Raw genomic sequence first — 108,249 nt, 5'->3', positions numbered from 1 at the left:
CCACCCGCCCCTGCCGCCCCTGCCGAGGACACGCCTCCCCGCCCCACGCCACGCCACGCCACGACCAGAACCACGAGGACCTGCCATGACCGCTCCCCGGACCCTGCACCTCAACGCCTTCCTCATGAACGCCGGGCACCACGACGCCGCCTGGCGCCACCCCGCCGGCGCGCCCGAACGCGTCACCGACCTGACGTACTTCCAGGAACTGGCCCGCACCGCCGAACGCGGCCGGCTCGACTCGATCTTCTTCGCGGACGGGCTCGCCCTCTGGGGCAAGGCCCGCTACAACGCCCTCGGCGGATTCGAGCCGCTCACCCTGCTCTCCGCCATCGCCGCCGTCACCGAGCACATCGGCCTCATCGCCACCGTCTCCACCACCTTCAACGAACCCTTCAACCTCGCCCGCAAGTTCGCCTCCCTCGACCACATCAGCGGCGGCCGGGCCGGCTGGAACATCGTCACCTCCGGCACCCTCGACGAGGCGCGCAACTTCAACCGGGACGAGCACCTGGAGCACGGCCTGCGCTACGACCGGGCCCGTGAGTTCCTCGACGTCGCCACCAAGCTCTGGGACAGCTGGGAGGACGACGCGATCGTCCTCGACAAGGAGGCCGGCATCTACGCCGACACCGACAAGCTGCACCCGGCCGCGCACCGCGGCGAGTACTTCGGCGTCGCCGGGCCGCTCAACGTGCCCCGCTCCCCGCAGGGATACCCGCTGCTCGTGCAGGCGGGCTCCTCCGAGTCCGGGAAGGAGTTCGCCGCGCAGTACGCCGAGGCCGTCTTCACCGCGCAGCAGACCCTCGCCGACGGCCAGACCTTCTACAAGGACCTCAAGTCCCGCCTCTCCCGGTACGGCCGCGCCGAGGGCGACCTGCTCGTGCTGCCCGGCATCGCCCCCGTCATCGGCTCCACCGAGGCCGAGGCGAAGGCCCTGGAACAGGAGCTCACCGACCTCCAGGTGCCGGAGTACGGTCTCGCCCAGCTCTCCGGGATGCTGGGCGTGGACCTCACCGGCCTGCCCCTCGACGGCCCGCTGCCCGACCTGCCGGAGGAGCGGGACATCAACGGCAACAAGAGCCGTTTCACGCTCGTCGCCGAACTCGCCCGCCGCGACGGCCTCACCCTGCGCGAGCTGATCGCCCGCCTCGGCGCCGGCCGCGGCCACCGGGTCTTCGCCGGCACGCCCGAGCAGATCGCCGACCAGCTGGAGCACTGGTTCACCCAGGGCGCCGCCGACGGCTTCAACATCATGGCGCCCGTGCTGCCGACCGGCCTGACCGACTTCGTCGACCAGGTCGTGCCGATCCTCCAGCGCCGCGGACTCTTCCGCACCGAGTACACCGGTCGCACCCTGCGCGAGCACTACGGCCTGCCCCGCCCGGCCAACCGCCACACGGCCGCCGCCCGGCCGGTCTCCGCCTGACCGGGAGCGGGCGGGTGCCCGTCGCGGCCGAGGTGCTCCGCCCGGCAGCCCGCCCGCACGCGCCCTGCACCCGCCCGGGTGCGGGCCGTTCCGCCGGGCCGTTCCGCCGGGCCGTTCCGCCGGGCCGCCGGACCGGGCCGCCTACCGCCCGCTCGCCGGGGCGATCACGTCAGACCGTCAGGACGATCTTGCCGCGCGTGCGGCCCGCCGCACTCAGTTCCCAGGCCTTGGCCGCCTCCGCCAGCGGCAGTGCGTGTTCCACGTTCACCGTGAGCTTCCCCGCGTCCGCCAGCTCCGCCAGGAAGGCCAGGTCGGCGGCGTCCGGGCGCACCCACAGCTGGTGGGCGCCCTTCGCCGCGGCCTCCTGGTCGGCGATCGACACCACCCGGTCGCGCTGTCCGACCAGTGACTGGAGCGTTTCGATGACGTCGTCGCCGTAGAAGTCCAGAGCGGCGTCCACGCCCCCGGGCGCCAGCTCGCGGACCCGGTCCGCCAGCCCTTCCCCGTACAGCACGGCCTCCGCGCCGAGCGAGCGCAGGTAGTCGTGGTTGTGGGCGCCGGCGGTGCCGATGACCCGCAGGCCGAGGGCGACCGCGATCTGCACGCCGAAGGAGCCCGTACCACCGGCCGCGGAGTGGATGAGGACGGTCTCGCCGGCCCGGACACCGACGCGGGTCAGCGACTGGTACGCGGTGAGGCCGGCCAGCGGGACACCCGCGGCCTGTTCGAAGGTCAGCCCGCGCGGCTTGCGGGCGAGCGTGCGGACGGGGGCGGCGACCAGCTCGGCATAGGTGCCCAGCTCCACCCACTCCTTGCGGACGTAGCCGTACACCTCGTCGCCCACGGCGAAGTCTGAGGTGTCCGGGCCGACCGCCTCGACGACACCGGCCACGTCCCAGCCGGGTATGACCGGGTGGCGGACCTCGAGGACCGGATCGAGGTAACCGGCGGCGAGCTTCCAGTCCACCGGATTGACCCCGGCGGCCTTGACGCGGACGAGCACCTCAGCAGGCCCCACCTTGGGCTGCGGGGCGTCAACGAGCTCGAGGGAGGCGGGAGTTCCGTATGCGTTGTATGTGATGGCCTTCATGATCGCCCCAACGCGGGCTGTGCTGCGGCTATTCCGGGACCGTCAGGCCGGCAGCGTGTTGCGGTGGGAGCGCCTGCGTGCGGCGCTGAAGAGCGCCTGGATCTGCGCTCCCGACTGCTCGACGTCGTCGAGGGCCGAGGGGAAGGCCAGCCGTACGTCGTGGTGGCCGCGCCGCTCCTCCAGGCGCAGGGTGATCCCGTAGCGGTCCATGGCGAGCGGCAGGGCGCGCACGACCGCGGCCGTGGGCTGCGGCTGGACCAGGCGCAGCAGCAGTGTGACGAGATCGTGGTGTTCGTCGAGGAGGTGCGTGAGCATGCCCGCCTCGTACGAGGCGAGCGGGTCGGGGGCGGCCTCGTCCAGCTCCTCCAGTCCGACGTACGCGATGCCCTCGGCGGTCTCGAGCTCGGCGCGCTCGAACTCCATGCAGGTGGACTCGGCCCCGGAGCCGGCCCCGGACCCGGCGGACAGGTCGGAGTAGGGGGTGAGCAGCCGGCCCAGCACGGTGACGCGGGCGCGCACCCGGTCCCGTACGGGGGTGGGCGCGACGTCGGTGAACTCCAGCCGGATCGCGGGCCGGTGCTCCGCGTGGCCGCCGGGCTCGGCGGGGTGCAGGTGCAGCCGGCCCATGGGGTCGCCGCCGTCGAGGTGGCGGACTTCGGAGCGCAGGCCGTCGGTGACCACCGTCATGGAGTGGGCGGCGGCCAGGACCGACCGGATCCGCTCGGCGGCGGTGGGCAGGGCGGCCGAGGGCGCGGGGTCACCGAACAGGCGCATGCGGATCTCTCCATCCTCCGTGTGGGTTAGGTATGCCTAACCTAACCCATCCTGGTTCCCGAGAGTACCCGGCACCGCTCGTGTCGTTGTTGGGCTGAACGGGTGAAACACGAGAGGATGGGGGGATGCACATGAAGCACGCGGCCGAGGCGGCCCGGTGAGCAGGTACGACGTCACCGACGAACAGTGGGAGGGGCTCGCGCAGGTGGTACCCCTGCGCAGTCGCAACGAATGGCCCTCCCGGGTGGACCACCGCACGATTCCCAAGTCGCCCGGGGCGACGGCGGCGGAGCAGCGGCGCTTCGTGGTGATCAGAGTCCAGATCTTCGCGGACGCGCGGGAGGTGGCCGAGTACCTGATCGCGCAGATCCCGGTACTGCTCGACCTCACCGGTGCGGACAGCGAAGTGGCCAAGCGGATCCTGGACTTCAGCAGCGGGGTGGTCTTCGGGCTGGGCAGCGGAATGCACCGGGTGGACCGGAACGTCTTCCTGCTGGCGCCCGTCGGGACCGAGGTCGAGGGGATCGCGGCCGCGGCCGTCCCCCGATCGTAGGAAGGTCCGTACGAAGGAACGGTTCGCCGGGGCCGCGGGGGGCCCGGCGGCCCGTACCGTCCGGCGCATGGACGCCACCGCCGTCGCGCCGGGCGACGACACCCGAACCGATTCCCCCGAGGCCGGACCGTCCGGCGAGCCCTCCACAGTCCCACCACCGCCGCCGGCCCGGCACGCCCCTCCCACCGCCGGCCCGGCAGCGCCCGACGCTCCCACCGCCACGGCTGCGGCCGGCGTCCCGGGCCCGTCCGTACCTCCCGCACCTCCCGCGGCCTCCGGTGCGGGCGCGGATCCCGTCGTGCCGGCGCAGGCGGCCCGGCGTGGCGCCGGCCGGCCCGTCGAGCCCGCGCAGCGGCAGCCGTACGCGCGGCCCGTGATCGCCGAGTTACGGCTGTCCGCCTTCGGGCGGCACCGGTCCGCGGCCTTCCCGCTGGGGCCGGTCACCCTCTTCGCGGGACCGAGCGGCAGCGGCAAGTCCCAGGTCCTGGCCGCCTACGAGGCGCTGGCCGGGCTGGGCTCGGGCGCCACCCTCGAAACGGTCTTCCCCGACCCCGGCGCCCGCATCCCCGACTGCGCCCTCCCCGACGCCCAGCGGCGGCGCGGCTTCCGGCTCGGCTGTACGGTCGACGGCCCCGCCGGACCCGTCCGGCTCGAACTCGCCGTCCAGGCCGAGCCGGCCCTGCGGATCGTCGGCGAACGGCTCTCCCAGGACGGGCAGATCCTGTTCGCCACCGCCCTGCGCGACCCGGGCCGGCGCTCGGTGCAGGCCTCCTGGCTGACCGGTGGCGCCGTCGGCGTCACCCGGGCCCCGCTGCCCGACGACCGGCTCGGCACCGCGCTGCTCCCGCTGCGGGTCGCCGGATCCACGGCCGGCCAGCGGCAGGTGCTCGCCGCCGCCGAGCAGGCGGTCGTGGCCCTGCGCTCGGTGTTCGCCTGCGATCCCCGCCCGGACCGGATGCGCGCGCCCGTCCCGCCGGGCGAGGGCCGGCTGCTGGGCGACTGCGCCAACCTCGCCGACGTCCTGCGCCGGACCCGCCACGAATGCGGGACCCGCCACGCGCTGCTGGCCGAGGCCGCGCGGACCGGCTGCGGGGGGCCCGTCGCCGGGCTGGACGTACGCGCCGCCGCGGGCGGCGCCGTCACCGCGGTCCTGGACCGCGGACCCGGCCGCCCCGCCACGGAACTGGCCCGGCTCGGCTCGGGCGAGCTCCGCTTCCTCGCGGTGGCGCTGGTCCTGCTCACCGGGCCGGGGGTGTTGGACATGGACCCGGCCGCCGAACTGCTCTCCGCGCGGCAGGCGCTGACCGTGCTGGCCGACGGCCTCGACCGCGGACTGGACCGGAACCAGGCCGCCGAGCTGCTGCGGCTGGCGCTGCTGTCCTGCGGCCGCGGCCACGTCCGGCTGGTGGCGGCCGTGGGGGAGGGGACCGCGGCCGCCGCCCGCCGTCTGGACGGCGTTTCGGTGGTAGACCTGCCGGTATGAACGAGACGCAGGAGCCCCGGCCGTACAAGCGGCGGTCCGACGAACGGCCCGACGAACGGCCCGACGAACGGCCCGACGAACGGCCGTACGAGCAGCCCGGCGAGCGGCCCGAGGAACGGCTGGACGTGCTGCAGCGCAGGCTCGCGCAGTTCGCGGCGGCGCGCGGCTGGGAGCCGTACCACACCCCCAAGAACCTGGCCGTGGCACTGAGCGTGGAGGCGGCCGAACTGGTGGAGATCTTCCAGTGGCTGACGCCGGAACAGTCGGCGAAGGTCATGGAGAAACCGGAATCCGCCCACCGCGTGGCCGATGAGGTCGCCGACGTGCTCGCGTATCTCCTGCAGTTCTGCGAGGTTCTCGGGGTGGATGTGCTGGATGCGCTCGCCGCGAAGATCGAGCGGAATGAACTGCGCTTCCCTGTGCCGGGTGGTCCGACACCGAATCGTCACTCTTCGGAGTGATGGACTCCTCCACAATCACGTTTCTGTCCACATTTTCCGAATACCCCTGGCTTTAATGGCCGGTTACCCTCACTCTGGGTAGTGGTGAGGATGGCGGATGTCGTGCGGACGGGGGACGGCATATGGATGCGGTACGGCTCATCGCGGCCGGCCGGCACGCGCTGGCACAGAGCGGGGCTGCGTGGGGAATCGTGGGCGAGGCCTGGCAGGCCCAGGCGCTCGCGCAGGGGATAGGGAGCTGGCTGGCGGTCACCGGGCCGCCGGAGCTGAGATCGGAGGCGCGGGGACTGGGGGAAGCGGGAGGCAGAGGATGCGGGGTACTGGACCGGGCGGCCCTGCGCGGCGAGGGCAGCGCGCCCGAGTACCCGCCGCGAGCCGCACAGCTGAGCGGGGTGGCGGATCTCCGGCAGGCACTGCTGGGACTCCAGGCACTCCTGGGAGAGGTGGGCATAGCCCTGGTCGGGGTGGCCTGCGGCACGGACGACGAGACCCTGTACTGGCAGTGCATAGAGTCGATCGACGCGGCTGACGAGTCGAGCGACCGGGTACGGGCACTCCTGCGCCGTATGACGGTGCGTGAGCGGGGGTCCGCCTCGGGCGTGGCCTGAGCCGGGCACGGCCCGGTACGGGCGGCGCGGAGAGCGGTACGGGCCGGGTCCCGTCATGTGCGACGGGACCCGCACGGTCAGGCGGACCGGCGGGACGGGCGCTCGCTCCCGGCGGTGCGGTCCGCGGCCCCATTCCCGGGGGAAGGGGGCGGCGGACGCACCGGCGCGAAGCCGCCGCCGCACGGGCCGGGCGGGGCAGGATGGAAGGCATGGATCTTCGCATTTTCACCGAGCCCCAGCAGGGGGCGAGCTACGACACCCTCCTGACCGTCGCCAGGGCCACCGAGGACCTCGGCTTCGATGCATTCTTCCGGTCCGACCACTATCTGCGGATGGGAGCGGGTGACGGCCTGCCCGGCCCCACCGACGCCTGGATCACCCTCGCGGGCCTGGCCCGCGAGACCAGGCGGATCCGCCTCGGCACCCTGATGACGGCCGGCACCTTCCGGCTGCCCGGAGTCCTCGCCATCCAGGTTGCCCAGGTCGACCAGATGTCCGGCGGCCGCATCGAACTGGGCCTGGGCGCGGGCTGGTTCGAGGACGAGCACAAGGCCTACGGGATCCCCTTCCCCGCGGACCGGATGTCCCGGCTGGAGGAACAGCTGGCCATCGTCACCGGTCTGTGGGCCACCGCGCCCGGCGCCACCTTCGACTACGCGGGCGACCACTACCGCGTGGAGAACTCGCCCGCACTCCCCAAGCCCGTCCAGGCCAGGATCCCGGTCCTCGTCGGCGGTCACGGGGCCAGGCGCACCCCTCGCCTCGCCGCGCGGTACGCGGACGAGTTCAACATGCCGTTCGCGTCGATCGCCGACAGCGAGCGGCAGTTCGGCCGGGTCCGGAAGGCCGCCGAACAGGCCGGCCGGGAGCCCGACGACCTCGTCTACTCCAACGCCCTGGTGGTGTGCGTGGGCAAGGACGACGCCGAGGTGGCCCGCCGGGCCGCAGCCATCGGCCGGGACGTCGACGAGCTCAGGGCCAACGGCCTCGCCGGCTCCCCGGCCGAGGTCGTGGAGAAGATCGGGGCCTACGGGGCCGTCGGCTCCTCCCGCATCTACCTCCAGCTGCTCGACCTCGACGACCTGGACCACCTGGAGCTGATCTCCGCCCAGGTGCTCTCCCAGCTCCGTTGACGGAGAGGAGAAGCGATGCCCCGCGCGACAGGCCCGCTCGCCGAAGCCCTGGCCCACCGGAGCGTCGTCCTGGACGGCGGACTCAGCAACCAGCTCGCCGACCAGGGCTGCGACCTCACCGGCGGCCTCTGGACCGCCCGTGTGCTCGACGAGCGGCCGGTCCAGGTCGAGGCCGCCCACACCGCGTACGCGCGGGCCGGCGCCGAGGTGCTGATCACCGCCGCCTACCAGGTCGGCTACGAGGCCTTCGCCGCCCGCGGCCGCGACCGCGACGCGACCACCGCCCTGCTGCACCGCAGCGTCGCGCTCGCCGCCCGGGCGGCCGAGGCCGCCGACCACGAGGTGTGGGTGGCCGCCTCGGTCGGACCGTACGGAGCGGTGCTGGCGGACGGCTCCGAGTACCGCGGCCGGTACGGCCTGAGCGTGCGCGAGCTCGCCGCGTTCCACCGCCCCCGCATCGAGGCCCTGCTCGCCGCGGGCCCCGACGTACTGGCCGTGGAGACCCTGCCCGATCCGGCCGAGGCCGAGGCGGTGCTCACCGTCCTCGCCGAGACGGACGCCCCGGCCTGGCTGAGCTACACCGTGGCCGGCGGCCGTACCCGGTCCGGACACCCGCTGCCCGGGGCCTTCGCGCGCGCCGCACAGGCCCCCCAGGTCATCGCGGTCGGTGTCAACTGCTGCGACCCCGCGGACGTCCTCCCGGCCCTGGAAGCGGCGGCTTCCGTCACCACCAAGCCCCTGCTGGCCTACCCCAACGACGGCTCCGTCTGGGAGCCTGCCACCGGCACCTGGCGGGCACCCGGCTCGCTGCCCCCCTGGCCCACGGACGCCTGGTACCGCACCGGAGCCCGGCTCATCGGCGGCTGCTGCCGCATCGGCCCCGACCGGATCGCGCAACTGGCCCGGGAGCACGGCCGGCCGGCCGTATGACGATGCGTCAGCACCCGGTCATTCGTCGACGAGTTCCGGCCAGCTCCTCGGGCGCCCCTCCGCCCTGCCATGCTTCCCCTCGGCGTGCGGGGGAGAGTGCATGGCGCTCCTGAGAGCCGAACGCGGTGCGGAGCGCGCGAGCCTGGCCAGAAGGTTGCAGATCGTACGTGTCCTCGTCGGAAATCCGTTGGCCCGAACACGACCCGACAGTCATGCTGAACCGTATGTTCCTTACGATCACCACCACCGGGACCGCCGACAATCCGGCGACTGACCTGGGATTTCTCCTGCACAAGCACCCGGACCGGGTACGCGTGGAGAACCAGTCCCACGGCACCGCCCACGTGTTCTACCCCGAGGCCACGGCCGAGCGGTGCACGGCGGCCCTGCTGCTGGAGGTCGACCCCGTCGCGCTCGTCCGCCGCGGGAAGGGCAAGGGCCGGGGCGGAGCGCCCGACGCCGCGCTCGCCCAGTACGTCAACGACCGTCCGTACGCCGCCTCCTCGCTGCTCGCCGTCGCGCTCAGCGGGGTGTTCCGCACCGCGCTGAAGGGGAGTTGCGTCCTGCGCCCCGAACTCCCGGACCGGGCACGCCCGCTGCGCGTCGAGATCCCCGTGCTCCCCGCACGCGGCGGCGCCGCGATGGTGCACCGGCTCTTCGACCCGCTCGGCTGGGACCTCGTACAGGCCGAGGCCGTACCGCTCGACGAACAGTTCCCCGAGTGGGGGGACTCCCGCTACGTACGCCTCGTGCTGGAGGGCGAGCTGCGCCTCGCAGACGCCCTGCGGCAGCTCTACGTGCTCCTGCCCGTCCTCGACGACGCCAAGCACTACTGGATCGCCCCCGACGAGGTCGACAAGCTGCTGCGCGCCGGGGACGGCTGGCTCGCCGCGCACCCCGAGAACGCGCTGATCAGCTCCCGCTACCTGGCCCGCCACAAGCGGCTGACCCAGGACGCCATCGAGCGGCTGGAACTGGTCCGCCTCGCCGAGTCCGACGGCAGCGAGGTCGAGGAACTCGACAACGCCGTCGACGAGACGCGCGACACGCAGGAGCGGCCCGTACCGCTCGCCGCGCGGCGGCGCGAGGCGATCCTCACCGCGCTGCGCGCCGCCGGCGCCCAGCGTGTGCTGGACCTCGGCTGCGGACAGGGCCAGTTGGTGCAGGCGCTGCTGGGGGACCCCGCGTACACCGAGATCGTCGGCATGGACGTCTCCGTGCGGGCTCTGACCATCGCCGCCCGGCGGCTGCGGCTGGAGCGGATGGGCGAGCGGCAGCGCTCGCGCGTTACCCTCCTCCAGGGCTCGCTCGCGTACACCGACAAGCGGCTGGCCGGCTACGACGCGGCCGTGCTCAGCGAGGTCATCGAGCACCTGGACCTCGAGCGGCTGCCCGCGCTGGAGTACGCCGTGTTCGGCTCGGCCCGCCCCCGTACGGTCCTCGTCACCACCCCGAACGTCGAGTACAACGTCCGCTGGGAGACCCTGCCGGCCGGACACGTACGGCACGGCGACCACCGCTTCGAGTGGACCCGCGAGGAGTTCCGCGCCTGGGCCGGCCAGGTCGCCGCACGCTTCGGCTACACGGTCGCGTACGTCCCCGTCGGCGACGACGACCCCGAGGTCGGGCCGCCGACCCAGATGGCCGTCTTCACCCAGGACGACGCCCGCCCCGGCACCCCGCCCGGCGCCGCCATCGGCACCGATGCCGACGCCGCCACCACCGGCACCACCACCGAGTCCCCGAAGGAGGGCGAGGCAGCATGACCACCACCGGGAGCAAGCGCACCCTTCCCGTCACCGACCTGTCCCTCGTCGTCCTGATCGGCGCCACCGGATCGGGCAAGTCCACCTTCGCCCGCAAGCACTTCAAGCCCACCGAGGTCATCTCCTCCGACTACTGCCGGGGCCTGGTCTGCGACGACGAGAACGACCAGAGCGCGAGCCGCGACGCCTTCGACGTCCTGCACTACATCGCCGGCAAGCGCCTCGCCGCCGGCCGTCTGACCGTCGTCGACGCGACCAGCGTCCAGTCCGAGGCCCGCCGCCAGCTCGTCGCGCTCGCCCGCGAGCACGACGTCCTGCCCATCGCCATCGTCCTGGACATGCCCGAGCAGGTCTGCGCCGAGCGCAACGCGGCCCGCCCCGACCGGGCCGGCCTGCCCCGCGCGGTCATCCAGCGGCACCGCCGCGACCTGCGCCGCTCCCTGCGCGGCCTGGAGCGCGAGGGCTTCCGCAAGGTGCACGTGCTGCGCTCCGTCGAGGAGGCAGAGGCCGCCGAGGTCGTCCTCGAAAAGCGCTTCAACGACCTCACCCACCTCACCGGCCCCTTCGACATCGTCGGTGACATCCACGGCTGTTCCTCCGAGCTGGAGACGCTGCTCACCAAGCTCGGCTACGAGGACGGCGTCCACCCCGAGGGCCGCACGGCCGTCTTCGTCGGCGACCTGGTCGACCGCGGCCCCGACAGCCCGGGCGTCCTGCGCCGCGTGATGGGCATGGTCAAGTCCGGCAACGCCCTGTGCGTGCCCGGGAACCACGAGAACAAGCTCGGCCGTTACCTCAAGGGCTCCAAGGTCCAGCAGACCCACGGCCTCGCCGAGACGATCGAGCAGCTCTCCCACGAGCCGCCGGAGTTCGTCGAGGAGGTGCGGGAGTTCATCCGCGGCCTCGTCAGCCACTACGTCCTCGACGGCGGGAAGCTGGTGGTCTGCCACGCCGGGCTGCCCGAGAAGTACCACGGCCGCACCTCCGGCCGGGTCCGCTCGCACGCCCTGTACGGGGAGACCACCGGCGAGACCGACGAGTTCGGCCTGCCCGTGCGCTACCCGTGGGCCGAGGACTACCGCGGCAAGGCCGTCGTCGTCTACGGCCACACCCCGGTCCCGGACACCGCCTGGATCAACAACACCATCTGCCTCGACACCGGCGCCGTCTTCGGCGGCCGGATGACCGCCCTGCGCTGGCCCGAGCGCGAACTGGTCGACGTACCTGCCGAGAAGGTCTGGTACGAGCCGGTCAAGCCGCTCGTCACCGAGGTGCCGGGCGGGCACGACGGCCGCCCGCTCGACCTGGCCGACGTGCACGGGCGCCGGGTCGTGGAGACCCGGCACCTGGGCAACGTGGGCGTCCGTGAGGAGAACGCGGCCGCCGCCCTGGAGGTCATGAGCCGCTTCGCCGTGGACCCGCGGCTGGTCCCGTACCTGCCGCCGACCATGGCGCCGACCGCGACCTCCCGCGAGGACGGCTACCTGGAGCACCCGGCCGAGGCCTTCGCCCAGTACCGCCACGACGGCGTCGACCGCGTGGTGTGCGAGGAGAAGCACATGGGCTCCCGCGCCACCGTGCTGCTCTGCAAGGACGCCGACGCCGCCCGCGCACGGTTCGGCGTGGACGGCCCGACCGGATCCGTGTACACGCGCACCGGACGGCCCTTCTTCCACGACCCCGAGGTCACCGAGGAGGTCCTGGCCCGGCTGCGCGCCGCGGTCACCGGCGCCGGGCTGTGGGAGGAGCTGGGCACGGACTGGCTGCTGCTCGACGGGGAACTCCTGCCCTGGTCCCTGAAGTCGGGCGGCCTCCTGCGCAACCAGTACGCCGCCGTGGGCGCCGCGTCGCGGACCGTCTTCCCCGGTGCCGTCGCCGCCCTGGAGTCGGCGGTCGCCCGCGGCGTCGACACCCGCGCCCTGCTGGAGCGCCAGCGTGCCCGGGCCGCGGACGCCACGGCCTTCACCGAGGCCTACCGCCGCTACTGCTGGACCACCGACGGGCTGGACGGCGTACGGTTCGCGCCGTTCCAGCTGCTGGCCGCGGCCGGGCGGTCGCTGGCCGCCGTACCCCACGACGAGCAGCTGGCCTGGCTCGACCGGCTGGTCGAGGCCGACGACCCGGGCACCCCGGGCGGCACCGGACTGCTGCGCCGCACCGCCCGGATCCTGGTGGACACCGGGGACGAGGCGTCCGTACGGGCCGGCACCGACTGGTGGCTGGAGCTGACGGCCGCCGGCGGCGAGGGCATGGTCGTCAAGCCGCTCCGGGCCTACGCCCGCGACGGCAAGGGCCGGCTGGTCCAGCCCGGGGTCAAGGTACGCGGACGGGAGTACCTGCGGATCATCTACGGGCCGGAGTACACGCGTCCGGATCAGCTGGAGCGACTGCGCGAGCGGTTCCTCGGGCACAAGCGCTCGCTCGCCCTGCGGGAGTACGCGCTGGGCCTGGAGGCGCTGGACCGGCTGGCGGCCGAGGAGCCGCTGTGGCGGGTCCACGAGCCGGTCTTCGCGGTCCTCGCGCTGGAGTCGGAGCCGGTCGACCCGCGGCTGTGACGGCGCCGGCCGTGGCCTGGGGGGTGTCCGGCGGAGGGCCGGACACCCCTCGCGGCCACGGCCGCGGCGTAAAGGCGGAGCCCCCGTACGGCCCCGAATTAGGTCGTATGGGGGAACTTTCACGGAGAACGCCGGGGAAACCGTGGGCGGGATCGTTCATCCAGGGCAGCGGAACGACCGTGACCCTGGAAGGACGGAACGTCACCTATGAAGATGACCGCGCGCGGAAGCATTGCGGCGCTCTTGACCTGTATGGCAGCGGCCGGTGTGGCCACCCCGGCCGTGGCCGACGGGGTGCCGGTGGGCGTCCCGCTCGAAGGTGTGGAGACCACGACCGGCCTGGCCGTGCCGCGGATCGCCACCGCGGTGCCGCTGCCGGTCGTCGGAGCACCCGAGGCCCCCCGCATGCACAAGGGGGACATGCTTCCCACGCCGCTGCTCCCGGCGGTCCCGATCGCCACCGAGCTCGGAGACACCCTGGTCACCTCCCCGCTGCCGAACCTGCTGGGCCGCCCGGAGACGGACGGCGAAGGCTCCGTGGAGTCGCCCGCCACCACCGTCCGCACCCGCACCCCGGGCGCGGTCCTCGGTTCCCCGCTCACGATGCCTGACGGGTCCAACTCCGGGCTGCCGAACCTGACCACGCCCAAGCTGGGTCTCCTCGCGCCGGAGATCACGGGTGCGCCCGAAGCGCTCCTCGGCGTCGGCCTGCCCCGCTGAGCCGAGGCCGCCTCAAAAGGCCGCCCGGTCTGCGAACGTGTACGACATGGGATTCCACGTCGACTCCGAGACCGGGCGGCTGCGCCGCGTCATCCTCCACCGGCCCGACCTGGAGCTGAAGCGGCTCACACCGAGCAACAAGGACGCGCTCCTCTTCGACGACGTGCTGTGGGTGCGCAGGGCGCGTCAGGAGCACGACGGCTTCGCGGACGTGCTGCGGGACCGGGGCGTGGAGGTCCATCTCTTCGGGGACCTGCTGTGCGAGGTGATGGAGGTCCCGGAGGCCAGGCGCCTCGTCCTGGACCGGGTCTTCGACGAGAAGGAGTACGGGCCGCTCGCCACCGACCACCTGCGGGCCGTCTTCGACGGGCTGACTTCGGCGGCGCTGGCGCAGGCGCTGGTCGGCGGCATGACCAAGCGCGAGTTCCTGGAGCGGCACGCCGAGCCCGTGTCCGTACGCTTCCACGCCCTGGACCTCGACGACTTCCTGCTGGGACCGCTGCCCAACCACCTCTTCACCCGCGACACCTCCGCCTGGATCTACGACGGGGTGTCCATCAACGCGATGCGCTGGCCGGCCCGGCAGCGCGAGACCGTCCACTTCGAGGCGATCTACCGGCACCACCCGCTCTTCACCGCCTCCGGGGCCTTCCACTACTGGTCGCAGGGCCAGGCGGACTACCCCTCGACGATCGAGGGCGGTGACGTCCTCGTCATCGGCAACGGCGCCGTGCTGATCGGGATGAGCGAGCGGACCACGCCGCAGGCGGTGGAGATGCTGGCGCGGGGCCTGTTCGCCGCAGGCTCCGCGACCTCCATCGTGGCCCTCGACATGCCGAAGCACCGGGCTTTCATGCACCTGGACACGGTGATGACGATGGTCGACGGAGATACGTTCACTCAGTACGCCGGGCTCGGCATGCTCCCCTCCTACACGATCGAGCCGGGCGACGGGGGCAACGAGCTGAAGGTGACCGACCACCCGGCGGAGCACATGCACCGGGCCATCGCGGCGGCGCTCTCGCTCGACTCGATCCGGGTGCTGACCGCGACCCAGGACGTGCACTCGGCGCAGCGCGAGCAGTGGGACGACGGGTGCAACGTGCTCGCCGTCGAGCCGGGTGTGGTCGTCGCCTACGAACGGAACGTGACCACCAACACGCACCTGCGCAAGCAGGGCATCGAGGTGATCGAGATCCCGGGCAGCGAGCTGGGGCGCGGCCGGGGCGGACCGCGCTGTATGAGCTGTCCGGTGGAGCGGGACGCCGTCTGAGCAGGCGGGTCCGCGGCGGGCGCGGGACAGGTCACACCCCCAGCTCTGTATATCAATACGGTGGATCGTATAGACTTCCAGCATCCCCTGTCACCGTGACGCTGGAGCGACCCCATGGCCCCCGACCTCAAAGGCCGCAGTTTTCTCAAGGAGCTGGACTTCACGGCCGCCGAGTTCCGCGGCCTGATCGAGCTCGCCGCCGACCTGAAGGCGGCCAAGCGGGCCGGGGTCGAGCAGCGCCTGCTCCGGGGCAGGAACATCGCGCTGATCTTCGAGAAGACCTCGACGCGCACCCGCTGCGCCTTCGAGGTCGCCGCCGCCGACCAGGGCGCCCACACCGTCTACCTCGACCCGGCCGGCTCCCAGATGGGGCACAAGGAGTCGGTCCGGGACACCGCCCGGGTGCTGGGCCGCATGTTCGACGGGATCGAATACCGGGGCGACAGTCAGGAGGCCGTCGAGGAACTCGCCGCCCACTCCGGTGTCCCCGTCTTCAACGGCCTGACCGACGACTGGCACCCCACCCAGATGCTTGCCGACGTCCTCACGATGACCGAGCACAGCACCAAGTCGCTGAACCGTATCGCCTTCGCCTACCTCGGCGACGCCCGCTTCAACATGGGCAACTCGTACCTCGTGACCGGTGCCCTGCTGGGCATGGACGTACGGATCGTCGCGCCCAAGGAGTACTGGCCCGCCGACCGGGTGGTGGCCGAGGCGCGCCGGCTCGCGGCGGACAGCGGCGCGCGCATCACCCTGACCGAGGAGGTCGCCGAGGGGGTCGCGCAGGCCGACTTCGTCGTGACCGACGTCTGGGTGTCCATGGGGGAGCCCAAGGACGTCTGGGACGAGCGGATCGCGGCCCTGGCCCCGTACGCCGTCACCATGGACGTGCTGCGGGCCACCGGGAACCCGGACGTGAAGTTCATGCACTGCCTGCCGGCCTTCCACGACCTGGGCACCAAGGTGGCCCGGGAGATTTACGAGCGGCACGGGCTCGACTCGCTGGAAGTGACGGACGAGGTGTTCGAGTCGGAGCACTCCATCGTCTTCGACGAGGCCGAGAACCGGCTGCACACCATCAAGGCCGTACTCGTCGCCACGCTCGGCCGGCCCGGCCCGGGTGACGCATAGCCATACGGAGGGCCGCCGCCCCTCGGGCCGCTGCCGTCAGGCGCCGGCCGGAAGGAGCCGCCGCGCTGGCAGGGTGAACCACACCGCCTTGCCGTGCGGCGTGCGGCGGTGACCACAGGCCGAGCTCAGGGTCCGGACCAGCAGCAGGCCGCGGCCGTGCTCCTGCCAGGGGTCGGGGCGGGCGTCACCGGGCCGGGCTTCGCCGGGCCGGGCCGAGAGATCGCCGGGCGGCTGCGGGTCGCCGTCGTGGACCTCGACCTGGCAGCCGTTCGCCAGGAGTTCCACGACCAGCTCGATCGGGGCGCAGGGCGGGGTGTGCTGCACGGCGTTGGCGACCAGTTCCGCGGTCAGCAGCTCCGCGGTGTCGCCGTCGGCGGGCGCGTCGGCATCGGCGAGCGCCGTGCGGACGAGAGCGCGGGCCAGGGGTACTGCGGCCGCCGAGTGGGGCAGGGTGATCCGCCGGGCGGGGTGTGCGGGCACTGCGGGATCCTCCTTTCCGTGAGGGGCCGCGTCGCGCCGGGGGCCGGGCCGGGGACTCTCGCATGGGGTCCGTGCCGGCCGGCTCGCGCCGGGGTGTGTGGTCCGTGGGGGTCAGTGGGGGCGGTGGGGGCAGTGGGAGTCCAGTCAGGAGCTATGTGTTTCAACGATACGGAGTCGAAATTCGATCCCGCGGAGCGCACCGGCCCCGTAACGGGCCGCTCGGGCCAGGTGTGTAGCGTTTCTCTGACGGTAGTCACGATCTGGTGATAACGTCGGTCGTGTGAGTCCCTTCACCGGTTCCACACCAGCGACCGAACGGTGGCACCACCTCCGGATCACCCGGCAGGACGGCGTCGCCACCGTCACCTTCGACCGCCCCGAGAAGATCAACGCGCTCACCTTCGGCGCCTACGCCGACCTGCGCGATCTGCTCGCCGAACTGTCCCGCGAGCGTTCTGTGCGCGCCCTCGTCCTCGGCGGCGAGGGCCGCGGCTTCTGCTCCGGCGGAGACGTCGACGAGATCATCGGCGCCACCCTCGCCATGGACACCGCCCAGCTCCTCGACTTCAACCGGATGACCGGCCAGGTGGTCCGCGCGATCCGCGAATGCCCCTTCCCCGTGATCGCCGCCGTGCACGGGGTGGCCGCCGGGGCCGGGGCCGTCCTCGCGCTCGCCGCCGACTTCCGCATCGCCGACGCCACCGCACGCTTCGCTTTCCTCTTCACCCGCGTCGGCCTCTCCGGCGGCGACATGGGCGCCGCCTACCTGCTGCCCCGCGTCGTCGGCCTCGGCCACGCCACCCGCCTGCTGATGCTCGGCGAGCCCGTCCACGCCCCCGAGGCCGAACGGATCGGCCTGCTCAGCGAGGTCACCGAGGAGGGCAAGGCCCACGTACGGGCCGCCGAACTCGCCGCCCGCCTCGCCGCCGGCCCCTCCCTCGCCCACGCACAGACCAAGGCGCTGCTCACCGCCGAACTCGACATGCCGCTCGCCGCCTCGGTCGAGCTCGACGCGGCCACCCAGGCTCTGCTCATGAACGGCCAGGACTACGCGGAGTTCCACGCGGCCTTCACCGCGAAGCGGCCGCCGGAGTGGAAGGGCAGGTAGCGCCATGCCGCACGGCAGCGCATTGCGGGTCGCCGTCGTCGGCGGCGGACCGGGAGGACTGTACGCCGCCGCGCTGCTGGCCCGCCGCGGCCACACCGTGGAGGTGTGGGAACGCAACGCCCCGGACGACACCTTCGGCTTCGGCGTTGTCCTCTCCGACGAGACCCTCGGCGGCATCGAACGCGCCGACACCGTCGTCCACGCCGCCCTCAGCGCCGAATTCGTCCGCTGGGACGACGTCGACGTCGTGCACCGCGGACGGCTGCTCTCCTCCGGCGGCCACGGCTTCGCCGCCATCGGACGGCGCCGGCTCCTGGAGATCCTGCACGAGCGCTGCGCCGGCCTCGGAGTCCGGCTCCGCTTCCGCACCGAGGCCCCGGACCTCACCGAGCTGCGCGCCTCCCACGACCTGGTCGTCGCGGCCGACGGCGTGCACAGCGCGATCCGCGAGGCCGACGCCGCCCACTACCGGCCCACCCTCACCCCCGGCCGCTGCCGCTACATCTGGCTCGCCGCCGACTTCGCCTTCGAGGCCTTCCGCTTCGAGATCGCCGAGACCGAGCACGGCGCCATGCAACTGCACGCCTACCCGTACGCCGCGGACGCCTCCACCGTCATCGTCGAGATGCGCGAGGAGGTCTGGCGGGCGGCCGGCCTCGACCTCTGCGACGAGGTGGAGTCGGCGGCACGCTGCGCCAAGATCTTCAGCGAGGCCCTGCGCGGACGGCCGCTGCACGGCAACCGCTCCGCCTGGACGCAGTTCCGTACCGTCGTCAACGAGCACTGGTCGCACGGCAACGTGGCACTCGTCGGCGACGCCGCGCACACCGCCCACTTCTCCATCGGCTCCGGCACCAAGCTGGCGGTCGAGGACGCCCTCGCCCTCGCCGAGGCCCTGGACGCGTCCGACGGGGACGTACCGGCCGCCCTCACCGCGTACGAGGCGGCCCGCCGTCCGGCGGTCGCCAGCACCCAGCGGGCCGCGGCCGCCAGCAGCCGCTGGTTCGAGGACCTCGCCGGATACCTCGACCAGCCCGCCCGGCAGTTCGCCTTCAACCTCCTCACCCGCAGCCGCCGTGTCACGCACGACAACCTGCGGCTGCGCGACGAACGCTTCACCCGCGCCGTGGAACGGGACTTCGGCTGCCCCGACGAGACCACCCCGCCCATGTTCACCCCGCTCACCCTGCGCGGCCTCACCCTGCGCAACCGGGTCGTCGTCTCACCCATGGACATGTACTCGGCCCAGGACGGCGTGCCCGGCGACTTCCACCTCGTCCACCTCGGCGCGCGGGCGCTGGGCGGCGCCGCACTGGTCATGACGGAGATGGTCTGCGTCAGCCCCGAAGGGCGCATCACCCCCGGCTGCACCGGGCTCTACACGCAGGAACAGGCCGAAGCCTGGCGGCGGATCACCGACTTCGTCCACACCTCGGCGCCCGGCACCGCACTCGGTGTCCAGCTCGGCCACTCCGGCCGCAAGGGCTCGACCCGGCTGATGTGGGAGGGCATGGACGACCCGCTCCCCGAAGGCAACTGGCCGCTGGTGGCCGCCTCCGCCCTGCCCTACCGGCCCGGCGTCTCCGCCCTCCCGCGCGCCCTGGACCCGGCCGACCTCACCGCACTGCGCTCCGACTTCGCGGCGGCCGCCGTCCGCGCCGCCGACAGCGGCTTCGACCTGCTCGAACTGCACTGCGCCCACGGCTACCTGCTCTCCGGCTTCCTCTCGCCGCTGACCAACCACCGCACCGACGCCTACGGCGGCTCCCTGGAGAACCGCCTGCGCTTCCCGCTGGAGGTCTTCGACGCCGTCCGCGCGGTCTGGCCCGAGGACCGTCCCATGACGGTCCGCCTCTCGGCCACCGACTGGGCGCCCGGCGGCACCACGCCCGAGGAGGCGGTGGAGATCGCCGCCGCGTTCGCCGCCCACGGAGCCGACGCCATCGACGTCTCCACCGGCCAGGTCGTCGCGGACGAGGCCCCCGAGTACGGGCGCTCGTACCAGACCCCGTACGCCGACCGGATCCGGGGCGCGCTCGGCGTCCCCGTCATCGCCGTCGGCGCCATCTCCTCCTGGGACGACGTCAACTCCCTGCTGCTGGCGGGCCGGGCGGACCTGTGCGCCCTCGGCCGCCCCCACCTCTACGACCCCCACTGGACCCTGCACGCAGCCGCCGACCAGTCCTACGAAGGCCCGGCCGCCCCCTGGCCCACCCCCTACCGCGCAGGCAGCCGCAAACCCCCCACAGGCCGAGCCTGACCTTCTTCCAAGCAGCCGATGGTTGAGCGAGGACGGGCCGAGGCACGGGGCCGGGATCGCGACCGGCGGCCAGACGGGCGGGCCGAGGCGCCGCACGGGATCGCGACCGGCAGCGGGACCAGGCGGGCCGAGGCACCGGGGCGGGATCGCGAAGGACAGCCGGGCCAGGCGGGCCGAGGCACGGGGCCGGGATCGCGACCGGCGGCCGGGCCGGGGGCGGTCCACCGGAACGGGAGCCGCAGCGACGGGTTGACCGTGGGGTCCCTCCGGGAGGTCTCCTCGGCTCGCGCCAGACGGCCGCGGTCCTGCCGTTCGGCCCCGGTTGCGCGCTCGTCCTGCGGGGACCTCCCTGCACGCCCCCACTCCCCCTCCGGCAAAGCCGCAGCCGTCCGGGCAGGACACCACCGCAAGGGGCGGGGACACGGCGGAGTGTCCCCGCAGGACGAGCGCGCAACCCAGCCCGCCTCAACACGACCAACCCGCACGCGCCGAGCCGAGGAGACACTCCGCCGGGGCACCGCCCCACCGCACACCACCGCCCAGCCACCCAGCCGCCCAAACCGCACACACCGCCGAGCAACCCCGCAGGGGCGACGCANACCGCACACCACCGCCCAGCCACCCAGCCGCCCAAACCGCACACACCGCCGAGCAACCCCGCAGGGGCGACGCACCGCCCCACCAACCACCACCGCCCAGCCGGGCAAGCCGTAAACACCCGCCGAGCAACCCCGCAGGGGGCCCGTTACAGGTCTACGAACTCCGCGCCGGTGTCCCTCAGACGGGTGTGGAGTTCGGTGAAGACGGCGGCCGCGCGGTCGCCCGGCCAGTCCGCCGGGAGCAGTTCGCGCGGCAGGCCGGGGTCGGCGTACGGCAGGCGGCGCCAGCTGTCCAGCGCCAGGAGGTAGCCGCGGTAGGCCTCCTCCGGGGTGGGCCGCGGGCCCGACTGGAGCGCGCGCAGGGCCGGCTCGTGCAGGTCGAGGAACTCCTCGTGCTGCTTGGCCAGCGCGGCCAGGTCCCACCACCGGGACACCGCCTCGGCGGTCGGGGCGAAGCCCAGGTGGCCGCCTCGGAACAGCTCCACGTACGGCGTCAGGTGCAGCCGCTCCAGCGTGTGCGCCGTTTCCTCGGCCAGCCGGGCCGGGGCGATCCACACACCCGGCGCCACCGATCCGAAGCCGAGCCCGGCCAGCCGCGAGCGCAACAGATGCCTCTTGTGCCGCTCCTGCTCCGGCACGGAGAACACCGCCACCAGCCATTCGTCCGACGGCTCGGGGCTGCCGTAGATGCGGCGGTCGCCGTCGTCCAGGAGCCGGCGCGCCTCGCCGGAGAGCTCGTACGCCGCCGAGCCGTCCGCCGCGCGCGCCGGCAGCAGGAAGCCGCGCCGCTTCAGCCGGGACACCGACGAGCGGACCGACGGCGCGTCGACGCCGGCCGCGCCCAGCAGGCGGACCAGCGCGGACACCGGGACCGGGCCCTCGAAGGCCCGCCCGTAGGCTCCGTAGAACGTGACGATCAGGGATCGCGGAGTGTGCTGCTCGACCACGGTTTCACTCTAGGCCGTCGGGCCCGCCGGACCCGCCGGGCCCCGCTTCGTGATCGCGGAGCCGGAAACGCTGGAGCTTGCCCGTGGCCGTCCGCGGGAGCGCCGGCAGGAAGACGAACGAACGCGGGCACTTGTGCGGGGCCAGTTCCGCCCGCATGAAGGTGCGCAGGGCGTCCTCCGTCAGCACCACCCCGTCCCGGGAGACGGTGTACGCCACGACGATCTGCCCGCGGCGTTCGTCCGGGCGGCCCACCACCGCGACCTCCATCACGTCCGGGTGGCGCAGCAGGGCCTCCTCCACCTCGGGGCCCGCAATGTTGTAGCCCGCCGAGACGATCATGTCGTCGGCCCGGGCGACGTAGCGGAAGTAGCCTTCACCGTCGCGTACGTAGGTGTCGCCGGTCAGGTTCCAGCCGTCCCGCACGTACTCCGCCTGGCGGGGATCGGCCAGGTAGCGGCAGCCCACCGGGCCGCGTACGGCCAGCAGCCCCGGTTCGCCGTCGGCGACCGCCCGGCCGGCCCGGTCCACGACACGGGCCTGCCAGCCCGGTACCACACGGCCGGTGGTACCGGGCCGGATGTCCTCGTCGGCGGCGGAGATGAAGATGTGCAGCAGCTCGGTCGCCCCGATGCCGTTGACGATGCGCAGGCCGGTGCGCTCGTACCAGGCCTGCCAGGTGGCGGCGGGCAGGTTCTCCCCGGCCGAGACGCAGCGGCGCAGCGCGGACAGGTCGTACATGCCCACGTCGTACGGGCCGAGGGCGTCCAGCATCGTCCGGTAGGCGGTCGGCGCGGTGAAGAGCACCGTCACCCGGTGCTGCGCGAGCGCGGGCAGCAGCCGGCGCGGCACCGCGTCCTCCAGCAGCAGCGCGGACGCGCCGGCGCGCAGCGGGAAGACGACGAGTCCGCCCAGGCCGAAGGTGAAGCCGAGCGGCGGACTGCCGGCGAAGACGTCGTCGGGCCGGGGCCGCAGCACGTGGCGGGAGAAGGTGTCGGCGACGGCGAGCAGGTCGCGGTGGAAGTGCATGCAGCCCTTGGGCCGCCCGGTGGTCCCGGAGGTGAAGGCGATGAGGGCGACGTCGTCGGCGGAGGTCGGGACGGCCTCGAAGGGCCGCCCGGTGTGTCTTTGCGCAAGCCGGAGCAGGTCGTCGGGGGCGCCGCCGCCGTACGGGGTGATCCGCAGCCCCGGCACCTCGGCCTTCACCAGGTCGTCCAGCACGTCCGCATGACACAGGGCGTGCTGCACGCGGGCCATCTCGCACACCGTCGCCAGTTCCTGCGCGCGTTGCTGGGGCAGCACGGTGACGGCCACCGCGCCCGCCTTCATGACGGCGAGCCAGCAGGCGGCGAGCCAGGGGCCGGTGGGGCCGCGCAGGAGCACCCGGTTGCCGGGGAGGACGCCGAGGTCGGCGGTGAGCACGTGGGCGAGGCGGTCCACGCGGTCGCGCAGACCGCCGTACGTCCACACCGCGCCGGAGCCGTCGCGGAAGGCCGGGCGGCCGGCGCCTTCGGGGCCGAACCGGGCGATGGTTCCGTCGAGCAGCTCGGCGCCGCAGTTCAGCCGGTCCGGATAGGCCAGTTCGGGCAGCTCGAAGAGCAGTTCCGGCCAGGCGTCCGGGGGTGGCAGGTGGTCGCGGGCGAAGGTGTCGACGTGAGCGGAAGGCTTGAGGTCCAAGGCGGGTTCGCCCCCCTTGCAGCGGTCCGGAGTGGGGTGGAGCCGGCCGTGCGGTCGTTTCTCCCGGCGACCGCCGGGAGGTACTCATTGGAGCGTATCGTGATGGTGACGGCAGTCAACAGGACGCGATAGATGCGGGGATGTTCGGATGACCGGATTCGCGCTCGGGGCGGACCAGGAGGAGTGGTGCGGGCGATTGCGCGCACTGGCGGCGCAGCGGCTGAGGCCGCTGGCGGAGAAGGGGGAACCGGGCAGGGTCAACCGGCCGCTGCTGGCGGCCCTGGGTGAGCTGGGCCTGCTGGAGCGGGTGTTCGCGTCGGGCGCGCTCGAACTGTGCCTGCTGCGGGAGTCCCTCGCCTACGGGTGCACGGAGGCCGAGACCGCGCTGGCCCTGCAGGGGCTGGGAGCGTACCCGGTCCTGCGGGCGGGGAGCGAGGCGCAGCGGGAGCGATGGCTGCCGCAGGTGCGGGCAGGGCGGGCGGTGGCCGCCTTCGCACTGAGCGAGCCGGGGGCGGGCTCGGACGCGGCGGCGCTGGCACTGGCCGCGGACCCCGATCCGGCGGGCGGGGGCGGCTGGCGGCTCAGCGGGGAGAAGTGCTGGATCTCCAACGCACCCGAGGCGGATTTCTACACCGTGTTCGCCCGGACGGGTGAAGGGCCGGGGGCCAAGGGGGTGTCGGCCTTCCTGGTCCCCGCGGACCGCGCCGGGCTCACCGGCGAGCCGCTGGACATGCTCTCCCCGCACCCCATCGGCTCGCTCCGCTTCGACGGGGTCCCGGTCGGCCCGCAGGACCTGCTCGGCGAGCCAGGGCGCGGCTTCCGCGTCGCCATGGACACCCTGAACCTCTTCCGGCCCAGCGTCGGCGCGTTCGCGGTGGGCATGGCCCGCGCCGCGCTCGACGCGACGCTCACCCACACGGCCGGGCGCACCGCGTTCGGCGGAACGCTGAGCGACCTCCAGGCGGTGGCGCACCGGGTGGCCGAGATGGCCACCCGCACGGAGGCGGCCCGGCTGCTGGTGTACGCGGCGGCGGGGGCGTACGACCGGGGCGCGGCCGACGTGCCGCGGCGGGCGGCGATGGCGAAGCTGCTGGCGACGGAGACCGCGCAGTACGTGGTGGACCATGCGGTCCAGCTGCACGGAGCGGTCGCGCTGCGGCGCGGGCACCTGCTGGAACACCTCTACCGGGAGGTGCGGGCGCCGCGGATCTACGAGGGGGCGAGCGAGGTGCAGCGCACGATCATCGCGAAGGAGCTGTACGGGGCGCTGGGCGCGGCGGTGTCGGTGCCGGTGCCGCTGCCGGTGCCGGGCCCGGTCGGGGAGGTGACGGGCCGATGAGCCTCGACCGGATCAACCCGGCGGAGCTGTCCCCGGCGACGGGTTTCTCGCACGCGGTGGTGGCCACGGGCTCGCGGATGGTGTTCCTGGCGGGACAGACCGCGCTGGACGGCGCGGGCAAGGTGGTGGGGGAGACCCTGCCGGAGCAGTTCGAGACGGCCCTGGCGAACCTCCTGTCGGCCCTGGCCGCGGCGGGCGGCGCGCCGGCCGACCTGGCCCGGGTGACGGTGTACGCGGTCGACGTGGCCGCATACCGGATCCATGCGGCCGAACTGGGCCGCATCTGGCGGCGGCTGGCGGGCCGCGACTACCCGGCGATGGCCGTCATCGGCGCGGTCCGCCTCTGGGACGAGGCGGCGCTGGTCGAACTGGACGGGGTGGCGGTCCTCCCATAACCGTGCCTCTTGGCTCCCGCCGGGGGTGCGGGTCTGCTTCGGCGCGGCCGTGCGGTTCGGCTCCCGCCGGGGGCTGGCTGGCTCCGCGGGGCGGGAGTGGCCGTGTGGGGCGGTGCCCCGTCGGGGGTGTCTCGTCGGCCCGCCCCGTGCGGTTCGGCTCCCGCCGGGGGTGGCTGGGTTACCGCCGGGCGGGATGGTTCTGGTGGCGCTGTGCCCTGCCGGAGTATCTCCTCGGCCCGGGCCCGTGCGGTTCGGCTTCCGCCGGGGTGGCCGGGTTTTCGCGGGGCGGGACAGGGGGTGTGGTGCGGTGCCCTGCCGGAGTGTCTCCTCGGCTCGGCGCGTGCGGGGTGTCGCGGCCAGGCGGGCTGGGTTGCGCGCTCGTCCTGCGGGGACACTCCGCCGTGTCCCCACCCCACGCCCAGGCTTCGGTACTTCCGGAACCGGGCTCGTACTGTTGGAGTGGGGACGGGGAGGGGTGTCCCCGCAGGACGAGGCGCGACCACCGGGTCACAGCCGCGACATGGCCGCACGCGCCGAGGCGACGTTCCGGAGGGGCCTGCGATCGACTCGCCTCTGCCGGACACTGTCGCAGCGCACTGGCCCGTCCGATCCGCCCCTGGCCGGCAAGATTTCGTAGAGACGGCCTAGTTGTATTGACCCGTAGCGTTGTCCACGTGGCTGATGGGCGGGCTCCGCGGTCCGGGTCTGGGTGAACAGCTTGGACTTGTGGCAGGAGCCGTTGTTGGTCAGGACGCGTCCGACGGTTTGGCGTGGGCGGCGAAGAAGACGTTCGCCCGTTGTAACAAGCCGGCGGCGGCCTCCTTGCGCTCGTCGGGCAGGACTTCGTAGTGGGCGAGCTGGGATTGGCTGTCGATGGCGGAGTGGACGTAGCTGTAGCCGATCACCGGTGTGATGCTCCTGCGCCGGTAGGTCGTGGCCTGCGGTTGTCGGCCGGTCAGCCGACCACGAGCGAGCTTCCGCCGTTGGGGATGCTGCAGAACTTCTTGACGTCGACGTGGACCAGGTCACCTGGTCGGACCCGTTCCTGGCTGCGGACTCGCTCGCTGGAGGGCCGGTCGCGCCAGGGCAGCCGGTTCAGCCGGCTTTGCCCTGTGTCCGCCAGTGGCGGATCCACTTGTGGGCAGTCGGGCGCGATATCCCCATCACGGCGGCGACGTGAGCGACCGGACGGCCGCCCAGGACGCGTTCGACCAGATCCGCCTACATAGGACATCGCGTAGCAGATGCCTGTCAGACCACCGGACGCCGCGCGCGCCGGACGCAACGACTTCGGCTGCGCCCCGCATGGTTTGGCCAAGGGGTGCGGTGAACCGCATGGGTATTGCGACGACTTATGGACAGCAAGGGGTAGGCGGCGCTCCGGATCCTCGACAGCAGGTTTGCGGCGTCCGAGCGGATCTACACGCAGAGCGCGTAGAAGGGCACTGGTCCGATGCCCCTGCCACCTGTGCCTCTAACGCCCACACGGCGTACGTCGGCCGGAACCCGCACGCCATGAGAGATCAGCCCAGTGCGTGGTCAGGGAGGGTCCTCGCGGAACCCGGCGAACTCAAACCCATCACCTACGCCCCAATCTTGAAGCGTAGGCCTCCGCTCGACGACACCTTGCCGGGCACTCGGGATCCTCCAACTGACCTGTTTTGCAACATCTTTCGTGTCACCGCTGTGTCGGGTCCGTGGGCAGAGTCGTTCGGCCGTCGCCTCAAGGGAGTGGGTTGTACGCACCGCTTCGGACAGGCCGATCCAGTCTTCCCGGATCTGTGGGTTTGCCAGGAGTGTCGCGCGGTGCTGGGCTTGTTTTAGGAGGTTGCAGCCATGGAACTACGGGCCATGCTGGAGATTCTTGGGTGTGTATTCGTCGCAGCGGGACTCGGCTTGTACCTCTTATTGGGGCCCATCACGAGACGGGTCGGCGGAAGTCGTCTTGCGGCGCTGAGCGGCAAGGAAAGGATTGAAGCGGAGAGCCTTATTCGTCAGACTCTCATTCATGCCGCCGGTGGCATATTTCTGGCCGGCACGCTCGCAGCTAGCGCGATCGCAGCCAAACAATCTTTCGAGACTCTTGAAGCTCAGCGCGACGCTCAGGTGACCGACCGCTACACAAAGGCCGTGGATCAGCTCGGGAACAAAAAGAAATCGGTGAGGGCTGCGGCGATCTTCGCACTTGGGCGCATAACTGAAGATTCGCCTCGGGATCGTGAAACCATAATGATGGCACTGTCCTCATTCATTCGTGACGGTGCCAAGCGGCCCGATGCGAAGACGGAAGCAGAGCTGCAAGAAAGCGATGAACCGGAGGCTGACATCAACGCTGCGATCGCTGTGCTTGGGCGGCGAGACGATGAAGGGTACGCGCAACGTCTGAAACTGGAGGAGGTCTACCTGCCTAATGCAAAACTGTACGCTCTCCACCTACCCCGTACGCTCTTCAATCGTGCCAACCTGGCCGGAATTCGTGCGCGCGGAACGGACACCAACTTGCGCAACGTCGACTTCAGTCAGGCGATCCTTGTGTGCGCGGATCTGCGATGGGCTGATATATCAAGCTCCGAACCGCGCGGTGACGAACTCTCCAAGAGAACAAATATGCGGTACGCCGATCTTAGAGGCGCCAAGCTGTCGGATACCAAGCTGCAAGGAGCCTTAATGAAAGGGGCGAACCTCGACTATGCCCATCTGGAAGGAGCTGACCTCTCGCATGCGAAAGACCTGGAGTCTGAACAGCTCTCGCGGGCGTTCACAGACGACAAGACCAAGCTCCCCAAGGGAATTAAAGTGGAGGGCAGGTACAAGGGTCCCGATTACGAGTGCTGGAGTTGATGCCAACTGGGCGTGGGGGATGGATTCAGTGGCACTGAGGCGGCGTGGATTCAGTGCTCCGCGTTTGGGGTGCACGGTGCCCCTCAGTGGCCCTGTCGAGATTAAGGGGATGCCGGGGCGGGGTCGCAGGCGTCGGCTGTTCAGGTGGCCAAAGGAGGCCTTCTACAGGCGGGCCATCGAGGTGATGGTCAGCGGGCCCAGCCGGGTTTCGCGTAGGACGGTGTAGCCGAAGTGGCGGTACAGGGGGACGTTCGACGGGTCCGCCGTGGTCAGGTAGGTGGCGTGGGCGGTGGTCAGGACGTGGTCCAGGAGGGCGCGGCCGGCCCCGCGGCCGGTCAGGTCCGGGTGGACCCCGATGAACTCCAGCGTCCAGGCCCCCGGCGGCACACCGCCCTCGGTGGCGCGCAGGTACCGCAGCGTCCGGCCGAGGGCGGGCGGCCCGCAGCGCAGTACCGTACGGGCCGCCCAGCCGGCCTGGGCGACGGCCGACGGGGCTGCGCCCGGCGGGGTGAGGACGGCCGCCGCCAGGAGCCGGCCGTCGGGCCCGACGAGCGCGGCCCGCCGGGCACCGGCGAGGCGGGCGTGGGTGCGCAGGGTGCTGCGGAACCAGTGGGTGCGCGCGGAGGCGGAGTCGCCGCAGATCCAGGAGACGGCAGGTTCCCGGGCGAACGCGGCGGCCAGCAGGTCGGCGCAGCCGACCGGATCGGGGTCGGCGTCGATCCGCCAGGAGGTCTCAGGCATCGTGCCTCTCCTCCAGCGGGGCCTCCGGTACGAGGTGGCAGACGAGCAGTTTGAGGAAGAACAGCGGTGCGAACCAGGCGAGTGCGGTTGTCACCGGCAGCCAGAAGAGGTTGACCAGGACGGCTGCCATCAGCACGGCCATCGCCACCGGCCGCCGCAGCCGTACCGGTGCGAACTCCACGGCCACCGCCCCGCCGAGGAGCAGCGCGGCGTTGCCCAGGGTCCAGTCGAGGTCGCCGTCCAGGACGAAGAGTCCCATCGCGGCGAGGTGGATCAGGTGCGCGGAGACGAACAGCAGCCGTGCGCGCCGGGCGGTGGGGTCGGCCCGGTGGTACCAGCGCTTGGCGGCGTTGGTTGCGTTGGTCAGCACCCCGCCGATCAGGTCGAGTCCGGCCAGGGCCACCACGACGAGTTGGGCGGTGGACCAGTCGCGCGCCGCCCCCGAGTTCCACACTCCGGCGGCCAGGAGCAGCGCGCAGCCGACGAGGCCGACGGTTTCCACCGCGTTCTCGGAACGGGACTTGCCCGGGCCCATGAACCGTTCCAGGCGTCCGGCGAGGCCGGGCGGGGTGGCCGGTATCTCCCAGGAGATCTGCAGGTCAGAGCGCACGGTCGGGTTCCTGTCCGGTCGGTGCCGCGCCCCACAGGCCGCGCAGCAGGGTCCACAGCTGCCCCGACGGGTCGTCCGGGTCGGGGCCGGTCGTCATCCGGGCCAGGGCCCAGGCGTCGGCGGCGCGGATGACCGCCGCGGTCGCCGCGACCGTCAGCGAGGGGTCCACGTCGGTACGGATCAGCCCGATCCGGCTGCCGTCGGCGACCAGGGCGGCGAACCAGTCGAGCCAAGGGCCGTCGGCGGTGCGGCCGATGGCGGCGTCGGCGAGGGCCAGGTCCTCGGGGTGGCCGCCCAGGTGGGTGGCGAGGGCGGTGGAGCCGGCGGCGAACCGGGCTGCGAAGTCCTCTTCGTCGCGGGCCGGTTCCCAGGGCCCGAGGGCGTCGAGCAGACGGCCGAGGACTCCGTCGAGGACGGCGGTGAGCAGGTCCTCACGGCCGTCGAAGTAGTGGTAGACGGCGGTCTTGGAGACCCCGGCGGCCTCGATGATCTTGTTGTAGGAGGCGCTTTCGGCGCCGTGTTCGGCGAAGTGTCGCCGCGCGACTTCCAGGATGTGCTCCCGGCGCTCGGCAGGCAGGCGGTCGAAACGGGGAAGTGGCATGCTCCCATGGTACGCACTGATGGGGTGTACCGCCAGTACACCCCATTGGTTCAGTTGCGGCCGTCCTCCAGGAGACGGGCCATCCAGTCCTCGATCCCCGCGACCGTGCGCGGCAGTGCGCCCGACATCAGGCGGGCACCGTCCGCCGTGATCACCAGGTCGTCCTCGATGCGGACGCCGATGCCCCGCAGCTCGGCCGGGAGGGTCTCGTCGTCGGGCTGGAGGTACAGGCCCGGCTCCACCGTCAGGACCTGGCCCTCTTCCAGGACCCCGTCCAGGTAGGTCTCCGCCCGCGCCTTCGCGCAGTCGTGCACGTCCAGCCCCAGCATGTGCCCGCTGCTGCACAGCGTGTACCGGCGGTGCAGGTCGCCCACCGCGTCCTTCAGGACGCCCCACTCGGCCAGGCCCTCCGCGATCACCCGCATGCCGGCACGGTGGAAGTCCCCGAAGCTCGCTCCGGGACGCAGGGCCGCGATGCCCGCCTCCTGGGCGGCGAGGACCAGTTCGTACACCTGCCGCTGGACGGGCGAGAAGCGCCCCGACAGCGGGAGGGTGCGGGTGATGTCCGCGGTGTAAAGGGTGTCCGTCTCCACGCCCGCGTCCAGGAGGAGCAGCTCGTCGCCGTTCAGGCGGCCGTCGTTGCGGATCCAGTGCAGGGTGCAGGCGTGGGCGCCCGACGCGGCGATCGTCTCGTAGCCGGTGCCGTTGCCCTCGGCCCGGGCGCGCAGGCCGAAGACGCCCTCGATCCAGCGCTCCCCGCGCGGGTGCGCCAGCGCGCGCGGCAGGGCCCGTACGACATCCTCGAAGCCCGCGGTCGTGTGGTCGACGGCCAGCTGGAGCTGCTCGACCTCCCAGGCGTCCTTCACCAGGCGCAGCTCGGAGAGGGCCGCGGCGAGTTCCGCGTCGGCGGCGGCGTCGCGGCCCGCCGGGGCGCCGAGGGTCTCCAGGTGGGCGCAGCGGATGCCGGTGAGGCGCTCCGCCTCCGCCAGGTCCGGGCGGCGGCCCACCCAGAACTCCCCGTAGCGGCGGTCCCGGTAGAACTCCCCGTTCCCGTCCGCGCGCGGCGAGCGGGGCCGCAGGTACAGCACGGCCTCGTGCGCGTGCGGGCCCGACGGCTCCATGACCAGGACGTGGCCGGCCTGGTCCTCGCCGGTGAGGCCGGTCAGCCAGGCGTACGCGCTGTGCGGGCGGAAGCGGTGGTCGCAGTCGTTGGAGCGGACCTTCAGCTCGCCGGCCGGTACGATCAGCCGCTCGCCCGGGAAGCGGGCCGAGAGCCGTGCCCGGCGGGCCGGGGTGACGTCGTGGGCCGCGACCCGTGCGGAGGCGGGCAGCGGGGAGGCGGCCCAGTCGCCCGCCATGAACCGGGACAACTCCGGTGACACCGGACGGTCGTGGCTGCCCGTGTTGAGGCGGGCGGGGGTGTCGGTCACGGGGGGCTCCTTCACGGGAAGACACGAAAGACGCGAACTGATGGGCGCACAGGTCTTGTCAGTGCAATTTCACATTACTATGTTACAGCTCACACCGCGGCACGTTAATCCCCGTCAAACGCCGCGTGACGCAGGGCAGTTCACGCACCACCCCCCACCTCACACTCTCCGAACAGGAGTTCTCGGTGCTCAAGCACAGAGCTGTGCGCTCTTCCCTCCTCGCCTCCGCCGTAGCGGTGACCCTTCTCGCCACCGCGGCACAGGGCACCACGCAGGCCGCCGAGTCCGCGGCCCCCGCCGCGTTCACCGGCGCCCCGGCCGCCGCCCCCGCCACCGCGGCCCACGGCCCGACAGGGAACCCGTTCGACGAGGTCGACCGCTTCGCCGACGCGAAGGACAACGCTCCGGCGCCCGCCCCGGCCCCGGGCGGCCTGAACATCTCCGGCCAGGTCCCCGGCGCGGCCCCGGCCAGTGCGCCCGCCCAGGACCTGGAGAAGCGGGGCAGGGCGGCCAAGTCGGCCCCCACCGCGAAGAGCGTCGCCGCGGGCGTCCCCTGCACCCTCGACGGGATCACGAGGCTCACCCCCGAGCAGTTCGCGGACTTCCTCGCCGACCAGGCGGTCCTGGCCGACGGCTGCCTGCGCGGGCTGATCTGGACCTGGGACGCCCGCCTGGCCCCCGTGATGTCGGACGCGCACGTCCAGGCCGTGTCCCGCCGGATATCCGCCCTGGCCGCGGCCCACGACGGCCGCAACTCCTCGCACCTGGAGGAGATGTTCACGTACCTGCACGCCGTCGCCTACCACGACTTCTCACGCGACGAGATCGACGTCACCGACGCCCCGACCACCGCCGCGATACGCAAGGCCATCGACGACTACGGCAACGCCGCCCGGACCTTCGACGTCACCCCCACCAACGCCCGCACCCTGCGCGAGGCCCTCTACGCCGCCGGTCCCGGACTGCGCCAGCACCAGCTCGGCCTGGTGAAGAAGGTCCTGGCCACCATGGACCCGGCCCACCCGGCCACCCACCTCGACCCCGCCTGGGCGGGCGCCGTGCTCGCCGCGCTCTCCACCAACTACCTCGGCGTCTACCCGGGCAACCAGGACACCGCCTTCCACGCCGCCTTGGCCGCGGACCCCGCCTACCGTGACGCCTTCAAGGCCTTCGCCGGCTACACGCACCTCAAGGGCACGGCCAACGCCTGGGTGGTGCGCGACGCGCTCAGCGAGTACGCCCGCTTCGGCCAGGTCCAGGGCCTGCGCGACCAGGTCGTCGCCGACCTCGGCGCGATGCTCGGCCCCCTCCGGGCCGGTTTCGGCGACGGCAGCGAGCCGTGGGCCAAGGTCGTCTCCTGGCTCAACTTCTACGAGGCCTGCAAGCCGTACGGGGTGTGCAAGGAGGACATCGAGAAGCAGATCTTCCCCTACACCTACACCTACGACAACGGCGCCATCAAGGTCCGCACCGGCCTGGACCGCGCCACCGTCGACCAGCTCTACTACGCGAGCAAGCAGGTCAAGGCCCAGTACCACCGCGTTCTCGGGACCGACCAGCCGCTCGCCGGCGACCCCAACGACACGCTGAACATCGTGCTCTACGGCTCCCGCGCCGACTACGTGAACTACCACCCGATCCTGACCGGCTACGACACCAACAACGGCGGCATCTACATCGAGAACGGCGCCACCTTCTACACCTACCAGCGCCGTGTCCCGCAGGACTCCTCCCTCACCCTTGAGGAGCTCTTCCGCCACGAGTACACGCACTACCTCAACGGCCGCTTCGCCGTCCCCGGCTTCTTCGGCCAGGGCCCCTGGTACGAGGGCGACCGCACCACCGCCATGGACGAGGGCACGGCCGAGTTCTTCGACGGCGCCACCCGCGACAACGGCATCGCCGTCCGCAAGTCCCTCGTGAAGAGCATCATCAGCGACACGGCCGGCGGCGGCCCGCGCATGACCGTCGAGCAGCTGCTGAACGCCACCTACGACGGCGACGGATTCCGCTTCTACAGCTACGCCGGCACCTTCTTCGAGTTCCTGTGGACCGAGAAGCCCTCGCTGCTGCGCGAGATGTACACCCACCTGCGCAACAACGACGTGGCGGCGTACGACGCCTGGCGCCACCGGCTGGGCTCGGACACCTACCTCCAGCGCGACTACGACCGCTTCCTGGACGTGCAGATCGCCAAGGTCGACCAGCTCTTCGTGCCCAACACCGCCTTCACCCCCAACGACCAGCTGCGCGACTCCGCGCTCGCCTCGGTCAAGTCGGCCTTCGCCGCCGCCACCTACAACACCCCCGACTGCGTGGAGAACGGCGACCCCGGCAAGCGCCGCTTCACCTGTACGGGCCGGATCACCGCGAACCTGAAGAACTGGCGCAGCGACGACCAGAACTTCAAGGACATGTCGGAGACGGTCGACTACTTCATCCTCGACCGCGCGGGCGCCGCCTCCAACAACCTCGCCGACATGAACTGCTCCTTCGGCCCGCCGGAGATCTGGAGCAACAAGGTCGCCGCGACCTCGAACTACAGCTGTGAAGGGCCGCTGCGCAGCTGACGGACACCGGACCGGTCCCGCACCTGAGGAGGGTGCGGGACCGGTCTGGGCAGGCACTAAAGAATGTGACATATTACTGTCGTGCTCAAGAGACACTCCCTGGACGCCGTGATCATCGGCGCCGGCGTCGTCGGAGCGGCCTGCGCCTACTACGCGGCCCGCGCCGGACTCTCCGTGGCCGTGGTCGACCGCGGCGCCGTCGCGGGCGGCACCACCGGCGCCGGCGAAGGCAACCTGCTCGTCTCCGACAAGGAGGCGGGTCCCGAGCTCGATCTCGCTCTGCTCTCCACGCGGCTGTGGAGCGAACTGGCCGAAGTCCTTCCGCCGGAGGTCGAGTACGAGCCCAAGGGCGGGCTCGTCGTCGCCCCGGACGAGGCCACCGTGAAGGCCCTGCACGCCTTTGCCGAGGGACAGCGCGCCGCCGGGGTCGACGCGGTCGAGGTGCCGGCGCACGCCCTGCACGACCTGGAGCCGCACCTGGCGCCGGGCCTCGCGGGGGGATTCCACTACCCGCAGGACGCCCAGGTCCAGCCGGCCCAGGCGGCCGCCCGGCTGCTCGCCGCCTCGGGCGCCGAGACGCACCTCGGCGAGGAGGTGACGGAGGTGCTGCTGGACCGGGGCGCCGTACGGGGGATCCGCACCCCGCGCCGCGAACTCCTGGCCCCCGCCGTGGTCAACGCGGCCGGCACCTGGGGCGGGCACATCGCCCGGCTCGCCGGCACGGAGCTGCCCGTCCTGCCGCGCCGCGGCTTCGTCCTGGTCACCGAACCACTGCCGAGGGTGGTCCGGCACAAGGTCTACGCCGCCGACTACATCGCGGACGTCGCCAGCGGCTCCGCCGCCCTGCAGTCCTCGGCCGTGGTCGAGGGTACCCCCGCCGGACCGGTCCTGATCGGCGCCACCCGTGAACGGGTCGGCTTCGACCGGAGCCTGTCGACGGAGGCCCTGCGCCGGCTGGCCTCCCAGGCCGCGGCCCTCTTCCCCGTACTGGGAGGCGTACGGGTCCTGCGCACCTACCACGGCTTCCGCCCCTACCTGCCCGACCACCTCCCGGCCATCGGCCCGGACCCGCGCCGACCCGGACTCCTGCACGCCTGCGGTCACGAGGGCGCGGGCATCGGCCTGGCCCCCGCCACGGGCCTGCTGATCGCCGCCGCCCTGACCGGAGCGGCCCCGGCGCTCCCGCTGCACCCCTTCCGCCCGGACCGCTTCGGCGCCGGCCCGGCGGGCCCCGAAGGCGGGCCGGCGTGAGGCCCGGGCCCGCCCGGCGCGCCGCCCGGCCCGCACGCCACCGCCCGCCGTACGGAGCAACCCATCCGAGGAGGACCAACTGATGCGCAGCCCCCGCGCCCTGGTGGGCGGCAGCCCGCAAGCCTGCTTCACGGTCGACTTCGACGGCCGGGAACTGCCCGCCCAGGACGGCCAGAGTGTCGCCGCCGTGCTCTGGGCCGCCGGGATCCTCGCCTGGCGGACGACCCGCGAGGGCGGCGCCCCGCGCGGTGCGTTCTGCGGGATCGGCAGCTGCTACGACTGCCTCGTCACCGTCAACGGCCTGCCGAACCAGCGCGCCTGCCTGGTCCCGGCCCGGCCGGGGGACGCCGTCACCACCCAGGAGGGAACCGGCCGTGCCGACCTCGCCGTCTGACCCGGCTGACGCCGCCGCCCCGGCGCTGTCAGGCGAACCGGCTGGGCCGCGCGTCCACGCCGCCCCGGCCGAGCCGGTTGTACCCGCCGCGCGGCCCGGAGCCGCCGAGCCGGACCGGTCCTCCGGGCAGTCCGGATACGCCGAGCCGGCCGGGCAGTCTGCTGCCGCCGAGCCGGCCGGACCTGTCGGGGCTGCGCCCGCCGAACGGGCCGCGGCGGGCGGGTCTGCCGGGGCGGGACCGGTCGACCTTGCCGTCGTCGGGGCCGGGCCGGCCGGGCTGGCCGCGGCCGTCACCGCCGCCTCCCTGGGGCTGCGGGTCGCCGTTCTCGACGCGGGCGACCGCCCCGGCGGGCAGTTCTACCGCCACCCCGCGCCGGGCCTGGGCGCGGACCGCCCCGAGGCCCTGCACCACGACTGGGCCGCGTTCGCGACCCGCGAAGCCGCCCTGCGCGCCCACGAGTCGGCCGGCCGGATCACGTACCTCCCCCTTCACCACGTGTGGACGGTCGTCCCGGGCGGGGCGGCCGGGGCAGGAGCCGGGCACCCCGCGCCCGGCCGGACGGGTGTCGCCGAGCCCGCCACGGAGTGGACCCTGCACGCCGTCGCCGGCCACGCCCCCGACGAGCGGGCCGCGACCGTCGCCGCCCGCGCCGTGCTCATCGCCACCGGCGCCTACGAGCGCCAACTGCCCTTCCCCGGCTGGACCCTGCCCGGAGTGATCGGGGCCGGCGGCGCGCAGGCCATGCTCAAGGGCGGCCTGGTGCTGCCCGGCAAGCGCGTGGTGGTCGCCGGGAGCGGTCCGCTGCTGCTCGCGGTCGCCGGGTCGCTCGCCGCCGCCGGAGCCACCGTGCCCGCGGTGGTGGAGGCCGCCGCCTACACCGCGTACGCGAGCCGGGTGCCCACCCTGCTGCGCAACCCCGGCAAGCTCGTCGAGGCCGCCTCCTACGGCGGGGCGCTGGCCCGGCACCACGTCCGGCTGCTCACCCGGCACGCCGTCACCGAGGCCCACGGCACCGGCCGGGTCGAGGCCGTCACCGTGGCCCGGCTCGACCGCGACTGGCGTCCGCTGCCCGGTACCGCCCGCCGGATCCCCTGCGACGCGCTCGCCGTCGGCCACGGGCTCGTGCCCCAGCTCGAACTCGCCACCGGACTAGGCTGCGCCATCCGGCCGTCCCCCGACGGCACTGTCGCCCTGGAGGTGGACGCCGAACAGCGCACCTCGGTCCCCGGCGTCTGGTCCGCGGGGGAGACCGGCGGTATCGGCGGGGCCCGACTGGCACTGACGGAGGGCGAGCTGGCCGCGTACTCCGTCGCGGCCGCGCTGCGGCCCGCGGCGGCCGCCTCCCGGGCCGGCCGCCCCGGACGGCTCGCCCGCCGCCGCGCCCGGCTGCGCGCCTTCGCCGACGCCATGGCCGCCGCCCACCGACCCGGCGAGGGCTGGACCGGCTGGCTCCGGGACGACGCCGTCGTGTGCCGCTGCGAGGAGGTCCCGGCCGGCCGGATCCGCGAGGCGGCGCGGGACCTCGGGGCGCGGGACGCCCGTACCGTCAAGCTGCTCACCCGGGCCGGCATGGGCTGGTGCCAGGGCCGGATGTGCGGCCCGGCCGTCGCCGCGCTCGCCGGGGCCGAATCCGGGGCCGAATCCCTGGCGGAGCCCGCGGCGGACCGCCGGCCCTTCTCCTGCCCGGTCCCGCTGGGCCATCTCGCCGAACTTCCCGCCACCGACCGCTGATCAGGGGTGCCCCGGCCCTTGTGGCCGCACCTCACCCACTAGTAAAATGTCACACACCACACTAGGGAGCCTCTCATGACCAACGCGCACATCCCCGCGCCCCGCACCCGTCCCTGGCACGGAATCATGGTCGCCACCGCGCTCCCCCTGCGCGAGGACCTCACCGTCGACCACGACGCCTACGCCGAGCACGTGGCCTGGCTGATCGCCAACGGCTGCGACGGCGTGGTCCCCAACGGCTCCCTCGGGGAGTACCAGACCCTCACCGACGAGGAGCGGGCGCGCGTCGTGCGCACCGCCGTCGAAGCCGCCGGGGACGGTGCCCGCGTCATGCCCGGCGTCGCCGCCTACGGCAGCGCCGAGGCCCGCCGCTGGGCCGACCAGGCCGCCGAGGCCGGCGCGGGCTCCGTGCTCCTGCTGCCGCCCAACGCCTTCCGCGCGGACGAGGAGACCGTACGCGCCCACTACGCCGAGGTCGCCCGCGCCGGGCTGCCCGTCGTCGCGTACAACAACCCCATCGACACCAAGGTGGACCTGGTCCCGTCCCTGCTCGCCCGGCTGCACGCCGACGGATCCATCGTCGCCGTCAAGGAGTTCAGCGGCGACGTGCGCCGCGCCTACGAGATCGCCGAGCTCGCCCCCGGCCTGGACCTGCTCATCGGCGCCGACGACGTCCTCCTCGAACTCGCCCTCGCCGGGGCCGTCGGCTGGATCGCCGGCTACCCCAACGCCCTGCCGCGCTCCTGCGCCACCCTCTACCGGGCCGCCGTCGCCGGTGACCTCGACACCGCCCTGCCGCTCTACAAGTCCCTGCACTCGCTGCTGCGCTGGGACTCCAAGACCGAGTTCGTCCAGGCCATCAAGCTCTCCATGGACCTGGCGGGCCGTCCCGGCGGCGCCACCCGCCCGCCGCGCTTCCCGCTCACCGGCGAGACCGAGGCTGCAGTCCGCGCCGCCACCGAGAAGGCCCTGGCCGAGGGCCTCAACTAACCAGCTGGAGGGGACGCCTGATGCGCACGCGCCACGTCTACCACGCGGTGGACTCGCACACCGAGGGCATGCCGACCCGGGTCGTCACCGGGGGAGTCGGGGTGATCCCCGGTGCCACCATGGCCGAGAAGCGGCTCCATTTCATCGAGCACATGGACCACGTCCGGACCCTGCTCATGTACGAGCCGCGCGGGCACTCCGCGATGAGCGGCGCCATCCTGCAGCCCCCGACCCGCCCCGACGCCGACTACGGCGTGCTGTACATCGAGGTGTCGGGCCTGCTGCCCATGTGCGGGCACGGCACCATCGGGGTGGCCACCGTCCTGGTCGAGACCGGCATGGTGCCCGTCGTCGAGCCGGTCACCACCGTCCGGCTCGACACCCCGGCCGGGCTGGTGAGCGTCGACGTGCGGGTGGAGGACGGGGCGGCCACCGCCGTCACCCTCACCAACGTCCCCTCCTTCAGCGTCGGCCTCGGCCTCAAGACCGAGGTCCCCGGATTCGGCACCGTCGCCTACGACCTGGCCTACGGAGGCAACTTCTACGCCTTCGTCGAACTCGACGCCCTCGGGCTGCCCTTCGACCGCGCCCGGGGGGACGACCTGCTCGCCGCCGGGCTCGCGATCATGGACGCGGTCAACGCCGGACCGGACCGGCCGGTCCACCCCGAGAACCCCTCCATCGCCGGACTCAAGCACGTCTACCTGGCCGCGCCCGGCTCCGACGCCCGCCGCTCCCGGCACGCCATGGCCATCCACCCCGGCTGGTTCGACCGATCGCCCTGCGGTACGGGGACCAGTGCACGGATGGCCCAGCTGCACGCCCGCGGCCTCCTCGGCCTCGACACCGACTTCGTCAACGAGTCGTTCATCGGGACCGAGTTCACCGGCCGGCTGATCGCGCGGACCACCGTCGGCGGACTGCCCGCCGTGGTCCCCACCGTCACCGGGCGGGCCTGGATCACCGGCACCGCGCAGTACTTCCTCGACCCGTCCGACCCCTTCCCCGGAGGCTTCCTGCTGTGAACACCGTCCGAACGGTGGACTACCACACCGCCGGCGAGCCCTTCCGGATCGTCGACACCGGCGCCGCGGGCATGCCGCCCGTCCCCGGCGACACCGTCGCCGAGCGCTGTGCCACCGCCATCGGCCCGGGCGGATCGGGGACCGCGCCGCGCCGCGGCCCGCTGGACGACGTACGGCGGACGCTCGTGCAGGAGCCGCGCGGACACGCCGGTATGTACGGCGGGTTCGTGGTGGAGCCCGACGACGACGGGGCCCATCTCGGGGTGCTGTTCTGGCACAAGGACGGCTACTCCACCGCCTGCGGGCACGGCACCATGGCCCTCGGGGTCTGGGCCGTGGACAGCGGCCGGGTCCCCGCCCCGGACGACGGGGACGTCCCGGTGCGGATCGACGTACCGTCCGGGCGGGTCACCGCCACCGTCCACCGCGGCGGCGGCCGCACCACCGGGGTCACCTTCCGCAACGTGCCGGCCCGGGTGAGCGCCCGCAAGGTCCCCGTCGCCACCTCGCTCGGGCTGGCCGAGGCGGACATCGCGCACGCCGGCGCCTGCTACGCCTCCGTCCGCGCCCGCGACCTGGGCCTGGAGGTCTCGCGCGCCGCACTGCCCGACCTGGTGCGCGCCGGGCAGGAGATCCGCGCCGCCCTCGCCACCCATCCCGCCACCTGGCACCCCGACGGCCCGCTCCTGTCCGGGGTCTACGGGGTGATCCTCCACGAGGAGCTGCCCGACACCCCGTTCGGGCCGCACCAGCGCAACGTCACCGTCTTCGCCGACGGACAGATCGACCGCTCGCCCTGCGGCTCCGGCACCTCGGCGCGGCTCGCGCTGCTCGCCGAGGACGGCCGGCTCGGCCCGGGCGAGGACCTGCTGCACGAGTCCGTCACCGGCACCGTGTTCACCGGCCGGATGCTGGAGGGCGGGGTCACCGAGGTCACCGGCACCGCCTACCGCACCGGTGAACACGCCTTCGCCGTGGACCCGTACGACGCCCTCGGCACCGGATTCCTGCTGTGACGGGGATACCCCAGCTCGGCGCCGAGGCCATGGCCCGGGCCCTCGGCCCGGCCGCGGCCGCCGACGCCCTGGCCGCTGCCCTGCGCGGCGGCCTCGACCCCGAGGGCTGCCCGCCGCGCTCCGCGATCGGCGTGCCCGGGGGCGGCGAACTGCTGCTGATGCCGGCCGCGTCGGGGGCGTACGCCGGGGTGAAGATCGCCGGGGTCGCGCCCGGGAACCCGGCCCGCGGGCTGCCCCGTATCACCGGCTCCTACCTCCTGCTGGACGGGCCCACCCTGCGCCCGCTGGCCCTGCTCGACGGTGCGGCCCTGACCTCTCTGCGCACCCCGGCCGTCTCCGCCCTCGCGCTGCGCCATCTGGCGCCGGCGGGCCGGCCGCTGCGGCTGGTGCTCTTCGGCTCCGGACCGCAGGCGTACGGGCACCTGGAAGCGACCCGCGCCGAAAGGGAGTTGGAGCAGGTCGTGGTGGTCGCCCGCAACCGGGAGGGGGCCGAGCGCCTCGTCGCCCACGCCCGCGGCCAGGGCCTGCCGGCCCGGACGGGCGGCCCCGGGGACGTGGCCGACGCCGATCTGGTCGTCTGCTGCACCACGGCCCGCGAGCCGCTCTTCGACGGGCGGCTGGTGCGGCCCGGCGCGGTGGTCGCGGCCGTCGGATCGCACGAGCCGGCCGCCCGCGAGACCGACACCGCCCTCGTGCGACGCGCGGCGGTGTACGTGGAGTCGCGGGCGGCGGCGCTGCGGGAGGCCGGTGATCTGCTGGTCCCGGAGGCGGAGGGGGCCATCGGGCCGGGCCACATCACAGGCACGCTCGCGGACCTGGTCGCCGGACGCCTGCCGGGGGGAGGCGAACGGGGTTGTCCACAGCTCTTCAAGAGTGTGGGCATGGCCTGGGAAGATCTTGCCGTGGCGGTCGCGCTGTACGAGGCCGCTGAAGTGTGAGCAGCGCAACGTGACATTGTACGCTGGTCCTCTGCTCATCGGCAGGCGTAGGGGTCTCGGAGGAAACACTATGGGTGACCTGAAGCAGCACAGCCTCATCAAGGCCCAGGAACGACTCCGCGACCAGGTCGGGCACGCCCTCCGAGCCGCCCTGATAGCGGGTGAGCTGCGCCCCGGCAGCGTCTACTCCGCGCCCGGCCTCGCGGCCGAACTCGGCGTGTCGGCCACCCCGGTGCGCGAGGCCATGCTCGACCTCGCGCGGGAGGGCCTGGTCGAGCCGGTGCGCAACAAGGGCTTCCGGATCACCGAGGTCAGCGAGCGCGACCTCGACCAGTACACCGAGCTGCGCACCATGATCGAGGTGCCGACCATCGGCCGGATCACGAAGACGGCCACGGCCGAGCAGCTGGAGGAACTGCGCCCCATCGCGCAGGAGATCGTCACCAGCGCCCGGGAGCACAACCTCATCGGCTACCTGGAGGCCGACCGCCGCTTCCACCTCACCCTGCTGGGCCTCGCGGGCAACGAACGGCTCGTGGAGACGGTCGGTGACCTCCGCAAGCGCTCCCGCCTGTACGGTCTGACCGGCCTGGACGAGGCGGGCAAGCCCCNGGCTCGTGGAGACGGTCGGTGACCTCCGCAAGCGCTCCCGCCTGTACGGTCTGACCGGCCTGGACGAGGCGGGCAAGCTCGTCTCCTCCGCCGAGGAGCACCTGGAGCTGCTGGACCTGATGATCAGCGGCGACGCCAAGGCCGCGGAGGCCTGTATGCAGCGCCACCTCGGCCACGTCCGCTCCCTCTGGGCCCAGGGCCGCGACGAACCGGTCGGCCGCACCCCGGGCCGCCTGGGGTCCGGCATCTAGTGCTGTGACCGGCCGGGGAGAGCCGGGGCGGGGTCTGCGCCGGGCGGGTGGACCTCGTGAGGCCTGCGGGTGACGGTGGCGGACGGAGGTTGATCGCGCCCCGGATCGGTCTACCAACGCATAGTCCTGTGCACCGAGCGAGGGGTTGTACCGACTGTGTTGAAGACTGCGTTCCGGATCGCTTCCACCGCCGCCCTGGTCACCGTCCCGCTGGTGTTCGGCTCGCCCGCCGGCGCCGCGACGGATCCGTACCCGGGCACCCCGCAGCAGATCCGTGATACCGGGCCCTGCGGCCCCACCGGCGGCTACAAGGCGGCGGAGTGGGAACAGACCACGACGGAACCGGGGATCCGCCCGGAGGTGGACCTCGCCGCGGTGCGCGAGGCCTGGTACTGGCGGCACGACAGAAACACGCTGTGGCGGGGCGACACACGGCCGAACCCCGACGCGATTTTCGCGAGCGGCTTCACGCCGCGCGGTACCGACCTCACCCCGCTGGCCCAGTGGATCATCGGGGGCGCCGGACAGCAGAACGCCGCGCACGTGAGCACCAGTTGTGAGCGGTGGGTGGCGCAGGAGTTCGCCACGGGTGGCGGGAACGACGGCTGGGTCTACGCGATCCAGGCCCCCGGCGGGATCGACGTCAACGCCACCGCGCGGCAGACCGGCATCCAGTCGCCCTACCTGTGGAACAAGGAGATCGACTTCCCCGGCGGTATCGAAGGCAGGTTCATCGAGGGGGCCTGCCAGTACCACTTCGTCGGCCTCGACCCGCAGACCAACGACCGGATCTACCAGAACCTCGGCTGCGTGACCAACAGCAACTTCGACCCCGGCTGGAAGAAGAGCACGGAGCACAAGGAACACAAGGAGCACGAGGAGCGCAAGGAACCGGCCGGTTCGCCGCACTGATCCATCCCCGGCGGGAGCGGTACCGCTCCCGCCGGTCGCGGCCGGGCCTCCCAACCGGGCTTCGGGGCAGGGGATTTGGACACGGCTGGGTAACGGGGGGCGCAACCCCTTGTCAGTGCAATTTCACATTACTATGTTACCGGTCACATCGCAGAGTCGCAGGCCGTAGAGCGTGCCCCTCCCTGGAGTGACCCATGACCAAGCGCACCCAACTCGCCCTCGCCACCGCCCTGGTGGCCGCACTCGCACTCGGCGCCTCGGGCTGCTCCGGCACCACGAAGGGTTCGAACGGTGCCGGCGGCGCGAACCCGGCCGCCGCCAACGACGGCAAGATCCTCGGCGGTACCCCGGTCAAGGGCGGCACCCTCACCGTCCTGTCCAACCAGGACTTCGCGCACCTCGACCCCGCGCGCAACTGGACCATGCCGACCATGGACTTCGGCACCCGGCTGCTCTACCGCACGCTCGTCACCTTCAAGGCCGAGCCCGGCAAGGCCGGCAGCGAGCTGGTCCCCGACCTCGCCACCGACCTCGGCACCCCCTCCAACGGCGGCCGCACCTGGACCTTCACCCTCAAGGAGGGCATCAAGTACGAGGACGGCACCCCGGTCAGGGCCCAGGACGTCAAGTACAACGTCGAGCGCTCCTTCGCCCCCGACCTCACCGGCGGCCCCGACTACGCCGCCCAGTACCTCGCCGGCACCGAGGGCTACAAGGGGCCGCTCCAGGGACAGCACCTCGACTCCGTGAAGACCCCGGACGACCGCACGATCGTCTTCGAACTGAAGCGGCCCGTCGCCGAGTTCTCCGCCACCGCCACCCTGCCCACCTTCGCCCCGGTGCCCCAGTCCCAGGAGAAGGGCACCCAGTACGACGCCCGTCCGTTCTCCTCGGGCCCGTACAAGATCGAGTCGTACGACCGCGACAAGAAGCTCGTCCTCGTCCGCAACGAGCACTGGGACCCGGGCACCGACACCGTCCGCAAGGCCTACCCGGACAAGTTCGTGGTCGTCATGGGCCTCAAGGGCGGCCAGATCGACGACCGGATCATCGCAGGCGAGGGCGCCGACGCCTCCACCGTCCAGTACGCCGACATGCGCCCCGAGAGCGCCCCCAAGGTGCTGCCCAAGCCCGAGGTCAAGGCCCGGCTGCTCGCCGAGTCCCAGGGCTGCACGGAGATGCTCCACCTGAACAACTCACGCGCTCCCTTCAACGACCCCAAGGTCCGCCAGGCCATGCAGTACGCCGTCGACAAGGAGGCCATCGTCACCGCGGGCGGCGGACCGGCCCTCAACGAGATCGCCACCGCCTACCTGCCCCCGGCCCTCTCCGGCGGCAAGCAGGCCGACACCCTGAAGATCCCCCCGGCAGGCGACCCGGCCAAGGCCAAGGAACTCCTCAAGGCCGCCGGCAAGGAGACCCTGAAGGTGTCCCTCTCCGTCTCCACCGGCGACAAGGGCAAGGCCGAAGCCATCCAGCAGGGCCTGTCCCGCGCGGGTATCGAGGTCGTCATCGACACCGTCGACCCGGGCGCCTACTACGACGTGATCGGCGACCTGTCCACCACCCCCGACATGACCCTCAGCGGCTGGTGCCCCGACTACCCCTCCGGCTCCACCTGGATCCCCTTCGTCTTCGACGGACGCACCATCAAGGAGAAGGGCAACCAGGGCAACTACAGCCAGTTCCGCGACGAGGAGGTCATGAAGCGGATCGACGAGATCAACGCCATGGCCGACGCCAAGCAGGCCAACCAGGCCTGGATCGACCTCGACGCGGCCCTGATGGCCAAGTCCCCGAACGTCCCGCTCCTGCTGGAGCGCAAGCCGCTCCTCGTCGGCACCAACATCGCGGGCGCCTTCGGCCACCCCGTCTGGACCGGCACCATCGACTACGCGACGGTCGGCCTCAAGGACCCCTCGAAGAGCCAGGGCTGAGGAACCCGGGGCCCTCGACACCATGACCACCACCATCCCCGGCGCTGCCCCCGACGCCGCCGCCGACACCGCCGCGGACCGGTCCGCGGCGGCCCCCGGCAGCAGCCCCTGGCAGCTCGCCCGGCGCGAACTGCGCCGCCGTCCCGCCGTCCGCGTCAGCCTCTGCATCGTCCTGCTCTTCGTCCTGATGGCCGTCGGCGCCCCCTGGCTGGGCGCCCTCGGCGGCTGGTCCCCGCACGAGTTCGACAAGAGCGCCGTGGACCCGTACCTCGGGGGCCAGCCGCTCGGCGCCCTCGGCGGGATCAGCCCCGAGCACTGGCTCGGCGTCGAACCCGTCACCGGCCGCGACCTGTACGCCCGCGTCGTCCACGGCGCCCAGGTCTCCCTCCTGATCGCCTTCGCGGCCACCGCCATCGTGGTCCTCGCCGGCACCGCCGCCGGGATCGCCGCCGGCTACTTCGGCGGCCGCACCGACACGGTCCTGTCCCGGCTGATGGACCTGACCATGTCCTTCCCGTCCCTCATCTTCATGATCGCGCTGCTCTCCGTGGCCAAGGACGTCAACCGGATCGTCCTCATGACCGCCGTCATCGGGATCTTCGGCTGGCCCGGCATCGCCCGCGTCGTCCGTGGCCAGACCCTCTCCCTCAAGCACCGCGAGTACGTCGACGCCGCCCGCGTGGGCGGCGCCGGCCCCTGGCGGATCCTGACCCGCGAGATCCTCCCGGGCGTCGCGGGCCCGGTCATCGCCTACACCACCCTGCTCATCCCCGGAATGATCAGCACCGAGGCCGCCCTCAGCTACCTCGGCGTCGGCGTCCGCCCGCCCACCCCCTCCTGGGGCCAGATGATCGCCGAGTCCGTCGCCTACTACGAGACCGACCCCATGTACTTCGTCATCCCCAGCGTCTTCCTCTTCCTCGCCGTGCTCGCCTTCACCCTGCTCGGCGACGCACTGCGCGACATCCTCGACCCGAGGGGCGGCCGCACATGATCGCCTACCTCGCCCGCCGGCTGCTCGCCCTCGCCGGCGTGCTCCTCGCCATCGCCGCCGTCACCTTCCTCATCTTCTACGTCCTGCCCGCCGACCCGGCCGCCGCGGCCTGCGGCAAGACCTGCAGCACCGAACGCATCGCGGACGTACGCCAACACCTGGGCCTCGACCAGCCCCTGTGGAAGCAGTTCGCCGACTTCCTGACCGGCATCTTCACCGGCCGCACCCTCGGCACCGGCCAGTACGCCGTCTCCTGCGACTTCCCCTGCCTGGGATACTCCTACGAGAGCTCCCTGCCCGTGTGGGACCTGCTCATGGACCGGCTCCCGGTCTCCGCCTCCCTCGCCCTCGGCGCCGCCGTGCTGTGGCTGCTCCTCGGCCTCGGCGCCGGAGTGACCGCAGCCCTGCGCAAGGACACCGCCACCGACAAGGCCCTCATGGTCGGCGCCGTCGCCGCCGCCTCGCTGCCCGTCTACTTCACCTCGGTCATGCTCATCTACGGCATCATCCGCATCGCCGGACTGCTGCCCTATCCCACCTACCAGGCCTTCACCGACAGCCCGATCGGCTGGGCCTCGAACCTGCTGCTGCCCTGGACCGCGCTCGCCCTGCTCTACGCCGCCATGTACGCGCGCCAGAGCCGGGGTTCGATGATCGAGGCGATGGCCGAGCCCTACATCCGTACCGCCCGCGCCAAGGGCATGCCCGAGCGGACGGTCGTCGTCAAACACGGCCTGCGCTCCGGGATGACGCCGATCCTGACCATCTTCGGCATCGACCTCGGCGGTCTCCTCGCCGGCGCCGTCATCACCGAGTCGATCTTCGGACTTCCCGGCATCGGCAGGCTCTTCTACGGCGCCCTGGTCAACTCCGACCAGCCCGTGGTCCTCGGCGTCACCCTCCTCGCGGCCTTCTTCATCGTCGTCGCCAACCTCGTCGTCGACCTCCTGTACGCCGTCATCGACCCGAGAGTGAGGTACTGATGACGACCACCGCCGCTCCGCTCCTCGACGTACGCGACCTGCGCGTCACCTTCACCACCCCCCGGGGGACCGTCCGGGCCGTCGACTCCGTCGGCTTCACCGTCGAGGCCGGCCGCACCCTCGGCATCGTCGGTGAATCCGGCTCCGGCAAGTCCGTCACCTCGCTCGCCGTCATGGGCCTGCACCGCGGCCCGGTCGAGGTCACCGGCTCCGTCGCGCTCGCCGGACGGCCGCTCACCGGCCTGACCGAGCGCGAGCTCGCCAAGGTCCGCGGCCGCCGGATGGCCATGATCTTCCAGGACCCGCTCTCCAGCCTGCACCCCTACTACACCGTCGGCGAGCAGATCGCCGAGCACTTCCGCGTGCACTTCAAGGCCGGCCGCGCCGCCGCCCGCAGACGCGCCGTCGACATGCTCGGCGAGGTCGGCATCCCCGAACCTGCCCGCCGGGCGGGGGAGTACCCGCACCAGTTCTCCGGCGGCATGCGCCAGCGCGCGATGATCGCCATGGCCCTGGCGTGCGAACCAGACCTGCTGATCGCCGACGAGCCGACCACCGCCCTGGACGTCACCGTGCAGGCCCAGATCCTGGAACTGATCGCGAGACTCCAGCAGGAACGCGGACTCGGCGTCGTGATGATCACCCACGACCTGGGTGTGGTCGCCCGCGTCGCCCACGAGGTCCTGGTCATGTACGGCGGCCGGGCCGCCGAACAGGCCCCGGTCGACGAGCTGTTCGCCGACCCCGCCCACCCCTACACCCGCGGTCTGCTCGACTCGCTGCCCCGCCTCGACACCGCCGACGACGAACCGCTCCCCTTCATCCCCGGCTCCCCGCCGTCCCTCCTCGCACCCGCCCCCGGCTGCGCCTTCGCACCGCGCTGCCCACTGGCCGCCGACCGCTGTACCGACGTACGGCCCGGCCTCGCGGCGTACGGGGACGGCGCCGGCCGTACGGTGGCCTGCCACTTCGCCGGGGCCCGCACCGCCCAGGAGGCGGCCCGATGACCGAGACCACCACCCCGGCCGCCACCGGGACCACCACCGCGGCCACCACCGAGGCCGCGCCCGGCACCCCCGCACCGCTGCTGTCCGTACGGGACCTGACCATGACCTTCCCGGGCCGGCGATCCGCGACCGGGCGCCGGGGGGCGCCCGTGCGCGCCGTCGACGGGGTCTCCTTCGACCTGGCGGCCGGACGCACCCTCGGCCTGGTCGGCGAGTCGGGCTGCGGCAAGTCCACCACCGGACGGATGCTCGTACGGCTGCTGCAGCCCACCTCCGGCCGGGTCGTCTTCGACGGCGAGGACATCAGCCGCCTCTCCCAAGGCGCCCTGCGCCCGCTGCGGGGGAGCATCCAGATGGTCTTCCAGGACCCGCACTCCTCGCTGAACCCCCGCCAGACGGTGGCCCGGATCATCTCCGAACCGCTGCTGGTGCAGGGCCGCAGCGCCGGGGACGCCCGGCGCCGGGCCGCCGAGCTGATGGAACTCGTCGGACTGATCCCGGAACACATCGACCGCTACCCGCACGAGTTCTCCGGCGGCCAGGCCCAGCGCATCGGCATCGCCCGCGCGCTGGCCACCGGCCCCCGGCTGATCGTCGCCGACGAGCCGGTCTCCGCCCTCGACGTCTCCGTCCAGGCGCAGATCGTCAACCTGATGGAGCGGCTGCGCGCCGAACTCGGCCTCGCCTACGTGTTCATCGCGCACGACCTGTCGGTGGTCAAACGGGTCAGCGACCGGGTCGCCGTCATGTACCTCGGCCGGATCGTCGAGATCGGGGACAAGGCGTCCCTCTACGAGAACCCCCAGCACCCCTATACCCGGGCGCTGTTGTCCGCCGTACCGCTGCCCGACCCGGCGGCGGAGCGGCGGCGGGAGCGGATCGTGCTGCTCGGCGACCCGCCGAGCCCGGCCGCCCCGCCTCCGGGCTGCACCTTCCATCCGCGCTGCCCCAAGGCGCAGGAGATCTGCCGGACGGAGCGGCCGCTGCTGCGGCTTGCCGCCTCGCGCGAGGTGGCCTGTCACTTCCCGGGTGACTGACGGGGATCACGGGAAGAAGCGGGGACCCGGGGCCGACACGATCCGCCCCGGGTCCTTGCGTTACCCGATGTTCCCCCTGGTCTGCCGTAGCATCACGCACCACAAATGATCTAGGGGCGGACATGACATCGAGTAGTGGTGGATTCACGGCGAACGCCGCGTCCATCAACGGAAGTTCCCATCTCCTCGTGGAACTCGCGGGCCTGCTGTACGCGGGGCGCCCGGACGGCGAGCTCACCGTCATGGCCCGGGTGCCCCGCTCGCACCAGGAGGTGTCCATGGCCCTGGACTCCTTCGCGCGGTTCGGCAACGACCAGTACCTGGACACCGTTTCGCTGCTGGCGGCGCTGGCCACGAAGCTCAAGGTGGCCGGCGGCGACTACGCGCAGACCGACCACGCCACGGAGGGGGCCTTCCGCTCGGTGCTCGACAACGGCCGGTTCATACCGGCCGAGGACAGGTGACGTCATGACCTACCGCACCGAGGTCGAGTTCCTCGAACTGTGCAGCCCTCCCCTGATCGAACGCACCGCCCACGAGTACCGCAGGCTCCACCTGCTCCTGGACTCGGCGGACCCCGCCTTCCTGAAGGCGACGCGCACCCAGTGGGTGAGCGAGGCCGAGGAGCTCTACGTCAAACGGCTGGGCGAGGCGGAGAAGCTGGCCACCGCCCTGTCGGGCGCCTTCCGCACCGTCCACGCGGCGCTCGTCGACTACGCCGAGGCCGTCGGCCGGGCGAAGGAACGCTTCGAGAGCGGCCTGGCGAGCGAGCGCGCCCTCTCCCGGGTCATGGCGCGGGTGGCCAGCCCGGTGACCGAGACCGCCCAGCGGGCCGAGCCGATGCGGCAGTGGGAGGACCTCCGCAAGCGCACCGGAGTCCTCGACTGGCTGGCGGAGATCACCGTCGACGTCGACGAGATCCGCGAGGAGGCGGAGCAGCACTACAACAGTGCGAAGGACGCCTTCGGCGACGCCGACCGCATCGAAAGCGCAGCACGCACCACGTGCGTGACCGCACTGGGCAAGGCCCGAAAGGACCTGCCCGACTTCCGCGGCGACCTGCCCCACCCGTCGGTGCTCCTCGCCGGGATGCCGGCCCTGCGGCAGGAGGTGGGAGAGGCGGCGCACGACCCCCACGCCGTGCTGCCCGGCGGCGGCCCCCGCGTCGACGGCATCGCCGCGAACCCCGGCGCCGAGACCGTGTCCCCCAAGCTGCGGGAGATCCGGTCCCGGCTGGCCGGACTTCCGCCCGCCATGGACCAGAACGAATGGCTGCCGTCGGACTCGGACGAGGACCGGCGTGAGTGGATCCGCGCCAACCGCGCGCACATCCGGGACGCGGCCGCGTACACGGGCCTGCCGGCCGACATGCTCGCGGGAATCGCCTGGAAGGAGGTGCAGGGCGACCCGAAGTGGGCCGACAACATCGCGGTGAACTACCGGCGCAACCAGTACGAGGTCTGGCCGGAGTTCCAGTGGGTGGCGGACAAGGCCGGCCTGTCGGGCGAGGCGGACCAGACGTCCATGGGGCCGATCGCCATCCAGCTCCGCCGCTCCGCCGAAGTGCTCGGCTACGACCCGGAGAACCTCACGCGGGACCAGCGGGACGAGATCCAGACGGCGACGCAGAACCCTTCGACGAACATCTACATCGCCGCCGAGTACCTCGCGCAGCTCAAGGCGGAGAGTACGTTCGCGAACGTGCCCGCCGAGCAGATGACCCCTGCCCAGTACCAGGAACTCGCCGCCCGGTACAACGGCGGACCGGGCTGGCGTACGGACGAGGCGCAGGCCTACGGTCGTGGCTTCGGCGCGAACATCGACAACGCGAGGCGGGCCCTGAATGACTGAGCGACGGACAGCGGGAGCCACGCTCGCGCACGCGGTCACGGCCGCGTGGGGGGCCGTGCTGGTGGGGCTGCACGCGGTGGCGGGGTTCTTCGTGCTGAACGCGGTGCTCACCGCGTCCGAAGGGCCCTGGGACCGTACGGTGACGGGCACCGCGCGGCTGATGGCGGGGCTCGGGCTGACGGTGGAGCTGGTCGCCCTCGCGGTGACGGCGGCCGGCGTCAACACGGGACGGCTGCGGCGCTGGTGGTACGCGCCGGCGGCGGCTCTGGTGGTCATCGCCCTGGTGCGCATGGTGTTCGCCCCGCGGCCCTGACCGCCCGGCGGCGGGGCGGTCAGGGGGAGCGGGCGAAAGACCCGTCAGACCCGGCCGAGTTCGCTGCGGAAGAACTCCAGCTCCAGCGCCATGATCTTCTCGCGGGTGCCGCCCGGGGTCATGTGGGTGACGCCCGGCAGGGCCAGCAGCTGGTGCGGGCGGCCCGCGTCCGTCAGGGCCTGTGACAGGCGCAGGGTGTGCGAGGGGTGGACGTTGTCGTCGGCCAGGCCGGTGACCAGCAGCAGCGGCCGGGACAGCTTCGGGGCGTCGGGCAGCAGCGAGTCCCGCTCGTAGACCTCCGGGTGCTCCTGCGGCAGGCCCAGGTACCGCTCGGTGTACGCGGTGTCGTAGTGCCGGAAGTCGGTGGGCGCGGCCCCGGCGGCCGCGGCGTGGAAGACGTCGGGGCGGCGCAGCACCGCCATGGCCGACAGGTAGCCGCCGTACGACCAGCCGCGGACGCCGACCCGGCCCAGGTCCAGGTCGCCGTGGCGGGCGGCCAGCGCGTGCAGCGCCGCGACCTGGTCGTCGAGGGTGACCTCGGAGAAGCCGCGGTACATGGCGTGGGTGTGGGCGGGGGAGACGTACGCGGTGCCGCGGTTGTCGACGGTCACCACCGCGAAGCCCTGGTCGGCCCACCACTGGCGGTGCTGCCAGCGGCGCGGGTCGGCGGTGATGTCCTGGGCGCCGGGACCGCCGTAACTGTCCATCAGGACGGGCAGCTTCCGCCCGGGGACGTGCCCGCGGGGCAGTACGAGTGCGGTGGGGATCGCGTGCTCGGTGACCCGCTCCAGGACCGGGGTCACCCGGTAGGGCAGCGGCTGGGACAGGTCGGCTGGGCTCAACTCCCGCCCGTCGGGGGTGCGTACGGTGCGCCGGACGCCGTCGGCGTCGGCGGAGGTCAGCAGCAGGAAGCCGGCCGAGGCGGTCACGCCGTGGACGCCCGGCCCGTCCGCGAGCGGGGTGGTCTCCCCGGTGGCGGTGTCCAGCAGCAGCACCTGCTGCTCGGCCGGGTCGCGCAGCCCGGCCTCGATCAGCAGCCGCCCCTGGTGGACCCCGGCCACCCGGCGGACCTGGACGCCGTTCCCGGTGAGCGGGACGCCGTCCACGGCGAGGCCGCGGGCGGCCCCGTCGGGGGTGTCGGCCGAGGTCAGCATCCGCCCGTCGGGCAGGCGGGCCGGGGTGCCGGGGACCAGGGGGTCCACCCACTGCGGGTGCGTGGTGCGGGACAGCTCCCGGGTGCGGCCGGTGGCCGGGTCGGCGGTGAGCAGCAACACGGTCTGCTGGAGCCGGTCCTGGACGGTGAGCAGGATCTCACCGGCCGACTCCCAGCCCGCGTCGGAGACGTACGGGAAGGCCTTGGTGTCCCATTCGATCCGGGTCCGGGCCCCGTCCGGGCCGAGTACCCACAGCTGGACGTCGGCGTTGGGTCCGCCGGCCTCCGGGTAGGCGAAGTCCTCGGCCGGCAGCTCGGGGTGGGCGGGGTCGGTGAACCACCGGCGCTGGAGGGCGGATTCGTCGACGCGGGCGGCGAGCAGCGTGAATCCGTCGGGGGACCACCAGTGGCCGCGGGAGCGCCCGAGCTCCTCGGCGGCGGCGAATTCGGCCAGGCCCCAGCGGGCCCCGTCGTCGGGGCTGACCCGGCCGCCCGGGGCGACGTACAGGACGTCGTCGGCGACGTAGGCGGTGCGCGAACCGTCGGCGCTGGGCCGCGGGTCGAGCGCGGGGCCCGCGGCGGGGATCTCCCGGAGGGTTCCGGCGCCGTCGGCGGTGACCTCGTAGAGCCGTCCGTACAGCGCGAAGGCGGCGCGCCGCCCGTCACCGGAGAGGGCGTACGAGCCGATCCCGGAGGCCACGAGCCGGGTCCGCTCGCGCAGCCGGCGCTCGGCGGTGGGGAGGGGGCCGGGCTCGGGGCACAGCTCGCGGGGATCGGCAAGCCGGATCTCTGCGCCGGTGGTGGTATCGAGCACCCAGAGGCTGTCGAAGGCATCGGCGGGTCCGGTCGACCGGAGGAACCAGAGCAGCCGGCCGTCGTCCCCGAAGGACAGTGCCCGCGGGGCTCCGTGGGTGAAGCGGGCCGTGCTCGCGGAGAGCCTGAGGAAGTCATCCATGCCCGTAGTGTGACATGTGAAATGTCACCCCCACTAGGCCGTTCGAGTGGTGACCCCAGGGGTGCGGGCTTAGCGTCGGGAGGGTGGACCCGAACGCTACGCCGAGCAGACGGACCGACGGCGACGACGGCACGGTCCGAGGAAGCGGCAACGGACTCGCCCTGTTCGTGATCGCGTCCTGCCAACTCATGGTGGTTCTCGACATCACGATCGTGAACATCGCGCTACCGCACATCCAGACCGCGCTGGACTTCTCCACCGAGAGCCTCTCCTGGGTCGTCAACGCCTACACCCTCGCCTTCGGCGGCCTGCTGCTCCTCGGCGGCCGCACCGGCGACATCCTCGGCCGCAAACGCGTCTTCATCTTCGGTGTCCTGCTCTTCGGCCTGGCCTCGCTCCTCGGCGGACTCGCCCAGAACGAGGGTCAGTTGATGGCGGCGCGGGCCCTCCAGGGCGTCGGCGGCGCCATCGCCTCGCCGACCTCCCTCGCACTGATCACCACCACCTTCCGCGAAGGCCCGGCCCGTAACCGGGCGTTCGGCGTGTTCGCCGGGGTCTCGGCGGCCGGCGGCGCGATCGGGCTCCTCGCGGGCGGCATCCTCGTCGAGTGGCTCGACTGGCGCTGGGTCCTCTTCGTCAACGTCCCCATCGCGCTGGTGATCGCCGTACTGGCCCGGAAGGTCCTGCGCGAGTCCGAACGCCACCCCGGCCACTTCGACTTCGCGGGTGCGCTGCTGTCCACCCTGGGCATGGTCGCGCTCGTCTACGGATTCATCCGGGCCTCCCAGGAGGGCTGGCGCGACCCGGTGACGCTCGGCTCCTTCGGCGCCGCAGTGGTCCTGCTGACGCTGTTCATCCTCAACGAGCGGAGATCGCCGCAACCCATCACGCCGCTGCACATGTTCGCCGACCGCAACCGGGCCGGCACGTACGGGATCATGCTGATGCTCGCCTGCGCGATCTTCGGCATGTTCTTCTTCCTGACCCTCTTCGTGCAGATCGTGCTCGGCTTCAGCCCGATCCAGGCCGGGCTCGCCTTCCTGCCGGTCAGCGCGGTGATCGCGGTGGGTGCGGGCCTCACGGCGAAGCTCCTGCCGAAGTTCGGGCCGAAACCGTTCATGGTCTGCGGCGCGCTGTCCTCGGCGGTCGGGCTGGCCTGGCTGACGCAGATCGACGTTCACTCGACGTACCTCGGCAGCATCCTGGGCCCGATGCTGTTCTTCGCCCTCGGCATGGGCCTGCAGTTCGTCTCGCTGACGCTGATGGCCCTGTCCAACGTCCCCGACCGCGAGTCGGGAGCGGCGTCCGGGCTGCTCAACACGATGCAGCAGGTGGGCGGCTCGCTCGGGCTGTCGATCCTGGTGACCGTCTACGGCACGGCCAGCCGCAACGAGGCCAAGGAGCAGGTGCCCGACTTCCTCGCCACGGCGGGCCCCGTGCAGAAGGCCTTCTTCGAACGCACCGGACAGCTCCCCAAGCCGTGGAGCGACCAGGTGCTGACCTCGGGCATCAGCACCGCCTTCGTCGTGGCGGCCCTGTTCACCCTGGTCGGGGCGGTGATCGCGCTCTTCGTCATCCAGGTCCGCCCCTCCGACCTCGAACGCCTCCAGGGCAACCACAAACCGGCGGCCGACCGCATCTGAACCGCCGGGCCGACCGCCGGCCGCCCGTGGGGACGGGAGCGGGCTCAGGCCACCGGGACCCCGGTGACACGGGACACGAAGCCGTTGAGATTCGCCGCCATGCGGGCGAGGCGCTCGTCGACGGTCAGCGACTCCTCCTGCCGGCCGGCGCGCAGCTTCGGCTGCCGCTTGCCGCGTACGTAGAGGGAACAGGCCAGGTCCGCGCAGATGTACGTGCCGACCGTGTTGCCCTCGCGGCCGCGGGCGCCCGCCAGCGGCGCGGCGAGCAGGGTGACGCCGGAGGAGGCGTGGCCCGTCAGGCAGATCTGGCACAGGCTGGACTTCACCGCGCTGGTGCGCCCCACGGACGGCACGCGCAGGGAGATCCCCACCGGCCCCTCGGCCCGGGGCATCACGAGATGGGCCCGCAGCGGGGCACCCGGGTCCACCCAGCCCAGGAAGTCGAGGTGCTCCCAGGGCGTGTCGGCGAAGTCGAGCGGCAGCCGCATGCGGGCCGCCTCGCCCTTGGTGCAGTTCACGAAGGACGCACGGATCTGTTTCTCGCTGAGTGGTTCCACGGGCGTCGACCTTATGGCGCACCCCGGCCGGCCCGCACCCCAATATCGGGCGCGGGCCGCCGGGCGGTCGCTACCGGTCCAGGCGGCGGACCCGGCAGCGCGCCGGTCCCGCCGTCCGCAGGGTGATCCCCGCGCTGACCGGGACCTCCGCGTCCAGCGCCTCGAACGAACAGGTCCGCAGGATCATCGCCAGCGCGAGCACCGACTCCAGCATCGAGAAGTGCTGCCCGATGCAGGCGCGCGGGCCGCCGCCGAAGGGGAACCACGCATAGCGCGGCCGCCCGGCCTCCGCCTCCGGTGTGAAGCGGTCCGGGTCGAAGCGGTCCGGGTCCGGCCAGTAGTCCGGGTGGCGGTGCGTCACCCAGGGGGCCACGATCACGTCGGCGCCCGCGGGGATCGTGCGCCCCCCGATCCGGGTCGCGGCGACGGCCTTGCGGCCGATGACCGGCGCGGCCGGGTACAGCCGCATGGCCTCCTTGACCACCCGCGAGAGGTACGGGAGCCGGTCCAGGTCGCCGGCCTGCGGCGGGCGGTCGCCCAGGACGCTGGTGATCTCCTCGCGGACCCGGTCCTGCTGCTCGGGGTGGCGGGCCAGCAGGTGCAGGGCGAAGCAGAGGGAGGTGGCGGTCGTCTCGTGCCCGGCGAGCAGGAAGATCAGCACCTGGTCGCGGAGCTCGTCGGCGTCGAACTCCCCGTCGTCCGCGCTCCGGGCGGCGGCCAGCAGCGTCAGCAGGTCCTCGCCGGTGCCGTCGGCGGGGCCGTCGGCGGCGGGGCCGCTCGGGCCGGCCTGCCGCCGCTGTGCGACGATCCGGTCGCAGACCTCGTACAGCTCGTCGATCGCGGCGGCGGCCCGCCGGTTGCCCGGGGTGGGCCAGTGGCGCGGGATGTTGGCGGGGGAGTACCCGCGGCGCAGCACGTACTCCGTGATGACCGGGAAACAGCGGGCCACGACATCGGCGGTGGCCTCCACGTCGGTCCCGAACAGGATCCGGGTGACGGCGCGCAGGGCGAGGTGCGTCATCTCGTCGGAGACGTCGACGACGCCGTCCAGGGCCTCCTCCCAGGCGGCGATGACGGACGCGGTCTCGGCGGCGATCGCCCCCGCGTACCCGTCCACCCGGCGCCGGGTGAACAGCGGCTGGACGAGCCGGCGCTGGCGCAGGTAGTCCTCGTCCTGACTGGTCAGCAGGCCGTTGCCGATGGAGTCCCGGACCTCCTGGTAGAAGGAGTTGTCCTTGCGGAAGTTGGCCGCCTCGGAGGCGAGCACCTGCTGCGCGCCCTCGGGGGAGAACACGCAGTACAGCTCGGCCCGCATCCCGGGCGGCCCCGCCGAGACCCGTACGACGTCACCGCGCTGCTGCTGCGCCCGCAGATAGGTGCCGAGCGAGTCCGACTTCAGGTCCTGGAGGGACCCCAGCAGCGGCGCCCCGGGAAACAGGGGAAACTCCGAACCCGTGCCGACGACGCCTGGGTTCCTGCCCAATGCCATACCGATGCCCGTCCCCTCGTCCCTGCCGGAGCCCGATTCTGCCCCCCGCCCCCGCCCCCTGGCGAGCCCTCCGCCCCAACGGAACAGAGCGGATCCGCCTATCCGCGGCAGGGGTCCTCCAGTACGGGAATGCAGGGCGACAGGGCCGTCTCCGTGTCCTCGGTGACCCGGCCGCGGACCATGCGCAGGACACGGACCTCGTTCTCGCGGCCGGGATCCTCGTCGTCGCGCACGTGCATCACCCCGTAGGAACCGGGCGCCAGGCCGCCGACCTCGCCGAAGAACGCCAGGACCGCCGGGTCACGGTGGTTGCGGAAGCCGCCGAGGTGGAGGAACAGCTCGCCGTTCATCCACCGCAGGTCGAGCAGACCGGGACCGGCGATCTCCCCGGTCCGGGCGGTGACGGCCCCGGCGATCCGCCGGAGGCCGTCACCGCCCGGACTGCCGTCGCTGTCCTCGTCGTCGGCGCTCTCCTGGACGCTGATCCAGCCCTGGTACTCGAATCACGGCCTCAGAGCACCCGCCGGTAGCGGAGCTCGGAGAGGGTGACGCCGTCGTAGACGTCGTCCTGCGTGCCGCCGTCGGCCTGATAGCCGGCCCGCTCGTAGAACCGCCGGGCCCGCCCGTTGTCCTGGAGGACCCACAATGCCGACGTCTCGAAGCCCCGGCCCTTCATCGCCGCGTGGGCCTCGTCGAGGAGCTCGCGGCCGATGCCGGTGCCGATGACGTCGGGCGCCACGTAGAGGGCGTAGACCTCACCCACCCGCGCCACGCCGGGGATCCCCTCCTGGGGCGGGCCGAAGCAGACCCACCCCACCGGGCCGCGGTCGCCGACCGCCACGAGGTCCCTGGTCTTCCGCCCGGGGCGGAAGAACCGCTGCCTGCGCCGGTCGGCGTCCTCCCCGACCGTCATCGCGTCCAGGCAGGACCGGGGAACGATGCCGGCGTACGCCGCCTGCCAGCCCCGGACCCGGATCGCCGAGACGGCCTCGATGTCGGCCTCGTCCATCTCACGCACGCGCACATGCACCATCGCGCCAAGGTAAGCCACGCCCGGCGCGCCGAACCACCGATTACCGACCGGGGGTTGAGGCGGGCTACGCCGGTTCGACGGGCAGCCACAGCTCGCAGGTCGCGGTGCTGAAGTCCACCGCGCGGTCGAGGGTGGCGACGATCGAGGGACCCGGCCGCAGGCGCCACGGGTTGGAGGGGAACCAGTCGGTCGCGGTCGCCGCCCAGGTCGTCTGCAGGGCCTGCGGATGCGGTCCGCTGGTACGGAAGACGGCCCACATCCCGCCCGGCACCTCGATGGTGTCGAGGCCGTCCGGGGCCGGGGTGTCCCCGCCCAGGGCGACTCCGTGCAGGTAGGTCAGTTCGCTGCCCTCCGTGGCGTCGGGGTCGAGGTCGTCGGAGACCTGCAACAGGCCGCCCGGTTCGGTGTCGCCGAGGGCCTTCAGCCGGAGGTGTTCCTCCCGCGGCAGTGCGCTGATGTGCTCCTGGATGTGCGGGTTGACGCCCTGGTGCACGAGCGGGACCCGGGCGGCGTGTCCGACGAGCCGGAACGCGGGGCGGTTGACGAGGCGGGTGTCCATGGGGACGCTCCCTTCGACGGTCAGGCGGAACCTGAGCTGCGGTTGTGTACGCAAGGGGCCGCCGGTCCGGCGTACGTCGCCGGGCCCGGCACCGTGGACCGCCCGGAAGGCGCGTCCGAACGCCTCGCTCGAGCCGTATCCGTGCCGGACCGCGATGCTCAGCAGATCCGCCTCGCCGCGCACGACGTCGGCGGCGGCAACGGTCATGCGCCGCCGGCGCACGTATTCGGACAGCGGCATGCCGGCCAGGGACGAGAACATCCGGCGCAGGTGGTACTCGGTAGTGCCGAGCGACCCGGCCAGTCCCTGGACGTCGGGCTCCTCGGCGAGGTGCTCCTCGACGAGATCGACCAGCTGGTTGAGCGCAGAGATCACGGGGCCTCCTTTCGACTGCAACCCTCGCAGCGGCCGCCCCCGCCGCACCCGACCGCCGCGAACCGATCCGATCAGGCCGGCCGCAGACCCCTCAGCGGGCCAGCGACGCGAAGGTGGCGGCCGCCACGGCTGCGCCCATCGCGGTGCCCGCCAGGACCTGGGCGGGGGTGTGGTCGCGCAGCACCACGCGGGACCAGCCGACGACGGCGACCACGGCACAGGCGAGGAGCACCCACGGCCCGTGGACCATGGCGAGCATCGCCACGCTCCCGGCGGACACGCCCGCGTGCACGCTGATCTTCCACGCGGGGGTCACGGCGAGCAGGGCCGCCAGGGTGACCAGCATCGCCGCGATCAGCGCGGTCATCGTCCGGGGAGCGCCGAGGGCCCACAGCAGCAGGGTGCCGGTGGCGACCGAGGCCCCGGCGAAGGACATCACGAGGATCCGCTGCGGCCGCGGTCCGACGTGCCGGTCGGCCCAACGGCCGCGGCGGATGCCGTACTTGATGAAGGCCAGCGGAATGCCCGCGGCGAACAGGCAGCCGAGGAGCCCCCACCCGATCCCGGCGAGACGGTCGGTGTGCCAGCCGACGAGGACGCTGTCGGCGATGATCCACGTCTTGGGATCGAGCCCGTCGGTGACCAGCCGCGCCGTCCGGGCCGCGCCGGACGTAGTGACCGGGTGGCCTTGAACTTCCGCAGGGGGCATCAGACGCTGTCGAAGATGCTGCCGACCGTTTCCGTGAGCCGGTGCCGCCACTTGTGGCGGCGGTTGCAGTACTGGCTCGGGAACCAGCGCCGCTCCTGCGGAATCGGCTGGTTGCACCATTTGCACAGCACCGTACGGCCCCTGCTCGCGAAGTCCCCCATGCCCGTGACCCTACCGGCTGTTCTCCGAATGGCTCGTGGCGGGCGGTCCGGTGGAGACCGGGACGGTCTGCCAGGTCAACCCGTAGGCGCCGCCGAGCCGGCAGGTGTTGCCGGCGTACTGACCGCCGGCCCACCGAACCTCGCCCGGGTCAGCGTGGGGATTCGACCAGGCCGGTCGCGATGAGTTCCTTGGTGCGGGTGACTGCTTCCGCGATCTCGGGGTGGCGGCCTGCGGGCGGGAAGAAGTCGACCGCGCCGACCGCGCCGTGGTTCGCCCACAGGCAGGTGGTCATGGGAAAGGTCTCCCAGACGTTCTTCTGGCAGGTAATGGCGGCCGTCGTGGTGGTGACCGTCTCCGCCTCGCCGACCAGAGTGCGTTCGTCGTCCCCGGCCAAGGACGTGCTGTACACGGTTTTGACGGTCTTGAGCGGGTCGGGAACGGATCCGTAGAGGTCGTACTCGGCCGCGATGTGCGGCGCCGCCAGCGTCCGCCCTCCGACGGCGAGGCTGATCCGGTCCGGGCCGTGGCAGACGTAGTCCTCGGAGGCGTTCTCCCCCTTGTGCTCGGGCAGGGACTCGTCCTTGTGGGCGTTGAGGCCGTACCGGATCGAGCCGCGCTTGCGGTCACAGGTCATGTTCTGGACCGTCGGCACCCGGGACTTGTCGTACCGGATCCCGGTGTCCTCGCCGAGCAGCTCTGCCTTCGGCTCCGTCTTCGGCTCCGTCTTCGCCTTCGGCTCCGCCTGCGGTTCCGATGCGTCACCACCGCACCCCGCCAGCAGCAGTACCAGCCCCGCGGCCCCCACCGCGCCCTTCCAACCGCGCATGTCCGCGCCCCCTCGCTGCTCGCACCGTCTGATGATCGACTTCGGAACCATAGGCGAGCCATGCCGGTTGGCCGGAATCCGGCGTTTCTACGCATTTCTTCCCAGAGGAAGGCTCTGCCCGGGCTCCGCGGCTGCGGGGACGGGAGAGCCCCCACACCGTAGTCGGTGCGGGGGCCGCGGTGCGGGGGCCATGCCTGGTCGGGCAGCGGCATCGCTCACGGCGCAGGATCGCACCCTTCTCGCCCTCTTACTCCGCGACGATCTGCAGCTTGTACTCGGGGCTGAACGTGCGGCGCTTCGGCACGGGCGCCGGGTCGACTGCGGACGGACTGGTACTCGTCATCACGGTGGAACTCCTACTCGGAGCCCTCTCAGGCAACCCGCCGCAGCGAAATGTCTCTCCCAAGGCGTCAGAGTTCGACCGGGCTGTCGTCCGTACCGAGTTCGGCCCAGAACTTGCCAAAATCGTCAAGGCCGGCGAGCGGCGAAGACTGGGCGAGATCGACGATGCCTCGGACAACGGCGTGAACCATCTGTGGGTCCCCTGAGTCCATCGCCTGGTCAAGGCGGATGAACATCTCTTCACTGGTGTGCGCGCGCTCCGCGAAGACCCGCTTGAAGTAGAGCTTCAGGCTCTTCTCGGCCGCGTGGATGCGATCGACCTGGACATGCTCCGCCGCGGCGATGGCAGCGCGCTTCGTCCGCTCCTGCTGCCGAATCCTTCCGTACTCGCGGGCGGCCGCCACGATCTCGTTGAGGGCGGCGAACGCATCAGCAGTGGGAATCGGTGAGGACTTCGATCGCAGGACCTTGCCGGTGTGCACCGTGTCAGACATCCACGGCCTCCTTGATCAGGGTTCGGTACCTCATCTTGAAGCCAGCCGTCTCCTGGTTCAGTTCTCCGGATTCGTCGACGACTTGGGTCGACGCAACGTCGCGAACGGCCATGGTCAGCGTCAGCGCCTGCCGGAACGGACCCGCGTGGTTCGCGGGGTCGAACGGCTCGGACTCGAGCAGGTCGAGGGCGGATGTCGCTCGCACGACAAGCTGGTCGAGCACCATCTCCAGTTCCTCGGCCCGCACGGTGATCGCGTCGAACTTCACCTTCGTCGCCTGCATCTCGGCGATGGCGACGTTGACCTGGGCCTCGTTCTCGCGAGCTTTGGTCTTTGCCTTCTCGCCCTGCCCGGCGACCACGAGGCCGCTCACGAGGATCGCGGGCCCTACCGTGACGAAGTTGAGGGCAGCGGCTCCGACCGCCATTCCGCCGCCGCCCGACGCAAGGCTGCCACCACCGAGTGCGGCCAGAGTCGCGTTCGTCATGGCCACTCCGGACAGGCTCGAGATGGCGGTACCGGTACTCGCGGTGGCGAGCGTGGTGACCGCGGCGGTGACCCCGGTGTTGATCCCGACCCCCGTCACCGCGGCCCGTACGATCCCGCGCATCCAGGAGACGGCGTCCTGCCCAAGACTCCGATCGAGCTTGACCTGTCCGGTCGTCGAGTCGAGTCCGTCCACCAAGAGCTTCTCGCTCTCCGACACCTGCTTCTCGTGGCGCCGCAGGAAGTCGGCCATGCGCTCGACGACCACGTGGAAGGCGTGCTCCTGGCGGGTGCCGAGTGCCTTCAGCTTCTCGTTCGTGACCAGCTCGTGCGCCTCGAGCTTGTGACGTTCCTCATCGTAGCGCTCTCCGGCCTTCCGGATACGGCTGTTGGCCTGCTTGATGTCGTAGCCACCCTTGAGTCCAAGGGCCGCACCGCTCGCACCGCTGACGACCCCGACGCCCATCAGGACAAGCGGAACCAGAGGAAGGACCATCGAATTTCTCCCCATCGGATCACGGTGCTCGCAACCCTCGAATCGTAGTGTCATCGGGCCGGGCCTGCGGGAGAACGGAAAGGATGCCCCGCCTGGAGGCCTCGTGGCCGACCAGGCCCGGCGCACCTGCGGGCGCCCTGCACGACGAGGCCGAGCTCGCCGTGCTCACCGGAAGCACGACCCGCGACGTCCCCGTCTGAGGGCGCCGGGCGGCGGTGTCTGGCGGCTGTCGGAGGCTTCGCCTAGATTTCGCGACATGGCGCTGAATGACATCACCCGATCCGCGGTTCTGCAGGCCGTCGAGGAGTACGACCGGCGGGGCCGGGATGCGTTCCTGGAGAAGTACCGGTTCGGCCCCGCTCGCAGCTACGTGCTCTTGATCGATGGCAAGGAGTACGACTCCAAGGCCATCGTGGGGGCGGCGCACGGCCACCTCCCCGGCCTCGAGCCGTTGGGGAGTGACGAGTTCTCCGGCGGCAAGAACCACGCCGCCAAGCTGTTGGGCGACCTCGGTTTCGAAGTCGTGGCTCGCGACGCGGTCTGACGTCCCGGTGCCCGACACCGGGGGTCGGTGTCGGCCACCGAGTACGGAGTACGAGGGAACGACGCACATGGCTCTCCGGACGGGAGGAGAGCCATGTGCGTCATGAGCTGCTCAGACCTGGTCCTGCATAACTGGTATGCGCCGTCTCACGAGCCGAGCTGTCCACTGCGCACGCCCTCGACGATCGCCGCGAACGAGCTCGGCGCGATGAGCAGCGCCGCTCCCTGCGGGTCCTTGCTGTCGCGGATCGCGATCTGGTGCTGGCATGTTGAGGTGTCGTGCCCCGTGCCGCCAAAGGGCACGACACCCCGCCGATCAGATGTCGCGGAAGATCTCGATCTGGGCGCCCACCGAGTTGAGGCGCTCGGCCAGTTCCTCGTAGCCGCGGTTGATGACGTAGACGTTGCGCAGCACCGAGGTGCCCTCGGCCGCCATCATCGCCAGGAGGACGACCACCGCCGGGCGGAGGGCCGGCGGGCACATCATCTCCGCCGCGCGCCAGCGGGTGGGCCCCTCGACCAGGACGCGGTGGGGGTCCAGCAGCTGGAGGCGGCCGCCCAGGCGGTTCAGGTCCGTCAGGTAGATGGCGCGGTTGTCGTACACCCAGTCGTGGATCAGGGTCTGGCCCTGGGCGACGGCGGCGATGGCCGCGAAGAAGGGGACGTTGTCGATGTTCAGCCCCGGGAAGGGCATCGGGTGGATCTTGTCGATCGGCGCCTCGAGTTTCGAGGGGCGGACCGTGAGGTCGACGAGCCGGGTGCGGCCGTTGTCCGCCGTGTACTCCGCCGAGCGGTCGTGGTCGAGGCCCATCTCCTCCAGGACCGCGAGCTCGATCTCCATGAACTCGATCGGGACCCGGCGGATCGTCAGCTCCGACTCCGTGACGACCGCGGCGGCGAGCAGGCTCATCGCCTCGACCGGGTCCTCGGAGGGGGAGTAGTCGACGTCCACGTCGATGTTCGGTACGCCGTGGACGGTGAGCGTGGTGGTGCCGACGCCCTCGACCTTGACGCCCAGCGCCTCCAGGAAGAAACACAGGTCCTGGACCATGTAGTTGGAGGAGGCGTTGCGGATGACGGTCACGCCGTCGTGCCGGGCGGCCGCCAGCAGCGCGTTCTCGGTGACGGTGTCCCCGCGCTCGGTCAGCACGATCGGGCGGTCGGGGGAGACCCCGGTCGCGACCTTCGCGTGGTAGATGCCCTCGGTCGCGGTGATGTCCAGGCCGAAGCGGCGCAGGGCGATCATGTGCGGCTCGATGGTGCGGGTGCCGAGGTCGCAGCCGCCGGCGTACGGCAGACGGAAGGTCTCCATCCGGTGCAGCAGGGGGCCCAGGAACATGATGATGCTCCGGGTCCGGCGGGCCGCGTCCGCGTCCATGGCCTCCATGTCGAGGCGGGCCGGCGGGACCAGCTCCAGGTCCACGCCGTCGTTGATCCAGCGGCTGCGGACGCCGATGGAGTTCAGGACCTCCAGGAGGCGGTAGACCTCCTCGATGCGGGCCACCCGGCGCAGCACGGTACGGCCCTTGTTGAGCAGCGAGGCGCAGAGCAGGGCGACGCACGCGTTCTTGCTCGTCTTGACGTCGATGGCGCCGGAGAGGCGTCGGCCGCCGACTACGCGCAGGTGCATCGGGCCGGCATAGCCGAGGGAGACGATCTCGCTGTCGAGAGCTTCACCGATTCGGGCGATCATCTCAAGGCTGATGTTCTGGTTGCCGCGCTCGATCCGGTTCACTGCGCTCTGGCTGGTGCCGAGGGCTTCGGCGAGCTGACTCTGTGTCCAGCCCCGGTGTTGCCGGGCGTCACGGATGAGCTTGCCGATGCGTACGAGGTAGTCGTCTGCCATGGGGGCACCGTATCTCACATATGAGATGACTCCTGCGTCGGGTGTGGCGGACGGGTGTGTCGCCCGGCGTGTCGGGCTGGGTGGGTCGGGTGGGTCGGTACCGCCCCGAGGGTTACTGACCGTCAGATCCCATGGCGGGGCCGCCGTGTGCGTGATGCTCGACGATCCGCCCCAGGAGGCGGGTGAGCTGCTCGCGCTCCGCCGCCGACAGGGGGGTCAGGAGTTCGCCCTGGGCCGCGTCGAGGAGCTGCTCCAGCCGGCGCAGCCGCCGCCGGCCGAGCGGGGTGAGGGTGATGACGTTGCGCCGGCGGTCCCCGGGATCGGGGGCGCGCTCGACCAGTTCGCGCGCGGCGAGTTCGTTGATGACGGCGACCAGGTCGCTGCGGTGGATGCCGGTGCGGTCGCTCAGTGCGGCCTGGCTCGCCGGGCCGGACTCCTCCAGGGCGACCAGAGCCGCATAGTGCCATTTATGGGCATCTGCCCGGCCCAGGGCCTCGGTCACCAGGCGCTGTGCGTGGGTGGACGCCTGTCCCAGCAGCCGGCTGGGCAGTTCGCGCAGTCGCGCGGGGACGGCCGCGCCCCCGTTCTCTCCCGTGGTCATGGGGTGATGCTACGCGCTTGCGTTGGTGTCACTAACGATATAGTTTCGTTTGTGGCACTAACGTTAGTCACGCGAACGATTATGGAGAGGGTCTCCCATGGCCACGATCGACGTACTCGACTCGACGATGTACTACGAGGACCGGGGCGAGGGCACGCCCTTCGTCTTCCTGCACGGCAATCCCACCTCCTCCCATCTCTGGCGGCACGTGCTGCCCCGGATCGAGGGTCCGGTCCGGGTCCTGGCCCCCGACCTCATCGGCATGGGCCGGTCCGGCAAGCCGGGCGGGGAGTACGCCTTCGCCGACCACGCCCGCTACCTGGACGCGTGGTTCGACGCACTCGGGCTCGACGAGGCGGTGCTGGTCGGTCAGGACTGGGGCGGCGCGCTCGCCTTCGACCGGGCCGCCCGCCACCCCGGGCGGGTGCGCGGGATCGCCTTCATGGAGACGATCGTGCGCCCGATGGGGTGGGGCGAGTACCCGCCCGCCGCGCGTGCCCGGTTCGAGGCGATACGCACCCCCGGAGTCGGGGAGGAAATGGTCCTCGACCGGAACATCTTCATCGAGGACAGCATCCTGCAGACCGTGCTCACCCCGATGGCCGAGGCGGACCGCGCGGTCTACGGCGCCCCGTACCCCACCCGCGAGAGCCGGCTGCCCATGCTGAAGTGGGCCCGCTCGCTGCCGATCGGCGGAGAGCCGGCCGACGTCGTCGCCGTCGTCGAGCGGTACGACGCCTGGCTGGCCGGCAGCCCCGAGGTGCCCAAGCTCCTGCTCACCTTCGACGGCTCGCCCGCCCTGATGGTCGGCGCGGAGGCGGCCGCCTGGTGCGAGCGGAACATCTCGGCGCTGGAGAGCGAGTACTGCGGGGCCGCGGCGCACCTCTGCCCGGAGGACCGGCCCGAGGAGATCGCCGCCGCCGTCAACGCCTGGGCCGCCCGCCACGGGCTCGCCGGCTGAGCCGCGCCGACGCAGCCCCGGGCTCCGAGCCGCCCCGCCACCTACGCCGCCCGCCGCCTACGTCGCCCCCGCCCCCCGCCTACGCCGCGCCGGCCCAGCCCGACAGAAGACCTGAACGCGTTCAAGGCGGGGCGGGCTGCCGCGCGCCGCACCGCACCGGCGACCTGCTGCCCGCCGGCTCCCGCCGGCGCTTGAGGGCATACGAAAGCATCCTCCCGGCCCGCCGCCCCTCCGGGCGCGGGTGCGTGCCTCGTCGTCGCGGCCGGACATGTACTAGAGTTATCTCGACATCGAGATATCTGCCGAAGGCGTACCGCAGCCGCCCCCGCTGGTAAGGGCTACCTAACTTAGCCTTACCTTAGCGGATTGGCCAAGGGGCGTGGCGGCAGGATGCGGTAAACGCGCGAATTCATGCATGAAGGAGACTGTCGTGTCGGCGAACAGCTTCGACGCCCGCAGCACGCTGCAGGTGGGCGACGAGTCGTACGAGATCTTCCGGCTGGACAAGGTCGAGGGCTCCGCCCGCCTGCCCTACAGCCTGAAGGTGCTGCTGGAGAACCTGCTCCGCACCGAGGACGGCGCGAACATCACCGCCGACCACATCCGGGCGCTCGGCGGCTGGGACTCCCAGGCCCAGCCCAGCCAGGAGATCCAGTTCACGCCGGCCCGCGTGATCATGCAGGACTTCACCGGCGTCCCCTGCGTCGTGGACCTCGCCACGATGCGTGAGGCCGTGAAGGCCCTCGGCGGCGACCCGGCGAAGATCAACCCGCTCTCGCCCGCCGAGATGGTCATCGACCACTCGGTCATCGCCGACAAGTTCGGCACGAAGGACGCCTTCGCGCAGAACGTCGAGCTGGAGTACGGCCGCAACAAGGAGCGCTACCAGTTCCTGCGCTGGGGCCAGACCGCCTTCGACGACTTCAAGGTCGTCCCCCCGGGCACCGGCATCGTCCACCAGGTCAACATCGAGCACCTGGCCCGCACGGTCATGGTCCGGGGTGGCCAGGCCTACCCCGACACCCTCGTCGGCACCGACTCGCACACCACCATGGTCAACGGCCTCGGCGTGCTGGGCTGGGGCGTCGGCGGCATCGAGGCCGAGGCCGCGATGCTCGGCCAGCCGGTCTCCATGCTGATCCCGCGCGTCGTCGGCTTCAAGCTGACCGGCGAGCTGCCCACCGGCACCACCGCCACCGACCTGGTGCTGACCATCACCGAGATGCTGCGCAAGCACGGTGTCGTCGGCAAGTTCGTCGAGTTCTACGGTGAGGGCGTCGCCGCCACCTCCCTCGCGAACCGCGCCACCATCGGCAACATGTCGCCGGAGTTCGGCTCCACCGCCGCGATCTTCCCGATCGACGGCGAGACCCTGAAGTACCTCAAGCTCACCGGCCGCTCCGAGCAGCAGGTCGCGCTCGTCGAGGCGTACGCCAAGGAGCAGGGCCTGTGGCTGGACCCGGCCGCCGAGCCGGACTTCTCCGAGAAGCTGGAGCTCGACCTCTCCACGGTCGTCCCCTCCATCGCCGGCCCGAAGCGCCCGCAGGACCGCATCGTCCTCGCGAACGCCGCCCAGCAGTTCGCCCAGGACGTGCGCAACTACGTCGACGACGTGGACGAGGCGGGCAAGGAGTCCTTCCCGGCCTCCGACGCCCCGGCGAACCACCCGAACGGCAGCCCCTCGAAGCCCACCCTGGTCACCCTGGCCGACGGCTCCTCCTTCGAGATCGACCACGGCGCCGTCACCGTCGCCGCGATCACCTCCTGCACCAACACCTCGAACCCCTACGTCATGGTCGCCGCGGCGCTCGTGGCCAAGAAGGCGGTCGAGAAGGGCCTGACCCGCAAGCCGTGGGTCAAGACCACCCTGGCCCCGGGCTCGAAGGTCGTCACCGACTACTTCGACAAGGCCGGCCTGACCCCGTACCTCGACAAGATGGGCTTCAACCTCGTCGGGTACGGCTGCACCACCTGCATCGGCAACTCCGGTCCGCTGGACGAGGAGATCTCGAAGGCGATCAACGAGCACGACCTCGCGGTCACCTCGGTGCTCTCCGGCAACCGCAACTTCGAGGGCCGGATCAACCCCGACGTCAAGATGAACTACCTGGCCTCCCCGCCGCTGGTCGTCGCGTACGCCATCGCGGGCTCCATGAAGGTGGACATCACCACCGAGGCCATCGGCATCGACACCGAGGGCAACCCGGTCTTCCTGAAGGACATCTGGCCCTCCGAGGCCGAGGTGAACGACGTCGTGGCGAACGCCATCGGCGAGGACATGTTCAGCAAGTCCTACAGCGACGTCTTCGCGGGCGACGCCCAGTGGCAGGCGCTGTCGATCCCGACCGGCAACACCTTCGAGTGGGACCCGCAGTCCACCTACGTCCGCAAGCCCCCTTACTTCGAAGGCATGACGATGGAGACCACCCCGGTCTCCGACATCGCCGGCGCCCGCGTGCTGGCGAAGCTGGGCGACTCGGTCACCACCGACCACATCTCCCCGGCCGGTGCGATCAAGGCCGACACCCCGGCCGGCAAGTACCTCACCGAGCACGGCGTCGAGCGCCGCGACTTCAACTCGTACGGTTCCCGCCGCGGCAACCACGAGGTCATGATCCGCGGTACCTTCGCCAACATCCGCCTGCGCAACCAGATCGCGCCGGGCACCGAGGGCGGCTTCACCCGCGACTTCACCGTCGAGGGCGGCCCGGTCTCCTTCATCTACGACGCCTCGCAGAACTACCAGGCCGCCGGCATCCCGCTGGTCATCCTGGCCGGCAAGGAGTACGGCTCCGGCTCGTCCCGCGACTGGGCGGCCAAGGGCACCGCGCTGCTCGGCGTCAAGGCCGTCATCGCCGAGTCCTACGAGCGCATCCACCGCTCCAACCTGATCGGCATGGGCGTCCTGCCCCTGCAGTTCCCCGAGGGCGCCACCGCGGCCTCGCTGGGCCTCACCGGCGAGGAGACCTTCTCCTTCACCGGTGTGGAGGAGCTGAACAACGGCACCACCCCGCGCACCGTCAAGGTCACCACCGACACCGGTGTGGAGTTCGACGCGGTCGTCCGCATCGACACGCCGGGTGAGGCCGACTACTACCGCAACGGCGGCATCATGCAGTACGTCCTGCGGAACCTCATCCGCGGCTAAGGGCGCGCCAGGCGGAGCGATCCGCCGTCTGTCGGCACCATAGGGCCGTACCCCCGACGAGGGGGTGCGGCCCTTGTCGCTTTGCGCGGCGGCGGTCCCGGATGACGGACAGGTCTCAACTCGGAAAAGCCGGGAACGATCCTTGTGCACGATCTTGCTCAGTCGAGCGGAAGTGGACTATACCTGTGCCCGTCCGGGCCGCCACTGTGTGACGAGCGGCCCCGGGCCGGGGGCTGCCGGGGGACCTGCGGTGATGCCCGCATGCACGGTAACTGCCGCGATTTCCGGCCTCCTTCACACTTCTGACGAAGGCGAGGACATGAGCATGGGATCCACTGGTGAGGGCCTCGGCCGCCGTGATCTGATCAAGCGTTCCGCAGCGCTCGGACTGATCAGCGTGCCGACGATGAGCTTCCTGTCCGCCTGCGCCTCCGGCGGTGGGGACACGACGAAGGGCCCCGACAAGGCGGCCGTCTCCAAGGAGAACCCCTTCGGCGTCTCGAAGGGGGGCAAGATGGATGTTGTCGTCTTCAAGGGAGGCTTCGGCGACGACTACGCGAAGGCCTGGGAGGCCGCCTTCGACAAGAAGTGGGGCACCACCAGCTCCCACCTGGGCACCCAGGAGATCACCGGCAAGCTCCAGACCCGCTTCAACGGCGGCAACCCGCCGGACGTCGTCGACAACTCCGGTGCCCAGAAGATCAAGCTGGACGTGCTCTTCAAGAGCAACCAGCTCGCCGACCTCACCCCCGTGCTGGACGCACCCTCCCTCGACGACCCGGCCAAGAAGGTCCGCGACACGCTCATCGCGGGCACCATCGAACAGGGCACGCAGGGCGGCAAGTTCGTCTCGCTGAACTACGTCTACACCGTTTACGGCTTCTGGTACTCCGGGAAGCTCTTCAAGGAGAAAGGCTGGACGCCGCCCAAGACCTGGGACGAGTTCCTCGCGGTCTGCGCCAAGGCCAAGGAGGCCGGCCTCGGCGGCCTCGCCCACCAGGGTAAGTACCCGTACTACATCAACGTCGTCATCATGGACCTGATCGCCAAGAAGGGCGGTCTGGAGGCCATGAATGCCATCGACAACCTGGAGCCGAACGCCTTCGAGGGCAGCGCGGCCGCCCTCGCCGCCGTCGAGGCGGTCTACGAGGTGGTCGAGAAGGACCTGCTCCTGCCCGGCACGAACGGCCTGACCCACACCGAGTCCCAGACCTCCTGGAACCAGTACAAGGCCGCCTTCATCCCGTCCGGCTCCTGGCTGGAGAACGAGCAGCTCAAGCAGACGCCGGACGACTTCGACATGCAGTTCCTGCCGGTCCCGGTGCTCGCCGACAGCAAGCTGCCCTTCGAGGCCATCCGGGCCGGCGCGGGCGAGCCCTTCATCGTCCCGGAGAAGGCCGCCAACAAGCCCGGCGGTCTGGAGTTCATCCGTTCGATGCTGTCCCGCGAATGGTCGACCATCTTCGCCCAGCAGGCCAACTCACTCACCGTGGTCAAGGACGGCGTGGACCCGGGCGTGAAACTGCGTCCCGGCACCCAGTCGGCGGTGGCCGCCCTCAAGGCGGCGGGATCGAACACCTTCAACTACCTTTATCCCGACTGGTACAGCGAGATGGACACGGCGATCCAGGACGCGTCCAACGAGCTGATGGCCAAGCGGATTCAGCCGAAGGAGTGGATCAAGCGGGCCCAGGCGGCGGTGAACAAGGCGGCGCAGGATCCCAACGCCAAGAACAACCGTCGCAGCTGACAGCACGCCCCACCGGTCACCGGCACACCAGGGACGGACACCATGAGCCAAGTAGTCCAGGGCCGGGGACGGGCCGGCTTCATCGTCGGCTTCCTCCTCGCACCCCTCGCGCTGTACCTGACCTTCGTCATCTGGCCGTACGTACAGACGTTCGGCTACTCCTTCACCAACTGGTCGGGGCAGTCGCCCACGTTCGACTTCGTCGGCATGGACAACTACTCCGCCCTGCTGAAGGACGAGGTCTTCCGCGGAGCCCTCTGGAACAACCTGCTGCTCCTGGTGTTCGTCCCGGTGGTCACCATCCTGCTCGCCCTCTTCTTCGCCTTCATGGTGAACGCGGGCGGGCGGGGCGGGGCCGGCGGCGTACAGGGCGTGGCGGGCTCACGCCTCTACAAGGTCGTCTACTTCTTCCCGCAGGTCCTCTCCCTCGCCATCCTCGCGGTCCTCTTCGGCGCCGTGTACCGCACCGACGAGGGCGGCCTGCTCAACGGCGTCCTCATCCGCCTCGGCATCGTCGACCGGCTGCATCCGATCGAATGGCTGAACGAGCCGAGGCTCGTCCTGTGGTGCCTGCTCCTCGTCGTGGTCTGGCACGGCGTGGGCTTCTACCTCGTCCTCTTCTCCGCGGCCATGCAGTCCATCCCCAAGGACATCTACGAGGCGGCCCTCCTCGACGGGGCGGGACGCGCGCAGACCTTCTTCCGGGTCACCCTGCCCCTGCTCTGGGACTCCGTACAGACGTCCGCGGTCTATCTGGGCATCGCCGCGATGGACATGTTCGTCCTGGTGTCGACGATGACCTCCGGCCAGTTCGGCGGCGGCCCCGACCACCACAGCGAGGTCATGGCCACCGTCCTGATGCGGAACTTCCTCTACTTCGGCAAGAGCGGCTACGCCTGCGCCATGGGCGTGGTCATGCTCGTCCTCACCATGATCCTTTCCGTCATCACGCTGCGCGCCACCCGCCGCGAGCGCATCGAGTTCTGAGCGGGAGACCGTCATGACCACAGTGATCAAGGCTCCGGGCGAATCCGCGGCGGAGCGCTCCGGCGGAACCGGACCCGGCGGGCAGCGCAGCGGCGGACGCTCCGAGGGCATGGTCCTCAACGTCTTCTCCCACGGCTTCCTCGTCGTCTGGGCCGTGATGATCGTGCTGCCGCTGATCTGGCTGGCGCTCGGCTCCTTCAAGACCGACGCGCAGATCGGCGGCTCGGCCCTCAGCTGGCCCGCCAACTGGAACTTCGACGCGTTCGGGCGGGCGTGGGACAAGGGCATCGGCGACTACTTCGCCAACACCCTCATCGTGATGGTGTTCTCCGTCCCGCTGACGATGCTGTTCGGCTCGATGGCGGCGTACGTCCTGGCCCGCTACCCCTTCCCGGGCAACCGTTTCATCTACTACTTCTTCGTCAGCGGGGCGATGTTCCCCGTGTTCCTCGCGCTCGTCCCGCTGTTCTTCATGGTCAAGCGGTTCGACATGCTGAACACGTACCAGGGCCTGATCCTCGTGTACGTGGCGTACTCGATGCCGTTCACCGTCTTCTTCATGCACTCGTTCTTCCGCACGCTGCCGACGGCGGTGCACGAGGCGGCGGTGATCGACGGCGCCTCCGACACCCGGATCTTCTTCCAGGTGATGGTGCCGATGGCCAAGCCCGGCCTGATCAGCGTCGGGATCTTCAACGTCCTGGGCCAGTGGAACCAGTACATCCTGCCCTCCGTGCTGATGCAGCCCCAGACGGGATCGGACCCCGAGCGCTACCTGCTCACCCAGGGTCTGATCCAGCTCCAGCAGCAGCAGGGCTACGAGACCGACCTGCCCGTGCTCTTCGCGGGCGTGACCATCGCGATGATCCCGATGCTGGTGGTCTACCTGTCCTTCCAGCGCCAGATCCAGGCGGGCCTGACCTCGGCGACGCTGAAGTAGCGGCCCCAGGGGCAGACGCAGCCTCAGGTCTTCCGCAGCTTGTACAGACGCCCGGAGCCGGGGCCGCCGATCTCCTGCCGGATCCGGGGCTCCCCGGCGGTGCCGTCGACGCCCCAGGCCTGCCAGTGGCACTCGGGGATCTCCACGCGGACCTCCTGCGACCACACGTCCCGCCCCGGCTCGTACGACCAGGTGCCGGAGCCCGAGCACCGCCGTGAGGGGTCGTCCGGGTGGTCGCCGGGCCGGTGCACGCCGATGCCGGAGGCGGTGACCCGGCCGTCCGGGGTGAAGACAAGGGTGTTGCCCGTGTGGTCGGACCAGCTGCCGGTCATGGTCTCGGGCCCGATCCGCGGCGGCTCGTACGCGGGCAGCAGGCCGACGGCGAGCCCGAGCGCGCCGACCACGCCAGTCCCCGCCACCACCGCCGTGCCCCACAGCGCAACCCGCCGCAGGAGGCCCTCGCCCCGGGGGAGGGCGACCACCACGCCCAGGGAGAGGGAGGCCGTGGCCGAGGCCCAGAAGACCAGCGTTTCCACCGGCCGGGCGTCGTTGTACGTCGCGAAGATCAGGACGGGCGCCGCCAGCAGGGCCGCCACCGCCGCCGGCGCCGCCCACCAGGCCGTACGCCCGCCGAGCCCCCGGGAGAGGAGGTCGACCAGCGCGACCGCCGGCAGCACGAAGACCAGCGTCAGCAGGAACGAGACGAAGCCGACGAGTGGCGTGAGGGCGATCAGGCTCCCCCCGATGCCGGCCCAGTCGGAGGGCATCTCCGGCGGCGGCTGCGTCCGCACGTACACGAGGACCACCACCGCCGTCAGCGCGACCTCCAGGCATCCCACCAGCGTCGAGACCACCAGCGCGCGGCCGTACGACCGTTTCTGACGCATGCTCAACCCCCCTTGATGGCCCGGCGGACGGACACGTCCGCCCGGCCGGCGATGTCACGGATCCATAGTGCCAGCCGGGCTGAACGTGTTCAATTCATCCTGCCTCCGGCTACAGCCACGTGCCGAAGCGGCGGATGTGCCAGGCCTTCACGAGCTGGGTCAGGGTGCAGTACGCGAGCAGCACGCCGATCAGCCACGGGAAGTAGCCCGCCGGCAGGGCGACGAAGCCCAGCGAGGAGGCCAGCGGCGAGAAGGGCAGCCAGAGCCCGGTCAGCACCGCGAGGACGGTCATCAGCATCACCGGCCAGGAGGCGCGGGACTGGACGAAGGGGATCTTCCGGGTGCGGATCATGTGGACGATCAGGGTCTGGGAGAGCAGGCCCTCGACGAACCAGCCGGACTGGAAGAGGGACTGGTTCGCCGCGCTGTCGGCCGCGAACACGTGCCACATGATCAGGAACATCGCGATGTCGAAGATCGAGCTGATCGGACCGATGGTGACCATGAAGCGGCCGATGCCCTTGGCGTCCCAGTTGCGGGGCTTGCGCAGGTACTCCTCGTCCATCCGGTCCCACGGGGTCGCCAGCTGCGCGATGTCGTAGACCAGGTTCTGGACCAGCAGCATGATCGCGAGCATCGGCTGGAAGGGGATGAAGGCGCTCGCGACCAGCACCGAGAAGACGTTGCCGAAGTTCGACGACGCCGTCATCCTGATGTACTTGATCGTGTTGCCGAAGGTGGTCCGGCCCTGGAGGACGCCCTGCTCCAGGACGGTGAGGTCCTTCTCCAGCAGGATGATGTCCGCGGACTCCTTGGCGATGTCGACGGCGGTGTCCACGGAGATGCCGACGTCCGCGTCGCGCAGCGCGGCCGCGTCGTTGATGCCGTCGCCGAGGAAGCCGACGGTGTGCCCGTCGGCCTGCAGCGCCCGGACGATCCTGGCCTTCTGGACCGGGTTGACCTTGGCGAAGACCGTCGTACGGGCGGCCAGCGCGCGCAGCTCGGTGTCGTCGAGGGCGTCGGTCGCGGGGCCGAGGACCACGGTGCCCACGTCGATGCCGACGTCCGCGCAGACCCGGGCGGCGACGAGCTCGTTGTCGCCGGTGACGACCTTCACCGTGATGCCCTTGTCGGCGAGCGCCTCCAGGGCCCGGGCGGCGTCGGCCTTCGGCGGGTCGAGGAAGGCGAGGAAACCGACCAGGGTCAGCCGGTCCTCGTCGGCGACGCCGTAGGTGTCGCGGGGGTCGGTGATCGTGCGGGTGGCGACGGCGAGCACCCGCAGGCCCCGCCGGTTGTTGTCCTCGGCGATCCGGGTGACGTGCCACCGCAGCTGCTCGGTCAGTTCCACCCTCGCGCCGCGGTCGGTCATGTGCGTGCAGAGCGCCAGGACCTCCTCCACCGCACCCTTGGTGATCATGACGTGTCCGGCCTGTCCGGTCTGTCCGGCCTGTCCGGCGTCCCCGGAGCCGCCCGCGAGCGGGTTGCGGGCCAGGACCACCGACATCCGGCGCCGGGCGAAGTCGAAGGGGATCTCGTCGACCATGGAGAAGCGTGTGTCGACGACAACCTCCTCGGCCTCGCCCACGCGGTCGATGACCGCCCGGTCCATCAGGTTCCGCAGGCCGGTCTGGAAGTGGGCGTTGAGGTAGCCGTACTCCAGGACCTCGCCGTCCTCGTTGCCGTGCACGTCCAGGTAGCGGTCCAGGACGATCCGGTCCTCGGTGAGGGTGCCGGTCTTGTCCGTGCAGAGCACGTCCATCGCGCCCAGGTTCTGGATCGCGCCCAGCCGCTTGACGACCACCTTGCGCCTGGCCATGGCGACCGCGCCGCGGGCGAGGTTGGCCGAGACCACCATCGGGAGCATTTCGGGGGTCAGGCCCACGGCCACGGCGATGCCGAAGAGGAAGGCCTCGTCCCAGTCGCCCTTGGTCAGGCCGTTGATCATGAAGATGACGGGGACCATGACCAGCATGAAGCGGATCAGCAGGAAGCTGACCTTGCGCACACCGGTGTCGAAGTTGGTCTGCGGGCGCTCGCCGACCAGGGAGCCGGCCATCGAGCCGAACCAGGTGTCGGAGCCGGTGGCGACGACGACCCCGGTGGCGGTGCCGGAGGTGACCGAGGTGCCCATCAGAGCCAGGTTGTCGGCCTCGACCGGGTCCGTGGTGGCCTGCTGGCCGAGGTCCTGCACGCGGGTGTCCGCCTTGGCCACCGGCAGTGACTCGCCGGAGAGCGCGGCCTGGCTGATCATCAGGTCCTTCGCGGTGAGCAGCCGCAGGTCGGCCGGGATCAGGTCGCCGGCGGCCAGCTTGACCACGTCGCCGGGGACCACCTGGTCCATGGGCACCTCGAGGGTGGTGGGCAGGGAACCGCTGCCGGCCCGGCGCTGGACCGCGCAGGTGGTGGTGACGAGCTGCGCCAGCGCGTCGGCGGCGCGCCCCGAGCGGAACTCCTGCCAGAAGCGCAGCAGCCCGCTGATCCCCACCATCACGGAAAGGATGACCACACCGGGGTCGGCGGGGTCCTGCCAGTACATGACGGCGGCCAGGAGGACCAGGACGGCGATGAAGGGGTTCCGGAAGGCCTTCGCGAGCTGGACGTACCAGCGCGGGGCGCGCTCCTGGGCGACGGCGTTCGGGCCGTGGCGCTCCAGGCGCAGTGCGGCCTCGGCGCGGGTGAGGCCGCCGGGGGACGCGTCCACGGACTGCAGCGCCCGGACGCCCGGGGCGGCGCTGAGCCCGGCGAGCCGCTCGCCGACGAGCCGGGTACGGGACTCCAGCTCGGCGGCCCTGCGCTCGCGGCGGGATCGGCCCGGCGGCGCGAGCCTGGCCGGGGTACGGGGGGTGAGCATGGTCATGGCACATACCTCCCTCCGCGGTTCCCGGGCAGCACGGAGCCGCACGGTCACGCGGAGTGATCAGGGGTCGGCGTGCGACGGCCGCGCGGGCCGTCGCGTAGCCGACGGACAGAGATGACGCACGCCGGACGGGGCCGCCCGGTCCTGCGGCAGGGAGGGGAAGGTGAGGAAAGACGCGAAAGGTACGCGAAAGGAATGCGAGAGGAACGCGAAAGGAACGCAGCCGCGCACGGGGCAGGCGGCGGACCGCTGCCCTGCGCACTCATGGAGAGGCCGGTGGGTCAGCCGTTCGGCGGATCAGCCGGAGAGAGCGCTGCGAAGACTTCGATCGGGACTCATCCCGAACACCTCCTCGCGTCGCGCTGACATGGCAGGCGCCCGGTCCGGCCGGAAGGGCCGCAGAGGACCGGCGCCTCAGCGACCGTAACACGATCCACTGGGCCGCTCCCTCCCCCTTTCGGCCGGTAGGCCCGTTTCGTGTCGTGTCAGCCTCTTGACGTGCGGATGCGCAAAGGCTCGACTTAAGGTTCACAAGTTGGAGAGACGCCGGGGTCTCGGAGCGCGCCGTCGCGATGTGTCCCGGCCGGGGGGCGACGGCTGGCCGTCGCTTATGGGCAGGAGTGGATGAGTCGTGCAGACTCCCGGATCGCAGTCGTCACTGCACCGCGCGAATCTCGAACGGGTCGTACGGGCGGTGCGGCTCGCGGGGTCGCTGACCCAGGCGGAGATCGCCCGTACCACCGGACTGTCGGCGGCCACGGTCTCCAACATCGTCCGGGAGCTGAAGGAAGGCGGGACCGTCGAGGTCACCGACACCTCGGCCGGGGGCCGGCGGGCCCGGAGCGTGTCGCTCAGCGGTGACGCGGGCATCGTGATCGGCGTCGACTTCGGCCACACCCACCTGCGGGTGGCCGTGGGCAACCTCGCCCACCAGGTCCTCGCCGAGGAGACCGAACCGCTGGACGTCGACGCCTCCTGGGCGGACGGCTTCGACCGGGCGGAAGCCCTGGTCGGACGCCTGATCGAGGGCATAGGAGTCGGCCTGGACAAGGTCATCGGCGTCGGTCTCGGCGTCCCCGGCCCGATCGACGTGGAGTCCGGGACCCTGGGCTCGACCGCGATCCTGCCGGGCTGGGCCGGGATCAATCCGCGCCAGGAGCTCTCCCAGCGCCTCGGTGTGCCCGTCTACGTGGACAACGACGCGAACCTCGGCGCCCTCGGTGAACTCGTTTGGGGGAGTGGCCGGGGAGTGAAGGACCTGGCCTACATCAAGGTGGCCAGCGGCGTCGGCGCCGGCCTGGTGATCAACGGCCAGATCTACCGCGGCCCGGGCGGCACGGCGGGCGAGATCGGGCACATCACGCTCGACGAATCGGGCCCGGTCTGCCGCTGCGGGAACCGTGGCTGCCTGGAGACCTTCGCCGCGGCCCGGTACGTCCTGCCGCTGCTCCAGGGCACGCACGGGCCGGAGCTGACGATGGAGCGGGTGGTCGAGCTGGCCCGCGACGGCGACCCCGGCTGCCGCCGGGTGATCACCGACGTCGGCCGTCACATCGGCAGCGGGGTGGCCAGTCTGTGCAACCTGCTGAACCCGAGCCGGGTGGTGCTGGGCGGCTCTCTGGCGGAGGCCGGTGAACTCGTCCTGGCGCCCATCCGTGAATCAGTGGGGAGGTACGCGATCCCCAGTGCGGCCCGGCAGTTGTCGGTGCTCACGGGGTCCCTGGGCGGACGGGCCGAGGTGCTGGGCGCACTGGCGCTCGTGCTGAGCGAGATGGGCGATTCGACGCTTTTGTCAGATCATGGAAGTGGAGTGCGAGCTCCAGCCGTCTTGCCTTCAGGTAGATAACGAATGGCACCGTTGTCATCTCGTTAAGAATTCACTCCTTGACGGCAAAACGCGGCCGGGGTTGACTCACATCCACCTCGGCCGCGGCGTAGCGGCCACGTCAGGGAGGTTCAAGTAATGAACACGCGTATGCGCAGAGCCGCCGTAGCCGTTGCCGCCGGCGCCATGGCCGTTTCCCTCGCCGCCTGTGGCAGTGCCAAGGAGGCCGGCGACAAGACGAAGGAGTCGTCCGGCGCGGCCAAGGGCGACGCGATCAAGGTCGGTCTGCTCCTGCCGGAGAACCAGACCGCGCGTTACGAGAAGTTCGACAAGCCGCTCATCGAGAAGAAGGTCGCCGAGCTCACCGGCGGCAAGGGCGAGGTCGTCTACGCCAACGCCAAGCAGGACGCGACCACGCAGAACTCCCAGGTCGACACGATGATCACCAACAAGGTGGACGTCCTGATCATCGACGCGGTGGACTCCAAGGCCATCGCCGGCTCGGTCAAGAAGGCCAAGGACGCCGGTATCCCGGTCGTGGCCTACGACCGCCTCGCCGAGGGCCCGATCGACGCCTACACCTCCTTCGACAACGAAGAGGTCGGCAAGGTCCAGGGCAAGGCGCTGCTGGAGGCGTTGGGCGACAAGGCCAAGGACGGCCAGATCGTCATGATGAACGGTTCGGTCACCGACCCGAACGCCAAGCTCTTCAAGTCCGGCGCACACTCCGAGCTCGACGGCAAGGTGAACATCGGCAAGGAGTACGACACCGTCGAGTGGAAGCCGGAGAACGCCAACACCAACATGGCGGCCGCGCTCTCCGCGCTCGGCAAGGACAAGGTCATCGGCGTCTACTCCGCCAACGACGGCATGGCCGGCGGCATCATCACCGCCCTCAAGGCCGCCGGCGTCTCCCCCCTGCCGCCGGTCACCGGCCAGGACGCCGAACTCGCCGGTGTGCAGCGGATCGTCGCGGGCGAGCAGTTCATGAGCGTCTACAAGCCGTACGCCCCCGAGGCCGAGGCCGCCGCCAAGATGGCCGTCGCCCTCGCCAAGGGCGGGAAGGCCGAAGGCAGCACGTCCACGGTCGACAGCCCCACCACCAAGGGCGTCGCAGCCGTCCTGATCCCGGTCGTCTCGCTGACCAAGGCCAACATCAAGGACACCGTCGTCAAGGACGGCGTCTACACGGTCGACGAGATCTGCACCGAGAAGTACGCGGCCGCCTGCGCCGCCATCGGCCTGAAGTAGCGGCCCCCGCCGCCTCCCCACGAGACGGCCCCACGTACCTGACCGGCGCCCCGCCCCTCCTTTCCCCGCCACCCGGCGGGGCGCCGGGCAGAAACGTTCCCCCATTCGCCCCGCTCCTGCTCTTCTGCACGACATCCCCGCCGGTCAGGCGGCGAAGGAGATGGTTCATGTGTCCGCTGCGCCCGTGCTGGCGTTGCGAGGGGTCTCGAAGCGGTTCGGCGCCGTTCAGGCCCTGACCGACGTAGAACTCGAGATCCACTCCGGTGAAGTGGTCGCCCTGGTCGGCGACAACGGTGCCGGCAAGTCCACGCTGGTCAAGACGATCGCCGGCGTGCACCCCATCGATGACGGAGTCATCGAGTGGGAGGGGCGCCCGGTTTCCATCGGCAAGCCCCACGACGCCCAGAACCTGGGCATCGCGACGGTCTACCAGGACCTGGCGCTGTGCGACAACATCGATGTCGTCGGCAACCTGTTCCTCGGCCGCGAGCTCAAGAAGTTCGGCGTCCTCGACGAGGTGGAGATGGAGCGGCGCGCCCGCGAGCTCCTGACCACGCTGTCCATCCGGATCCCCAGTGTCCGGATCCCCATCGCCTCGCTGTCGGGCGGTCAGCGCCAGACCGTGGCGATCGCCCGTTCCATGCTGGGCGAGCCCCAGCTCGTCATCCTCGACGAGCCCACCGCCGCCCTCGGCGTCGAGCAGACCGCTCAGGTGCTCGACCTGGTGGAGCGGCTGCGTGAGCGCGGCCACGCCGTCATCCTCATCAGCCACAACATGGCCGATGTGAAGGCCGTCGCCGACAAGGTGGCGGTCCTGCGGCTGGGCCGCAACAACGGTGTCTTCAACGTCGCCGACACCTCGCAGGAAGAGATCATCTCCGCCATCACCGGTGCCACGGACAACGCCGTGACCCGCCGGGCGGCCCGCACCTCGGAGGCCGGCAAGTGAGCACCCCGAACCCTGCCACCGGTCCCAAGGGCACCGTCGACCAGCAGGAGCACATCAACCCGGTCAACCCCGCGGCCGCGCACGACGCGATCCCGGCCGTGGACCCCCGCCTGCTCGTCAGGGAAGAGGGCCTCGCCGGCTACTGGGGCGAGTTCAAACACAAGATGAAGGCGGGCGACCTGGGTTCCCTCCCGGTCGTCATCGGCCTGATCGTCATCTGGTCCATCTTCCAGGGGCTGAACTCGAACTTCCTCTCCCCGGAGAACCTCAGCAACATCGCGATCACGATGACCGGCACCGGCATGATCGCCATCGGCATCATCTTCGTGCTGCTGCTCGGCGAGATCGACCTCTCGGTCGGCTCGGTCAGCGGTGTCTCGGGCGCCATCGTCGCCGTCCTCGCCGTCAGCCACGGTGTGAACGAATGGCTGGCCATCCTGGCGGCCGTCGTCGGAGGCGCCCTGATCGGCTCCATCCACGGTTTCTTCTTCGCCAAGCTCGGCGCCCCGGCCTTCGCCGTCACCCTGTCGGGCCTGCTCTTCTGGCTCGGCGCGATGCTGCAGATCCTCGGCAGCAACGGCACGATCAACATCGACTCCGACGGCGTGGTCGGCCAGCTGACCACGTACTTCTTCTCGGACGTCGCCGTCGCCTACGGGCTGGCCGCGGTCGCGGTGGCGGGCTACTTCGTCGCCGCCTTCCTCGACGCGAGGCGCCGCGAGGCGGCCGGGATGCCGTCCCGGCCGCTCTCCGAGATCCTGCTGCGCACCGGCCTGCTCGCGGTGTTCGCCTTCGGCCCCGCCGTGGTGTTCAACCAGTACAAGGGCCTGCCGCTCGCGGTGGTGCTCTTCCTGCTGGCCCTGATCGTCACGGACTTCCTGCTGCGCCGCACGACCTTCGGGCGAAACGTTTTCGCACTGGGTGGCAGCGTCGAGGCCTCCCGCCGTGCGGGTATCAACGTCACCCGGATCCGGGTCACGGTCTTCGCGATCTCCAGCACCTTCGCCGCCATCGGCGGCCTGTTCTGGGCCTCCAAGATCGCGGCGGCCAACCAGAGCGCCGGTGCCGGCGACCTGCTGATGAACGTGATCGCGGCGGCCGTCATCGGCGGCACCAGCCTCTTCGGCGGCCGGGGCCGGACCTGGAACGCCCTCCTCGGCGTCATGGTCATCGTCTCGATCCAGTACGGTCTGGCCCTGGAAGGCATCGCGACGCCGATCCAGTACATGATCACCGGCGCGGTGCTGCTGGCCACCGTGGTGATCGACTCGGTCACCCGCAAGACCCAGAAGTCGGCCGGCCGCGCCTGACCGCGCGTCCGACGGCCCGCCGGAGCTGCCTCCGGCGGTAACACCGGTCACAGTGCCCGGCGCCACTTCCCGTGGTGCCGGGCATCGGTGCGTGCATGTGCGGGGTACTCGTGTGCGGGTATACGCCCGTATGCGAGGTGTGGCCGCCCGGTCGGGCGTACATGTATGACAAAGGTGTGACCGCTCCGGGACGGCCCGATGACCGGGCGCGGAGACGGAACATTAGACTCGACAGACCAGCAAGCAACTGCAAGGAGGCACGGGTGCTGCTGCCCCGCATCAAGGGACCGCGCGATCTGGACCGGCTCAGCCAGGAGGAGCTCGACCAGCTCGCGGCCGAGATCAGGTCCTTCCTCGTCGACGCCGTCTCCAAGACCGGCGGGCACCTCGGCCCCAACCTCGGGGTGGTCGAACTGACGATCGCCCTGCACCGGGTCTTCGACTCGCCCAAGGACAAGGTCCTCTTCGACACCGGCCACCAGGCCTACGTCCACAAGCTGCTCACGGGCCGCCAGGACTTCGCCGGGCTGCGCACCAAGACCGGCCTGTCCGGCTACCCCTCGCGCGCCGAGTCCGACCACGACGTGATCGAGAACTCGCACGCCTCCACCGTGCTCGGCTGGGCCGACGGCCTCGCCAAGGCCAACGAGGTGCTGGGCCGCGAGGACCACCACGTCGCCGCCGTCATCGGCGACGGCGCGCTGACCGGCGGCATGGCCTGGGAGGCGCTGAACAACATCGCCGCCGCCAAGGACCGCCCGCTGGTCATCGTCGTCAACGACAACGAGCGCTCCTACGGCCCCACCATCGGCGGCCTCGCCAACCACCTGGCCACCCTGCGCACCACCGACGGCTACGAGCGCTTCCTCGCCCGCGGCAAGGAGATCCTGGAGCGCACCCCGGTCGTCGGCAAGCCGCTCTTCGAGACCCTGCACGGCGCCAAGAAGGGCCTCAAGGACTTCATCGCCCCACAGGGCATGTTCGAGGACCTCGGGCTCAAGTACATCGGGCCCATCGACGGCCACGACATCGAGGCACTGGAGTCCGCCCTGCAGCGCGCCAAGCGCTTCAGCGGGCCCGTCATCGTGCACTGCCTCACCCAGAAGGGCCGCGGCTACACCCCGGCCCTGGAGCACGAGGCGGACCGCTTCCACGCGGTCGGCGTGATCCCCCCCGACCCCGGCCTGCCGGTCAAGACCGCCGCCGCCAGCTGGACCTCCGTCTTCGCCGACGAAATGGTCAAGATCGGCCACGAGCGCGAGGACATCGTCGGCATCACCGCGGCCATGCTCCACCCGGTCGGCCTCAACAAGTTCGCCGAGGCCTTCCCGGACCGCATCTACGACGTGGGCATCGCCGAGCAGCACGGCGCCACCTCCGCGGCTGGCCTGGCCACCGGCGGCGTCCACCCCGTCTTCGCGGTGTACGCGACCTTCCTCAACCGCGCCTTCGACCAGGTCCTGATGGACGTGGCCCTCCACAAGTGCGGGGTCACCTTCGTCCTGGACCGCGCCGGCGTCACCGGCGACGACGGCGCCTCCCACAACGGCATGTGGGACATGTCCATCCTCCAGGTCGTCCCGGGCCTGCGCCTCGCCGCACCGCGCGACGCCGAACAGCTGCGCTCCCAGCTGCGCGAGGCCGTCGAGGTCAAGGACGCCCCGACCGTGGTCCGCTTCTCCAAGGGCGTCGTCGGCCCGGCTGTCCCGGCCGTCGGCCGGATCGGCGGCATGGACGTCCTGCGCGCCCCGGGCGCCGAGGTCACCCGGCCGGACGTACTGCTCGTCTCGGTCGGTGCGCTCGCCCCGATGTGCCTGGAGATCGCCGACCTGCTCGACAAGCAGGGCATCTCCACGACCGTCGTGGACCCGCGCTGGGTCAAGCCCGTGGACGAGGCCCTGGCCCCGCTCGCGGACCGGCACCGCGTGGTCGTCACCGTCGAGGACAACGGCCGTGCCGGCGGCGTGGGCTCCGCCGTCTCGCAGGCCCTGCGGGACGCGGGGGTCGACGTACCCCTGCGCGACTTCGGCATCCCGCAGCGCTTCCTCGACCACGCCTCCCGCAAGGAGGTCATGGCCGAGATCGGGCTGACCGCTCCGGACATCGCCCGGCAGGTCACGGGCCTGGTGGCCAAGCTGGACGGCCGCTACGACAGCGAGCCGGCGGCCACCGTCGACTAGCACGGACGGCGGGTACTAGATCGCCGCGCGGTTGCACGTCACGGGCCGGGAGATCACTCTTGAGGAGTGGGCCTCCCGGCCCGTTCGCGTGCGTCGACACCTGTTCGGAGGTGCGTCGGTGAGTAGGGATATGAACAGCCCCTTCCGCACCAAGACGGTGGAGCAGTCCATCCGCGACACGGAGGAGCCGGAACACGCGCTCCGCAAGTCGCTCTCCGCCTGGGACCTGACGGTGTTCGGTGTGGGTGTCATCATCGGCACCGGCATCTTCGTCCTCACGGGCATCGCGGCCCGGAACAACGCCGGACCCGCCACCGCCCTCGCCTTCGTGGCCGCGGGCATCGTCTGCGCCCTCGCGGCGCTCTGCTACGCGGAGTTCGCGTCCACCGTGCCGGTGGCCGGATCGGCGTACACCTTCAGTTACGCCTCCATCGGTGAACTGCCCGCCTGGATCATCGGCTGGGACCTGGTGCTCGAGTTCGCGCTCGGCACCGCGGTGGTCGCGGTCGGCTGGTCCGGCTACGTGCGCCACCTCATGGACACCAACCTCGGCTGGACCCTGCCGACCTCCCTGTCCGGCCCCGATGCCGGCGGCCACTTCGACCTGCTGGCCTTCCTGCTGGTCCTGGTGCTGACGTGGATCCTGGTCGTCGGGACGAAGCTCTCCGCGCGGATCACCGCGGTCGTCGTCGCCATCAAGGTGACCGTCGTGCTGCTGGTCATCATCGCCGGTCTGTTCTTCATCAAGGCCGACAACTACTCGCCGTTCATCCCGCCGGCCCAGCCCCAGGCCGAGGGCGTCAGCGGCTGGCACGCGCCACTGGTCCAGCTGCTGTTCGGCTACGAGCCCACCAACTTCGGCGTGATGGGCATCTTCACGGCGGCCTCGCTCATCTTCTTCGCCTTCATCGGCTTCGACGTCGTGGCGACGGCTGCCGAGGAGACCAAGAACCCCCAGCGGGACATGCCGCGCGGCATCCTGGGCTCGCTGCTCATCTGCACCGTGCTCTACGTCGCGGTGACCCTCGTGGTCACCGGCATGCAGAAGTACTCGGAGATGTCCCCGACCGCGCCGCTCGCCGAGGCCTTCAAATCGGTCAACCAGCCGTTCTTCTCGGGCGCCATCAGTCTCGGAGCGTCCGTCGGCCTGATCACGGTCTGCATGATCCTGCTGCTCGGCCAGACCCGCGTGTTCTTCGCCATGAGCCGTGACGGACTGCTGCCCCGGGTCTTCTCCGTGACCCACCCGAAGTACCGCACCCCCTACCGGGCGACCGTCCTGCTCGGCGGGATCATCGCGATCGTCGCGGGCTTCACCAGCCTGGAGAGCCTCGCGGAACTGGTCAACATCGGCACCCTGTTCGCCTTCGTGGTGGTCGCGCTCGGCGTGATCGTCCTGCGCCGGACCCGCCCCGACCTGCACCGGTCCTTCCGGACCCCGTGGGTGCCGTTCATCCCGATCCTGTCGATCGCGGCCTCGCTGTGGCTGATGCTCAACCTGCCGGCCGAGACCTGGCTGCGCTTCGGCATCTGGATGGCCATCGGCGTCGTCGTCTACTTCCTCTACGGACGCCAGCACAGCCGTCTCGGCAAGGTCGGCGCGGACGCCAAGTTCTGAGAAACCGCGGCCGCGCGAACGCCGGAGCCGGCCGTACGGGTTCACCCGTACGGCCGGCTCCGTGTCCGCCCAGGGGTCCCGTCAGCCCTTGGCGGGGGACTCCTTCGCGGAGGCGGGAACCTTCTCGTCCTTGCGCAGGGCGTCCCACAGCTGGGTGGCCTGCGGCTCGGCCACCACCACGCGGTTGGGGTCCACCTTGTCGTAGGCGACCGGCAGCATGATGGTCTCCATCGTCTCCGGGTCGACGCCCTTCATGCTCTGCGCGAAGTCCGACAGCGCGGTCAGCGAGGCCAGATCGGAGTCGGTGGTCAGCGACTTGGTGCCGGCGTCCGCGAGCTTGTAGAGCCGCGCCGGGTTGCCGAGCGCGTCCTGCTTCTTGATCTCCGCCAGCATCGCCAGCATGAACTGCTGCTGCAGGCCGATGCGTCCGAGGTCGCTGCCGTCGCCGTAGCCGTACCGGGTACGGACGAACTTCAGCGAGTCGGTGCCGTTCAGCCGGTGCGTGCCCGCGTCGAGCTTCAGACCGCCCTTGGCGCCGCTCATCGGCTTGTCCAGGGTGACGGTGACCCCGCCCAGGGCGTCCACCAGGCCCTTGAAGCCCGCGAAGTCCACCTCGACGAAGTGGTCCACGCGGACACCGGACATCTGCTCGACCGTGTTGACCACGCAGGCCGGACCGGCCAGCGAGTAGACGGAGTTGAACATGACCCGCTTCGCGGACGGCACGGCCTTGCCGTCGCGGTCCTTGCACTCGGGCCGGGTGATAAGGGTGTCGCGGGGGATGCTCACCGCGGTGGCCTTCGCCCGGCCCTCGGGTATGTGCACCAGCATCGCGGTGTCCGAGCGGGCGCCACTGACCGATCCGTGGTCGAGGTCGCCATTGGCCCCGGCCCGCGAGTCGGAGCCGAGCACCAGGATGTTCTGCGCGTTCGCGACCACCTTGGCGGGCCGGTTGTCACCGATCGCCCGGTCCAGGTCGACGCTGTCGATGTTGCCGTTGAGGTGGCTGTAGGTCCACCAGCCGGCTCCGGCCGCGCCCAGGATCAGCACGGCGACCAGCAGCAGGGTGATCCGCAGAATGCGGCGTCGGCGGCGTCCGGGCCGCGCGTGCGTTTCCGTCGCGTGCGTTTCCGTCATGGGGGTGAATCTTAGACAGGTATTCGAACGGCCGAGGCCCGCCCCCTGGAGGGAGCGGGCCTCGGCTGTCGAACAGCCGCCTGCGGTCCGGACTAGGCCGGGACGCTCGCGATGCCGGGGGCGAGGAACTTCTTGCCGTTCACCCGCTCCGAGACGCCCTCACGGTCCAGGTACGGCGTGATGCCGCCCAGGTGGAAGGGCCAGCCGGCACCGGTGATGAGGCAGAGGTCGATGTCCTGGGCCTCGGCCACGACACCCTCCTCCAGCATCAGGCCGATCTCCTGCGCCACCGCGTCCAGGACCCGGTCGCGGACCTGCTCCTCGGTCAGGACGGAGTCGCCCTGGACCAGGAGCGCGGCGACCTCGGGGTCCAGCTCCGGCTTGCCGGAATCGTAGACGTAGAAGCCGCGCTTGCCGGCCTTGACGACCGCAGCGAGGTTCGGGGAGACGGTGAAGCGCTCCGGGAAGGAGCGGTTCAGGGTCTCGGAGACGTGCAGGCCGATCGCCGGGCCCACGAGCTCCAGCAGCACCAGCGGGGACATCGGCAGGCCGAGCGGCTCGATGGCCTTCTCCGCCGTGGCGACCGGGGTGCCCTCGTCGATGACGTTCTGGATCTCGCCCATGAAGCGGGTCAGGATGCGGTTCACGACGAACGCCGGGGCGTCCTTGGTGAGGACCGCGGTCTTCTTCAGCTTCTTGGCGACACCGAAGGCCGTGGCCAGCGAGGCGTCGTCGGTCTGCTCACCGCGGACGATCTCCAGCAGCGGGAGGATCGCGACCGGGTTGAAGAAGTGGAAGCCGACCACGCGCTCCGGGTGCTGGAGCTTGGAGGCCATCTCCGACACCGACAGCGAGGAGGTGTTGGTGGCGAGGATCGCGTGCGCCGGGGCGACCGCCTCGACCTCCGCGAACACCTTCTGCTTGACGGACATCTCCTCGAACACGGCCTCGATGATGAAGTCCGCGTCCGCGAAACCCTCGGCCTTGTCCAGGACACCGCTCACCAGGGCGGTCAGGCGGTTGGCCTTGTCCTGGTTGATGCGGCCCTTGCCGAGCAGCTTCTGGATCTCGGCGTGGACGTAGCCCACACCCTTGTCCACGCGCTCCTGGTCGATGTCGGTGAGGACCACCGGCACCTCCAGGCGGCGCAGGAACAGCAGCGCCAGCTGCGAGGCCATCAGGCCCGCGCCGACGACGCCGACCTTGGTGACCGGACGGGCCAGGGACTTGTCCGGGGCACCGGCCGGGCGCTTGGCGCGCTTCTGGACCAGGTTGAAGGCGTAGATGCCCGAGCGCAGTTCGCCGCCCATGATGAGGTCGGCCAGGGCCGTGTCCTCGGCGTCGAAGCCCGCCTGCAGGTCGCCGTCCTTGGCCGCGGCGATGATGTCCAGGGCGCGGTAGGCGGCCGGAGCGGCGCCGTGCACCTTGGAGTCCGCGATGAAGCGGCCCTTGGCGACGGCCGCGTCCCAGGCCTCGCCGCGGTCGATCTCCGCACGGACGACCTCGGTGGTGCCGTTCAGGACGTTCGCGGTCCACAGGAGCGACTGCTCCAGGAAGTCCGCGCCCTCGAAGATCGCGTCGGCGATGCCGAGCTCGAAGACCTGCCGGCCCTTCAGCTGCCGGTTCTGGTTCAGCGAGTTCTCGATGATGACCGAGACCGCGCGCTCGGCGCCGATCAGGTTCGGCAGGATGGCGCAGCCGCCCCAGCCGGGAACCAGGCCGAGGAAGACCTCGGGCAGAGAGAAGGCCGGGATGGCCTTGGAGACGGTGCGGTAGCTGCAGTGCAGACCGACCTCGACGCCGCCGCCCATCGCCGCGCCGTTGTAGTACGCGAAGGTCGGAACGGCCAGCGCCGAGAGGCGCTTGAAGACGTCGTGGCCGCCCTTGCCGATGGCGAGCGCCTCGTCGTGCTTCTTCAGCAGCTCGACACCCTTGAGGTCGGCGCCGACCGCGAAGATGAACGGCTTGCCGGTGATGCCCGCACCGACGATGGTGCCGGCGGCGGCCTCCTGCTCGACCTGGTCGATCGCCGCGTTGAGGTTGGCGAGGGACTGCGGGCCGAAGGTGGTCGGCTTGGTGTGGTCGAAGCCGTTGTCCAGCGTGATGAGCGCGAAGCGCCCGGCGCCGAACGGCAGGTCCAGGTGGCGGACGTGCGCGGACGTGACGACCTCGTCCGGGAACAGCTCGGCCGCACCCTTCAGGAGCTCAGCGGTGGTGCTCACTTGGAGTCTCCCTCGGCGTTGAAGTTCGGGTTCTCCCAGATGACCGTCGCGCCCATGCCGAAGCCGACGCACATGGTGGTCAGGCCGTAGCGGACGTGCGGCTGCTCCTCGAACTGGCGGGCCAGCTGCGTCATCAGACGCACGCCGGAGGAGGCCAGCGGGTGACCGAAGGCGATGGCGCCGCCGTACTGGTTCACCCGGGCGTCGTCGTCGGCGATGCCGTAGTGCTCCAGGAAGGCGAGCACCTGGACCGCGAAGGCCTCGTTGATCTCGAAGAGACCGATGTCGTCGATCGTCAGGCCGGCCTGGGCCAGGGCCTTCTCGGTGGCCGGGATCGGGCCGTAGCCCATGACCTCCGGCTCGACACCCGCGAAGGAGTACGAGACGAGGCGCATCTTGACCGGGAGGTTGTTCTCGCGGGCGAAGTCCTCGGACGCGATGATCGCGGCGGTGGCGCCGTCGTTGAGACCGGCGGCGTTGCCCGCGGTGACCCGGCCGTGCGTACGGAACGGGGTCTTCAGGTTCGCCAGGTTCTCCAGCGTGGTGCCGGGGCGCATCGGCTCGTCGGTGGTGACCAGGCCCCAGCCCGTCTCGCCCGCGGCCTCGTTGGTGTTGCGGACCGAGATCGGGACCAGGTCCTGCTGGATCTTGCCGTCGGCGTACGCCTTGGCGGCCTTCTCCTGCGAGCGCACGGCGTACTCGTCGGCGCGGAGCTTGGTGATCGTCGGGTACCGGTCGTGCAGGTTCTCGGCGGTCATGCCCATGAACAGGGCGGACTCGTCGACCAGCTTCTCGGAGACGAAGCGCGGGTTCGGGTCGACGCCCTCGCCCATGGGGTGGCGGCCCATGTGCTCGACACCGCCGGCGAGGGCGACGTCGTACGCACCGAAGGCCACACCGCCCGCGACGGCGGTCACGGCGGTCAGCGCGCCGGCGCACATGCGGTCGATGGAGTAGCCCGGGACGGACTGCGGGAGGCCCGCGAGGATGCCGGCCGTGCGGCCCAGCGTCAGGCCCTGGTCGCCGATCTGCGTGGTCGCGGCGATGGCGACCTCGTCGATCTTCTTGGGGTCCAGGTCCGGGTTGCGGCGCAGCAGCTCCCGGATCGCCTTCACGACGAGATCGTCGGCGCGGGTCTCGTTGTAGATGCCCTTCGGGCCCGCCTTGCCGAACGGGGTGCGGACGCCGTCGACGAAGACGACGTCCCTGACGGTACGAGGCACGTTGGCTCTCCTCCAGGTGCGGGATGGCACTGCTGCGCGGGGGCGCGTTCGGCATACGTTGCTGAGCGCCCGCTCACCCGACCATGCTACTTGCGGGTAACCAATGTGCACACCCCCTCCCCGAGGAGCGGCGAAGGTCACACTCCGCCGGCCCTCCCGCGGCGGGCACGACGAAGCCCCCGGCCGGGGACCGGGGGCTTCGTGGGGGGGGGGCACAGGGCCGGGTCAGGCCGTCGCGGCCAGGGCCGTGACCAGGACCGGGGTCACCTGCTCGATCTGCCAGGGCCGGGCGCCGTACAGCGCCAGGGTCCCGGCCACCGCGTCCGCGTCCAGCCGCTGCGGGGGCTCCCAGCACAGGCGGCGGACGGTGTCCGGGGTGATCAGGTTCTCCTGGGGCAGGTTCAGCTGCTCCGCCAGCGCCGAGACCGCGGTGCGGGCGGCGGCCAGCCGGGCCGCGGCGGCCGGATCCTTGTCGGCCCAGGAACGCGGCGGGGGCGGACCGGACGGGGTCGCCCCCGGCTGCGGCAGCTCGCTCTCGGGCAGCGCCTTCGCGCGGTCCACGGCGGCCATCCACTGGTCGAGCTGGCGACGGCCCATCCGCTGCCCGTAGCCGGGCAGGGCCGAGAGGGTGTGCACGTTCGTGGGCAGGGCCAGGGCGGCCTCGACGATCGCAGCGTCGCCCAGCACCTTGCCCGGCGACACGTCACGCCGCTGCGCGATCCGGTCCCGGGACTCCCACAGCTCCCGTACGACGGCCATCTGCCGGCGGCGGCGCACCTTGTGCATGCCGGACGTACGGCGCCACGGGTCCTTGCGCGGCGGGGCCGGCGGCGCGGAGGCGATCGCGTCGAACTCCTGCCGGGCCCACTCCAGCTTGCCCTGCCGGTCCAGCTCCTTCTCCAGCGCGTCCCGCAGGTCCACCAGCAGCTCCACGTCCAGGGCGGCGTAGCGCAGCCACGGCTCGGGCAGCGGGCGGGTGGACCAGTCGACGGCGGAGTGGCCCTTCTCCAGCGCGTAGCCGAGAACGCTCTCGACCATCGCGCCGAGTCCGACCCGGGGGAAGCCGGCGAGCCGGCCCGCGAGCTCGGTGTCGAACAGCGAGGCGGGGACCATGCCTATTTCGCGCAGGCACGGCAGGTCCTGGGTGGCGGCGTGCAGGATCCACTCGGTGCCGGAGAGGGCCTCGCCCAGCGAGGACAGGTCGGGGCAGCCCACCGGGTCGATCAGTGCGGACCCGGCACCCTCGCGGCGCAGCTGCACGAGGTAGGCGCGCTGGCCGTAGCGGTATCCGGAGGCGCGTTCGGCGTCGACGGCCACGGGGCCGGTGCCCGCGGCGAAGGCCGCGACCACTTCGGCGAGGGCGTCCGCGTCGGCGACCACCGGAGGGATCCCCTCACGGGGCTCCAGCAGGGGGATCGGCAGCCCACCGGGCGGAACAACGACGTCGTCCGGGGGGCCGCCCCCGGTGGTGGTGCGCAGGTCTGCTGCGGTCTCTTGGGCGTCGGTCACCGGTCAAGGGTATCCGTGTATACGACGCGCCCGTCGCCGGAACGTTCCGTCGACGGGCGCGATCAGTACGAGGGGTGTTTTCCCAGGGTGCCCCGGACGTTCGTCCGGGTGTCTGTCCCGGTGTCTGTCCCGGTGTCCGTCCGGGCGTTCCGGACGTCTGCCGGGCGTTCCGGACATCTGCCCGGGCGTTCCGGACGTCTATCCGGGCGCTCCGGCCCGCGCTCAGTGGATGATCCCGGTGCGCAGCGCAACGGCGACCATTCCCGCGCGGTCACCGGTGCCCAGCTTGCGGGCGATACGGGCCAGGTGGGACTTGACGGTCAGGGCGGACAGGCCCATCGAGACGCCGATGGCCTTGTTGGACTGGCCCTCCGCGACGAGGCGCAGGACCTCGACCTCGCGGCCGGAGAGCTCGCGGTAGCCGCCCGGGTGGCTCGGGGCACCCGGGGGGCGGCGGTGCATACGGGCGGCGGCGGCACCGATGGGGGCGGCGCCGGGCCGGGTGGGGAGCCCGATGTTGGTGCGCGTACCGGTGACGACGTAGCCCTTCACCCCGCCCGCGAGGGCGTTGCGGACGGCGCCGATGTCGTCGGCGGCGGACAGGGCCAGGCCGTTCGGCCAGCCCGCGGCACGGGTCTCGGAGAGCAGGGTCAGACCGGAACCGTCGGGCAGGTGTACGTCGGCCACGCAGATGTCGCGCGGGCTGCCGACGCGGGGGCGGGCCTCCGCGATGGACGACGCCTCGATCACGTCACGGACTCCGAGGGCCCACAGATGGCGGGTCACGGTGGAACGGACGCGCGGGTCGGCCACGACGACCATGGCCGTCGGCTTGTTCGGGCGGTAGGCGACCAGGCTTGCGGGCTGCTCGAGAAGAACGGACACCTAGGCCTCCTGGGGGAGTGGCGGGACGGCCGGCTCGGGGAAGGAAGCCGGTGCGAACCGTGCGGATGGTCACTGACTCCTTCGGCACGTCACCCGCCCGGCTTTAGGGAATGATCACGATTTGGTGAGTAACAATTCGGGCAATTCGGACGCACGATCGATCATCGGGTGATCAGAAGCCCACAACGGAGGCCGCGTTGTGACACTCCGGCCCCGGCTGCCTCCGGGAGACGCCCCTCGGGGGGCCGCCGTACGGCCCCGTGCCTACGGGTGGTGCGGACCGCGGCGCTGTGGCAGGGAGACCACACCCGTCGCCGTGTCCGTCGGACCCACCGGCGGCAGCCCCGCGATCTGGCAGATCAGTTCGCACCACGCCGACAGGTGCGCGGAGGTGTCCGGGACCCCGCCCACGCCCTCGCGCGGCGTCCACGAGGCCCTGATCTCGATCTGCGTCGCGGGCCGCCGCTCCGCGAGCCCGCCGAAGTAGTGCGAGCTCGCCATGGTCACCGTCCCGCTCGCCTCCCCGTAGGCCAGCCCGCGCGCCTGAAGGGCCCCCGTCAGCCAGGACCAGCACACCTCCGGCAGCAGCGGATCCGCGGCCATCTCGGGCTCCAGTTCCGCCCGTACGAGCGTCACCAGACGGAAGGTCCCGTGCCAGGCGTCGTGCCCGGCCGGATCATGGAGCAGGATGAGCCGGCCGTCGGCCAGGTCGTCCTCCCCGTCCACCACCGCGGCCTCCAGCGCGTAGGCGTACGGGGCCAGCCGCTGGGGCGGCTTCGTCGGATCGATCTCGACCCCCGGACGCAGCCGGGCCTTCTTCAAGCCTTCGACCGCCCGGCGGAACGGGAGGGGGACCGAGCTCTCCTTCGCGCTGTCCGTACCGTCGGCGCCATCTGAAAATCGTCCCTGAGCCGCAGCCATGCGGGGAAGACTAGGCGGTATGTGCGGCCGTACGGCGCAGGGACACCCGCGCCGGGCCGGGCACTTCTTCATACGTGCGAAGATTTGGGTCGTGAGCGCCAACGACCGCCCCAAGGGCCAGCCGAGCCAGACGTACGATTCCGCCTTCCTGAAGGCGTGCCGGCGGGAGCCGGTACCGCACACGCCGGTGTGGTTCATGCGGCAGGCCGGGCGCTCCCTCCCCGAGTACCGCAAGGTCCGCGAGGGCACCGCGATGCTGGAGTCCTGCATGCGGCCCGACCTGGTCACCGAGATCACCATGCAGCCGGTGCGGCGCCACAACGTCGACGCGGCGATCTTCTTCTCCGACATCGTGGTCCCGCTCAAGGCCATCGGCGTCGACCTGGACATCAAGCCGGGCGTGGGCCCGGTCGTCGCCCAGCCGATCCGCCGCCGCGAGGACCTCGCACAGCTGCGCGACCTCACCCCTGAGGACGTCTCGTACGTCACCGAGGCGATCGGCATGCTCACGAGTGAACTGGGCTCCACGCCGTTGATCGGCTTCGCGGGCGCGCCTTTCACCCTCGCGAGCTACCTCGTCGAGGGCGGCCCGTCGAAGAACCACGAGCACACCAAGGCCCTCATGTACGGGGACCCGCAGCTCTGGGCCGACCTGCTCGACCGTCTCGCGGAGATCACCTCCGCCTTCCTGAAGGTCCAGATCGAGGCCGGCGCCTCCGCCGTGCAGCTCTTCGACTCCTGGGTCGGCGCGCTCGCCCCGGCGGACTACCGCCGCTCCGTCATGCCCGCCTCGGCGAAGGTCCTGGAGTCCGTCGCCTCCTACGGGGTTCCCCGCATCCACTTCGGCGTGGGCACGGGCGAGCTCCTCGGCCTGATGGGCGAGGCCGGCGCCGACGTCGTGGGCGTCGACTACCGCGTCGCGCTCGACGAGGCGGCCCGCCGCGTCGGCCCCGGCAAGGCCCTCCAGGGCAACCTGGACCCGGCCGTGCTCTTCTCCACCACGGAGGCGGTCGAGGCCAGGACGGACGAGGTCCTCGCGGCGGCCGCCGGCCTGGAGGGCCACGTCTTCAACCTCGGCCACGGCGTCCTCCCGACGACCGACCCCGAGGCCCTGACCCGCCTGGTGGACTACGTCCACACCAAGACCGCCCGCTGAGGCCCGGGGTACCGGACCGCGACCGTCCGCGCCGCGCCGTGCACCGCACGGCGCGGAACAGCGCTCAGACGCCTGCCGCGCGGACCGCTGAGACCGCTTTGCGGGCCGCTACCAGGACCGGGTCCCAGACCGGGGAGAACGGCGGGGCGTAGCCCAGGTCGAGGGAGACGATCCGGTCCACCGTCATGCCCGCCGTGAGGGCCACCGCCGCGATGTCCACCCGCTTCGCGGAACCTCCGCCGCCGACGATCTGTACGCCGAGGAGCCGGCCCGTACGGCGTTCCGCCAGCATCTTCACCGTCATCTCCACCGCGCCCGGGTAGTAGCCCGCCGTGTTGGTGGAGGTGATGGTGGCCGTCACGAAGCGCAGGCCCGCCTCCAGCGCGTCGCGCTCGCGCAGCCCCGTACGGGCGATCTCCAGGTCGCAGACCTTGCTGACCGCCGTGCCGACCACCCCCGGGAAGGTCGCGTAGCCGCCGCCCACGCCCGAGCCGATGACTTGCCCGTGCTTGTTGGCGTGGGTGCCCAGCGGGATGTGCCGGGTTCGGCCCGCGACCAGGTCGAGGACCTCCACGCAGTCACCGCCCGCCCAGACGTCCGCCTGGCCCCGGACCCGCATCGACAGGTCCGTGAGGATCCCGCCCGAGGGGCCGAGCGGAAGGCCGGCGGCGCGGGCCAGCGCCGTGCGCGGCTCCACGCCGAGGCCGAGCACGACCACGTCCGCCGGGTACTCCTCGCCGCTCGCCGTGGCCACCGCGCGGGCCCGGCCCTCCTCGTCGGTGAGGATCTTCGTCACCTCGGCGCGTGCGACCGTGACGATCCCCATCCGGTTCATCGCCCGGTGCACCAGACCGCCCATGTCGGGATCCAGCGTGGACATCGGCTGCTCGCCCCGGTGCAGGACGGTCACCTCGAAGCCCCGCAGCACCAGGGCCTCGGCCATCTCCACGCCGATGTAGCCCGCGCCGACCACGACCGCCCGCCGGCCCCGCGTCCGCTCCAGGGCGTCCATGAGGCGCTGGCCGTCGTCCAGGGTCTGGATGCCGTGCACCCCGTGCGCGCCGATGCCGGGCAGGCGCGGACGCACCGGCCGGGCACCCGTGGCCAGGACCAGCTTGTCGTAGTGCGTCCAGGCCTCGGACCCGCCGTCCAGATCGCGGGCACGGACCCGGGAACCGGCCAGATCGAGCTCCACCACCTCCGTGCGGGTACGCAGGTCGATGTCCCGCGCCCGGTGCTCCTCGGGGGTGCGGGCGATCAACTCGTCGCGCCCGGCGACCAGACCGCCGACCCAGTACGGGATCCCGCACGCCGAGTAGGAGGTGAAACGGCCGCGCTCGAAGGCGACGATCTCCAGCTCCTGCGGCCCCCGCAGCCTGCGGGCCTGCGACGCGGCGGACATCCCCGCCGCGTCGCCCCCGACCACCACCAGTCGTTCCCTCGCCATCGCCCGTACCGCCCCTTCACCGACGTCGAATGGTGAACACGCTACGTGCGAACGCGCGTTCAGTCCTGCACGTCGGCCCCGGTGTCCGGAGCCACCGCCCGCTGCGCGGGGACCGCCACCCGCTTCGGGGCCAGGCCCGTCTTCGGCCGCGCCGGCCGCCACCGCCGGTACGCCCGGACCAGGGCCGCCACCACCGCGGCCGTCAGCAGGAACGGCAGCAGCGCCCCCAACGCCGCCAGCAGGTAGCGCAGGATCTTCGTGAAGACCTCCCAGCCACTGCCCAGCGCACCGAGGAAGGTGGGCTCCTTCTCCTTCTTCTCCGCCTTCGCCGGGGCCGGCTCGGAGACCGCCAGCGTGATCGTGCCCATCGAGGTCTGGTCCTTCAGCGCGGTCCGCTGCGCCAGCAGCGACTCCAGGTCCGACTGGCGCCGGCTCAGCTCGCCCTCCAGCATCACCACCTCGCTCAGCGCCGAGGCCTTGCCCATCATCTCCCGCACCCGCGCCACGCTCGCCTGCTGCGAGGAGACACGGCTGTCGATGTCGGCGACCTTCTCGGTGACGTCCTGCGCGTCGACCTTGCGGTGCAGCAGCTTCCCGCTGCCCTCCATGGCGCCGAGCACGGAGTCGTAGCGCTCCCCGGGCACCCGCAGGGTCACCGTCGAGGTCATCCGGCCGTCCTTGCCGCGCTGGGTCGACTCGTTGCCGACGTAGCCGCCCGCGCCGTCGGCCGCGGTGCGGGCGGCCGCGAGGGTCTTCTGGACGTCGGCCGTCTCGATGCCGAGCGTCGCCGTGCGGATGACGTTCGGCCGGACCGCGACCGGCGCCCCGTCCTTCGCGGCGGACGACCCCGCCGACCCCGCCGGGGCCGGGGCCGCCGCGGCGCCCGCCGCGCCCTCCCGGGCCTTCCCGTCGGCCGCGGGCGGCGCGACCGCCGCCTTGTCGCTCGCGGAACCCTGCCCGTCCGCCCCGCAGCCGGTGAGCGCGAGCACCCCGGTGAGGGAGAGGGCGGCCAGGGCCGCCGCGGAACGGTGTCTGCTGATGCTGCGCACGCTGTGAACCCCCGGTGATCGGCTGCTGTTTGCCGTTTCGACGTACAGGGTCCCGTCGCGGGTTTCGCACACGTGGTCCCGGGCCGGTTCCGATGCGGTCACGGTCCGGCCTCGGTGATCGGTCTGAGACGATGTGTCCATGCAGGAAGCGGACATGCGTACGGATCGGCCGGGGAGCCCCACCCGGCAAGCCGGCTCCCCGGGCCACGTCGTCGTGATCGGCGGCGGCATCGCGGGCCTCGCGGCGGCCCACCGGCTGCTCGCCGAGGGCGCCCGCGTCACGCTGCTGGAGGCCGGACCGAGGCTCGGCGGCAAGCTGTACTCCGGCGAACTCGCCGGAAGCCCCGTCGACCTCGGCGCCGAGTCCATGCTCGCCCGCCGCCCCGAGGCCGTGGCCCTCGCCCAGGCCGTGGGCCTGGCCGACGCCGTGCAGCCGCCCGCCACCGCCACCGCCCGCCTGTGGACCCGGGGCGCGCTGCGGCCGATGCCGCGCGGCCACGTCATGGGCGTCCCCGGAGACCTCGGGCCGCTCGCCGCCTCCGGTGTCCTCTCCGCCGAGGGCCTGGCCCGCATCGAGGCCGAGCGGACGCTGCCGCCCGCCGAGATCGGCGAGGACGTCGCCGTCGGGGAGTACGTGGCCGCCCGCCTCGGCCGCGAGGTCGTCGACCGGCTGGTGGAACCGCTGCTCGGCGGGGTCTACGCGGGCGACGCCTACCGCATCTCGATGCGGGCCGCGGTGCCCCAGCTGTTCGAGGTCGCCCGTACGCACGCCCTGCTGGGCGACGGCGTACGCGAACTGCAGCGCAGGGCCCAGAGCGGGCCCCAGCAGGCCGGCCCGGTGTTCGCCGGCATCGACGGCGGCATCGGACGCCTTCCGCTCACCGTGGCCGAGGCCTGCCGTGCGGCAGGCGCGCGGATCGTCACCGGCGCCCCCGTGCGCGAGGTCCTTCGTACGGCTGAAGGCTGGCGGGTCGTGGCCGCCGCGGAGACCGTCGAGGCCGACGGCGTCGTCCTGGCCGTCCCGGCCGGGCCCGCCGCCCGGCTGCTGGACACCCTCGCACCCGCCGCCGCGGCCGAGCTGGACCAGGTCGAATACGCCTCGATGGCGCTGGTCACCCTGGCCTTCCGGCGCCGCGACCTGCCCGCGGCCGTCTCCGGCGGCGAGGCCAGCGGCTTCCTCGTCCCGCCCGTCGACGGCCGGACCATCAAGGCGTCCACCTTCTCCAGCAACAAGTGGGCCTGGGCCGGCACCGACCCGGACCTCTTCCTCCTGCGCACCTCCGTCGGCCGCTACGCCGACGAGCGCGACCTGGAGCGCGAGGACGGCGAACTCGTCGAGGTGTCCCTCGCCGACCTCGGCGAGGCCGTGGGCCTGACGGCCCGTCCCGTCGCCTCCACCGTCACCCGCTGGGACGGCGGACTGCCCCAGTACCCCGTCGGCCACCTCGGCCGGGTCGCCCGGATCCGCGGCGCCGTCGAGGCCCTGCCCGGCCTCGCCGTGTGCGGTGCGCTCTACGACGGAGTGGGCATTCCGGCCTGCATCGCGAGCGCCGGCCGGGCCGCTGACACGGTGATCGCCGCGCTCGGTGCGCGTACGGCACCCCTGGCTCCGACCACTGATCAGCGCACGGGACAATAGGCACATGACTGCACCAGAGAAGATTCCCAACGCGGGGAAGAAGGCGAAGGACCTCAACGAGGTCATCCGCTACACCCTGTGGTCCGTCTTCAAGCTGAAGGACGTCCTGCCGGAGGACCGCGCCGGCTTCGCCGACGAGGTTCAGGAACTGTTCGACCAGCTGGCCGCCAAGGACATCACCGTCCGCGGCACCTATGACGTCTCCGGCCTGCGCGCCGACGCCGACATCATGATCTGGTGGCACGCGGAGACCGCGGACGAGCTGCAGACCGCGTACAACCTGTTCCGCCGTACCAAGCTGGGCCGCGCGATGGAGCCGGTGTGGTCGAACATGGCCCTGCACCGCCCGGCCGAGTTCAACAAGTCGCACATCCCGGCCTTCCTGGCCGACGAGGTCGCCCGCGACTACGTCAGCGTGTACCCCTTCGTCCGCAGCTACGACTGGTACCTGCTGCCCGACGAGGACCGCCGCCGCATGCTCGCCGACCACGGCAAGATGGCCCGCGGCTACCCGGACGTGCGCGCCAACACCGTCGCCTCCTTCTCCCTGGGCGACTACGAGTGGCTGCTGGCCTTCGAGGCCGACGAGCTGTACCGCATCGTCGACCTCATGCGTCACCTGCGTGCCTCCGAGGCCCGCATGCACGTCCGCGAAGAGGTGCCCTTCTACACCGGGCGCCGCAAGTCCGTCGCCGACCTGGTGGCCGGGCTCGCCTGATACCTCCCCTGGGGGGAAGGACCGGAGGACGACCACACCGTCAGGTGAGTGCCTCCGGTGGATCGGGAGGCACAGCCCCCGAAACGACGCAGCCGGAGATCCCGCCCGGAAGTTCAGACGACAGGCGGCAGCAGTGCCCTGCGGGCACCCGCCGCCCGGTCGTCCAGCGACACCGGTGCGGGCTCCGGATGCGGCGCGCAACGCACGCGCCACCCCGGGGTGGCGCCCGTCAGCAGATACCGCTCCACATGCCGGTCCACGCAGCCGTTGCGCCCGCCGGCCACGCCGTGGGAGCCGGCCCCCGTTTCCGTCACCAGCGAAGCCCCGGCGCCGAGCCGCCGCTGGAGCTCCGGCGCACCCGCGTACGGGGTCGCTCCGTCCCGCTCCGCCGCGACCACCAGCGTCCGCGGCAGCCGCTCGGGCTGGGCCCCGACCGCCACCGGCGACCGCTCCGCGCGGACCGGCCAGGAGGCGCACGGCAGATTGAGGAAGGCGTTGGCCCAGGTCTCGAAGGGGGCGGTGCGGGCCAGTTCGGTGTGGTCGCGGTCCCAGGTCCCCCAGTCCGCGGGCCAGGGGGCGTCGTTGCAGAGCACCGCCGTGTACACGGCCGTCGCGTTCTCGGCCTCGGCCGCCACCGCCGGATCGGGGGCGGCCTGGGCGGCCAGCACCGAGGGATCGCCGCGCAGGAACGCGGCCAGGGCCGCCGCCCGGTCCGGCCAGACGTCGTCGTAGTACGCGGCCTGCAGGTAAGCGGCCCGCAACTCGCCGGTCCCGACGGTCCCGCCCGCGGGGGTGCGGGCCACCGCGTCCCGGACCCGCTCGTAGCCGGCCTGCACGGCCTCCGGGGTGGTGCCGAGCCCGTACACGGCGTCGTGGCGGGCCACCCAGACGCGGAAATCGCGCCAGCGTCCCTCGAACCCCCGTGCCTGATCCAGGTTGTTGCGGTACCAGACGCGGCGCGGATCGGGATCGACCGGCGAGTCGAGGACCATCCGGCGGACGTGGCGCGGGTACAGGGTGGCGTAGACGGCACCGAGGTACGTGCCGTACGAGGCGCCCATGAAGGTCAGCTTCTCCTCGCCGAGCGCGGCGCGCAGCACGTGCAGGTCACGGGCGTTGTTCGCGGTGGTGTAGTACGGCAGGGCCGGGCCGGCCCGGCGCGCGCAGCCGCGGGCGTACGCCCGGGCCTGCGCGAGGCGCCGCATCTTGTACGCGGGGGAGGGGTGGACGGGCTCCTGGACGGGACCCTTCGCGTGGGACGCCGGGTCCTGGCAGGACAGCGGGGCCGAGCGTCCGACCCCGCGCGGGGCGTAGCCGACGAGGTCGTAGGCGGCAGCGATCCGCTCCCAGCCGGGGAGACCGGCGACGAGCGGGAAGGACATCCCGGATGCCCCGGGGCCGCCGGGGTTCTGGACGAGCGCGCCCTGGCGGGCGGCGCCGCGGGCCCCGGTGGCGGTGGCCCGGCTGACGGTGAGGGAGATCTGCGGGCCGTCGGGACGGGCGTAGTCGAGCGGTACGCGCAGGGTGGCGCACCGGACGTGGGACGGCAGGTCCTCGACGGCGGGACAGGCGCGGAAGTCGAGACCGGCGGCGCCGCCACCCCGGGAGGCGGCCGCGAGGGTGGCACGACGGGCGACGAGCGCGGCCCCTGCGCTCTCGGCGTCGCCGGTGTCGGGGATGCGGGAGGTGCCGCCGGCGGCCGGGGCTTCCGGGGGCGGAGGGGCGGGTGCGGCGGCGACGTCGGGCGCGCCCAGCGTGAGGAGGAGGGCGGCCACGGCGGCTCCGTGACGTGCGGTTCTCGTGCGCATGACGCCCCTGCCTCTCATCCGATGAACCGATGAGAGGCCCGGACGCCGCACTTGTAAAGGATCACCGGCCGGTGTCGGCGGCCGTGACCCGAATTGCCGTATCAGGAACTGCTGGAACTGCTGGAGCAACTGGAACTGCTCGAACTCGAACAGCTGGAACCGGAGGAGCTGCTGCCGCAGCTGGAACCGCTGCCGCTGCCGGAGGAGCCACAGCCCGAGCCCGAGGATCCGCAGCCGGAACCGGACCCGCAGCCCGAACCGCCGCTCCCGCCGCCCCCGTCGCTCGTCGCGCACCACAGCACCGGCAGCAGCTCGGCCGAGGAGTCGGAGGACGACGAGTGCCGATGGTGGGGGCGCGCGCCCGACTGGGCCGCCGCCAGCCGGGTGCCGCGCGCGGCGGGCACCAGCTGCTGGCGCAGGAACGGGTCGCGCAGGCCGCGCAGCCCGAACAGCGCCGTCTGCACGTGCGGGCTGTGGTCGTGCCCGTACGCGGACCGCAGGGCCAGCAGGGCACGCAGCCCGGCCGGGGTGACCCGGTTCCCGGCCCGGGCCCTGCAGAACAGGCCGAGGACGAGGCCCGCGAACAGTGCGGGCGCCACCGTCACGACGAACGGCACGCCGGGGTCGGCATCGAGGGCGAACTCCACGACGGTCAGCGGGACCGAAGCCACCAGCCACACCCCGCACACGACGGCCTGGACCAGCCCCCAGCGGCGTGGGGCCCGGCCGGTGCCGGGCGGGGCGACCAGCCCGCGGGCGGCCAGGGCGTCCCCGATCTCCTGGACGGCCGGGTCGCACATGGCGGCGTACCGCACCTGGTAGAGCCAGCCCGAGGGAGCGCCGGCGTGGGCCTGGAGCACGGCGCGTTCGGTGGGGTCGCCGGCCCACGCGCCGGGGCGTACCTGGACGATGCCGGGACCGCCGACGAGCAGTCGGCCGTCCCCGAGCAGCGAGACGAGCGCGGTGTCCACGACGGTGCCGGGGCCGCCCACCAAGAACGCGGCCTCGGACAGGTCGTGGAGGCCGGCCGCCGGGGCCGCGGGGGCCGGCCGGGCCCGGCGCAGCCCGCGTACGAGCAGGACGGAGGAGACGACGACGGCGATCCAGATCGCTACGGCGAGGACGTTCATGCCGCCCTCCCCGCGAGCGCCCGGGCCCAGCGCACGATGCGGCGCGGTGGCCTGGCCCCCGCCCGCTCCCGCCACCAGGCGGTGAGCCGGCGCCGTGCGGCCGGGTCGGCCGGGAGGTCCTGGATCAGCAGGTGCTCGGCGAAGTCCAGCGCGTCCCTGCGGTATCCGGCGGTCATCGGGCGGCCCTTCGCGTAGGCGAGGAAGGCCTCCCGGTACGGTGCACGGCCGCCGAGGATCCCGGGCAGCTCCGGAGCCACCTTGGCGACGACGTCGGCCCGCTTGGCGGCCAGTGCCCGCACCTGCACCCGGATCCGTGCGCGGTCGAAGCCCTCGGGCACGGGCGTCCCGGCCACCAGCACGGAGAGCAGGGCGGCCTGCGCGAGCCCCACCCGAGTCCGGGCCGCCTCCCCGGCCCCGGGCTCTGCCGCGGTCCCGTGCTCAGGCCCGCCCACGGGCTCTGCCCCGGCCCCGGGCTCCGGCACGGATCCCGGTCCTGGGCCGCTCACCGGCTCCGGCCCCCGCACCGGCTCCGCGCCGGCCTCGGGCGCGGCCGCGGCCTCGGGCTTCGTGCCGGCTGCCGGGTTCTTCGCCGCTTCTCGCGCAGTGTCCGGCGCGCCCGCCTGCGGCAGTGCCTGCGCCGTTGCCGTCAGAACCTCGCGGATCGCGGTCAGTTCGCCCGCGAGTTCCGCCTCGGGCGGGAAGTCGTCGTCCCGCTCCAGCAGAACACCCGCCGGTGCCACCCGGGAACGCAGTTCGGCCAGCAGGTCGAGCACCACCGGCGGCACGGGGTGCGCGTGGGTGTCGTGCCAGACGCCGCCGCGTTCGACGCCGCCCGCCACGTGCACGTACGCCAGCGCCTCCAGCGGGATCGCGTCCAGGACGGCGGCCGGGTCCTCGCCCCGGTTGACCCGGTTGGTGTGCAGGTTCGCCACGTCGATGAGCAGCCGGACCCCGGTCCGTTCGACCAGTTCCGTGAGGAACTGCCCCTCCGTCATCTCCTCGCCGGGCCACGAGAACAGCGCGGCGATGTTCTCCAGCGCCAACGGCACCGGCAGCGCGTCCTGCGCGATCCGCACGTTCTCGCACAGCACGTCCAGCGCGTCGCGGGTGCGCGGCACCGGCAGCAGGTGCCCGGCCTCCAGCAGCGGCGATGACGTCCGTACGAAGGCGATGTGCTCGGTGACGAGCGGCGCCCCCAGCGCCACCGCCCGCTCCCCGAGCGCCGCCAGCTTCTCCGGATCCGGACGGTCGGCGCCGCCGAGGCCGAGGGAGACCCCGTGCGGCACGATGCGCGTGCCGCGCTCGCGCAGCCGCCCGAGCGCCTCGGGCAGGTGGCCCGGGCAGATGTTCTCGGCCACCACCTCGACCCAGTCCAGGCCGTCCAGCCGTTCGACCGCGTCCGCGATCTCCGGCCGCCAGCCGATGCCCACCCCCAGGTGTGCCATGGGCTTCATGTCCCCCGCCCCCTCTCGTCCTGTTGTGTGCGGATGTCATGGCCCCGACGCAGTAGCGCCAATCCGCACGAGGGGACGTTCAGAGCAACATTTGAGGTTCCCGGCGGCCGGCGCGGGCCCGCCCCGGCCGCCGGGAGGCCGCCGGGAGGTCGCCGGGAGGTCGCCGGAGCGGCTGTCGGAGAGGCCGTCAGAGCCGGGCCCGCAGCGCCGGATGGTCGGCGACGACGGTCGCGCTGCCGGGCGCGATCTCGGTGAACCCGGCGTCGCGGACCACCGGCAGCCCGCTCCCGCCGAGCTCCGCCCACCGCTCGCGCGCGGCGGTCCGTACGGCCAGCCGGAAGCCCGACTCCTGCCAGGCGGCCCGCTCCGCACGCGTCAGCTCCCACCACGCCAGCTGTGCCGCGTGCCCGGCCTGGGCCATCGCCTTGCCGGCCGACATGCCGACGTCCGGGTTGAGCCACAGCACCGGCAGGGCGGCGCCGTCGGCCGCGGGGACCGGCTCCGGGTCGTCGAGGTCGGTGCCCGACACCTGGAGCTTGGCCAGCTCCTTGGGCCAGCCGTCGAGGGGCACCGGCGGGAAGACCCGGACCTGCGCGGCGTCACCGTGGACGGTGATGCCCGGCAGGGCCTCCGCCTTGCGCCACTCCGCACCGCGCGCCCGCCGGACCACCTTGCGGATCCGTGCGTCCTGCCAGTCCCGGACGGCCTGCGCCCACTCGCCCTCGCCCCGCGCCCGCTCGTCGGTGAGCAGCACCAGCACGGCCCGGGCCGCGGTCTCCAGGGCGTCGGTACGGGCGGGCGGCTCCGCCTTCTCGATGCGCACCACCAGCGGCAGGACGAACTGCCGGGCCTCGTCCCGCAGTACGTGCTCCCGCCGGAAGGCACTGTCGGCCCCGACCGCGGGTACGCCGGAGGTGTCGTTCGTGTGCTGGCTGCTCATCCCGCCAAGGATGCCAGGCTCCGCCTTGAGGAGGATGTCCCGGGTGCCTGCCCCGGGCGAGGATCGGGGCCATGAAGAGTGATCTTTTCGCGTCCGAGAACCTGGCGCGGGCCGCCGAGACCCCCGGCATGAGCCTGCAGAACGCCAAGTCCGTGAAGTACAACGTCAACGGGGAGATGCTGGCCCGTCAGGGATCGATGGTCGCCTTCCGCGGCGACCTGCAGTTCGAGCGCAAGGGACAGGGCATAGGCAGCATGCTCAAGCGCGCCGTCACCGGCGAGGGCCTGGCGCTGATGTCCGTACGGGGCCGGGGCGAGGCATGGTTCGCCCACCAGGCGGGCAACTGCTTCATCATCGACATCGAGCACGGCGACGCCCTCACCGTCAACGGGCGCAACGTGCTGTGCTTCGACCCGACGCTGTCGTACGAGATCAAGATGGTGAAGGGCGCCGGCATGACCGGCGGCGGCCTCTTCAACAGCGTCTTCACCGGCACCGGCAAGCTCGCCGTCGTCTGCGACGGAAACCCCATCATCATCCCGGTCACCGCCCAGGCCCCCGTCTACGTCGACACGGACGCGGTGGTCGGCTGGAGCGCCCAGCTGGAGACGGGTCTGCACCGCTCCCAGTCGGTCGGCTCGATGATCCGCGGCGGCTCCGGCGAGGCCGTCCAGCTGATGCTGCGCGGCGAGGGCTTCGTCATCGTCCGCCCGAGCGAGGTCACCGAGCAGGCGGCCGCGCACTGAACCTCACAGGTGTGGGCCGCCGCTACGGCCGGCGTCGGCCGTGGGTGCTGCGGGGGATCTCGCTGGAGGTGCCGCCCGGCACCCTCGTCCGGGTCGAAGGCGGCAACGGCGGCGGGAAGTCCACTCTCCTGCGGGTCGTCGCCGGGGTCGACGCGCCGACCGAGGGGCGCGTCGGGGGACGGCCGAAGCGCACCGCCTACGTACCCGAGCGCTTCCCGGTGGCGCTGCCGCTGACGGCCCTGTCCTACCTGACGCACCTGGGACGGGTGCACGGGCTCGGGCGGGCCGAGGCGGTCCGCCGGGCGACGCACTGGCTGGAGCGCTTCGGAGCCGCTGGGCACGCCCGCACCCCCATGGCCGAACTCTCCAAGGGCACGAGCCAGAAGGTGGCCGTGGCCCAGGCCCTGCTCGCCGGTCCCGAGCTGCTCGTCCTCGACGAGGCCTGGACCGGACTGGATGCCGCGGCCCGGCGCGAGCTGGACCTCGCCGTGGCCGAACGCACTGCCGCCGGGGCCTCCGTGGTGTTCGTGGACCACGACCCGGCGCGGCTCGCGGGCGTGCCCGACGCGCACCACCGGCTCGAAGGAACCTCACTCGTACCGGTGGCGCCCTCGGGCACGGCGGGACCCCGGGTACGGATCCGGGCCGCCGCGCCGCCCGGTGGCGTCCTGCCGCCAGACCTGGCCGGCCGGCCGGGCCCCGACGGCGTCGTGGTGCTGACCGTGGACGCCGCCCGCTCCGACAAGGTGCTGCGGATCCTCCTCGGCGCCCGCCCGCCCTGGCACGTATGCACCGTGGAGGAACTGCCGTGACCGCCCTCCTCCGCTACCAGGCCGCGCTCCTGCTGCGCTCCCAGCGGTGGCTCGCCCCCTGCGTCGCGTACGCGGCGTTCGTGGCCGTCGGGATCCGGCCGGGCGACCCGGTGCTGGACTCCCTCGGCTACGCGGCCGCCGGCCTGCTCCCGTTCGCCGCCTGGCTGGTCCGGATCTGCGCCGACAACGAGCCCCGCGCCGCCCGCGACTGCGCGGCCGCCGCGGCCGGTCCGGTACGGGTCCAGGCGGCGGCCCTGCTCACTGGCCTCGTCGGGGCGCTGATCGCGGGCGCCCTGGGATCCGGCGCGGCGTTCCTGCTCGGCGACCGGGCCGGAACCACCACCTCCGCGGCCGCCGTCGCGGGCGGCCTGGTGACGGCCGTGTGCGCCCTGACCGGCGCGTCGGTCGGCGCGCTGTGCGCCCGGCCGCTGCTGCGCCGCCGCGGCCTCGGTGTCCTGACGGCGGCCCTCGGCTCCCTGCTGGCCTTGGTCCTCGCGCCCTCCCCGGCGCACGGCGCGGTGTCCGCCCTGGCCACGGGGGCCCGCTCGGGAAGCACGCCGCTGCCGCTCACGGCCCTCGCGGTCGCGCTCGCCCTGGCCGGCGCCGCGGGCACCGTGGCCTGCCTGGCCGCCGAGCGGCGGGGGTGAGGGGACACCGCCTACGTCCCGATCAGTTCGGAGACTTTCACGAAGCGGTAGCCGCGCTTGCGGAGTTCCGGGACGATCTTCCGGATGGCCTCCTCGGTGACCGGGGCGGCGCTGCGCGTGCAGTGCATCACCACCACCGAGCCGGGCTTCACCCCGGCGAGGACCTGTTCCGCCACCGCGTCGGGGTCCTTCGCGAAGGCGTCACCGCTGACCACGTCCCACTGGACCGCCGTGACCCTGGCCGTGGACAGGGCCCGCAGCGCCGGGTCGTCGTAGCAGCCGCCGGGGAAGCGGAAGTACGGGACGGTGTTGACGGCCCCGGCCTGCCGGAAGGCGGCGAAGGCCCGGTCCACGTCGGCCCGGGCGGCGGCGCCGTCCAGCGCGGGGAGGCCGTAGCAGGGGGACGTGAAGGCGTGGTGGCTGTACGAGTGGTTGGCGATCTCGAAGTTCGGGTCGGTCCCGATGGACTTGGCCTGGTCCGGGTACTCCTCGGCCCAGCGGCCCGTCATGAAGATCGTCGAGGGCACCTTGAGGGTGCGCAGCGTCGAGATCAGCTGCGGGTTGTCGAAGCGCTCCCCGCCCGCGGCGCGCGGCCCCTGGTCGGAGGTCATGTCGGCGTCGAAGGTCAGCGCCACGGTCTTGTCCGTCTGCTGCTTCGCCCGCTCGAAGACGGGGGTCAGGCCGTTCGGGCCGGGTGCCAGGGTCGGGGCCCTGCCGGGAGCACCGGCCGGCGGCGCGCCCGGGGCGGGGCCGCCCGGGGAGGCGGCCGCGGCACCGGGTGCGGAAGCCGCGGGTGCGGAAGCCGGCGGCGCGGAAGCCGCCGGGGCGGATGCCGGCGGCGTGCCCATGCGGGCTTCGCGGCCGGCGTCCGGGGTGCCGGAGCCGCCGCCGCAGCCCGCGAGGGAAGCGGTGAGGGCGGCACTGAGTGCGGCCGCGGCCGTCACCTTGCGCATGCGCACAGAAATGGTCACGCACGCAAAATATATGACTATGTGACAAGTGGGTGTCCGCGGCACTCCCACCGGTGCCGAGAGACCCCCGGTCAGCGCCGCCAGGGGCCCGTCACGGCGAAGGTCGTGCCGGGGGCGTAGGCGTTGACGTACATCGTCCGCCCGTCGGGGGAGAA

92 protein-coding genes and 3 pseudogenes (1 of these 95 running past the window's edge) are annotated in these 108,249 nt (G+C 72.0%); 55 read left to right on the top strand and 40 right to left on the bottom strand.

Translation table 11 applies throughout. From position 1 onward, the window contains the following. The first annotated feature begins 85 nt into the window (after positions 1-85). Positions 86-1,429 carry an LLM class flavin-dependent oxidoreductase gene (locus AAT21_RS27195; protein ID WP_046779575.1) on the top strand — a complete coding sequence of 448 codons (1,344 nt, stop codon included), beginning with the start codon at positions 86-88 and terminating at the stop codon, positions 1,427-1,429. Between the two features lie 169 nt (positions 1,430-1,598). Here AAT21_RS27195 and AAT21_RS27190 read toward each other — a convergent pair whose 3' ends face one another. After that, positions 1,599-2,519: an NADP-dependent oxidoreductase gene (locus AAT21_RS27190; protein WP_046779574.1), complete on the bottom strand. Its 921-nt coding sequence runs from the start codon at positions 2,517-2,519 to the stop codon at positions 1,599-1,601. 42 nt (positions 2,520-2,561) lie between these two features. Then, complete coding sequence (locus tag AAT21_RS27185; protein ID WP_046779573.1) at positions 2,562-3,293, bottom strand: DUF2470 domain-containing protein; 732 nt, start codon at positions 3,291-3,293, stop codon at positions 2,562-2,564. Between the two features lie 157 nt (positions 3,294-3,450). On the opposite strand from AAT21_RS27185, the gene AAT21_RS27180 reads away from it, so the two are divergent. From AAT21_RS27180 to argF, 11 genes are all read left to right on the top strand, one after another. Beyond that, entirely contained in the window at positions 3,451-3,846 is a 396-nt protein-coding gene (locus tag AAT21_RS27180) for a cell division protein SepF (RefSeq protein ID WP_030651331.1), read from the top strand. Positions 3,847-3,913: 67 nt separating this feature from the next. Then, complete coding sequence (locus AAT21_RS27175) at positions 3,914-5,329, top strand: AAA family ATPase (protein ID WP_235439233.1); 1,416 nt, start codon at positions 3,914-3,916, stop codon at positions 5,327-5,329. Between the two features lie 128 nt (positions 5,330-5,457). Next, complete coding sequence (locus AAT21_RS27170) at positions 5,458-5,790, top strand: nucleotide pyrophosphohydrolase (protein ID WP_412180347.1); 333 nt, start codon at positions 5,458-5,460, stop codon at positions 5,788-5,790. A 122-nt stretch (positions 5,791-5,912) separates the two neighbouring features. Next, positions 5,913-6,398 carry a DUF6099 family protein gene (locus AAT21_RS27165; protein ID WP_046779571.1) on the top strand — a complete coding sequence of 162 codons (486 nt, stop codon included), beginning with the start codon at positions 5,913-5,915 and terminating at the stop codon, positions 6,396-6,398. A 209-nt stretch (positions 6,399-6,607) separates the two neighbouring features. Beyond that, positions 6,608-7,531, top strand: a complete 924-nt coding sequence (locus tag AAT21_RS27160; RefSeq protein WP_046779570.1) for an LLM class F420-dependent oxidoreductase — start codon at positions 6,608-6,610, stop codon at positions 7,529-7,531. 15 nt (positions 7,532-7,546) lie between these two features. Then, on the top strand, positions 7,547-8,461 hold the full coding sequence (mmuM, locus tag AAT21_RS27155; RefSeq protein ID WP_046779569.1) for a homocysteine S-methyltransferase: 915 nt from the start codon (positions 7,547-7,549) through the stop codon (positions 8,459-8,461). A gap of 224 nt (positions 8,462-8,685) precedes the next feature. Further along, on the top strand, positions 8,686-10,227 hold the full coding sequence (locus tag AAT21_RS27150) for a 3' terminal RNA ribose 2'-O-methyltransferase Hen1 (RefSeq protein WP_046779704.1): 1,542 nt from the start codon (positions 8,686-8,688) through the stop codon (positions 10,225-10,227). Beyond that, positions 10,224-12,782, top strand: a complete 2,559-nt coding sequence (locus AAT21_RS27145) for a polynucleotide kinase-phosphatase (RefSeq protein ID WP_046779568.1) — start codon at positions 10,224-10,226, stop codon at positions 12,780-12,782. The genes AAT21_RS27150 and AAT21_RS27145 overlap by 4 nt, the downstream gene beginning before the upstream one ends. A 252-nt stretch (positions 12,783-13,034) precedes the next feature. Beyond that, on the top strand, positions 13,035-13,502 hold the full coding sequence (locus tag AAT21_RS27140) for a hypothetical protein (protein ID WP_235439232.1): 468 nt from the start codon (positions 13,035-13,037) through the stop codon (positions 13,500-13,502). A gap of 46 nt (positions 13,503-13,548) precedes the next feature. After that, positions 13,549-14,775: an arginine deiminase gene (locus AAT21_RS27135; protein ID WP_046779703.1), complete on the top strand. Its 1,227-nt coding sequence runs from the start codon at positions 13,549-13,551 to the stop codon at positions 14,773-14,775. 114 nt (positions 14,776-14,889) lie between these two features. Then, positions 14,890-15,909, top strand: a complete 1,020-nt coding sequence (gene argF, locus AAT21_RS27130) for an ornithine carbamoyltransferase (protein WP_046779566.1) — start codon at positions 14,890-14,892, stop codon at positions 15,907-15,909. 36 nt (positions 15,910-15,945) lie between these two features. Here argF and AAT21_RS27125 read toward each other — a convergent pair whose 3' ends face one another. Beyond that, entirely contained in the window at positions 15,946-16,389 is a 444-nt protein-coding gene (locus AAT21_RS27125) for an ATP-binding protein (protein ID WP_046779565.1), read from the bottom strand. 280 nt (positions 16,390-16,669) lie between these two features. Here AAT21_RS27125 and AAT21_RS27120 point away from each other — a divergent pair, with 280 nt between their 5' ends. Together AAT21_RS27120 and AAT21_RS27115 are read left to right on the top strand one after the other, a co-directional pair. Next, positions 16,670-17,497, top strand: coding sequence for an enoyl-CoA hydratase family protein (locus AAT21_RS27120; RefSeq protein WP_046779564.1), 828 nt, complete (start codon positions 16,670-16,672; stop codon positions 17,495-17,497). Positions 17,498-17,501: 4 nt separating this feature from the next. After that, positions 17,502-19,757, top strand: coding sequence for a bifunctional salicylyl-CoA 5-hydroxylase/oxidoreductase (locus tag AAT21_RS27115; RefSeq protein ID WP_046779563.1), 2,256 nt, complete (start codon positions 17,502-17,504; stop codon positions 19,755-19,757). Between the two features lie 745 nt (positions 19,758-20,502). Here the strand turns inward: AAT21_RS27115 and AAT21_RS27110 are convergent. Together AAT21_RS27110 and AAT21_RS27105 are read right to left on the bottom strand one after the other, a co-directional pair. After that, on the bottom strand, positions 20,503-21,303 hold the full coding sequence (locus AAT21_RS27110; RefSeq protein ID WP_046779562.1) for a PaaX family transcriptional regulator: 801 nt from the start codon (positions 21,301-21,303) through the stop codon (positions 20,503-20,505). A 4-nt stretch (positions 21,304-21,307) separates the two neighbouring features. Further along, the gene (locus tag AAT21_RS27105) at positions 21,308-22,978 is read right to left on the bottom strand and encodes an AMP-binding protein (RefSeq protein WP_046779561.1); all 1,671 of its coding nucleotides are present in this window, start codon (positions 22,976-22,978) and stop codon (positions 21,308-21,310) included. Between the two features lie 148 nt (positions 22,979-23,126). On the opposite strand from AAT21_RS27105, the gene AAT21_RS27100 reads away from it, so the two are divergent. Together AAT21_RS27100 and AAT21_RS27095 are read left to right on the top strand one after the other, a co-directional pair. Then, complete coding sequence (locus AAT21_RS27100) at positions 23,127-24,317, top strand: acyl-CoA dehydrogenase family protein (protein ID WP_046779560.1); 1,191 nt, start codon at positions 23,127-23,129, stop codon at positions 24,315-24,317. Beyond that, positions 24,314-24,712, top strand: a complete 399-nt coding sequence (locus AAT21_RS27095) for a RidA family protein (protein ID WP_046779559.1) — start codon at positions 24,314-24,316, stop codon at positions 24,710-24,712. Before AAT21_RS27100 ends, AAT21_RS27095 begins: the two co-directional genes overlap by 4 nt. 770 nt (positions 24,713-25,482) lie before the next feature. Here the strand turns inward: AAT21_RS27095 and AAT21_RS40150 are convergent. Next, a pseudogene (locus tag AAT21_RS40150) lies at positions 25,483-25,927 on the bottom strand (helix-turn-helix domain-containing protein); the annotation flags it as partial. Between the two features lie 636 nt (positions 25,928-26,563). Here AAT21_RS40150 and AAT21_RS36150 point away from each other — a divergent pair. Continuing rightward, a complete protein-coding gene (locus tag AAT21_RS36150) occupies positions 26,564-27,553 on the top strand; it encodes a pentapeptide repeat-containing protein (RefSeq protein ID WP_167350628.1) in 990 nt (329 codons plus the stop codon). A gap of 162 nt (positions 27,554-27,715) precedes the next feature. Here AAT21_RS36150 and AAT21_RS27080 read toward each other — a convergent pair whose 3' ends face one another. The 4 genes from AAT21_RS27080 to AAT21_RS27065 are packed head-to-tail and all read right to left on the bottom strand — an operon-like array spanning position 27,716 to position 30,935. Continuing rightward, entirely contained in the window at positions 27,716-28,294 is a 579-nt protein-coding gene (locus AAT21_RS27080) for a GNAT family N-acetyltransferase (RefSeq protein ID WP_046779557.1), read from the bottom strand. Then, the gene (locus tag AAT21_RS27075; protein ID WP_046779556.1) at positions 28,287-28,904 is read right to left on the bottom strand and encodes a hypothetical protein; all 618 of its coding nucleotides are present in this window, start codon (positions 28,902-28,904) and stop codon (positions 28,287-28,289) included. The genes AAT21_RS27080 and AAT21_RS27075 overlap by 8 nt, the downstream gene beginning before the upstream one ends. Further along, positions 28,894-29,505 (bottom strand): TetR/AcrR family transcriptional regulator, encoded by a 612-nt coding sequence (locus AAT21_RS27070; RefSeq protein ID WP_046779555.1) that lies wholly within the window; start codon positions 29,503-29,505, stop codon positions 28,894-28,896. The genes AAT21_RS27075 and AAT21_RS27070 overlap by 11 nt, the downstream gene beginning before the upstream one ends. 50 nt (positions 29,506-29,555) lie before the next feature. Then, the gene (locus AAT21_RS27065) at positions 29,556-30,935 is read right to left on the bottom strand and encodes an aminopeptidase P family protein (protein ID WP_046779554.1); all 1,380 of its coding nucleotides are present in this window, start codon (positions 30,933-30,935) and stop codon (positions 29,556-29,558) included. A 185-nt stretch (positions 30,936-31,120) separates the two neighbouring features. On the opposite strand from AAT21_RS27065, the gene AAT21_RS27060 reads away from it, so the two are divergent. The 19 genes and pseudogenes from AAT21_RS27060 to AAT21_RS26975 all read left to right on the top strand — a co-directional run bounded on the left by AAT21_RS27060 (position 31,121) and on the right by AAT21_RS26975 (position 50,748). Beyond that, positions 31,121-33,505: a collagenase gene (locus AAT21_RS27060; protein WP_046779553.1), complete on the top strand. Its 2,385-nt coding sequence runs from the start codon at positions 31,121-31,123 to the stop codon at positions 33,503-33,505. Positions 33,506-33,586: 81 nt separating this feature from the next. Then, positions 33,587-34,756 carry an NAD(P)/FAD-dependent oxidoreductase gene (locus AAT21_RS27055; protein WP_046779552.1) on the top strand — a complete coding sequence of 390 codons (1,170 nt, stop codon included), beginning with the start codon at positions 33,587-33,589 and terminating at the stop codon, positions 34,754-34,756. An 82-nt stretch (positions 34,757-34,838) separates the two neighbouring features. Beyond that, on the top strand, positions 34,839-35,150 hold the full coding sequence (locus AAT21_RS27050) for a (2Fe-2S)-binding protein (protein WP_079025985.1): 312 nt from the start codon (positions 34,839-34,841) through the stop codon (positions 35,148-35,150). A 277-nt stretch (positions 35,151-35,427) separates the two neighbouring features. Continuing rightward, a complete protein-coding gene (locus AAT21_RS27045; protein WP_046779702.1) occupies positions 35,428-36,882 on the top strand; it encodes an FAD-dependent oxidoreductase in 1,455 nt (484 codons plus the stop codon). A 75-nt stretch (positions 36,883-36,957) separates the two neighbouring features. Then, entirely contained in the window at positions 36,958-37,872 is a 915-nt protein-coding gene (locus tag AAT21_RS27040; protein WP_046779550.1) for a dihydrodipicolinate synthase family protein, read from the top strand. A gap of 20 nt (positions 37,873-37,892) precedes the next feature. Beyond that, positions 37,893-38,897, top strand: coding sequence for a proline racemase family protein (locus AAT21_RS27035; RefSeq protein WP_046779549.1), 1,005 nt, complete (start codon positions 37,893-37,895; stop codon positions 38,895-38,897). Next, positions 38,894-39,913, top strand: a complete 1,020-nt coding sequence (locus AAT21_RS27030) for a proline racemase family protein (RefSeq protein ID WP_046779548.1) — start codon at positions 38,894-38,896, stop codon at positions 39,911-39,913. The genes AAT21_RS27035 and AAT21_RS27030 overlap by 4 nt, the downstream gene beginning before the upstream one ends. A 29-nt stretch (positions 39,914-39,942) precedes the next feature. After that, positions 39,943-40,851 (top strand): ornithine cyclodeaminase family protein, encoded by a 909-nt coding sequence (locus AAT21_RS27025; RefSeq protein WP_046779701.1) that lies wholly within the window; start codon positions 39,943-39,945, stop codon positions 40,849-40,851. 70 nt (positions 40,852-40,921) lie between these two features. Continuing rightward, a pseudogene (locus AAT21_RS27020) lies at positions 40,922-41,462 on the top strand (GntR family transcriptional regulator); the annotation flags it as partial. Between the two features lies 1 nt (position 41,463). Continuing rightward, positions 41,464-41,714, top strand: a 251-nt coding sequence (locus tag AAT21_RS39355) for an FCD domain-containing protein (RefSeq protein ID WP_157879801.1), incomplete at its 5' end; no start/stop codon positions are given. 156 nt (positions 41,715-41,870) lie between these two features. After that, positions 41,871-42,626, top strand: coding sequence for a scabin-related ADP-ribosyltransferase (locus AAT21_RS27015; RefSeq protein ID WP_157879797.1), 756 nt, complete (start codon positions 41,871-41,873; stop codon positions 42,624-42,626). 194 nt (positions 42,627-42,820) lie between these two features. Next, on the top strand, positions 42,821-44,563 hold the full coding sequence (locus tag AAT21_RS27010; RefSeq protein WP_046779547.1) for an ABC transporter substrate-binding protein: 1,743 nt from the start codon (positions 42,821-42,823) through the stop codon (positions 44,561-44,563). Between the two features lie 22 nt (positions 44,564-44,585). Continuing rightward, positions 44,586-45,557 carry an ABC transporter permease gene (locus AAT21_RS27005; RefSeq protein ID WP_107081404.1) on the top strand — a complete coding sequence of 324 codons (972 nt, stop codon included), beginning with the start codon at positions 44,586-44,588 and terminating at the stop codon, positions 45,555-45,557. After that, a complete protein-coding gene (locus AAT21_RS27000) occupies positions 45,554-46,540 on the top strand; it encodes an ABC transporter permease (RefSeq protein WP_046779546.1) in 987 nt (328 codons plus the stop codon). The genes AAT21_RS27005 and AAT21_RS27000 overlap by 4 nt, the downstream gene beginning before the upstream one ends. Next, entirely contained in the window at positions 46,540-47,547 is a 1,008-nt protein-coding gene (locus AAT21_RS26995) for an ABC transporter ATP-binding protein (RefSeq protein ID WP_046779545.1), read from the top strand. Before AAT21_RS27000 ends, AAT21_RS26995 begins: the two co-directional genes overlap by 1 nt. After that, positions 47,544-48,584 (top strand): ABC transporter ATP-binding protein, encoded by a 1,041-nt coding sequence (locus tag AAT21_RS26990; protein ID WP_046779544.1) that lies wholly within the window; start codon positions 47,544-47,546, stop codon positions 48,582-48,584. The genes AAT21_RS26995 and AAT21_RS26990 overlap by 4 nt, the downstream gene beginning before the upstream one ends. A gap of 122 nt (positions 48,585-48,706) precedes the next feature. Continuing rightward, positions 48,707-49,048: a hypothetical protein gene (locus tag AAT21_RS26985; protein WP_046779543.1), complete on the top strand. Its 342-nt coding sequence runs from the start codon at positions 48,707-48,709 to the stop codon at positions 49,046-49,048. A 4-nt stretch (positions 49,049-49,052) separates the two neighbouring features. Beyond that, complete coding sequence (locus AAT21_RS26980; protein ID WP_046779542.1) at positions 49,053-50,435, top strand: hypothetical protein; 1,383 nt, start codon at positions 49,053-49,055, stop codon at positions 50,433-50,435. Next, the gene (locus AAT21_RS26975; RefSeq protein WP_157879796.1) at positions 50,428-50,748 is read left to right on the top strand and encodes a hypothetical protein; all 321 of its coding nucleotides are present in this window, start codon (positions 50,428-50,430) and stop codon (positions 50,746-50,748) included. The genes AAT21_RS26980 and AAT21_RS26975 overlap by 8 nt, the downstream gene beginning before the upstream one ends. 44 nt (positions 50,749-50,792) lie before the next feature. On the opposite strand, the gene AAT21_RS26970 is transcribed toward AAT21_RS26975, so the two are convergent. After that, entirely contained in the window at positions 50,793-52,856 is a 2,064-nt protein-coding gene (locus tag AAT21_RS26970) for a S9 family peptidase (RefSeq protein WP_046779540.1), read from the bottom strand. Between the two features lie 83 nt (positions 52,857-52,939). On the opposite strand from AAT21_RS26970, the gene AAT21_RS26965 reads away from it, so the two are divergent. Beyond that, positions 52,940-54,499, top strand: a complete 1,560-nt coding sequence (locus tag AAT21_RS26965; protein ID WP_046779539.1) for an MFS transporter — start codon at positions 52,940-52,942, stop codon at positions 54,497-54,499. Between the two features lie 44 nt (positions 54,500-54,543). Here AAT21_RS26965 and AAT21_RS26960 read toward each other — a convergent pair whose 3' ends face one another. The 10 genes and pseudogenes from AAT21_RS26960 to AAT21_RS26915 all read right to left on the bottom strand — a co-directional run bounded on the left by AAT21_RS26960 (position 54,544) and on the right by AAT21_RS26915 (position 62,027). Next, positions 54,544-55,056, bottom strand: a complete 513-nt coding sequence (locus tag AAT21_RS26960; protein WP_046779538.1) for an FBP domain-containing protein — start codon at positions 55,054-55,056, stop codon at positions 54,544-54,546. A 70-nt stretch (positions 55,057-55,126) separates the two neighbouring features. Further along, a complete protein-coding gene (locus AAT21_RS26955) occupies positions 55,127-56,545 on the bottom strand; it encodes a cytochrome P450 (protein WP_046779537.1) in 1,419 nt (472 codons plus the stop codon). A gap of 98 nt (positions 56,546-56,643) precedes the next feature. Beyond that, positions 56,644-57,036, bottom strand: a pseudogene (locus tag AAT21_RS26950) (Imm7 family immunity protein); the annotation flags it as partial. A gap of 20 nt (positions 57,037-57,056) precedes the next feature. Further along, complete coding sequence (locus AAT21_RS26945; protein WP_046779535.1) at positions 57,057-57,578, bottom strand: GNAT family N-acetyltransferase; 522 nt, start codon at positions 57,576-57,578, stop codon at positions 57,057-57,059. Positions 57,579-57,642: 64 nt separating this feature from the next. Further along, entirely contained in the window at positions 57,643-58,512 is an 870-nt protein-coding gene (locus AAT21_RS26940) for an AraC family transcriptional regulator (RefSeq protein ID WP_046779534.1), read from the bottom strand. 91 nt (positions 58,513-58,603) lie between these two features. Then, a complete protein-coding gene (locus AAT21_RS26935; RefSeq protein ID WP_046779533.1) occupies positions 58,604-59,221 on the bottom strand; it encodes a hypothetical protein in 618 nt (205 codons plus the stop codon). Continuing rightward, the gene (locus AAT21_RS37770) at positions 59,221-59,382 is read right to left on the bottom strand and encodes a hypothetical protein (RefSeq protein WP_157879795.1); all 162 of its coding nucleotides are present in this window, start codon (positions 59,380-59,382) and stop codon (positions 59,221-59,223) included. Before AAT21_RS37770 ends, AAT21_RS26935 begins: the two co-directional genes overlap by 1 nt. Positions 59,383-59,531: 149 nt before the next feature. Next, a complete protein-coding gene (locus AAT21_RS26930; protein WP_046779532.1) occupies positions 59,532-60,209 on the bottom strand; it encodes a hypothetical protein in 678 nt (225 codons plus the stop codon). 410 nt (positions 60,210-60,619) lie between these two features. Beyond that, the gene (locus AAT21_RS26920) at positions 60,620-61,045 is read right to left on the bottom strand and encodes a hypothetical protein (protein WP_046779531.1); all 426 of its coding nucleotides are present in this window, start codon (positions 61,043-61,045) and stop codon (positions 60,620-60,622) included. Further along, a complete protein-coding gene (locus tag AAT21_RS26915) occupies positions 61,038-62,027 on the bottom strand; it encodes a hypothetical protein (protein ID WP_046779530.1) in 990 nt (329 codons plus the stop codon). Before AAT21_RS26915 ends, AAT21_RS26920 begins: the two co-directional genes overlap by 8 nt. 256 nt (positions 62,028-62,283) lie before the next feature. Between AAT21_RS26915 and AAT21_RS26910 the strand changes: the two genes are divergently transcribed. Next, positions 62,284-62,571 carry a hypothetical protein gene (locus tag AAT21_RS26910; RefSeq protein WP_046779529.1) on the top strand — a complete coding sequence of 96 codons (288 nt, stop codon included), beginning with the start codon at positions 62,284-62,286 and terminating at the stop codon, positions 62,569-62,571. 146 nt (positions 62,572-62,717) lie between these two features. Here AAT21_RS26910 and AAT21_RS36145 read toward each other — a convergent pair whose 3' ends face one another. The 3 genes from AAT21_RS36145 to AAT21_RS26900 all read right to left on the bottom strand — a co-directional run bounded on the left by AAT21_RS36145 (position 62,718) and on the right by AAT21_RS26900 (position 65,017). Further along, entirely contained in the window at positions 62,718-62,873 is a 156-nt protein-coding gene (locus tag AAT21_RS36145) for a DUF397 domain-containing protein (protein ID WP_079025984.1), read from the bottom strand. 13 nt (positions 62,874-62,886) lie between these two features. After that, a complete protein-coding gene (locus tag AAT21_RS26905; protein WP_046779528.1) occupies positions 62,887-64,416 on the bottom strand; it encodes a helix-turn-helix domain-containing protein in 1,530 nt (509 codons plus the stop codon). 112 nt (positions 64,417-64,528) lie between these two features. Next, entirely contained in the window at positions 64,529-65,017 is a 489-nt protein-coding gene (locus AAT21_RS26900; protein ID WP_046779527.1) for a MarR family winged helix-turn-helix transcriptional regulator, read from the bottom strand. Positions 65,018-65,114: 97 nt separating this feature from the next. On the opposite strand from AAT21_RS26900, the gene AAT21_RS26895 reads away from it, so the two are divergent. From AAT21_RS26895 to AAT21_RS26875, 5 genes are all read left to right on the top strand, one after another. After that, entirely contained in the window at positions 65,115-65,978 is an 864-nt protein-coding gene (locus AAT21_RS26895; protein WP_046779526.1) for a haloalkane dehalogenase, read from the top strand. 430 nt (positions 65,979-66,408) lie between these two features. Beyond that, on the top strand, positions 66,409-69,126 hold the full coding sequence (gene acnA / locus AAT21_RS26890) for an aconitate hydratase AcnA (protein WP_046779697.1): 2,718 nt from the start codon (positions 66,409-66,411) through the stop codon (positions 69,124-69,126). A gap of 325 nt (positions 69,127-69,451) precedes the next feature. Further along, entirely contained in the window at positions 69,452-70,876 is a 1,425-nt protein-coding gene (ngcE, locus tag AAT21_RS26885) for an N-acetylglucosamine/diacetylchitobiose ABC transporter substrate-binding protein (RefSeq protein WP_046779525.1), read from the top strand. Positions 70,877-70,918: 42 nt separating this feature from the next. Further along, the gene (locus tag AAT21_RS26880) at positions 70,919-71,863 is read left to right on the top strand and encodes a carbohydrate ABC transporter permease (protein WP_046779524.1); all 945 of its coding nucleotides are present in this window, start codon (positions 70,919-70,921) and stop codon (positions 71,861-71,863) included. Between the two features lie 13 nt (positions 71,864-71,876). Beyond that, positions 71,877-72,803 carry a carbohydrate ABC transporter permease gene (locus tag AAT21_RS26875; RefSeq protein WP_046779523.1) on the top strand — a complete coding sequence of 309 codons (927 nt, stop codon included), beginning with the start codon at positions 71,877-71,879 and terminating at the stop codon, positions 72,801-72,803. Between the two features lie 23 nt (positions 72,804-72,826). On the opposite strand, the gene AAT21_RS26870 is transcribed toward AAT21_RS26875, so the two are convergent. Both AAT21_RS26870 and mgtA read right to left on the bottom strand, forming a co-directional pair. Next, positions 72,827-73,690, bottom strand: a complete 864-nt coding sequence (locus tag AAT21_RS26870; RefSeq protein WP_046779522.1) for a hypothetical protein — start codon at positions 73,688-73,690, stop codon at positions 72,827-72,829. Between the two features lie 109 nt (positions 73,691-73,799). Further along, the gene (gene mgtA, locus AAT21_RS26865) at positions 73,800-76,547 is read right to left on the bottom strand and encodes a magnesium-translocating P-type ATPase (RefSeq protein ID WP_107081401.1); all 2,748 of its coding nucleotides are present in this window, start codon (positions 76,545-76,547) and stop codon (positions 73,800-73,802) included. 631 nt (positions 76,548-77,178) lie between these two features. Between mgtA and AAT21_RS26860 the strand changes: the two genes are divergently transcribed. The 6 genes from AAT21_RS26860 to AAT21_RS26835 all read left to right on the top strand — a co-directional run bounded on the left by AAT21_RS26860 (position 77,179) and on the right by AAT21_RS26835 (position 85,680). Beyond that, a complete protein-coding gene (locus AAT21_RS26860; protein WP_046779521.1) occupies positions 77,179-78,393 on the top strand; it encodes an ROK family transcriptional regulator in 1,215 nt (404 codons plus the stop codon). 117 nt (positions 78,394-78,510) lie between these two features. Further along, entirely contained in the window at positions 78,511-79,623 is a 1,113-nt protein-coding gene (locus AAT21_RS26855) for a sugar ABC transporter substrate-binding protein (protein ID WP_046779520.1), read from the top strand. A 160-nt stretch (positions 79,624-79,783) separates the two neighbouring features. Continuing rightward, positions 79,784-80,572, top strand: coding sequence for an ATP-binding cassette domain-containing protein (locus AAT21_RS26850; protein ID WP_030036503.1), 789 nt, complete (start codon positions 79,784-79,786; stop codon positions 80,570-80,572). Positions 80,573-80,625: 53 nt separating this feature from the next. Next, positions 80,626-81,882: a sugar ABC transporter permease gene (locus AAT21_RS26845; RefSeq protein WP_046779695.1), complete on the top strand. Its 1,257-nt coding sequence runs from the start codon at positions 80,626-80,628 to the stop codon at positions 81,880-81,882. Positions 81,883-82,145: 263 nt separating this feature from the next. Beyond that, entirely contained in the window at positions 82,146-84,062 is a 1,917-nt protein-coding gene (gene dxs, locus AAT21_RS26840) for a 1-deoxy-D-xylulose-5-phosphate synthase (RefSeq protein ID WP_046779519.1), read from the top strand. A 130-nt stretch (positions 84,063-84,192) separates the two neighbouring features. Beyond that, positions 84,193-85,680, top strand: a complete 1,488-nt coding sequence (locus tag AAT21_RS26835) for an amino acid permease (RefSeq protein ID WP_046779518.1) — start codon at positions 84,193-84,195, stop codon at positions 85,678-85,680. 81 nt (positions 85,681-85,761) lie between these two features. On the opposite strand, the gene AAT21_RS26830 is transcribed toward AAT21_RS26835, so the two are convergent. The 6 genes from AAT21_RS26830 to AAT21_RS26805 all read right to left on the bottom strand — a co-directional run bounded on the left by AAT21_RS26830 (position 85,762) and on the right by AAT21_RS26805 (position 93,577). Further along, positions 85,762-86,817, bottom strand: a complete 1,056-nt coding sequence (locus tag AAT21_RS26830) for an LCP family protein (protein WP_046779517.1) — start codon at positions 86,815-86,817, stop codon at positions 85,762-85,764. Positions 86,818-86,909: 92 nt separating this feature from the next. Continuing rightward, positions 86,910-89,039 carry a 3-hydroxyacyl-CoA dehydrogenase NAD-binding domain-containing protein gene (locus AAT21_RS26825; protein WP_046779516.1) on the bottom strand — a complete coding sequence of 710 codons (2,130 nt, stop codon included), beginning with the start codon at positions 89,037-89,039 and terminating at the stop codon, positions 86,910-86,912. Further along, positions 89,036-90,262 (bottom strand): thiolase family protein, encoded by a 1,227-nt coding sequence (locus tag AAT21_RS26820; RefSeq protein WP_030847655.1) that lies wholly within the window; start codon positions 90,260-90,262, stop codon positions 89,036-89,038. Before AAT21_RS26820 ends, AAT21_RS26825 begins: the two co-directional genes overlap by 4 nt. A gap of 225 nt (positions 90,263-90,487) precedes the next feature. Then, complete coding sequence (locus tag AAT21_RS26815) at positions 90,488-91,771, bottom strand: HRDC domain-containing protein (RefSeq protein ID WP_046779515.1); 1,284 nt, start codon at positions 91,769-91,771, stop codon at positions 90,488-90,490. Positions 91,772-91,993: 222 nt separating this feature from the next. After that, positions 91,994-92,656, bottom strand: coding sequence for a helix-turn-helix transcriptional regulator (locus AAT21_RS26810; RefSeq protein ID WP_007267191.1), 663 nt, complete (start codon positions 92,654-92,656; stop codon positions 91,994-91,996). A 264-nt stretch (positions 92,657-92,920) separates the two neighbouring features. After that, positions 92,921-93,577: a DUF3000 domain-containing protein gene (locus AAT21_RS26805; protein ID WP_030847663.1), complete on the bottom strand. Its 657-nt coding sequence runs from the start codon at positions 93,575-93,577 to the stop codon at positions 92,921-92,923. A gap of 91 nt (positions 93,578-93,668) precedes the next feature. Here AAT21_RS26805 and hemE point away from each other — a divergent pair, with 91 nt between their 5' ends. After that, the gene (hemE, locus tag AAT21_RS26800; protein WP_046779694.1) at positions 93,669-94,733 is read left to right on the top strand and encodes a uroporphyrinogen decarboxylase; all 1,065 of its coding nucleotides are present in this window, start codon (positions 93,669-93,671) and stop codon (positions 94,731-94,733) included. A gap of 64 nt (positions 94,734-94,797) precedes the next feature. Here the strand turns inward: hemE and AAT21_RS26795 are convergent, their stop codons facing one another. Both AAT21_RS26795 and AAT21_RS26790 read right to left on the bottom strand, forming a co-directional pair. Further along, the gene (locus AAT21_RS26795) at positions 94,798-96,180 is read right to left on the bottom strand and encodes an FAD-dependent oxidoreductase (protein WP_046779514.1); all 1,383 of its coding nucleotides are present in this window, start codon (positions 96,178-96,180) and stop codon (positions 94,798-94,800) included. 59 nt (positions 96,181-96,239) lie between these two features. Then, positions 96,240-97,229 carry a DUF4349 domain-containing protein gene (locus AAT21_RS26790; protein WP_046779513.1) on the bottom strand — a complete coding sequence of 330 codons (990 nt, stop codon included), beginning with the start codon at positions 97,227-97,229 and terminating at the stop codon, positions 96,240-96,242. 154 nt (positions 97,230-97,383) lie between these two features. Here AAT21_RS26790 and hemG point away from each other — a divergent pair, with 154 nt between their 5' ends. Together hemG and hemQ are read left to right on the top strand one after the other, a co-directional pair. Beyond that, the gene (gene hemG, locus AAT21_RS26785; RefSeq protein WP_046779693.1) at positions 97,384-98,868 is read left to right on the top strand and encodes a protoporphyrinogen oxidase; all 1,485 of its coding nucleotides are present in this window, start codon (positions 97,384-97,386) and stop codon (positions 98,866-98,868) included. 4 nt (positions 98,869-98,872) lie between these two features. Beyond that, positions 98,873-99,586 carry a hydrogen peroxide-dependent heme synthase gene (gene hemQ / locus AAT21_RS26780; protein ID WP_030032685.1) on the top strand — a complete coding sequence of 238 codons (714 nt, stop codon included), beginning with the start codon at positions 98,873-98,875 and terminating at the stop codon, positions 99,584-99,586. 113 nt (positions 99,587-99,699) lie between these two features. Here hemQ and AAT21_RS26775 read toward each other — a convergent pair whose 3' ends face one another. The 4 genes from AAT21_RS26775 to AAT21_RS26760 form a co-directional block, all read right to left on the bottom strand. Beyond that, positions 99,700-101,394, bottom strand: a complete 1,695-nt coding sequence (locus AAT21_RS26775; protein ID WP_052758000.1) for an alpha/beta hydrolase — start codon at positions 101,392-101,394, stop codon at positions 99,700-99,702. A 101-nt stretch (positions 101,395-101,495) separates the two neighbouring features. After that, positions 101,496-102,524: a TIGR04222 domain-containing membrane protein gene (locus AAT21_RS26770; RefSeq protein WP_052758005.1), complete on the bottom strand. Its 1,029-nt coding sequence runs from the start codon at positions 102,522-102,524 to the stop codon at positions 101,496-101,498. Then, the gene (locus tag AAT21_RS26765; RefSeq protein WP_046779512.1) at positions 102,521-103,978 is read right to left on the bottom strand and encodes an MbnB/TglH/ChrH family RiPP precursor modification enzyme; all 1,458 of its coding nucleotides are present in this window, start codon (positions 103,976-103,978) and stop codon (positions 102,521-102,523) included. The genes AAT21_RS26770 and AAT21_RS26765 overlap by 4 nt, the downstream gene beginning before the upstream one ends. A 187-nt stretch (positions 103,979-104,165) precedes the next feature. Further along, on the bottom strand, positions 104,166-104,918 hold the full coding sequence (locus tag AAT21_RS26760; RefSeq protein WP_046779511.1) for an aminoacyl-tRNA hydrolase: 753 nt from the start codon (positions 104,916-104,918) through the stop codon (positions 104,166-104,168). A gap of 71 nt (positions 104,919-104,989) precedes the next feature. Here AAT21_RS26760 and AAT21_RS26755 point away from each other — a divergent pair, with 71 nt between their 5' ends. From AAT21_RS26755 to AAT21_RS26745, 3 genes are read left to right on the top strand one after another with little or no spacing between them, the layout of a single operon-like run. Beyond that, positions 104,990-105,664 carry an AIM24 family protein gene (locus AAT21_RS26755; RefSeq protein ID WP_046779510.1) on the top strand — a complete coding sequence of 225 codons (675 nt, stop codon included), beginning with the start codon at positions 104,990-104,992 and terminating at the stop codon, positions 105,662-105,664. Beyond that, positions 105,661-106,476, top strand: a complete 816-nt coding sequence (locus AAT21_RS26750) for an ATP-binding cassette domain-containing protein (RefSeq protein WP_046779690.1) — start codon at positions 105,661-105,663, stop codon at positions 106,474-106,476. Before AAT21_RS26755 ends, AAT21_RS26750 begins: the two co-directional genes overlap by 4 nt. Next, the gene (locus AAT21_RS26745; RefSeq protein WP_046779509.1) at positions 106,473-107,123 is read left to right on the top strand and encodes a hypothetical protein; all 651 of its coding nucleotides are present in this window, start codon (positions 106,473-106,475) and stop codon (positions 107,121-107,123) included. Before AAT21_RS26750 ends, AAT21_RS26745 begins: the two co-directional genes overlap by 4 nt. Positions 107,124-107,134: 11 nt before the next feature. Here the strand turns inward: AAT21_RS26745 and AAT21_RS26740 are convergent, their stop codons facing one another. After that, entirely contained in the window at positions 107,135-108,076 is a 942-nt protein-coding gene (locus AAT21_RS26740; RefSeq protein ID WP_046779508.1) for a polysaccharide deacetylase family protein, read from the bottom strand. Positions 108,077-108,165: 89 nt separating this feature from the next. Beyond that, positions 108,166-108,249, bottom strand: the end of a protein-coding gene (locus AAT21_RS26735) for an alkaline phosphatase PhoX (RefSeq protein ID WP_046779507.1). Its footprint extends 1,275 nt past the window's final position; only the last 84 of its 1,359 coding nucleotides appear in the window; its start codon lies beyond the right edge, outside the window; the stop codon is at positions 108,166-108,168.

Origin of the sequence: Streptomyces yangpuensis, assembly GCF_001005295.1 — a bacterium.
Taxonomy (GTDB): domain Bacteria; phylum Actinomycetota; class Actinomycetes; order Streptomycetales; family Streptomycetaceae; genus Streptomyces; species Streptomyces yangpuensis.
The sequence above is the reverse complement of the archived record's forward strand: the minus strand, read 5'-3'. Positions and strand labels throughout refer to the sequence as shown.

Bases quoted from the DNA above. Each gene is read 5' to 3' on its own strand.
- AAT21_RS27145 (WP_046779568.1), top strand. From the start codon at position 10,224: ATGACCACCACCGGGAGCAAGCGCACCCTTCCCGTCACCGACCTGTCC.
- AAT21_RS27035 (WP_046779549.1), top strand. From the start codon at position 37,893: ATGCGCACGCGCCACGTCTACCACGCGGTGGACTCGCACACCGAGGGC.
- argF (WP_046779566.1), top strand. From the start codon at position 14,890: ATGGCCCCCGACCTCAAAGGCCGCAGTTTTCTCAAGGAGCTGGACTTC.
- AAT21_RS26905 (WP_046779528.1), bottom strand. From the start codon at position 64,416: ATGGCAGACGACTACCTCGTACGCATCGGCAAGCTCATCCGTGACGCC.
- AAT21_RS26805 (WP_030847663.1), bottom strand. From the start codon at position 93,577: ATGGCTGCGGCTCAGGGACGATTTTCAGATGGCGCCGACGGTACGGAC.
- AAT21_RS26970 (WP_046779540.1), bottom strand. From the start codon at position 52,856: ATGGATGACTTCCTCAGGCTCTCCGCGAGCACGGCCCGCTTCACCCAC.
- AAT21_RS26910 (WP_046779529.1), top strand. From the start codon at position 62,284: ATGGCGCTGAATGACATCACCCGATCCGCGGTTCTGCAGGCCGTCGAG.
- AAT21_RS27050 (WP_079025985.1), top strand. From the start codon at position 34,839: ATGCGCAGCCCCCGCGCCCTGGTGGGCGGCAGCCCGCAAGCCTGCTTC.
- AAT21_RS27190 (WP_046779574.1), bottom strand. From the start codon at position 2,519: ATGAAGGCCATCACATACAACGCATACGGAACTCCCGCCTCCCTCGAG.
- AAT21_RS26855 (WP_046779520.1), top strand. From the start codon at position 78,511: ATGAACACGCGTATGCGCAGAGCCGCCGTAGCCGTTGCCGCCGGCGCC.
- AAT21_RS27100 (WP_046779560.1), top strand. From the start codon at position 23,127: ATGACCGGATTCGCGCTCGGGGCGGACCAGGAGGAGTGGTGCGGGCGA.
- mgtA (WP_107081401.1), bottom strand. From the start codon at position 76,547: ATGACCATGCTCACCCCCCGTACCCCGGCCAGGCTCGCGCCGCCGGGC.
- AAT21_RS27175 (WP_235439233.1), top strand. From the start codon at position 3,914: ATGGACGCCACCGCCGTCGCGCCGGGCGACGACACCCGAACCGATTCC.
- AAT21_RS27000 (WP_046779546.1), top strand. From the start codon at position 45,554: ATGATCGCCTACCTCGCCCGCCGGCTGCTCGCCCTCGCCGGCGTGCTC.
- AAT21_RS26795 (WP_046779514.1), bottom strand. From the start codon at position 96,180: ATGGCGAGGGAACGACTGGTGGTGGTCGGGGGCGACGCGGCGGGGATG.
- AAT21_RS27135 (WP_046779703.1), top strand. From the start codon at position 13,549: ATGGGATTCCACGTCGACTCCGAGACCGGGCGGCTGCGCCGCGTCATC.
- AAT21_RS27115 (WP_046779563.1), top strand. From the start codon at position 17,502: ATGCCGCACGGCAGCGCATTGCGGGTCGCCGTCGTCGGCGGCGGACCG.
- AAT21_RS26760 (WP_046779511.1), bottom strand. From the start codon at position 104,918: ATGAGCAGCCAGCACACGAACGACACCTCCGGCGTACCCGCGGTCGGG.
- AAT21_RS26945 (WP_046779535.1), bottom strand. From the start codon at position 57,578: ATGGTGCATGTGCGCGTGCGTGAGATGGACGAGGCCGACATCGAGGCC.
- AAT21_RS26920 (WP_046779531.1), bottom strand. From the start codon at position 61,045: ATGTCTGACACGGTGCACACCGGCAAGGTCCTGCGATCGAAGTCCTCA.
- hemG (WP_046779693.1), top strand. From the start codon at position 97,384: ATGCGTACGGATCGGCCGGGGAGCCCCACCCGGCAAGCCGGCTCCCCG.
- AAT21_RS27080 (WP_046779557.1), bottom strand. From the start codon at position 28,294: ATGCCTGAGACCTCCTGGCGGATCGACGCCGACCCCGATCCGGTCGGC.
- AAT21_RS26930 (WP_046779532.1), bottom strand. From the start codon at position 60,209: ATGCGCGGTTGGAAGGGCGCGGTGGGGGCCGCGGGGCTGGTACTGCTG.
- AAT21_RS26870 (WP_046779522.1), bottom strand. From the start codon at position 73,690: ATGCGTCAGAAACGGTCGTACGGCCGCGCGCTGGTGGTCTCGACGCTG.
- AAT21_RS27010 (WP_046779547.1), top strand. From the start codon at position 42,821: ATGACCAAGCGCACCCAACTCGCCCTCGCCACCGCCCTGGTGGCCGCA.
- AAT21_RS26895 (WP_046779526.1), top strand. From the start codon at position 65,115: ATGGCCACGATCGACGTACTCGACTCGACGATGTACTACGAGGACCGG.
- AAT21_RS26915 (WP_046779530.1), bottom strand. From the start codon at position 62,027: ATGGTCCTTCCTCTGGTTCCGCTTGTCCTGATGGGCGTCGGGGTCGTC.
- AAT21_RS26830 (WP_046779517.1), bottom strand. From the start codon at position 86,817: ATGACGGAAACGCACGCGACGGAAACGCACGCGCGGCCCGGACGCCGC.
- AAT21_RS26755 (WP_046779510.1), top strand. From the start codon at position 104,990: ATGAAGAGTGATCTTTTCGCGTCCGAGAACCTGGCGCGGGCCGCCGAG.
- AAT21_RS26985 (WP_046779543.1), top strand. From the start codon at position 48,707: ATGACATCGAGTAGTGGTGGATTCACGGCGAACGCCGCGTCCATCAAC.
- AAT21_RS26770 (WP_052758005.1), bottom strand. From the start codon at position 102,524: ATGAACGTCCTCGCCGTAGCGATCTGGATCGCCGTCGTCGTCTCCTCC.
- AAT21_RS26975 (WP_157879796.1), top strand. From the start codon at position 50,428: ATGACTGAGCGACGGACAGCGGGAGCCACGCTCGCGCACGCGGTCACG.
- AAT21_RS26775 (WP_052758000.1), bottom strand. From the start codon at position 101,394: ATGCGCACGAGAACCGCACGTCACGGAGCCGCCGTGGCCGCCCTCCTC.
- AAT21_RS27070 (WP_046779555.1), bottom strand. From the start codon at position 29,505: ATGCCACTTCCCCGTTTCGACCGCCTGCCTGCCGAGCGCCGGGAGCAC.
- AAT21_RS27140 (WP_235439232.1), top strand. From the start codon at position 13,035: ATGGCAGCGGCCGGTGTGGCCACCCCGGCCGTGGCCGACGGGGTGCCG.
- AAT21_RS26995 (WP_046779545.1), top strand. From the start codon at position 46,540: ATGACGACCACCGCCGCTCCGCTCCTCGACGTACGCGACCTGCGCGTC.
- AAT21_RS37770 (WP_157879795.1), bottom strand. From the start codon at position 59,382: ATGGGGGACTTCGCGAGCAGGGGCCGTACGGTGCTGTGCAAATGGTGC.
- AAT21_RS27160 (WP_046779570.1), top strand. From the start codon at position 6,608: ATGGATCTTCGCATTTTCACCGAGCCCCAGCAGGGGGCGAGCTACGAC.
- AAT21_RS26765 (WP_046779512.1), bottom strand. From the start codon at position 103,978: ATGAAGCCCATGGCACACCTGGGGGTGGGCATCGGCTGGCGGCCGGAG.
- AAT21_RS26990 (WP_046779544.1), top strand. From the start codon at position 47,544: ATGACCGAGACCACCACCCCGGCCGCCACCGGGACCACCACCGCGGCC.
- AAT21_RS26880 (WP_046779524.1), top strand. From the start codon at position 70,919: ATGAGCCAAGTAGTCCAGGGCCGGGGACGGGCCGGCTTCATCGTCGGC.
- AAT21_RS26850 (WP_030036503.1), top strand. From the start codon at position 79,784: ATGGTTCATGTGTCCGCTGCGCCCGTGCTGGCGTTGCGAGGGGTCTCG.
- AAT21_RS26740 (WP_046779508.1), bottom strand. From the start codon at position 108,076: ATGCGCAAGGTGACGGCCGCGGCCGCACTCAGTGCCGCCCTCACCGCT.
- AAT21_RS27195 (WP_046779575.1), top strand. From the start codon at position 86: ATGACCGCTCCCCGGACCCTGCACCTCAACGCCTTCCTCATGAACGCC.
- AAT21_RS26875 (WP_046779523.1), top strand. From the start codon at position 71,877: ATGACCACAGTGATCAAGGCTCCGGGCGAATCCGCGGCGGAGCGCTCC.
- AAT21_RS26835 (WP_046779518.1), top strand. From the start codon at position 84,193: ATGAACAGCCCCTTCCGCACCAAGACGGTGGAGCAGTCCATCCGCGAC.
- AAT21_RS26955 (WP_046779537.1), bottom strand. From the start codon at position 56,545: ATGGCATTGGGCAGGAACCCAGGCGTCGTCGGCACGGGTTCGGAGTTT.
- AAT21_RS26935 (WP_046779533.1), bottom strand. From the start codon at position 59,221: ATGCCCCCTGCGGAAGTTCAAGGCCACCCGGTCACTACGTCCGGCGCG.
- AAT21_RS27025 (WP_046779701.1), top strand. From the start codon at position 39,943: ATGGCCCGGGCCCTCGGCCCGGCCGCGGCCGCCGACGCCCTGGCCGCT.
- AAT21_RS36150 (WP_167350628.1), top strand. From the start codon at position 26,564: ATGCTGGAGATTCTTGGGTGTGTATTCGTCGCAGCGGGACTCGGCTTG.
- AAT21_RS26900 (WP_046779527.1), bottom strand. From the start codon at position 65,017: ATGACCACGGGAGAGAACGGGGGCGCGGCCGTCCCCGCGCGACTGCGC.
- mmuM (WP_046779569.1), top strand. From the start codon at position 7,547: ATGCCCCGCGCGACAGGCCCGCTCGCCGAAGCCCTGGCCCACCGGAGC.
- AAT21_RS27150 (WP_046779704.1), top strand. From the start codon at position 8,686: ATGTTCCTTACGATCACCACCACCGGGACCGCCGACAATCCGGCGACT.
- hemQ (WP_030032685.1), top strand. From the start codon at position 98,873: ATGACTGCACCAGAGAAGATTCCCAACGCGGGGAAGAAGGCGAAGGAC.
- AAT21_RS26980 (WP_046779542.1), top strand. From the start codon at position 49,053: ATGACCTACCGCACCGAGGTCGAGTTCCTCGAACTGTGCAGCCCTCCC.
- AAT21_RS27095 (WP_046779559.1), top strand. From the start codon at position 24,314: ATGAGCCTCGACCGGATCAACCCGGCGGAGCTGTCCCCGGCGACGGGT.
- AAT21_RS27005 (WP_107081404.1), top strand. From the start codon at position 44,586: ATGACCACCACCATCCCCGGCGCTGCCCCCGACGCCGCCGCCGACACC.
- AAT21_RS27165 (WP_046779571.1), top strand. From the start codon at position 5,913: ATGGATGCGGTACGGCTCATCGCGGCCGGCCGGCACGCGCTGGCACAG.
- AAT21_RS27185 (WP_046779573.1), bottom strand. From the start codon at position 3,293: ATGCGCCTGTTCGGTGACCCCGCGCCCTCGGCCGCCCTGCCCACCGCC.
- AAT21_RS27040 (WP_046779550.1), top strand. From the start codon at position 36,958: ATGACCAACGCGCACATCCCCGCGCCCCGCACCCGTCCCTGGCACGGA.
- ngcE (WP_046779525.1), top strand. From the start codon at position 69,452: ATGGGATCCACTGGTGAGGGCCTCGGCCGCCGTGATCTGATCAAGCGT.